At 61.6% G+C, this 88,487-nt stretch carries 75 protein-coding genes (1 of these 75 running past the window's edge); 40 read left to right on the top strand and 35 right to left on the bottom strand.

The genetic code is table 11. The annotated features are described in order from the left end of the window. Window positions 1-436 precede the first annotated feature (436 nt). From ACQ4WM_RS20685 to ACQ4WM_RS20645, 9 genes are all read right to left on the bottom strand, one after another. Window positions 437-1,357, bottom strand: a complete 921-nt coding sequence (locus tag ACQ4WM_RS20685; RefSeq protein WP_436548534.1) for a HipA domain-containing protein — start codon at window positions 1,355-1,357, stop codon at window positions 437-439. Beyond that, complete coding sequence (locus ACQ4WM_RS20680) at window positions 1,258-1,764, bottom strand: HipA N-terminal domain-containing protein (protein ID WP_436548533.1); 507 nt, start codon at window positions 1,762-1,764, stop codon at window positions 1,258-1,260. Before ACQ4WM_RS20680 ends, ACQ4WM_RS20685 begins: the two co-directional genes overlap by 100 nt. Further along, complete coding sequence (locus tag ACQ4WM_RS20675; RefSeq protein WP_436548532.1) at window positions 1,764-2,021, bottom strand: helix-turn-helix domain-containing protein; 258 nt, start codon at window positions 2,019-2,021, stop codon at window positions 1,764-1,766. The genes ACQ4WM_RS20680 and ACQ4WM_RS20675 overlap by 1 nt, the downstream gene beginning before the upstream one ends. Before the next feature lie 122 nt (window positions 2,022-2,143). Next, window positions 2,144-2,899: a YfaP family protein gene (locus ACQ4WM_RS20670; protein WP_436548531.1), complete on the bottom strand. Its 756-nt coding sequence runs from the start codon at window positions 2,897-2,899 to the stop codon at window positions 2,144-2,146. 1 nt (window position 2,900) lies between these two features. Then, the gene (locus tag ACQ4WM_RS20665) at window positions 2,901-3,692 is read right to left on the bottom strand and encodes a YfaP family protein (protein ID WP_436548530.1); all 792 of its coding nucleotides are present in this window, start codon (window positions 3,690-3,692) and stop codon (window positions 2,901-2,903) included. Beyond that, the gene (locus tag ACQ4WM_RS20660; RefSeq protein ID WP_436548529.1) at window positions 3,689-5,371 is read right to left on the bottom strand and encodes a DUF2300 domain-containing protein; all 1,683 of its coding nucleotides are present in this window, start codon (window positions 5,369-5,371) and stop codon (window positions 3,689-3,691) included. Before ACQ4WM_RS20660 ends, ACQ4WM_RS20665 begins: the two co-directional genes overlap by 4 nt. After that, window positions 5,371-9,924 (bottom strand): alpha-2-macroglobulin family protein, encoded by a 4,554-nt coding sequence (locus ACQ4WM_RS20655; RefSeq protein ID WP_436548528.1) that lies wholly within the window; start codon window positions 9,922-9,924, stop codon window positions 5,371-5,373. Before ACQ4WM_RS20655 ends, ACQ4WM_RS20660 begins: the two co-directional genes overlap by 1 nt. After that, window positions 9,921-10,595 (bottom strand): DUF1175 family protein, encoded by a 675-nt coding sequence (locus tag ACQ4WM_RS20650; protein WP_436548527.1) that lies wholly within the window; start codon window positions 10,593-10,595, stop codon window positions 9,921-9,923. The genes ACQ4WM_RS20655 and ACQ4WM_RS20650 overlap by 4 nt, the downstream gene beginning before the upstream one ends. Continuing rightward, on the bottom strand, window positions 10,592-12,199 hold the full coding sequence (locus tag ACQ4WM_RS20645) for a DUF2138 family protein (protein WP_436548526.1): 1,608 nt from the start codon (window positions 12,197-12,199) through the stop codon (window positions 10,592-10,594). Before ACQ4WM_RS20645 ends, ACQ4WM_RS20650 begins: the two co-directional genes overlap by 4 nt. Before the next feature lie 136 nt (window positions 12,200-12,335). Here ACQ4WM_RS20645 and ACQ4WM_RS20640 point away from each other — a divergent pair, with 136 nt between their 5' ends. The 10 genes from ACQ4WM_RS20640 (at window position 12,336) to ACQ4WM_RS20595 (ending at window position 22,091) form a co-directional block, all read left to right on the top strand. Continuing rightward, complete coding sequence (locus tag ACQ4WM_RS20640) at window positions 12,336-13,847, top strand: B12-binding domain-containing radical SAM protein (protein WP_436548525.1); 1,512 nt, start codon at window positions 12,336-12,338, stop codon at window positions 13,845-13,847. Between the two features lie 90 nt (window positions 13,848-13,937). Further along, window positions 13,938-15,071, top strand: a complete 1,134-nt coding sequence (locus ACQ4WM_RS20635) for an MlaE family ABC transporter permease (RefSeq protein WP_436548524.1) — start codon at window positions 13,938-13,940, stop codon at window positions 15,069-15,071. Next, complete coding sequence (locus ACQ4WM_RS20630) at window positions 15,071-15,958, top strand: ABC transporter ATP-binding protein (RefSeq protein ID WP_436548523.1); 888 nt, start codon at window positions 15,071-15,073, stop codon at window positions 15,956-15,958. Before ACQ4WM_RS20635 ends, ACQ4WM_RS20630 begins: the two co-directional genes overlap by 1 nt. Next, complete coding sequence (locus ACQ4WM_RS20625) at window positions 15,958-16,917, top strand: MlaD family protein (protein WP_436548522.1); 960 nt, start codon at window positions 15,958-15,960, stop codon at window positions 16,915-16,917. The genes ACQ4WM_RS20630 and ACQ4WM_RS20625 overlap by 1 nt, the downstream gene beginning before the upstream one ends. 11 nt (window positions 16,918-16,928) lie before the next feature. Continuing rightward, on the top strand, window positions 16,929-17,558 hold the full coding sequence (locus ACQ4WM_RS20620) for an ABC-type transport auxiliary lipoprotein family protein (RefSeq protein ID WP_436548521.1): 630 nt from the start codon (window positions 16,929-16,931) through the stop codon (window positions 17,556-17,558). After that, window positions 17,555-18,751 (top strand): VanZ family protein, encoded by a 1,197-nt coding sequence (locus ACQ4WM_RS20615; protein ID WP_436548520.1) that lies wholly within the window; start codon window positions 17,555-17,557, stop codon window positions 18,749-18,751. The genes ACQ4WM_RS20620 and ACQ4WM_RS20615 overlap by 4 nt, the downstream gene beginning before the upstream one ends. A 39-nt stretch (window positions 18,752-18,790) precedes the next feature. Then, window positions 18,791-19,108, top strand: a complete 318-nt coding sequence (locus ACQ4WM_RS20610) for a (2Fe-2S) ferredoxin domain-containing protein (RefSeq protein ID WP_065306074.1) — start codon at window positions 18,791-18,793, stop codon at window positions 19,106-19,108. 35 nt (window positions 19,109-19,143) lie between these two features. Continuing rightward, the gene (locus ACQ4WM_RS20605; RefSeq protein WP_436548519.1) at window positions 19,144-19,797 is read left to right on the top strand and encodes an alpha/beta hydrolase; all 654 of its coding nucleotides are present in this window, start codon (window positions 19,144-19,146) and stop codon (window positions 19,795-19,797) included. A gap of 114 nt (window positions 19,798-19,911) precedes the next feature. Beyond that, the gene (locus tag ACQ4WM_RS20600) at window positions 19,912-21,057 is read left to right on the top strand and encodes a D-alanyl-D-alanine carboxypeptidase family protein (protein ID WP_436548518.1); all 1,146 of its coding nucleotides are present in this window, start codon (window positions 19,912-19,914) and stop codon (window positions 21,055-21,057) included. A 107-nt stretch (window positions 21,058-21,164) separates the two neighbouring features. Continuing rightward, window positions 21,165-22,091, top strand: a complete 927-nt coding sequence (locus ACQ4WM_RS20595; RefSeq protein WP_436548517.1) for an aldo/keto reductase — start codon at window positions 21,165-21,167, stop codon at window positions 22,089-22,091. Here ACQ4WM_RS20595 and pssA read toward each other — a convergent pair. Then, the gene (gene pssA, locus ACQ4WM_RS20590; RefSeq protein WP_436548539.1) at window positions 22,088-22,858 is read right to left on the bottom strand and encodes a CDP-diacylglycerol--serine O-phosphatidyltransferase; all 771 of its coding nucleotides are present in this window, start codon (window positions 22,856-22,858) and stop codon (window positions 22,088-22,090) included. The two genes, ACQ4WM_RS20595 and pssA, sit on opposite strands and share 4 nt — an antisense overlap. A 235-nt stretch (window positions 22,859-23,093) precedes the next feature. Between pssA and ACQ4WM_RS20585 the strand changes: the two genes are divergently transcribed. Then, the gene (locus ACQ4WM_RS20585; RefSeq protein ID WP_436548516.1) at window positions 23,094-24,062 is read left to right on the top strand and encodes a CAP domain-containing protein; all 969 of its coding nucleotides are present in this window, start codon (window positions 23,094-23,096) and stop codon (window positions 24,060-24,062) included. Window positions 24,063-24,072: 10 nt separating this feature from the next. Then, window positions 24,073-24,702: an Hpt domain-containing protein gene (locus tag ACQ4WM_RS20580; protein ID WP_436548515.1), complete on the top strand. Its 630-nt coding sequence runs from the start codon at window positions 24,073-24,075 to the stop codon at window positions 24,700-24,702. Between the two features lie 26 nt (window positions 24,703-24,728). Here the strand turns inward: ACQ4WM_RS20580 and ACQ4WM_RS20575 are convergent, their stop codons facing one another. From ACQ4WM_RS20575 to rpmH, 6 genes are all read right to left on the bottom strand, one after another. Further along, window positions 24,729-25,031: a hypothetical protein gene (locus ACQ4WM_RS20575; protein WP_436548514.1), complete on the bottom strand. Its 303-nt coding sequence runs from the start codon at window positions 25,029-25,031 to the stop codon at window positions 24,729-24,731. Window positions 25,032-25,040: 9 nt separating this feature from the next. Beyond that, a complete protein-coding gene (gene mnmE / locus ACQ4WM_RS20570; RefSeq protein WP_436548513.1) occupies window positions 25,041-26,420 on the bottom strand; it encodes a tRNA uridine-5-carboxymethylaminomethyl(34) synthesis GTPase MnmE in 1,380 nt (459 codons plus the stop codon). A 61-nt stretch (window positions 26,421-26,481) separates the two neighbouring features. Next, a complete protein-coding gene (gene yidC / locus ACQ4WM_RS20565; RefSeq protein ID WP_436548512.1) occupies window positions 26,482-28,206 on the bottom strand; it encodes a membrane protein insertase YidC in 1,725 nt (574 codons plus the stop codon). An 11-nt stretch (window positions 28,207-28,217) separates the two neighbouring features. Next, window positions 28,218-28,478: a membrane protein insertion efficiency factor YidD gene (gene yidD / locus ACQ4WM_RS20560; protein WP_436548511.1), complete on the bottom strand. Its 261-nt coding sequence runs from the start codon at window positions 28,476-28,478 to the stop codon at window positions 28,218-28,220. Beyond that, window positions 28,475-28,912 (bottom strand): ribonuclease P protein component, encoded by a 438-nt coding sequence (rnpA, locus tag ACQ4WM_RS20555; protein ID WP_436548510.1) that lies wholly within the window; start codon window positions 28,910-28,912, stop codon window positions 28,475-28,477. The genes yidD and rnpA overlap by 4 nt, the downstream gene beginning before the upstream one ends. Before the next feature lie 23 nt (window positions 28,913-28,935). Beyond that, window positions 28,936-29,070, bottom strand: coding sequence for a 50S ribosomal protein L34 (gene rpmH / locus ACQ4WM_RS20550; RefSeq protein ID WP_010401996.1), 135 nt, complete (start codon window positions 29,068-29,070; stop codon window positions 28,936-28,938). A 489-nt stretch (window positions 29,071-29,559) separates the two neighbouring features. Here rpmH and dnaA point away from each other — a divergent pair, with 489 nt between their 5' ends. The 6 genes from dnaA to ACQ4WM_RS20520 all read left to right on the top strand — a co-directional run bounded on the left by dnaA (window position 29,560) and on the right by ACQ4WM_RS20520 (window position 40,316). Next, a complete protein-coding gene (gene dnaA / locus ACQ4WM_RS20545; protein WP_436548509.1) occupies window positions 29,560-30,957 on the top strand; it encodes a chromosomal replication initiator protein DnaA in 1,398 nt (465 codons plus the stop codon). Window positions 30,958-31,108: 151 nt separating this feature from the next. Next, a complete protein-coding gene (gene dnaN / locus ACQ4WM_RS20540) occupies window positions 31,109-32,215 on the top strand; it encodes a DNA polymerase III subunit beta (RefSeq protein WP_436548508.1) in 1,107 nt (368 codons plus the stop codon). 159 nt (window positions 32,216-32,374) lie between these two features. After that, window positions 32,375-34,873 (top strand): DNA topoisomerase (ATP-hydrolyzing) subunit B, encoded by a 2,499-nt coding sequence (gyrB, locus tag ACQ4WM_RS20535; RefSeq protein WP_436548507.1) that lies wholly within the window; start codon window positions 32,375-32,377, stop codon window positions 34,871-34,873. Window positions 34,874-34,938: 65 nt separating this feature from the next. Next, entirely contained in the window at window positions 34,939-38,796 is a 3,858-nt protein-coding gene (locus tag ACQ4WM_RS20530; protein ID WP_436548506.1) for a DUF3427 domain-containing protein, read from the top strand. 46 nt (window positions 38,797-38,842) lie between these two features. Beyond that, complete coding sequence (locus tag ACQ4WM_RS20525) at window positions 38,843-39,163, top strand: antitoxin VbhA family protein (RefSeq protein ID WP_436548505.1); 321 nt, start codon at window positions 38,843-38,845, stop codon at window positions 39,161-39,163. Between the two features lie 142 nt (window positions 39,164-39,305). Next, on the top strand, window positions 39,306-40,316 hold the full coding sequence (locus ACQ4WM_RS20520; RefSeq protein WP_436548504.1) for a hypothetical protein: 1,011 nt from the start codon (window positions 39,306-39,308) through the stop codon (window positions 40,314-40,316). A 2-nt stretch (window positions 40,317-40,318) separates the two neighbouring features. Here the strand turns inward: ACQ4WM_RS20520 and ACQ4WM_RS20515 are convergent, their stop codons facing one another. Next, window positions 40,319-40,534: a hypothetical protein gene (locus tag ACQ4WM_RS20515; protein WP_436548503.1), complete on the bottom strand. Its 216-nt coding sequence runs from the start codon at window positions 40,532-40,534 to the stop codon at window positions 40,319-40,321. Window positions 40,535-40,781: 247 nt separating this feature from the next. Here ACQ4WM_RS20515 and ACQ4WM_RS20510 point away from each other — a divergent pair, with 247 nt between their 5' ends. Further along, the gene (locus tag ACQ4WM_RS20510) at window positions 40,782-41,930 is read left to right on the top strand and encodes an AI-2E family transporter (RefSeq protein WP_436548502.1); all 1,149 of its coding nucleotides are present in this window, start codon (window positions 40,782-40,784) and stop codon (window positions 41,928-41,930) included. Window positions 41,931-41,933: 3 nt separating this feature from the next. Here the strand turns inward: ACQ4WM_RS20510 and ACQ4WM_RS20505 are convergent, their stop codons facing one another. Together ACQ4WM_RS20505 and ACQ4WM_RS20500 are read right to left on the bottom strand one after the other, a co-directional pair. Further along, a complete protein-coding gene (locus ACQ4WM_RS20505) occupies window positions 41,934-43,652 on the bottom strand; it encodes a methyl-accepting chemotaxis protein (RefSeq protein ID WP_436548501.1) in 1,719 nt (572 codons plus the stop codon). A gap of 314 nt (window positions 43,653-43,966) precedes the next feature. Continuing rightward, the gene (locus tag ACQ4WM_RS20500; RefSeq protein WP_436548500.1) at window positions 43,967-44,893 is read right to left on the bottom strand and encodes a DMT family transporter; all 927 of its coding nucleotides are present in this window, start codon (window positions 44,891-44,893) and stop codon (window positions 43,967-43,969) included. A 66-nt stretch (window positions 44,894-44,959) separates the two neighbouring features. Between ACQ4WM_RS20500 and ACQ4WM_RS20495 the strand changes: the two genes are divergently transcribed. The 3 genes from ACQ4WM_RS20495 to ACQ4WM_RS20485 all read left to right on the top strand — a co-directional run bounded on the left by ACQ4WM_RS20495 (window position 44,960) and on the right by ACQ4WM_RS20485 (window position 47,050). Then, entirely contained in the window at window positions 44,960-45,799 is an 840-nt protein-coding gene (locus ACQ4WM_RS20495; protein ID WP_436548499.1) for an AraC family transcriptional regulator, read from the top strand. 87 nt (window positions 45,800-45,886) lie between these two features. Further along, window positions 45,887-46,486 (top strand): MarC family protein, encoded by a 600-nt coding sequence (locus ACQ4WM_RS20490; RefSeq protein ID WP_436548498.1) that lies wholly within the window; start codon window positions 45,887-45,889, stop codon window positions 46,484-46,486. Between the two features lie 15 nt (window positions 46,487-46,501). Next, on the top strand, window positions 46,502-47,050 hold the full coding sequence (locus tag ACQ4WM_RS20485; RefSeq protein ID WP_436548497.1) for a DinB family protein: 549 nt from the start codon (window positions 46,502-46,504) through the stop codon (window positions 47,048-47,050). Here the strand turns inward: ACQ4WM_RS20485 and ACQ4WM_RS20480 are convergent. Further along, entirely contained in the window at window positions 47,018-48,205 is a 1,188-nt protein-coding gene (locus tag ACQ4WM_RS20480; protein WP_436548496.1) for an MFS transporter, read from the bottom strand. The two genes, ACQ4WM_RS20485 and ACQ4WM_RS20480, sit on opposite strands and share 33 nt — an antisense overlap. After that, window positions 48,202-49,380, bottom strand: coding sequence for a serine hydrolase domain-containing protein (locus ACQ4WM_RS20475; protein WP_436548495.1), 1,179 nt, complete (start codon window positions 49,378-49,380; stop codon window positions 48,202-48,204). The genes ACQ4WM_RS20480 and ACQ4WM_RS20475 overlap by 4 nt, the downstream gene beginning before the upstream one ends. 108 nt (window positions 49,381-49,488) lie before the next feature. Between ACQ4WM_RS20475 and ACQ4WM_RS20470 the strand changes: the two genes are divergently transcribed. The 3 genes from ACQ4WM_RS20470 to ACQ4WM_RS20460 all read left to right on the top strand — a co-directional run bounded on the left by ACQ4WM_RS20470 (window position 49,489) and on the right by ACQ4WM_RS20460 (window position 55,779). After that, window positions 49,489-50,379 carry a LysR family transcriptional regulator gene (locus tag ACQ4WM_RS20470; RefSeq protein WP_436548494.1) on the top strand — a complete coding sequence of 297 codons (891 nt, stop codon included), beginning with the start codon at window positions 49,489-49,491 and terminating at the stop codon, window positions 50,377-50,379. Window positions 50,380-50,566: 187 nt separating this feature from the next. Further along, window positions 50,567-52,267 (top strand): methyl-accepting chemotaxis protein, encoded by a 1,701-nt coding sequence (locus ACQ4WM_RS20465; protein ID WP_436548493.1) that lies wholly within the window; start codon window positions 50,567-50,569, stop codon window positions 52,265-52,267. A gap of 173 nt (window positions 52,268-52,440) precedes the next feature. Further along, window positions 52,441-55,779 (top strand): DEAD/DEAH box helicase, encoded by a 3,339-nt coding sequence (locus ACQ4WM_RS20460; RefSeq protein WP_436548492.1) that lies wholly within the window; start codon window positions 52,441-52,443, stop codon window positions 55,777-55,779. A gap of 73 nt (window positions 55,780-55,852) precedes the next feature. Here ACQ4WM_RS20460 and ACQ4WM_RS20455 read toward each other — a convergent pair whose 3' ends face one another. Both ACQ4WM_RS20455 and ACQ4WM_RS20450 read right to left on the bottom strand, forming a co-directional pair. Further along, on the bottom strand, window positions 55,853-57,256 hold the full coding sequence (locus ACQ4WM_RS20455) for a heavy metal sensor histidine kinase (RefSeq protein ID WP_436548491.1): 1,404 nt from the start codon (window positions 57,254-57,256) through the stop codon (window positions 55,853-55,855). Continuing rightward, on the bottom strand, window positions 57,253-57,933 hold the full coding sequence (locus tag ACQ4WM_RS20450; RefSeq protein ID WP_436548490.1) for a heavy metal response regulator transcription factor: 681 nt from the start codon (window positions 57,931-57,933) through the stop codon (window positions 57,253-57,255). Before ACQ4WM_RS20450 ends, ACQ4WM_RS20455 begins: the two co-directional genes overlap by 4 nt. A gap of 137 nt (window positions 57,934-58,070) precedes the next feature. Between ACQ4WM_RS20450 and ACQ4WM_RS20445 the strand changes: the two genes are divergently transcribed. Together ACQ4WM_RS20445 and uraH are read left to right on the top strand one after the other, a co-directional pair. Next, window positions 58,071-58,562: a GlcG/HbpS family heme-binding protein gene (locus tag ACQ4WM_RS20445; protein ID WP_436548489.1), complete on the top strand. Its 492-nt coding sequence runs from the start codon at window positions 58,071-58,073 to the stop codon at window positions 58,560-58,562. A gap of 17 nt (window positions 58,563-58,579) precedes the next feature. Then, on the top strand, window positions 58,580-58,987 hold the full coding sequence (gene uraH, locus ACQ4WM_RS20440) for a hydroxyisourate hydrolase (protein ID WP_436548488.1): 408 nt from the start codon (window positions 58,580-58,582) through the stop codon (window positions 58,985-58,987). On the opposite strand, the gene ACQ4WM_RS20435 is transcribed toward uraH, so the two are convergent. After that, a complete protein-coding gene (locus ACQ4WM_RS20435; protein ID WP_436548487.1) occupies window positions 58,988-59,686 on the bottom strand; it encodes a glutathione binding-like protein in 699 nt (232 codons plus the stop codon). Between the two features lie 109 nt (window positions 59,687-59,795). On the opposite strand from ACQ4WM_RS20435, the gene ACQ4WM_RS20430 reads away from it, so the two are divergent. Further along, the gene (locus ACQ4WM_RS20430; RefSeq protein ID WP_436548486.1) at window positions 59,796-60,224 is read left to right on the top strand and encodes a hypothetical protein; all 429 of its coding nucleotides are present in this window, start codon (window positions 59,796-59,798) and stop codon (window positions 60,222-60,224) included. Here ACQ4WM_RS20430 and ACQ4WM_RS20425 read toward each other — a convergent pair whose 3' ends face one another. Further along, on the bottom strand, window positions 60,225-61,862 hold the full coding sequence (locus ACQ4WM_RS20425) for a methyl-accepting chemotaxis protein (protein WP_436548485.1): 1,638 nt from the start codon (window positions 61,860-61,862) through the stop codon (window positions 60,225-60,227). It lies immediately after the preceding gene. Window positions 61,863-62,136: 274 nt separating this feature from the next. Between ACQ4WM_RS20425 and ACQ4WM_RS20420 the strand changes: the two genes are divergently transcribed. Beyond that, window positions 62,137-62,502, top strand: a complete 366-nt coding sequence (locus ACQ4WM_RS20420; RefSeq protein WP_436548484.1) for a hypothetical protein — start codon at window positions 62,137-62,139, stop codon at window positions 62,500-62,502. 137 nt (window positions 62,503-62,639) lie between these two features. Here the strand turns inward: ACQ4WM_RS20420 and folE are convergent, their stop codons facing one another. Both folE and nudC read right to left on the bottom strand, forming a co-directional pair. After that, window positions 62,640-63,206: a GTP cyclohydrolase I FolE gene (gene folE, locus ACQ4WM_RS20415; protein ID WP_436548483.1), complete on the bottom strand. Its 567-nt coding sequence runs from the start codon at window positions 63,204-63,206 to the stop codon at window positions 62,640-62,642. 74 nt (window positions 63,207-63,280) lie between these two features. Continuing rightward, the gene (gene nudC, locus ACQ4WM_RS20410) at window positions 63,281-64,117 is read right to left on the bottom strand and encodes an NAD(+) diphosphatase (RefSeq protein ID WP_436548482.1); all 837 of its coding nucleotides are present in this window, start codon (window positions 64,115-64,117) and stop codon (window positions 63,281-63,283) included. 279 nt (window positions 64,118-64,396) lie between these two features. Between nudC and ACQ4WM_RS20405 the strand changes: the two genes are divergently transcribed. The 5 genes from ACQ4WM_RS20405 (at window position 64,397) to ACQ4WM_RS20385 (ending at window position 72,864) form a co-directional block, all read left to right on the top strand. Then, window positions 64,397-66,730 carry a catecholate siderophore receptor Fiu gene (locus ACQ4WM_RS20405; protein WP_436548481.1) on the top strand — a complete coding sequence of 778 codons (2,334 nt, stop codon included), beginning with the start codon at window positions 64,397-64,399 and terminating at the stop codon, window positions 66,728-66,730. A gap of 373 nt (window positions 66,731-67,103) precedes the next feature. Continuing rightward, window positions 67,104-68,417 (top strand): dicarboxylate/amino acid:cation symporter, encoded by a 1,314-nt coding sequence (locus ACQ4WM_RS20400; RefSeq protein ID WP_436548480.1) that lies wholly within the window; start codon window positions 67,104-67,106, stop codon window positions 68,415-68,417. Between the two features lie 103 nt (window positions 68,418-68,520). After that, window positions 68,521-69,510: a porin gene (locus ACQ4WM_RS20395; protein WP_436548479.1), complete on the top strand. Its 990-nt coding sequence runs from the start codon at window positions 68,521-68,523 to the stop codon at window positions 69,508-69,510. A gap of 107 nt (window positions 69,511-69,617) precedes the next feature. Continuing rightward, complete coding sequence (locus tag ACQ4WM_RS20390) at window positions 69,618-71,525, top strand: sensor histidine kinase (protein WP_436548478.1); 1,908 nt, start codon at window positions 69,618-69,620, stop codon at window positions 71,523-71,525. After that, the gene (locus ACQ4WM_RS20385; RefSeq protein ID WP_436548477.1) at window positions 71,518-72,864 is read left to right on the top strand and encodes a sigma-54-dependent transcriptional regulator; all 1,347 of its coding nucleotides are present in this window, start codon (window positions 71,518-71,520) and stop codon (window positions 72,862-72,864) included. Before ACQ4WM_RS20390 ends, ACQ4WM_RS20385 begins: the two co-directional genes overlap by 8 nt. On the opposite strand, the gene ACQ4WM_RS20380 is transcribed toward ACQ4WM_RS20385, so the two are convergent. Continuing rightward, window positions 72,857-73,603, bottom strand: a complete 747-nt coding sequence (locus tag ACQ4WM_RS20380) for a metallophosphoesterase family protein (RefSeq protein ID WP_436548476.1) — start codon at window positions 73,601-73,603, stop codon at window positions 72,857-72,859. The genes ACQ4WM_RS20385 and ACQ4WM_RS20380 overlap by 8 nt on opposite strands. Before the next feature lie 149 nt (window positions 73,604-73,752). Here ACQ4WM_RS20380 and ACQ4WM_RS20375 point away from each other — a divergent pair, with 149 nt between their 5' ends. The 3 genes from ACQ4WM_RS20375 (at window position 73,753) to ACQ4WM_RS20365 (ending at window position 79,338) form a co-directional block, all read left to right on the top strand. Continuing rightward, window positions 73,753-74,601 carry a porin family protein gene (locus ACQ4WM_RS20375; protein ID WP_436548475.1) on the top strand — a complete coding sequence of 283 codons (849 nt, stop codon included), beginning with the start codon at window positions 73,753-73,755 and terminating at the stop codon, window positions 74,599-74,601. A 245-nt stretch (window positions 74,602-74,846) separates the two neighbouring features. Continuing rightward, window positions 74,847-75,746, top strand: coding sequence for an ABC transporter ATP-binding protein (locus ACQ4WM_RS20370; RefSeq protein WP_436548474.1), 900 nt, complete (start codon window positions 74,847-74,849; stop codon window positions 75,744-75,746). Between the two features lie 10 nt (window positions 75,747-75,756). Then, window positions 75,757-79,338: a M1 family aminopeptidase gene (locus ACQ4WM_RS20365; RefSeq protein ID WP_436548473.1), complete on the top strand. Its 3,582-nt coding sequence runs from the start codon at window positions 75,757-75,759 to the stop codon at window positions 79,336-79,338. Window positions 79,339-79,400: 62 nt separating this feature from the next. Here ACQ4WM_RS20365 and ACQ4WM_RS20360 read toward each other — a convergent pair whose 3' ends face one another. Genes ACQ4WM_RS20360 through ACQ4WM_RS20350 form a run of 3 tightly spaced genes read right to left on the bottom strand, consistent with a single transcriptional unit; the run spans window position 79,401 to window position 82,823 of the window. Then, window positions 79,401-80,501, bottom strand: a complete 1,101-nt coding sequence (locus ACQ4WM_RS20360; protein ID WP_436548472.1) for a hypothetical protein — start codon at window positions 80,499-80,501, stop codon at window positions 79,401-79,403. A 38-nt stretch (window positions 80,502-80,539) separates the two neighbouring features. Next, a complete protein-coding gene (locus ACQ4WM_RS20355; RefSeq protein WP_436548471.1) occupies window positions 80,540-81,994 on the bottom strand; it encodes an alginate export family protein in 1,455 nt (484 codons plus the stop codon). Further along, entirely contained in the window at window positions 81,930-82,823 is an 894-nt protein-coding gene (locus ACQ4WM_RS20350) for a glyoxalase (RefSeq protein ID WP_436548470.1), read from the bottom strand. Before ACQ4WM_RS20350 ends, ACQ4WM_RS20355 begins: the two co-directional genes overlap by 65 nt. Before the next feature lie 180 nt (window positions 82,824-83,003). Here ACQ4WM_RS20350 and ACQ4WM_RS20345 point away from each other — a divergent pair, with 180 nt between their 5' ends. The 3 genes from ACQ4WM_RS20345 (at window position 83,004) to ACQ4WM_RS20335 (ending at window position 85,588) form a co-directional block, all read left to right on the top strand. After that, on the top strand, window positions 83,004-83,414 hold the full coding sequence (locus ACQ4WM_RS20345; RefSeq protein ID WP_436548469.1) for a cupin domain-containing protein: 411 nt from the start codon (window positions 83,004-83,006) through the stop codon (window positions 83,412-83,414). After that, a complete protein-coding gene (gene mqo / locus ACQ4WM_RS20340; protein ID WP_436548468.1) occupies window positions 83,411-84,925 on the top strand; it encodes a malate dehydrogenase (quinone) in 1,515 nt (504 codons plus the stop codon). The genes ACQ4WM_RS20345 and mqo overlap by 4 nt, the downstream gene beginning before the upstream one ends. A gap of 123 nt (window positions 84,926-85,048) precedes the next feature. Then, complete coding sequence (locus ACQ4WM_RS20335; protein ID WP_436548467.1) at window positions 85,049-85,588, top strand: LURP-one-related family protein; 540 nt, start codon at window positions 85,049-85,051, stop codon at window positions 85,586-85,588. A 3-nt stretch (window positions 85,589-85,591) separates the two neighbouring features. On the opposite strand, the gene ACQ4WM_RS20330 is transcribed toward ACQ4WM_RS20335, so the two are convergent. From ACQ4WM_RS20330 to ACQ4WM_RS20315, 4 genes are all read right to left on the bottom strand, one after another. Beyond that, the gene (locus tag ACQ4WM_RS20330; protein WP_436548466.1) at window positions 85,592-86,383 is read right to left on the bottom strand and encodes a hypothetical protein; all 792 of its coding nucleotides are present in this window, start codon (window positions 86,381-86,383) and stop codon (window positions 85,592-85,594) included. 98 nt (window positions 86,384-86,481) lie between these two features. Beyond that, window positions 86,482-87,207 carry a TorF family putative porin gene (locus ACQ4WM_RS20325; protein ID WP_436548465.1) on the bottom strand — a complete coding sequence of 242 codons (726 nt, stop codon included), beginning with the start codon at window positions 87,205-87,207 and terminating at the stop codon, window positions 86,482-86,484. Continuing rightward, on the bottom strand, window positions 87,159-88,460 hold the full coding sequence (locus ACQ4WM_RS20320; protein WP_436548464.1) for a S8 family peptidase: 1,302 nt from the start codon (window positions 88,458-88,460) through the stop codon (window positions 87,159-87,161). The genes ACQ4WM_RS20325 and ACQ4WM_RS20320 overlap by 49 nt, the downstream gene beginning before the upstream one ends. Continuing rightward, window positions 88,457-88,487, bottom strand: the 3' end of a protein-coding gene (locus ACQ4WM_RS20315) for a zf-HC2 domain-containing protein (RefSeq protein ID WP_436548463.1). The gene runs 605 nt beyond the window's last position; the window shows 31 of its 636 coding nt (coding positions 606-636); its start codon lies beyond the right edge, outside the window; it ends in the stop codon at window positions 88,457-88,459. Before ACQ4WM_RS20315 ends, ACQ4WM_RS20320 begins: the two co-directional genes overlap by 4 nt.

Here is an 88,487-nt window from a genome sequence, read left to right as displayed (position 1 = left end):
CCTGTTACAGGCACCATCATTGCTGATGGGTCGCTCACTCAAAAAACTGACAGGCCACTACTTTCGTAGCGCCTATTTCATTATTTCTTGTGAACATTTGATATTTTAAGTTTTACATCGATCCGAAGATCAACGCTGCACTTCATCAAATGCCCACACTTATCGACTGTTAATTGTTAAAGAACTGTATTCGGTGCTACTTTTGCGCTATCGACAAAGCGTTGTGTTTGTCAGCCGCGAAGAAGGAAGAGTATGAAGCGTTTCGGCTATTTCGTCAACCTTCTTTTCTACTCTCGCTTCACTGTGCAACACGCTGTTTTGTGTGCGTCGTTTTGCTAGGAGGCGAACTATAGCAAAGGCGCGGCGGGTCCGCAAGAGTGATTTTTGAAAAGACGAGAAAGGTATGCGAGAGGTGCCGGCCATCTTCGGGTCCAGCTTATGCCTGGCGGCGAAGCCGGCTTGCCTGTTTCAGGACACCCTCAAAAATCGTATCGCTAACGTGCGCTGGAAAGTCGCCTGGCAACAGGGACTGCACTTGGGCAATTGCCGTTGGCGCGAGAGCGGTGAACCGTTCAATCAATGGTTCAACATCGCTGCCAACCGCATTGGCCTTGGCTGCGGTATTCCAGTGACGGCGCGCGATCTCGTTCATTTTATAGTGGGCGTTGCCGGCCCGGACAGCCATGGCCATGGTTACTTTTTGCCATTGGAACATATTCGGTCCGTCCCCGATCACCGGCCACGCAGATAGAACGTCATACAGGGGTGTCAGATGGTAGGCACCATGCCGCTCAAGGAAGATGCTGAAATTTTTCGCGTGTCCGTCTGGCGCCGCCAACATCCAGAACAACAATTGGCTGGCCAGAAAGTGTTCGCGGTCACTTTGCGCCTGCGTGCTGCCACGCAGTTTCTCAAGGATGGCGGCCATACCTGGACCACCCTGGTTTTCATATTTCAAGCCAGGAGGAACTCCGAGCACCTGGCAAAAATCCTCCTGCGGCAGGCGCGCCCACCATGTGTCAAGCAAGACACGGTCAAACCGCTGCACGGCAAGTACCTTGTGCCGACCAAGGTGTTCGATCTGGCACGCCGCCGCCTGCAAGCCAAATGCCACCGCCAGTTGCGAACAGAGCCATTCGTTTTCCACCGAAGTTGAAAAGTCGGCGCGCGACCTGCCTACCTGACCCAATGGCAGCTTCAGGATATGCGTGGTGGGGGTGGCGCCATGCGGAAGATACCATTGCCCTCCCTGCTTCATCAGCGCGGTTTTCTCCTGCGCACCTGCCAGCGAAATGCGTAACGCGTCTTCATCATGGCGACTGCCTGGCCCTGGCGTTGCGATGACGTCATCGAGCAAGCTTTCGATCTCGCATCGGACAGCGGCGTGGCGTCAATGCGGCGCACATCGGGCGGCGCCGATCCGCCTGGCATCAGTTGCACGGCGCCCACGCAGTCCTTGCCTATCTTTTCGATCAGATCAAATGCCCGGATGGAACTGGCGCCAAACCTCAGCGCGACGCGTTTACGAATGTCGAGACTATCCGGTAACAGGTTGTCAAAATAATTTTCGACGCGCGCATCGGTAAACGGCGCGGTGCCCTGCGTCATTGGCAGCGACAGCGATAACGAGCGCGCATAGGGGCTGGCGAACCAAGTGTCCGCATAACTGAAGCGATGGCCCTGGCCTTGCAGTGTCCAGGCGCCGACCAATTCGCCGTTCATCCACACGTCCAGTACGCGCGAGGTCGTTGGCCTGCCAGCCATCACCATTCCGCCTTGTTCTCGGCGTTGCCTTGGGTCCTGGCAGTCGGTTCGACAACGGCAAAGTGAACGCCCAGCGCCATCAAGACCGTGAGCAGGTTGTCCATCGTGACTTTTTCGGGCTGCCTTTCGATCACCGATATACGTTCCTGAGATAGCCCGATACGCCGGCCCAAGTCGGTCTGTGACATATTTTTTGCTTTGCGCAAACGCTTGAGCAGGGGCCCCAGTTCACCCGTAGTACGGATTGGCGTGTTCATAAAAACCTCGTATTATTATCCATAGATAATAAAGCAAGTTTATTCTATATAAAGAATAAATTCAAATTATTCTACAAAGCGGATAATTTACGCCTTTACCATACTCTGGCCTGGATAAAGATTTACGGCAGCACGAACGATTTCACCAGGGTCAGCTCGCCTGCGGCCCGCATCGGCACCTGGAAGCTTTGCATCTTTTCACGCGGCGTTCCCTCATTGGTAATGATAGACAAACGAGCCACCGTCAGCACGGCGGTATTCTCGCCGCTGCCGTAGTAATTGACATACACGTGGTAGTTGCCCTTCACAGGTGCCGAACTGGAAAAGATCTCCGGGCCATAGCCGGTGGTCACGTCCACATCCAGCGCGCCGCCATCTTTCAATACGCGATTGCCGTACCAGGCGTGGCCACCGTCGGGCGTCACCACATGCAGATCGAGGTCGGTGCCGGCGCTGTCCCAGGACAGCACCACGCGCAAACGCGCCCGGGTTTTGCCCTGATAGCTGTCGACAAACTGGGTGCGCGCACGGCTCTTGCCGTCCGGCGAGCGCACTTCCACGCTGTTCGAACCGCTACCGAAGCCATAGGGGCGGCCATAGCTGCCGTCCTCGCCCACTTCCATCGGCATCGCCACGCCGTTGACTACCAGGGTGGCGGGCTTGCCCTTGACGGCGCCGGCGATCCTCCCGCGTATCTGCGCCGTCTCGGCCTGGCCCGGCTGCAGGTTGACCGACGCGGCGGGGTAATTGACCGCTTGTGTGTATTCCTCCTGCGCGCCAGCCGAATTGCGCCAGCCGCTCTTGGGGGCGTCGATGGTGACCTGGGCCTGCGCCCACAATGGCAGCAACAGCAAAGAAATCGGCAGTGTTTTCATCATCTCAGTACTTGAAAGTCTTGACCAGCGTCAGCTCGCCAATACCGCGCAAGGGCACGACAAACTCCTCGCGCCGCTCGCGCGCCGTGTTTTCGTTGAATACCAGTGTAATGCGGCTGGTAATGACGGGCCGCTGGCGAGTTTTCTCGTCGAAGTGATATCCATCACCACTGAAATTGCCCCAGTAATTGATCCACACCTGGTACAGGCCACGCATCGGCGAGGTCATCATGAAGTTCTCCGGCCCCGGCCCGTCGACGGTGTCGACGTCAAGTCCGCCGCCGTTGGTCAGCGTCGGATGCGACCAGAATGCATGCTGTCCATCGGGCGTGATCACATGCAGGTCGACCTCGGCCTGGCTGTCGTCCCATGCGGCGATAATCCGTATCATGGGCTGCGGCCGGCTGCGGTCCGCTTCGTAAAACTGCACCCGCTTGACCGACTTGCCGTCAGGCGAACGGATCTCGATGCTGTTCGAACCTGAGCCGAAGGAATAGGCGCGCGCATAGACGCCATCATCGTCCGTGTACAGCGGCGTCGGGTTGCCGTTGACCACCAGCTTGTGGACGCCACGCTCCTTGCCAGCTTTGGCCAGCTCGCCACGGATCATGCGCCGGCCACTTTGCGCGCCGCGATCGACCAGCGAGTAAGGATAGTTGACCGCCAGCTCCTGCGAATTATCAGTCAGCCCTGCGCGATTCCAGCCACCGACGGGCGTGCTCATGCTCTTGTCGTCGGCTTGCGCCCCCTGAGAGAGCAAGGCAGCGCCGCTCAATAGCAGGGCGAAGAAATTCATATTGCCTCCAGGTTCAGGTCGACCAGCCGGCGCGCCAGTTGCTCGACATAGTTTTCATCCTGGCCGCGCGGATGATTGCGCAGGCCCAGATGCAGGTATTCATGGGCCAGGGTAATGCGGTCTTCGCGCGTGGCCAGCGGCCGCATGTAGATACGGTTGCGCGATTGCTCGGAATATGGCGCGCCGCTTTGCAGGGCGCACACCAGCGGCGCTTGCGATGGCGCCTCGTAGCCGGCCTCGCGCAGCAGCACGCGCTGCCAGCGCGGCATGGAGCGTGCCAGCCAGTCCTCGTTTTGCACCAGGCGCTGGCAGCGCGCGCCGGTATTGCCAAAGGTACTCAGCGACCCGCCCGGATAGGCGGCCGCCAGCACTTCATCGTAGTACTTGCCCTGTCTTGCCTGCTGCACTGCCTGCGTCCACGCCATCGTGCCCTCGGACGAAGTGTTGCTGTGATAACGCACGGTCACGCCGTCGACGATCAGCTGGTCGGTCCAGCGCGCAATCGCCAGCGCCGCCGGTGTTGCCGGGCTGGGACTGACACGCTGGGCCGCGCTGCTGTCGGCGATCTGCTGGCAGCCCGCCACGGTCACCGCGTTCTGCTGCAGATAAGTGCGCGCGGCAATCGCCAGCGCCTTGGCCGCTTCCGGCTCGCCGGCATTCGCTTCGCGATCGAGCACGCGCGCCACGTATTCATTGACGCCGAAGCGGCCGCGCAATTGCGGGCGGCCACCCTTGTCCTGTACCAGCATCAGCTCGCCGTTGCTGCGCAAGGCCAGGTTCTGGCCATTTTCAAAGCGCACATGGTAGCGGCCATTGAGCGGGCCGGGTGCGGCAATGCCGCGCTCGCCACGCACGGCGCGGATCGGATAACGCTGGAAATAATCGACCACCACGCAACCGCCATCGTCGGCCGCGCCCACCGGCGGCAAGCTGGCGGCCAGTTTTGGCGCCCACTGCGCGAACACCTTGCTGCTGCCGCCCGCGCCGCCAAACCAGATCGGCGTGCCGTCGGCCAGCCAGCCGGCCGCGCCGCCGATACGTTCGCCGGCCCGGCTTTCCTCGTGCCAGGAATACGTCTTGACGCGCAGCTGGCTGCCGAACCAGCGGGCCGTACCTGCGCCGCGCCCGTCGAGCACCACCCGCAGCAGCGCCGCTTCGGCGTCCTGGCGGCTGGAGGCCGGGATGCTGCCCAGTGCACGCAGCAGGCTGTCGAGTTTTACCATGCGCTCCGGCACCAGCCGGGCGGGATCAGACAGCCAGGCAAAGTCGCCCGCAGGCGCGCTACCCAAGCGGCCGGTCCAGTATTTGCGCCACGGTGCTGCCGTGATCATCAAGCGTTTGGGCGAGAAGAACAGGCCACAGGACTGCGCCAGCGCCGCGTCGTGGCCGACGCTCTGGCCCGCATCGCAGCAATACACTTCTTCAGGATCGCGGCCACCGCAGCGGTAATCGGGCATCGCCACCTTGTTATCATTTGCGTAGACATACACGAACAGCTTCCACAAGCTGGCCAAAGGCACTTGCCGCGCACCGTCGAACGATGCTGGCGGCGGCCCGCCCTGGCGCAGCTGGCGCACTTCGGTCTTGCCGTCGCGCCACCAGGCCACGTCCAGGGAGGCCGCCCACGCAGGCGCGGCCAGCAGCGTGGCAAGCGTCAAGGCTGGACGTGCAAAGCCCATCACTCGACCTTCAGCGCGCGCGTGCTCTTGCCGCCGCCCTCGAAGGCCTTCTGCTCCGGCTGGTACATGCGGTAGAAGCGCGCCGGCGGCAGCACATAACTACCCTTCTGCGCAAAACGGATCAGATGGCGCACCGTCACGTCGCCTTCCAAAGGTTCGACCGGCACCGCATAGCCGTCGCGGCGCTCGGTGTGGCGTGCGCGTTCCAGCGCGACCGGCTTGTCGCCGGCCATGACCATGCCCCAGGTGGTCGCTTCAACCATCGCGCCCGGCGGCAGCGCCACTTCCAGCAAACCAAAGCGGTGCTTCGTGCCAGCCGCTGGTTTCAGGGTAATTTCATCGAGGTACAGCGCATCGGTGCTGATGGTTTCGCCCGGCTTGACCAGCTCCGTCGTGTAGCCGCCCTTGCCCGCTATCATGCGCAGGATGCGCCGTTCCACCGTCACCGGCAATGTCTGCGCTTCGGCCGCATGGCTGTCGTACTGCACCACGGCCACCGTACCTGCCGGCGCACCAGCAGTACCGATACGCAGGCGATCAGGCACGGCTTTGGTGTCCGTCCAGCGCCACACCGGCTGGCCGCTGCGGCTGTCGCGTTTCTGCCATGCGCCTTCCAGCGCCACGGCCGGTGCCTTGCCGAATGCCTGGCCGCCAAGTTTCTTCTGCACCCACAGCAAAGTCATCGCACGGTCCAGGGTCGGCATCTCGGCGCGCACGCTGGCAAGCACGGCCTCGGCCTGGGTAGCCGGTACCTCGCCGGACAGCATCAGCAAGGCTTGCGCCACCGGCGCTTTCGATTCGCGCAAGACCTGCACCGCGCTGGCCACTTGCAGCTGCAGCCCATGCGGCAAGGCGATGCCGTTCTGGCTGGCGACCAGCGCCACCAGGCCAAGGCTCATGGCCTGCGACTCGCGATCAAGAGCGCCACCGAGCAGCAGGCTTGCGCTGTCACCAGGCTGGCGCGGCTTGCCGCCCAGCGTGGCCATCGCGCTGTCGTCGATCAGGCCCGACGCCAGCGTCTGCGTCGGCAAGCCCATCTCGTGCGCCATCCACAACACCAGCGCGCGGTCGCCCACTGGGTCTTTCAAGCCGCTTTCGCTGTAGATGGCCAGCAGCTTGTTCCAGTGCTCCGGCGGCAGCTCGATGCGCAGCGCGCGCGAGGCATACCAGTCGGCGTAATAGGCATACGCCGTCATCAAAGCATTGCCGGCGGTGGCGTTGCCCCACCAGCCGAAGACGGCTTTCGGGCCGGCCATCGACACCAGCCGCAAACGCTGCGCGGTCAAAGTGGCCTGCAAGCGTTCATACGGCGCGCCCGCATCAGGGCCCAGGCTTTGCGTGGCCACCGCCAGCGGAATCAGGCGGCTGGCGGTCTGCTCGACGCAGCCATAGGGATAGTCGATCAGATCGTCGGCAATGCGTGCGAACTGGCTGGAAGCCCCCTGCGCAAACGAGACACGGATATTGCGCGCGTCCGCCGGCAGCTTGAGCGCCAGCTCACCGGTGGCGCCATCCAGAGGCAGCACCAGCGAGCGCGGGCTGCTCCAGGCGGCGGGCAGGGTTTGCATGGCGGTGTCGAGCGCGTCGACCAGCTTGCCGTTCTGCTTCAGCTCCAGGCGCAGTGGGCCGCTGGCGCCGGCAGCGAGCGGAAATTCGACATAGTTCACACCCGGTTTGGCCGACAGTTTTTCCGTTTTCGCTGGCATGCCACCTGCGCCACCGGACAGCGTAACGTCCAGCGCCTGCTCCTTGCCGGTCTGGTTGAATACGGCCACCGACGCACGCGGCGCGTCGCCGGCGCGCATCCAGTCCGGCGCCGTCCACTTGGCATAGAAATTTTTATCCGACCGTACATAGCCGGTGCGCTGGCCCACGCGCCCCTGGTCGTCCATCGCGCGGCCGGTAATGCGCCAGCGGGTCAGCGCATCGGGCATGGTAAAGGTGACGCGCGCATTGCCATTGGCGTCGGTCTTCAGCGACGGCGCCCACAAAGCGGTATCGATATTGTCGCGGCGCGGACGTTCCAGCACCTTGACGCCACGCTCGTTGTAATTGTGGCGAGCCGGCGCGCCGGCGGTGCGCCCCTGCGCCATGTCGTAGCTGATAAACGACAGGCTGGCCGTGGTGCGCACATTGTTGCGGCGCGGATGGTAGAAAAAGTCGCCGATCTCGGGCGCGATTTCCGGCTGCAGCACATAGATCATTTCATCGACCACGCCCAGCGCCACCATGGTGCTCAGAGGCTTGCCGTCCAGTGTCGCCTTGACATCAAGCGTGACTTTTTCGCCTGGCTGGTAGACTTCTTTGTCCGCCTTGAACTGCAGCGCGATGCGTGGCTCGATCACCTGCAAGCCGGCGTTCTCGAACACGAAGTCGCCATTGCGCGTGTAGGCCACCGAGAAGGTCATGTTCGGGCCGTGCTCCTCCTTGACGGGAATGCGTACACGCCACTGGCGCGGCGCCACGCGCTGCGCCTTGTACCAGTCGGCGCTGCCTGCCATCAGGCCATATTGCTCCACCTTGTCGCGCTCCAGTGTGAACAGCGCCTGGTCGACCTTGTCGGAAAACGTGATCAGGGCTTCGGCGGTGTCACCGGGGCGATAGCGGGCGCGGTCCAGCACGATCTCGATGCTGCCCGGCGTGGCCTGCACGCCGTCACCCGAGACCCAGTGGCTGGCGGCCGCCAGCAGGTTGCCGCGCTCGTCGCGCAGTGACAGCTGATAGGAACCCGATGCGGGGAATGCCACGTCCCAGCCCTTGGCGTTCGGATCGAAAGCGCCCTCGGTCTTGCTCTGTTTTTCCAGCTGCACCAGTTGCCAGCGCACCGGTTTGGCAGCGCCCTGGCCGTCCGCCAGCAAATCAAAATGCACGGTTTGTCCCGGATCGGAAAACTGCCGCGTGGCTTTCAATTGATAAGTGGTAATCGAGCGTTCGATCATCAGCTCGCGTGTCGCCTTGACGCGGTAAGCCGCGCCATCGGTCGCCATCACGGTCAGGATATAGCGCGACGGATCGGTGGCAGCCGGCAAGGTGAAGTCCAGATTGCCGCTGCCGTCGCTCGTCACTTCCTCGGTCTTCAGGGCCACCGGGAACAGGCCGCTGTAGCGCAATTCGCCCTCGACCATGGTGTTTTGCTGGCTGCGCAGCGACAAGGTCATCTTCGCATTTTTCACCGGCTTGCCGTCCGGGTAGCGCAGCGCGATGCTGCCCTTGACCGCCTCGCCCGTCTTGAATTCGGGTTTCGACGGTTGCACATTGATTTCAAAATGCGGCTTGATATATTCGGCCACGCGGAAGGCCGCGCCATACACGCCATCCTTGTAGTTGAAGCGCAGCTCATAGCCGCCGGCTGTCGCTTCGGCAGGCAGGCGGAAGCGCGTTTCGGCCCCCGTTTCGCCAGACAGCTGCAGCGTTTGCGTCAGCAGCGGCGTGCCGTTCGGATTAAGCACGCTCAAGCTGATGGGCGCGGCGGCGGCCGCCTGCGAGTTGCGCGCCGAGGTAAATTCACGGCCCAGGAACTTCACGTTGACCTCATCACCGGGGCGGTACAAGGGCCGGTCGGTTACCGCATAGATCTTGGTGTTGTAGATCTCGCTGTCATAGTAAAAATTCTCGGACACAAATACGCCGCCGGCGCGGTCCTGGCCCATCACATACGTGTGTTCGGGGCTGCCGCGCTCGAGCGAGGCCACCCCATCCGCGCCGGTGGTGGCCGACTGCAGCACACCGGTGCCGTCGGTCCACGCCACGCTGGTGCCGGCCACGGCGGCGCTGTTGTCGCGCCGCGCGGTCCAGACCAGCATCTGGCCGGACGACACCTTGGTCACCGCCATCGTGTCGGACACGAATACCAGAGTGGTGGCGCGGTGCTCGCCGATAATCGCTTCGATCAGGTACAAGCCCGGTTTGCGTTTGCCCAGCGGTATCATCACATTGCCGGCGCCGGCGACGATGAATTCGCTGCTGGAGCCGTCCAGTTTCACGCCTTTTGGCGGCTCGATGGCCTTGGCCTGCCAGAGCGGATAGCGGAAGCTGTCAACCAGTTCCATGCCCTTGATCGGCTTGTACTGCGGATGGTTGGCAAACACGGTGCGCCGGCGGATCGCGTCATTGGTCGCCAGTTGCGGCTGTTCCTTCGTGACGGCCAGGCGCGCGTCGCCGGAAAACAGCTTGCGCCAGGCCAGGCGCGACTGCTTCCACCAGCTGTCCCACAAAAAGCTCAGGGTATTGGCCAGGCCTTCGCCCTGGTAATTGCCTTCGACCTGGATGCGGTGCAGATTGCGCTGCTTTTTCAAGAACTCCATCGGCTCGGGCACGCGGTAGATCACGATATCGGCGCCCGAATACGCTTCCAGGTTCATGCGCCCCATGTCGCGCCCCGGCACTTCCAGGCGCACGCGCGCCTCGTCGACGCTGCCGTAGGTGGCGTCCGACAGCAGGAAGAAGGGCTCGCCCTTGAAGGTGGTGTAGTTGCTCGGTTCGCGTTCCTGCGCCGAGGCGCCGCCTGCCACCAGTAGCAGCAGCGCCAGCATGCTGGCCAGTAATCGCTTCATGACAAAAACGCCAGCCGGAATACCCCGGCGAAATTCGGATTGTTGGGCACAGGTTGCCACCGGGTGTCCTTCCAGGTCGTGAGTTGTTTGATATCGACGGTCCGCAAACCATTGTCGTCGGGTGTAACGGTGCCGGTGTGATAGGCGATGCGCGCCCCCATCCAGACCATCAGGTGCTGTTCGTCGCCCTGGTCGAAAAACAGCAGGTCGCCGGGCAGCGCCTGGCTGATTTCGCGGGCGACAAAGCGGCTGTTGTGCTGCACCAGCGCCAGCGCCGTGACAAAGTGGCCGACGGTGCCGCCGGTTTGCACCCAGCGGTTGCGCAGGGCAGCCTGGGCCGCGTCCAGATCCAGTTCGGGCGGCAGGCGCCGGTCGCTGGCGATGCCGTTCGCGTGCAGCCATTTCGCATCATGCACGGTGAGCGCTTCATTGACGGCAAAGCGCACCAGGCCGGCGCAATCACGATGCGTCCAGCGCGGCGACGGCCCACGTTCGATCTGGGCATTCACGATGCGCAGCATCCAGGCCTGGAAGGCGCGGCTTTGCGCCTGTGACAGCTGTACTTGTGGCTCGGCGACCGCGCGCAGTGCCCATGCTGCGGGTGCAGCCACCACGGCAGCGCAGAGCGCCAGCGAGCGCAAGGCGGCACGGCGCGCAAGGACCACGCTCATCGCGCCGCCTCCTGCCATTCCAGCGTTTCCCACGAAGTGCCACTGGCTGGCTGCCGCTTGAGCACCATACGCAGCGGCGGATATTTTTTCAGCGCGTCCAGGCGCGGCACCAGGTGTTCGTTGGCAGCCGCGCGCAAGACCGGCTCGTTATTGGCCGGCAGGGTGTCGAAAGCTTCCAGCTGGATCAATCTGGCCAGCGAAGCCGGTGCGATCAGGCCGACCGTGCGGGCGCCATCGGGCAGCAGGTCGCTGGCCGCCGGCGCCTGCTTGCGGCGCACCGCCAGCACCTGGTCAACCAGCTTGCCGTCGGCCGAGAAAACGACGGTATTGCCGGCCACCGCCAGTGCGGCAGTGGTCGGCCCCAGCGCTGTGGCAATCGTGCGCTCCCAGCGGATGGCGCCATCCTTGCCGGCGGTCTTGCGCACCGGGTCCTTGCCGCCGATGGCCGCGTCGAACAAGCTTCCATACAGTGCGTCGTCGCTCGCCTGGGGCTTGCGGGTGGCCACGAACACGGGCGTATGCAGGCGCGAATTGCCATACCAGCAGGCGGCAGCGGGACCTTGCAGGTGCTCGGCCAGCGGCGCCACCGGCTCCGAAGTCTTGCTGCCCAGGCGCTTGAGCACGGGGGCCAAGGCGCTCCAGTCCACCGGCACGCTGAAGCAGGCGCTGGGACTATGCGGCAGCACCGGCCACAAGGCAGCGCTGTCGTAGGCATTGTTTTTCAGTTTGTCAGCATTGAGCAGCACTTTCGACTGCCAGGCGCCCTTTTGAAAATCGAAACGCAAGGCCTCCAGGGCGCCAAAAAAGGGCTGGTAGCCGAACGACAGGAAGTCCGCCTTGACGGCGATGCTGTGGCCCTCGGGCGCGGCATTATCGAGGTGAAATTGCGGATGAAACACGTTCTGCTTGTCGGCATCCTTGCCCAGCAGGCTGACGACGGTTTTTTCGGCCGTGCCATCGCCTTTTTTGCCCTCGTCGCCGCCATACAGCATGCCGGGATGCGACAGGATCACCAGGCGCTGGCCGTGGGCGGCGAACAGCAGGGTACGCTGCCAGGCGTAATTTAGCGCGTAGACCGGCACAGTGTCGCCATCGACGCGCAAGCTGCCGGCCACGCTCATCTGCGTATCCTTCAGGGCCACCTTGCCTGCTTCTTCCAGGATACGCGTGAGCTGGTTGCGCGAGACGGCAATCGCAAAGTGCTTGAGCGAGCCATCGGCGTCGCGCCACAAGGCCACTTCGGCCGGCTGGTCCAGCACCATGCGAAGCAACTGGTCGCCCCAGCCTAATTGATGTTCATAGGCGATGCGGCGCAGGCTGCCCTTCAGGCCCAGCCGGTCTTCGCTTTGTTCGTAATAGAACAGGAATTCCTCGCGCAGCACGTCGCGCGCCAGCGGAACCGTCAGCAGGTCGCGCGGCAGGGTCGACAAGCTTTTGGTGCGCACCAGCGCATCAGGCCGCGACAAGTCGAGCTTGAGGCTGTTGACCGGCCCCATCGCGCCCCAGCCAAACGCGCGATAGCCGACCAGCGCCGCAGCCACCACCGCCACCGCGGCAAGTGATCCGAACAGGACTTTTTTACTGAAACTTTTTTTCGCCAGCACCGTATATCCCCTCTACCTTGCCGCAGCATTGCCAAGTTGGTAATTATTGATTAATGGTAACATGACATTTATGGTCGCAGCGCACCGCTGACGCGACAGCGTAAAATAGCACTTTCGCCGTTTTCAATCACCTGTCATGACCATCCTGCTCTCCACCCTGAACGCCCGCTACACCCACGCCTCGCTGGGCTTGCGCTACCTGCTGGCCAATATGGGACCGCTGCAGGCGCAGACGCGGCTGCAGGAATTCGTGATTGGCGCGAAAACAACGGAACTGGTCGAACGCATCCTCGTCAACAAGCCGCGCATCATCGGTTTTGGCGTGTATATCTGGAACGTCGAGGAAACCACCAAATTGGTCGCCATGCTGAAAAAGGTGGCGCCCGAGGTGATCATCGTGCTCGGTGGGCCCGAGGTATCGCATGAGGCAGGCGAGCAGGAAATCGTCAGGCTGGCCGATTATCTGATCACCGGCTGGGGCGACGTCACCTTCCCCAAACTTTGCGGCGAGATTCTGAACGGCCCGAAACCGCTGATGAAGATCCATGCGGGCGTGCAGGCGCCGCTAGCCGAGCTGCAAACGCCCTATTCCTTGTATACCGACGACGATATCAAGCACCGCACCTTGTATGTGGAAGCGTCGCGCGGCTGCCCTTTCAAGTGCGAGTTCTGCCTTTCCGCGCTGGACAAGACAGCCTGGCCGTTCGCGCTGGACAATTTCCTGGCCGAAATGGAATCCCTGCATGCGCGCGGCGCGCGGCTGTTCAAGTTCGTCGACCGCACCTTCAATCTGAACATCAAGACCAGCCTGAAGATCATGCAGTTCTTCCTCGACAAGATCGAGGCGAACCCGGACGATCCGATTTACGCCCACTTCGAACTGGTGCCCGACCACCTGCCCGATGCACTGAAAGAAGGCATCAGCAAGTTTCCACCGGGCGCACTGCAGTTCGAGATCGGCATCCAGAGCTTCAATCCCGAGGTGCAGGCACTGGTCAGCCGGCGCCAGGACAATCAAAAGGCGGCCGACAATATTCGCTGGCTGTGCGAAGAATCGAACGCCCATTTGCACGTTGACCTGATCGCCGGCCTGCCGGGCGAGGATGAAGCCAGCTTTGCGGCCGGTTTCAACAAGCTGGTGGCCTTAAAGCCGCATGAAATCCAGTTCGGCATTCTGAAGCGCCTGCGCGGCACGCCCATCATCCGCCACACGCAAGAATACGGCATGGTGTTCGATCCGCATCCGCCCTACACCATCCTGGCCAACAAGCACCTGGACTTCATGAGCATGCAGCGCCTGGTGCGCTTTGCCCGCTACTGGGACCTGGTGGCCAATTCGGGCCGCTTTGCCAATACGGTGCAATGGATGCTGGGCGATGCGCCATTCGAAAACTTCATGGATTTTTCCAACTGGCTGTATGCGCATACCGACGCCACCCACCGCATCGCCATGGAAAAGCTGGCCAAACTGGTGGCGCAATGGCTGCAAACGCGCGGCATGAGCGCAGCAGAGGCCAACGCGCTGCTGGCCAGCGACTATGCGGGCGGTGCCAAGGTGGCACAGCATGGCCACGCGGCCGAACAGCCGAAAGCGCCGCCTTTGGCGGCCGCCCTGCCGCAGCGCCAGGCCCGCCATCTGGCCTCTTGACAGCCTGCCAGAGCGCGCCAGCCCACATAGCGGGGCAGCAAGAATGGAACATCGGTGGCGGTCAGGGCCATTCTCCCTTAAACTGGCGTAATGCCCACTCTACAATCGCCCCAACTCAAGCTTGCCCAGGCTGACTCCCGGCAAGGGAGCGTGGTCACCGCCAGCGGCACCTGGCAGGTGCACGCACTGGCGCAGGACAACGCGATCAAGGCCATCAACGCCCAGCTCAAGCCGCTCAAGGATGACGCCAATGTCAGCTGGGATTTGTCCGGCATCGACAGCATGGACCATATCGGTGCCCAGCTGTTCTGGAATGCCTGGGGCAAGCAGCGCCCGGCAAAACTGACGCTGGCAGCGACCCAGGAAGAATTTTTCAGGCGCATCGAAGAGACCGGGCCATTGAAGACGGCGCAGTCGCGCGCCCATCGCCTGACCATGGTGATGAAGCTGGGCATGGCGATCCTGGTGTTTTTCGAGCATCTGAAAGGTTTCATTGCCCTGATCGGCCAGGTCACGCAGGACATCGGCCGCTTTGCGCGCCATCCGCTGCGCGGGCCGTGGCGCGAAATTTCCGCCAATATCTTCCATGCCGGCTTCCAGGCGCTGGGCATCACGGCGCTGGTGGGCTTTTTGATCGGCGTGGTGCTGTCTTATCTGTCGGCGCAGCAGCTGCGCAATTTCGGCGGCGATATCTACCTGGTCAACCTGCTGGGCATGAGCGTGATCCGCGAACTGGGGCCGCTGCTGGCGGCGATTCTGGTGGCCGGCCGCTCGGGTTCGTCGATCACCGCCCAGCTGGGCGTGATGCGCGTGACCGAGGAACTGGACGCCATGCTGGTGATGGGCATCTCGCACGGTTTCCGCCTGATCATGCCGAAAGTGCTGGCCCTGGCCATATCCATGCCCTTGCTGGTGATCTGGACCGATACGGCCGCGCTGCTCGGCGGCATGGCGGCGGCCAAGATGGAACTGAATCTGTCAGCCCGCTATTTTATCCAGAAGCTGCCGGACGCCGTGCCGCTGGCCAACTATATGATAGGCCTGGGCAAGGGCGTAGTGTTTGGCACGCTGATCGCGCTGGTGTCCTGCCACTTCGGCCTGCGCATCAAGGCCAATACGGAAAGCCTGGGGCGCGGCACCACCACCGCCGTGGTCACCGCCATTACGGTGGTGATCCTGGCCGACGCCGTGTTTGCCATCGTGTTTAATGGAGTGGGCTACTGATGAGTGAAGAAAGCAGCGCCTGCGGCCAGGAAAGTGACAGCAAGCTCGACTTCCACGGTGATACGCCAGTGGTCGAGATCAGCAATCTGTGGACCAAGTTCGGCCGCACCGTGGTGCACCAGGACCTGAACCTGGAAATCGAACGCGGTGAAATCCTCTCCATCGTCGGCGGCTCCGGCACCGGCAAGACGGTGCTGCTGCGCCAGATGCTGGGCCTGGAACATCCGTCGCGCGGCTGTGTCAAAGTATTTGGCGAAGACATCAACAAGGCCGACCGCGACCATCTGCAGCAGTTGCGCAACCACTGGGGCATGCTGTTCCAGCAGGGCGCGCTGTATTCGGCGCTGACGGTGTTCGACAATGTGGCCCAGCCGATGCGCGAATTGCGCGTGCTGCCCGAAGAGCTGATCCACGACGCGGTACTGCTGAAAATGAATATGGTGGGGCTGGGGCCGGAACATGCGTACAAAATGCCGTCGGACCTGTCGGGCGGCATGATCAAGCGCGTGGCCCTGGCGCGCGCCCTGGCGCTGGAACCGAAGCTGTTGTTTCTCGACGAGCCGACGGCCGGCCTGGACCCGGACTTGTCGGAAAGTTTTGTTACCCTGATCCAGTCGCTGCACCGCGAGCTGGGCCTGACGGTGGTGATGGTCACGCACGACCTCGACACCCTGTTCGCCCTGTCCACGCGCATCGCCGTGCTGGCGGAAAAACATGTGATTGCGCTCGGCACCACGCGCGAGGTCATCGAGGTCGATCACCCGTTCATCAAACAATTCTTCCTGGGCGACCGCGGCAAGCGCGCGCTGGCCGTCCTCGATGAAAAACAGGCCGCCGAGGCACCGCCGGAACTCGCCCCCGGCACTGACAAGAAAGCGGAGAATTAATGGAAAACAGATCACACGCCCTGCTGACGGGCTTTTTTACGCTCACCCTGCTGGTTGCCGCGATTTTGTTCGGCATCTGGTTCAACCGCGACCGGGTCGAACGCGTGCCCTACCTGCTGGCCACCACGCTGTCGGTGCCGGGCCTGAACCCGCAGGCAGCCGTGCGCTACCGGGGCCTGGAAGTGGGCAAGGTCGATGCGATCGACTTCGATACGCAAAAAGCCGGGCAAATCCTGGTGCACATCAGCGTCGCGCCCGATACGCCGGTCACCAACACCACCTTCGCCACCCTCGGCTACCAGGGCGTGACGGGCATCGCTTACATCCAGCTCGACGATGAAAGCGTAGGCTCGAAACTGCTGGGCACCAGCAAGGAACGGCCTTCGCCGATACCGCTGCGCGCAGGCTTGCTGGACCAATTGGAAAAGCGCGGCAAGCGCATCCTGGACCAGGCCGAACAGATCACCAATAAAGTCAACAACCTGCTCAGTGACGAAAACCAGCAAGCCATGCTGGGCGCCTTTACCGAGGTCGGCAAAACGGCCAAGGCCTTCGGCGAAATCCCGAAACAGCTGCAGCCAACCTTGCAACAATTGCCGCAACTGACGGACGAAACGCGCAAGAGCATCGCGTCCATCAAGCAAGCGGGCGAGAATGTGACGGAACTGTCGCAGACCTGGAAAAAACTCGGTACTGACCTGCAGGCGCCCGGCGGCATGCTCGACAATGTCAACGGCACGGTGGCGCGCGTGGGCCGTTCGGTGGAATCGGTGGCCAGCGGCGTGTCGCTGGAAGTGCTGCCGCAAGTAATTGAACTGAGCGGTGAAGCGCGCTCGTCGATGCGCGCCCTGAAAACCACCATGAGCACCCTGAACGAACAGCCGCAGAGCATCCTGTTCGGCGCCCCTGATATTCCGCCGGGCCCGGGTGAACCCGGCTTCTCGGCGCCAGCAAAATAAGGAGATACACGATGCATTTTCCCCGTCCTTCGCGCACCAGCGCCGGCCTGTTGGCCTTGGCAGCGGCGTTGCTGCTGGGCGGCTGCGCCAGCCGCGGCCCGCTGCCGACCTTTTACGATTTTGGCCCGCCTGCGCCACCAGCGGCAACGGTGCAAGCTGCGGCAGCACCGCTGCCGGTACTGGTGATTGCCGACGCCAACGGTCCGGCCTGGCTCGACACCCAGCGCATGTATTACCGCCTGCTGTACGCCGACGCCCAGCAATCGCGGCCCTATGCCTACAACCGCTGGAACACGCCGCCGCTGCAACTGCTGAGTCAGCGCCTGAAAACCCGCGTCGCCCAGGGCGGCGTGAAGGTGCTGTCGACCACCGACGCGGCGGCCGGCATTCCGCTGCTGCGCATCGATGTCGATGATTTCTCGCAGAACTTCGATAGCGAGAAGCAAAGCAGCGGCCAGGTCACCCTGCGCGCCTCGCTGTTCCGCGGCCACCTGCTGGTCGACCAGAAAACCTTCAGCCGCAACAGCCGCGCTGCCAGCGCCGATGCGCAAGGTGGCGCGCAGGCGCTGGCCGCAGCGTCGGACGCCGTCGCCGCCGACTTGCTGGCCTGGCTGGGCACGCTGAACATACCGAAAGAATGACACCGGCTGCAGCCAACGCTGTGCCGGTAGCGGCGCCGCAGCCGCCCGCACCGGCGCGCCATTCGCCCGTCTCGCGCGCAGCGCTGCTGGCCTATGTGTTCCTGATCGTGTATGCCAGCTGGTTCCCGTTTACCGGCTGGCACAGCAATGGCCTGTCGCCGCTGACGTTTCTTGAAAACACCAAGATGCCGCGCTACTGGACCGGCTTTGACGTCGGCGTCAATATCGTCGGCTATATACCGCTGGGCATACTGCTCGTCTATTCGCTGTTTCCACGCGTGACGTGCTTCCTGGCGGTGATGATCGCTGCGCTGTGCGGCATGTTTATTTCCGGTACCATGGAAGCGGTGCAAACCTATTTGCCCAGCCGCGTTTCCTCGAACCTCGATTTTTATACCAATTCGGCCGGCTGCTTTATCGGCGCCGTGATCGGCGCGCTGTCGGCGCGCTGGCTGCTCGACCGCAGCCGCCTGCTGCGATTGCGCCAGCGCTGGTTTGCCCAACATGCGAGCCAGGGCCTGGTGCTGGTTGCGCTGTGGCCGCTGGCGCAGATCTATCCGCAAGGCTATCTGTTCGGCCTCGGCCAGCTGCTGCCGATTTTGTCGGACTGGGCGTCCATCCTGATGGGCACGGAAATCGACCTGGCGTCGTATTTGCGGCCCGATGCCGTTCTGACGGTAGAGCAATACTGGTTGTCGGAGACCATCATTACCGCCTGCGGCATGACGGGCGCTGCGCTGGCCCTGCTGTGCCTGTTGCGCCGTACCGCGCCGCGCGCCATGCTGGTGATGGCCCTGGTTGGCACCGCGCTGGTCATGCGGGCCATGGCCAGCGCACTGCTGTTTTCGCCGCAGAATGCTTTCGTGTGGATTACGCCGGGCGCGCAGGGCGGCTTCCTGATTGCCATAATCATGCTGGGCGGCCTGGCCTTCGCGCCGCATGTGGCGCAGCGCCGCATCGCGGTCGCCACCTTGCTGCTGAGCCTGGTCATCGTGAACACCACGCCGATCAACCCGTATTTCATGTCCACCCTGCAAGGCTGGGTGCAAGGCAAGTTCCTCAACTTCAATGGTGCGGCCCAGTTCCTGGCCTTGCTGTGGCCGTTCATTGCGCTATGGTTCCTGTGGCTGCCTTCGCACAAACTGAACCGGCAGGAAGAACAACAGCGACATCGGCGCGAAGACCACCCATAACCGTTATCATGGCGCATAGCCAACCGCAGGAGTACGACAATGAGCGACGCCCCCTATTTTGAACGCCACGTTTTTTTCTGCATGAACAAACGTGAAGACGGCCGCAACAGCTGCGGCGACCATGGCGCCGAAAAAGCGCAAAAACACTGCAAGCGCCGCATCAAGGACCTGAACATGAGTGGCGCCGGCAAGATCCGCATCAACCAGGCCGGCTGCCTGGACCGCTGTGAAGAAGGCCCGGTGCTGGTGATCTACCCGGAAGGCACGTGGTACACCTATGTCGACAACAGCGATATCGATGACATCATCGATACGCATTTGGTGGGCGGCAAAGTGGTCGATCGCCTCAAGATTTAATCTCAATTTAAGAGACAAGCAACAACATGAGCCTGATGAACCGAAACTCCGAAAAATTCACCCTTGCCGGCCATGCGGGCAGCATGGAAGGCCTGCTGGACTACCCGGTCGATACGCCGCGCGGCATCGCCCTGGTGGCCCATCCACACCCGCTGTATGGCGGCACCATGGACAACAAGGTCACGCAAACCCTGGCACGCGCCTTTGTGGCGCTTGGCTACGTGGTGGCGCGCATCAACTTTCGCGGCGTGGGTGCCTCGGAAGGCGTGCATGACCATGGCGCCGGCGAAACCGACGACATGCAACTGCTGTACGAACACATGCGCAGCCTGTATCCGGGCTTGCCGGTGGCCTTGTCCGGCTTTTCCTTCGGCACCTTCGTGCAGTCGAAACTGAACGAGCGCCTGAGCGCCGCCGGCACGCCGCCAGAGCGCCTGGCGCTGATCGGCAGCGCGGCCGGCAAATGGGCGATGCCAGACATTCCGGCCGACACCATCCTGATCCACGGCGAACTGGACGACACCATTCCCCTGTCAGCCGTGTTCGACTGGGCGCGGCCACAAGATATCCCGGTGATCGTGATCCCGGGCGCCGACCACTTTTTCCACCGCAAGCTCAATCACATCAAGCAACTGGTCATCGCGCTATGGCATGGCGACAAACCGGCCAGCGTGGCGGATGATGCTTGAAGTGTGGGCTTACTGCCGTTTTCGCGGCTATAATTGACCCGTTTTTTCCACGTGGCCATGCAGGTAACAGCGGCATGGCCCTCAGCCTTCACTTTTTTTCGCAGACCAGCCTCCATGAAAAAACTCCTAGCGGCACTGGCCTCCAGTGTACTTTTCCTGTCCGCCGCCATGGCCCAGACCGTTCCGGCACCGACTATCGCCGCCAAATCCTGGCTCTTGCTCGACGCCACCAGCGGCCAGATCATTGCCTCGCAAGATCCGGACGCACGCGTCGAACCGGCTTCGCTGACCAAGATCATGACGGCCTACCTGACGTTTGCTGCCGTGCGCGAAAAGAAACTGGCGCTGGACCAGAAAGTGAATGTGTCCACGCGCGCCTGGAAAGTGGACGCCAGCAGCTCGAAAATGTTCATCGACCCGGCCACCCCGGTGTCGATCGATGACCTGCTGCATGGCCTGATGATTCAATCGGGTAACGACGCCGCCGTTGCGCTGGCCGAAGCCGTGGCCGGCGACGAAAGCACCTTCGTCGTGCTGATGAACCGCGAAGCACAGCGCATGGGCATGAAAAACACCCGTTTTGCCAATCCGCATGGCCTGCCCAGTCCCGATAACTACTCCACCGCACAGGATTTGTCGGTGCTGGCCAAGCGCGTGATCGCCGACTACCCGGAATTCTACAAAATCGATTCCGTGAAAAGCTTTACGTACAACAAGATCACCCAGCCTAACCGCAACCGCCTGCTGTGGCTGGACCCAACCGTCGACGGCATGAAAACCGGCCACACGGAAGCGGCCGGCTACTGCATGATCGCCTCGGCGCGCCGTCCGGGCGGCTCCGGCGAGCGCCGTTTGATTTCCGTGGTGCTGGGCACCAGCTCCGACCAGGCCCGCACGCAGGAAAGCCAGAAGCTGCTGAACTGGGGCTTCCAGAACTTCGACACCGTCAAGCTGTACTCGAAAGGCCAGGCAGTGGCCACGCCGGAAGTGTGGAAAGGCTCGAAAGGCACCGTGAAAATCGGCTTTGCCAACGACGTGCTGGTCACCGTACCGAAAGGCACGGCCGCCAAGATGAAACCTGTGCTGGAACGCAAGGACCCGCTGGTCGCACCGCTGCCGCAGAACGCCCCGGTCGGCAAGCTGAAAATGGTGGTGGACGGCAAAACCCTGCTGGAACTGCCGGTGGTGGCACTCGAGCCGATCACCGAAGCGTCGATCTTTGGCCGCGCCTGGGATTCGATGCGCTTGTGGATGAAGTAACAGTCAAAATGGCAAGACAAAGCCCGCAGCGATGCGGGCTTTTTTTTGCCTGGAGCAAGGATATAATCGCTTCGATCACCTCGCAGCCACCATCAGAAAGCCACTCGATGAACCATGTTTTCCCCGCCAGCCTGCAAGCCCCGCGCAGCCGTCTTTCGCCGCAAGGCCCCGAACTGTCGCGCATCGTCGCCGGCATGTGGCGCATCGGCGAATGGAACATGACGGCGCAGCAGCGCCTGGCCTTTATCGAGCAGTGCATGGCGCTGGGCGTGACCAGTTTCGACCATGCCGATATTTATGGCGACTACAGCGCCGAAGGGCTGTTCGGCGAAGCACTGGCCTTGCAGCCGGGCTTGCGCGACAAGATGGAACTGGTCAGCAAATGCGGCATCAAGCTGCTCTCGCCGCACCGCCCTGGCCATGCGATCCAGCACTATGACACCAGTGCGGCCCATATCACCGGCTCGGTAGAGCAATCGTTGCGCCAGCTGCGCACCGACCGGCTCGACCTGCTGCTGATCCACCGCCCCGATCCGCTGATGGATTTCGACGAAATCGCCGGCGCGTTCACCGCATTGAAAAAGGAGGGCAAGGTACTGCATTTCGGCGTGTCGAATTTCAGCCGCCATCAGTTTGAATCGTTGCACCGGCGCTTTGCGCTGGCCACCAATCAGGTCGAATTCTCGCCGCTGCACACCACACCGATATTCGATGAAACCTTTGATGGGCTGCAAGACCTCGGCGTGGCGCCGATGGCATGGTCACCGCTGGCCGGCGGGCGGCTGTTCCAGGGCGGCGACGCGAACGTGGAAAACTTGCGCAATGTGATCAAGCAGATCGCCGACGAACTGCAGCGCCCGTTTGCCAGCGTGGTGTTCGCCTGGATCATGCAAGTGCCGTGCAAACCGCTGCCGCTGACCGGCACCGGCCGCATTGAGGCGGTGGGCGTGGCAGTGGAAGGCACGCAGTTCACACTCAGCCGCAGCGACTGGTTTGCCATCCTGCGCGCGGCACGCGGCCACGAAGTGGCTTAATCGATTTCGTCGGGGTCGTTGAACACCTGCGGCATGGCGATCCCGCGCCAGCCCAGGTGCCAGGCCAGGTTCAGCGCCAGGGTGACGGCGATATACACGGCAAAGAAGAAGGCAAAGAAACTGGTCTTCAGCCATACCAGCATGCCAACCGCGACTGCCACCACCAGCAGCAGCGCCAGGCTTTTCTTTTGCTTCGAGCTGGGGAAACGCAGCGTCGACACCATCAGACTGCCCACGCCGACCAGCAACAGCATCAGCAGATAACTGTGCAACTGGCTGTCGATCGGGGCCGGCCAGGCCACCACCACGGCCGCCACGCAAGCGGCGCCGGCAGTGATAGGCATGCCGACAAAATACATGGGGTCGGTCTTGCCGACGTTCACATTGAAGCGCGCCAGGCGCATGGCGCCGCAGGCCACGAAAAAGAAGCTGGCCATGCCGCCAAAGCGCAGCAGCAGCGGATCGTGCACGCCCATCTGCACGAAACCATAGCAATACAGCAGCACCGCCGGCGCGCAGCCGAAATTCATCACGTCGGCGATCGAATCGAGCTGCATGCCGAAGTCCGAGCCGGTGTTGGTCAGCCGCGCCACATAGCCGTCAAGCGCATCGAACACGCCCGCCAGCACCAGCAGCGCTGCGGCCAGCCGGTAGTCGGCCGGGTCACCGGTGCCCGCGTTATCGACCGAAATGACGATGCTGGCAAAACCGCATGCTATCGAAAGCAGAGTCACCATACTGGGCAGGGCGTACTTGGCGCGCTGCAGGCGCGACTTGGGCAAGGTGTTCAAATTATGGGCAATCCAAAAAATCGGTGAAAAAACAGTGGCATAGCAAACAAGCATTGCAGCCATTCTACCCTGCTCGCGGCCGCACACCCTAGCGGCGGCCAGACGCACCCGGCAGTAATTTCATTGTGCTGCAAGCACCAGAAATACCTTAAAATCATGGCACAGGCGCCGCCGCAGCAAAGCAGCCGTTCCCTTTTCAACAGGAGTCAGCTTGATCGCCTCGTTCCAGCATAGCAAATCCGTGATTCCCGCCCTGTTGATCGCGGCGCTGCTGGCCGCTTGCGGCGGTGGCGGCAGCAATAGCAGCAGCACGCCGGCAGCCTCGACGGCCACGCCCGCGCCGCAACTGGTGCAGGAGGCGGGCGCGCCCGCCACGACCGGCAATATCGCCACCGATGGCTACAATTGGATCAATTACCGGCGCGCCCAGGTCGGCCTGGCAAGCCTGGCGCGCAACAGCCAGATCGATACCGCAGCGCAAGGCCATTCCGACTACCTGAAAACCAATAATACGGTCTCGCATGACCAGCTCGCCGGCAAACCCGGCTTTACGGGCGCCACCCTGGCCGACCGCTACCTCAAGGCCGGCTATAGCTTGAACCACTCGAATTCCTATGCGTATGGCGAAGTGATCGCGGGCGCCACCAGCAGCTCCGGCTTTTACCTGGCCGAAGAATTGATCACCGCCATTTATCACCGCTTCGCCATCTTTGAACCGATCTTCAAGGAAGCCGGTGCCGGCGCGGCCACGGGCAACAATGGCTACGCGTATTTCACCGCCGACTTTGCCGCCAACAATGGCTATGGCCCTGGCCTGGCCGCAGGGCAAGTCGTCACCTACCCCGTCAGCAACCAGGCCCGGGTGGCCACCAGCTTTTCCAGCAACAACGAAGAACCCGATCCGGTGCCGAACCAGGATATCGTCGGCTATCCCGTCAGCGTGCACGCCAATATCAACGACGTGCTGGGTGTTACCACCTTTACCGTGCGCCAGCGCGGCGCCGCCAGCGACCTGCCGGTACTGCTGCTGCAACGCGCGACAGACCCGCAAACCCCCTTGTCCGCCGCCGCCATCATTCCGCTGGCGCCGTTAGCGGCCAACACCACCTACGACGTCAGCTTCAACGGCAGGGTGAACGGCACAGCCGTCACGCGCAGCTGGTCGTTCAGCACACGCTAGCGTTGGCGGCATGATCACACCAGACGCCACCGACGATAAAAGCGCCACCACGGCACAAGGCTCGCGCGTGCTCGATGTGGAGAGCGGGCTGGGCCGCATCATGGGCGACCGCCCGCTGTACCTGAAAATCCTGCGCCGCTTCCTGCACGACCACGGCACCACGCCGCGCCAGGTCAGCACGGCGTTTGCGGCCGGCGACTATGCCGGCGCGCGCCTGCGCGTGCATACCTTGAAGGGCGCGGCCGGCATGATCGGTGCGGTGCAGGTGCATGCCTTGTCGAGCGCGCTGGAAATGGCCCTGCGGGCCCAGGCGCCCGGCCTGGCACAGCAGATAGCCCACCTGGAACTGGCGCAAGATCGATTGCTGGGCGCCGTCAGCACGATGCTGGGTACACCGGAAGAAAGTCATCTGGCCGCGCAAGACATGGCACCGGACCCATCGGCCCCCGCCATCCAGCTGCTGCTGGCGCGCCTGGCCAGCCATTTGCGCGAGGGCGAAGGCGCCGCCATCGATATCCTGGAAAATTCGGCCAGCCTGCTGGCCGCCAGCCTGGGGGTGCATGTGTACCAGGAAGTGGCGGCCGCCGCCCATGAGTTCGATTTTGAAAGCGCACTGGAAGCGCTGCTGCGGCGCCGCTGAACCGCCTCAAGGACCGGGCAGTTACGCTAGCCCTGTTTCCGGTAACTCATGACAGAATCATTAGCATGCGCGTCGATGACTTTTTTGATCGCCGGCTGCTTCGCGTATTTCACGCGCAAACGCTTCAGCTGCTTCTGCGCCGGGCCGCATGACTGATCGATCCCCTGATTGACTTCGCGCTGGCGCGCCTTGTCGTTATCACCCGACTCGCCGGCAAAATGCTCGCACATATCGGCGTTGTCGACATACTTTGCCACGTCGGCCGGCAATTTTTCCTGCGCGCCGGCCAGCAACGGCAGGCCAAGCAGCATAGTGAACAGCAGTTTCATCGAGTCTCCTTATTTGCCGATACAAAACCGGCTGAAAATCACGCCCAGCAAATCGTCGGGCGAGAATTCTCCCGTGATGCTCGACAGTTGAACCTGCGCCAGGCGGAGTTCTTCGGCGAACAGGTCCAGCGACTGGTCGTCCTGGGCTGCGTGCTGGGCCGCGATATCGAGGTGATTGCCGGCCGATTTGAGGGCGATCAGATGGCGTTCGCGTGCCAGGTACAGCGATTCGCCAGTCTGTTGCCAGCCAGCGATGCGCAGCAGCTCGGCGCGCAGCAGGTCGATGCCGATATGTTCGTGCGCCGACAGGTAGACATGGGTTGCATCCGGCAATGCATCGACGCTCGGTTTGTGGCCGGACAGGTCGATCTTGTTCCACACACGCACCACCGGCACGCCTTCGGGGAAGGCGGCGACGATGGTTTCGTCAGCCAGGGTCGGGCCGTGGTCGGCATCGAGCAGGTGCAGGATCACGTCGGCCTTGCCGATTTCGCCCCAGGTGCGCTCGATGCCGATGCGCTCGACGGCGTCGATGGTGTCGCCGGCGCTGCGGATGCCGGCCGTGTCGATGATATTGAGTGGAATGCCCTCGATCTGGATGGTTTCGCTGACCTTATCGCGCGTGGTGCCGGCGATCGGCGTGACGATGGCCACGTCGGCGCCCGCCAGCGCATTCAGCAACGATGACTTGCCCACGTTCGGCTGGCCGGCCAGCACCACGTTCAGGCCTTCGCGCAGCAGCGCACCCTGCGCGGCCTGGGCAAATACCTTATTCAAGGCTTCGATCACGGCCTTCAACTGGCCACGGGCATTCGATTTTTCCAGGAAGTCGATCTCTTCTTCCGGAAAATCGAGCGTCGCTTCGACCAGCATGCGCAGCCCGGTCACTTGCTCGACCAGCGCGTGGATGGTGTTTGAAAACGCGCCCGACAGCGATTGCGAGGCGGACTTGGCGGCAGCTTCGGTCGACGCGTCGATCAGGTCGGCCACGGCCTCGGCCTGCGCCAGGTCCAGCTTGTCATTCAAAAAGGCGCGACGCGTAAATTCGCCGGGCTCGGCCAGGCGCAAGCCGCTGTCACGGCCCGCTTCGAGCACGCGCGCGAGCAACAGCTGCAGCACCACCGGGCCGCCATGGCCCTGCAGTTCCAGCACGTCTTCGCCGGTGTACGAATGCGGGCCCTTGAAATGGATGGCGATGCCCTGGTCGATGATTGCGCCATCGGCTTCGGTAAACGGCACATAGGTGGCGTGGCGCGGCTTGAGCGCTTGCGCGCCGAACAGCGCGGCCATCAAGGGCGCCAGGTTCTTGCCGGAGGCACGCACCACGCCGATGCCGCCGCGTCCGGGGGCAGTGGCAATGGCGGCGATAGGAGAAGAGTCGAGTTTCATGGGGCTGATTGTAGATTAAAAAAAAGCCCGCACAAGCGGGCTTTCAAAGCGCTGACCAGTATTACACAGTAGACGGCGCGTATTTCTTGGTGATCACCCATTGCTGGCCGATCGACAGGACGTTGTTGACGACCCAGTACAGCACCAGGCCCGACGGGAAGAAGAAGAACATCACCGAAAACGCCAGTGGCATGAACAGCATCATCTTCGCTTGCATCGGATCGGCAGGCGCCGGGTTCAGCTTGGTGGTGATGAACATCGAAATCGCGTACAGCACCGGCAAGATGCACCATGGGTCATGCTGGGCCAGGTCGGTGATCCAGCCGATCCACGGCGCGCCGCGAATTTCCACCGACGCGTTCAGCACCCAGTACAGGGCGATAAACACCGGCATCTGGATCAGAATCGGCAGGCAGCCGCCCAGCGGGTTGATCTTCTCGGTCTTGTACAGCTCCATCGTGGCCTGGTTCATCTTCTGCGGATCGCCTTTGTAGCGCTCGCGAATCGCCGTCATTTTTGGCGTGACCAGTTTCATCTTGGCCATGCTGCGGTAACCGGCAGCCGACAAGGGGAAGAAAGCCAGCTTGATCAGAATGGTAAAGGCAATAATCGTCCAGCCCCAATTGCCCAGTACGCTGTGGATCTGTTCCATCACCCAGAAGATCGGCTTGGCGATAATCGTCAGCCAGCCATAATCCTTGACCAGTTCCAGGCCCGGCGACACTGGTTCGAGCAGATGCGCGATCTGCGGGCCCGAGTACAGCCTGGCATCGATGGCGGCCGATGCGCCTGGCGCCAGCGATGGCAAGGTCAGCAGGTTGCCGATGGCATAGGTGTTGGTGGACAGTTTCTTGGTGAAAATATCGCGCGCAATGTTCGCTGGCGGCACGAATGCCGAGACAAAGAAGTGTTGCGAGATAGCAAACCAGCCGCCGTCAGCCTTGACCGGATGCAAGGCCTTCATGGCTGCGTCCGTGCCTTTTTTCTCATCTTCGATGGCCGCTTTTTCGATCTTCTCGAACGTCATCTTCTGGTACTTGTCTTGCGGCGTGTACAGGGTCGGGCCGGTGTAGCTGCTGTTGAAGAACGAGTCGCCGACCGGCTTGTTGCCGTCATGAACCAGTTGCATGTACAGCTGCGGCGTGACCGGCGCGGTGCCGACGTTGGCCACGTCATGGCGCACGTCGATCACATAGTCGCCGCGCTTGAACGTGAACGTCTTGGTCAGCTTGACGCCGCCTTGTACCGCTTCCATTACCAGCTGGATCTGCTTGCCGTCAGTCAGCGTACGCACGCCAGGCTGCACCGTGAAACCGGTGTTGTGGGTCGGGAAAGGACCGCCGACCAGGCCGGTTTGCGCCAGGTAGGTGTGATTCACGCCTTCGTCGAACAGCACTTCGTTCTGCTTGCCATCATCAGGCTGGCAGACCTTGAACAGGCCGAAGCAGCCGCCAAACCAGCCAGGATTGCCCGCGCCCTTGAACTTGAGCAATTCCAGACGCTTGACCTGGCCACCCAATGTGTCGATATCGACCTTGATGACATCGGTGGTAATGGTAATGCGTTCGCTCTTGAAAGCGCCAGGATCGGCATTCACGCCAGGCAAGGATGCCGTACCGGCGGCCGGCAAGGCGGTCGGTGCAGGAGTGGTCGGCGCCTTGACGGTCTGGGCGGTATTGGCGGAGAACATCGATGGGCGGCCCGTCGAAATCATCCATTCGTTCCAGAGGATGACCAGCGAGACGGAGAACACGATCCACAGGATGGTACGTTTATTGATATCCATTAGGGTATTGGTCAGGAGTGGTTGCAACCGCAAGCGGTCGTTGAAGATGTTTTGCCGTCGGCCGGTGGCACCGGATCGACGCCCCCTTCATTCCAGGGGTGGCAGCGGCATACGCGTCTGGCAGCGAGCAGGCTGCCTTTGGCGGCGCCGTGCACGCGCAACGCTTCCATCGCGTAATGCGAACAACTTGGATAGAAGCGGCAATTCTGTCCCAGCATGGGGCTGATCAACAATTGATAAGCTCGCAACAGGAACAGCAACAGGGTTTTCATGGCGCACCAGGTGGTGGCGCAGCAACAGAGCGCGCCTGTGCCGCCACTTGCGCGGCGAACAAGCGGCTCAGTTCGTCGCGCAGCTCGGCTTTCAGCCTGGCCGTGGTGGCCGGGCCATCCTTGCTGTTGACGGCGCGCGACAGGCGCACCACACAGTCGATGGGGGGCAGTGCACTGTTGCGAAACAGCTCGCGCGTGACGCGCTTGATCGTGTTGCGGGTCGCCGCGCGAGGCGCGAAACGCTTGGCCACAACGACGCCCAGCCGCGCATGCGGCAATAGATTGTGTCGGGTATACAGCACAAAATGCGCTGTTTTTTGCGAAGGGCGCAAACGAAAAACGGATGAAAATTCATCCGTTTTAACGATACGCCGAACGCGCGCGAAGTCGTGTGAACCTTCGCGTTGATTGCCGACTGCAGTACAGCTAGCCACGCGATCAGCTGTCAACGACAAGCCTAGACGGCCAGGCGTTTGCGGCCCTTTGCGCGACGTGCGTTGAGCACATCACGGCCACCACGGGTAGCCATACGAGCGCGGAAGCCGTGCGTACGCTTGCGGCGAACGACGGAAGGTTGGTAAGTACGTTTCATGTTGGTCTCGCTAAAAACAAAAAAAATGCAAAATCGGGTCTGACGTCCCGTCAGTTTTTGGTGCCAATGACAATCGCGCACTTATGCCAGGGCACAAGGGCCAATCTCATCGCCCGCTTAATCCACGCTTAGTCCATATTGTCGTTCCAAATGAAAAAACACGGAATACGGGCGGGGAACCCTGAATTATTCAGCATATACCCCCTCGCTGTCAAGGATTGCCGTGATCGGCTGGTAATTTTTGCAGCAGCCGCCATCTGCCCCGAAGCCCGCATTGCCGCTACGTGACAGAGGATAACTCGCGACTTGTGCACACCTGCGGCCAGCCCCCAGTCGCAAAAATAACGTTCGTGCCTGTGGATAACTTTGGCGGTCGGGAGTAGAATAGCGCGTTACGTGTGGCGAGCCCTCGCGCGACGCCGGCCTTGCAACACGGTGTACGCAGGGCTGATCGATACGCCCTCCCACACCTTTTCACATAGACGATTCATGGACAATTTCTGGCAGGCCTGTTCCGCGCAGTTGGAACTGGAGCTGACACCGCAACAATTCAGTGCGTGGATAAAACCGCTTATCCCTCTCGACTACGACGAGGGCAAGTTGCGCATTGCTGCGCCCAATCGATTCAAGCTCGATTGGGTCAAGACCCAGTTCGCCAGCCGCATTACCGCTCTTGCAATCCAATACTTCGAAGCGCCCACCGAGGTGCAGTTCGTGCTCGACCCGCGCCTGGCGCTGCCGAAAAAGCCGGCCGCAGCCACCAGCACGCCGGCCAGCGATCCGAACGGTGGCGCGCCCAGTGCGCGCCCGGCGGAGCCGCAGCCCAGCGTGCCGGAACTGAGCATCGGCGCAGCACCACGGCGCGAGCAGAGCCGCATCAATACCGACCTGACGTTCGACAGTTTTGTGACCGGCAAGGCCAACCAGCTGGCGCGCGCCGCCGCAATTCAAGTGGCGAACAACCCGGGCGTGTCGTATAACCCGCTGTTCTTCTACGGCGGCGTGGGCCTGGGCAAAACCCACTTGATCCATGCCATCGGCAACCAGGTGATGGCCGACAATCCGGGCGCGAAGATACGCTACATTCACGCAGAACAGTACGTTCGCGACGTAGTGACCGCTTACCAGCGCAAGGGCTTTGACGATTTCAAGCACTATTATCATTCGCTCGACATGCTGCTGATCGATGATATCCAGTTCTTTGGCGGCAAAAGCCGCACGCAGGAAGAATTCTTCTATGCGTTCGAAGCACTGATCGCGGCCAAGAAACAGATCATCATTACCTCGGATACGTATCCGAAGGAAATCACCGGCATGGATGATCGCCTGATTTCGCGCTTCGATTCCGGCCTGACCGTGGCGATCGAGCCGCCGGAGCTGGAAATGCGCGTGGCGATTCTGTTGAAAAAAGCCAAGCAGGAAGGCGTGACGTTTTCGGACGACGTGGCTTTCTTTGTCGCCAAGCACCTGCGTTCGAACGTGCGCGAACTTGAAGGCGCGCTGCGCAAAATTCTGGCGTACTCGCGTTTCCACGGCAAGGACATCACGATCGATGTTGTCAAGGAAGCCCTGAAGGACTTGCTGTCGGTACAGAACCGCCAGATTTCCGTGGAAAACATCCAGAAGACCGTGGCCGACTTCTTCAATATCAAGGTGGCCGACATGTATTCGAAGCGCCGCCCCGCGAATATTGCGCGGCCACGCCAGATCGCCATGTACCTGGCCAAGGAATTGACCCAGAAGAGCTTGCCTGAAATCGGCGAACTGTTCGGCGGACGCGACCACACGACCGTGCTGCACGCCGTGCGCAAGATCGCCCTGGACCGCACCAAAAACCCGGAATGCAACCACGAGTTGCACGTGCTGGAGCAAACACTGAAGGGCTGAGCACACATCTTGGCAAGGCTGGCTCAAAACGTGCTTTACCCTTATGATCTGGTAGGGCGCCCGCAGCAGCAATCAGCGAGCCTTGCCGGTGCTTACCTTGCAATGATTGTTACTTATTACCTTCAACTTCATACCCAACCTGAGGATAACTATGCAATTGGTCAAAACCACCCGAGATACGCTTCTCCGGCCACTGCAGATCGTGAGCGGTATTGTCGAGCGTCGGCACACTATGCCGATTCTGGCCAATATCCTCATCCGCAAAGACGGTGAAAATGTCTCGTTCCTGTCGACCGACACCGAAGTGCAGATCACCACGCACGCCCAGATCGGTTCCGGCGCCGACGTGACCGGCACCACGGTAGCCGCCCGCAAGCTGCTCGATATCCTGCGCGCACTGCCGGAATCGGGCGACGTCACCATGACCCTGCTGAACAAGCGCCTGACGGTACAAACCGGCAAGTCGCGCTTCGCCCTGCAGACCCTGGCCGCCGAAGAATTTCCAACCGTGCAACAGGCGGAAAGCTATAACGCGACCGTCACCCTGCCCCAGAAAACCCTGAAGCACCTGTTCAATATGGTGCATTTCTCGATGGCGCAGCAAGACATCCGCTACTACCTGAACGGCCTGCTGCTGGTTCTCGATGGCAATAATGTCATCGCCGTGGCCACCGACGGCCACCGCCTGGCCTTCTGCCAGGTCGCCACCGAGCAGACTTTCGCGCGCCAGGAAGTGATTATTCCGCGCAAGACGATTATCGAACTGCAGCGCCTGCTGGAAGAAAACGACGAGCCGGTACAGTTAGACATCGCCGCCAACCAGGTGAAACTGACCTTTGCCGACATCGAGCTGATTTCGAAGCTGGTGGAAGGCAAGTTCCCTGACTACACGCGCGTGATTCCGAAGGGCTACAAGAACGACTTCACCATCAGCCGCGATGAACTGCTGCGTTCCTTACAACGCGCCGCCATCATGACCAGCGACAAGTTCAAGGGCGTGCGCTGCATTATCACCCCGGGCAGCATGAAGATCAGCTCGACCAATGCCGACCAGGAAGAAGCCGTCGAAGAGCTGGAAATCGACTACGGTGGCGACTCGGTCGATATCGGCTTCAATGTCACCTACCTGCTCGACGTGCTCAACAACCTGAAGTGCGAATACGTCAATATCGCGCTGGGCGACTCGAACTCGTCCGCGCTGGTTTCCATGCCTGACAACACCGACTTCAAGTATGTTGTCATGCCGATGCGGATATAACGCAGGCATAAAACAGGGGTCAGACCCGCCGGGACTAGGCGTCCCCGTCTGACCCCAGCAGTCAAGACGTTGGGGTATTGTAAAGTTACCCAGAAACCAATGAAAGGCTGAGGTCAGACCCGACGGGCCTGACCCCGGTGTTAACAAAGAAAGCAGTCCATGTCCGAGAATCCACAAGACACCCCGATCCAGGCCAAAACGGAAGAATACGGCGCCTCCTCCATCCAGATCCTGGAAGGCCTGGAAGCCGTGCGCAAACGCCCGGGCATGTATATTGGCGACACCTCGGACGGCACCGGCTTGCACCACCTGGTGTTCGAAGTGCTGGACAACTCCATCGATGAATCGCTGGCCGGCCATTGCACCGAGATCCACGTCACCATCCACAGCGACAACTCGATCTCGATCACCGACAATGGCCGCGGCGTGCCGACCGGCCTGAAAATGGATGACAAGCACGATCCGAAACGCTCGGCCGCCGAAATCGTCATGACCGAATTGCATGCCGGCGGCAAGTTCGACCAGAACTCGTACAAAGTCTCGGGCGGCCTGCACGGCGTGGGCGTATCGTGCGTCAACGGCCTGTCGAAGCTGCTGAAACTGACCATCCGCCGCAACGGCAAAGTCCATTACATGGAATTTGTGCGCGGCGTGCCGCAAAACCGCATTATCGAAATGGTCGACGGCGTGGCCACCTCGCCCATCCAGGTGATCGGCGACACCGACAAGCGCGGCACCGATGTGCACTTCTGGGCCGACGAAGAGATTTTCACGCACGTGGAATTCCACTACGAAATCCTGGCCAAGCGCATCCGCGAACTGTCGTTCCTGAACAATGGCGTGAACATCAAGCTGTCGGACCAGCGTAACGGCAAGGAAGAAGTATTCGCTTTCGAAGGCGGCACGCGCGGCTTCGTCGAATACATCAACAAGGCCAAGTCGGTCTTGCACCCGACCATTTTCCAGGCCACCGGCGAGCGCATGTCGGACCAGAACACGAACATTTCGGTGGACGTGTCGATGCAGTGGAACGACGCCTACAACGAACAGGTGCTGTGCTTTACCAACAACATCCCGCAGCGCGACGGCGGCACCCACCTGACGGGCCTGCGCGCGGCAATGACCCGCGTGATCAACAAATACATCGATGAACACGAGTTCGCCAAGAAGGCGAAAGTGGAAATCACCGGCGACGACATGCGCGAAGGCCTGACCTGCGTGCTGTCGGTCAAAGTGCCGGAACCGAAATTCTCGTCGCAGACCAAAGACAAGCTGGTGTCTTCCGAAGTGCGCGGCCCGGTCGAAGAGATCGTCGCCAAGACCCTGGCCGACTACCTGCAGGAAAAACCGAACGACGCCAAAATCATTTGCGGCAAGATCGTCGAAGCGGCGCGCGCGCGCGAAGCGGCCCGCAAGGCCCGCGACCTGACCCGCCGCAAAGGCATCATGGACGGCCTGGGCCTGTCGGCCAAGCTGGCCGACTGCCAGGAAAAAGACCCGGCCCTGTGCGAACTGTACATCGTCGAGGGTGACTCGGCAGGTGGCTCGGCCAAGCAAGGCCGCGACCGCAAGTTCCAGGCCATTTTGCCGCTGCGCGGCAAGGTACTGAACGTCGAGAAGGCGCGTTTCGAAAAAATGCTGTCTTCGGAGCAGATCACCACCCTGATCGCCACGCTGGGCACGTCCATCGGCCCCGACGAATTCAACGCCGACAAGCTGCGCTACCACCGCATCATCATCATGACCGATGCGGACGTCGACGGCGCCCACATCCGCACCCTGCTGCTGACACTGTTCTACCGCCAGATGCCGCAGCTGGTCGAGCGCGGCCACATCTACATCGCGCAACCGCCGCTGTACAAGGTCAAGGCCGGCCGCGACGAGCGCTATCTGAAAGACGACGCCGAAGAAGCCACCTACATGATGACGGTGGCCCTGAACACGGCCGTGCTGGTGCCGCGCGAAGGCGCCGAAGGCATCTCGGGCGACACCCTGGCCGAACTGGTGCGCAAGTTCAACTTGTCCAACACCATCATGACCCGTCTGACCCGCGTGATCGACCGCGCCGCCCTGACCGCCATCATGACCGGCGTGCAGCTGGACCTGTCGACCCTGGACCTGGCCGAAACCTCGGCGCAAGCGCTGCAAGCAGCCATCAACGACACGGCCGTCAAAGTACTGGTGCGCTCGGACGATTTGTCTGAAAAACACATGCTGCGCATCGAACGCATGCACCACGGTAACGTCAAAGTCAGCTCCATCGACGCCGACTTTGTGCAAGGCCCGGACTACGCCGTACTGAGCACCGGCGCCGCCACCTTCGAAGGCCTGATGGGCCCAGGCGCATTCGTGCGCCGTGGCGAAGGCGAGCGCATGAAGGAAATCGCCGTCAGCGACTTCCACCAGGCCATGCAATGGCTGCGCGACGAAGCCGAACGCACAGTATCGAAACAGCGCTACAAAGGACTGGGCGAAATGAACCCGGACCAACTGTGGGAAACCACCATGGACCCGACTGTGCGCCGTTTGCTGAAGGTACAGATCGAAGACGCGATTGCGGCGGACCAGATCTTCACCACGCTGATGGGCGATGATGTGGAGCCGCGCAGGGCGTTTATTGAAAATAATGCGTTAAGGGCGGGGAATATTGACGTTTAAGCGGTATTGTTGATAGAGGGGCGACACGATGTGTCGCCTTTTTTTTGAGCATATTGAATGACACGATGACATCTACTCTGAGCTACTACAATCAGAACGCGCCAGCTTTTTTTAGCAATACGGTCAATGTTGATATGTCAGCGCTATATGATCGGTTTTTGTCTGCCATGAGCGCTGGCGGAATTATTTTAGATGCCGGTTGTGGTTCAGGAAGAGACGCCAAGGCTTTTCTCGATAAAGGCTATCGTGTTACCGCCTTTGACGCTTCGCACGAGCTTGTGCAGTTAGCCAAAGAGCATACTGACCTTGATGTTCAATTACGCACTTTTGCCGATGTAAAAGAGCAAGCTTGCTACGATGGTATTTGGGCCTGTGCTAGCTTGCTACATGTCCCACAAGCAGAGTTGCCAGCCACGCTCGCTGGTCTGTGGAATGCGCTCAAACCTGGCGGTGCGTTTTACCTGAGTTTTAAGCTGGGAACCAGCGAGCGCGTTCAAGATGGACGTCATTTTACGGACGTCGATGAGCCGCAACTGCGCGAGTGGTTTGCTAGCTTGTCTGACGTTGACAGCGTCGACTGTTGGCAAACTATCGATCAACGCCCTGGCCGTACGGAGCAATGGTTAAACGCTCTGGTGCGCCGCGCAGTAACGCCTCAAAATCATCTGATCACAGGCGGCAATGATCCGTTTCTACCGCACCTGAGCGGCTCCATTAACCAGGCATCGGAAATCGATTTAGCTGTCGCTTTCGTTAAGACGACTGGACTACGGCTGCTACTGCCGGACCTGCAAAGTGCGCTCAAAGGCGACAGTGAATCAAAACGTCCACCTGCGCGCGTACGCGTACTCACTAGCGACTATTTAGACGTGACCGATACCGAGGCGCTACGCTTATTGATGCTGCTTAAAGCGCAAGGTGCGCAGGTCAAAGTGTACGAATCGGCAGGTAGTAGTTTTCACCTCAAAGCGTACTTGTTCGCGCAGCTTAATGACCAGAGTGTTCTGAGCGGCACGGCATTTATTGGTTCCAGCAATATCAGTCGGCAGGCGCTAACAAATGGACTTGAATGGAATTACCGCATCGATTATCCGGGCGACCTTGGCTATCTTGAGGCACGCTCTAGGTTTGAAGAACTGTTTGTTCATCCTCGCTGCATTTCCCTAACGGATGAGTGGATCGACCAGTATGATGCCCGCCGAGTTCCTTTGCCGATGGCGGTAGCGCCGGGTAGCTTGGAACAAGATGCTCCGCCGACTCCATCCACGGTCCAAGTCGAAGCCTTATTCGCTTTGCGAGCGACACGCGATGAAGGGTTACGACGCGGTTTGGTAGTGCTGGCAACGGGCCTTGGAAAAACGTGGCTCGCTGCATTTGATGCAAAGCAGATTGGCGCGCGCCGCGTGTTATTTGTCGCCCATCGGGAAGAAATTTTAAATCAAGCCGCCGAAACCTTCCTAAGAATTCGCCCGGATGCACGCGTCGGCTTTTATGCTGGTCAGACCAAAGATACGCAGGCGGAAATACTGTGCGCCTCCATCCAAACGTTAGGCCAGGAAAAGCACTTGGAGCAATACGCGCCAGACCATTTTGACTATATCGTCGTCGACGAATTTCATCATGCCGCCGCACCAACCTACCGTCGCCTACTAGCATACTTTTCGCCGAAATTTTTGCTGGGTCTGACTGCGACGCCAGATCGTTCTGATCAATCCGATATCTTGTCATTATGCGATGACAATCTCGTCTTTACGCGCGGGCTTTTCGATGGCATTACAGCCAAGCTGCTGGTGCCATTTCACTACTATGGCATCTTCGATAGTTCGGTCGATTATGCCGAACTACCATGGCGCAGCGGCCGATTCGATATTGACCATCTGAGTAACAAACTTGCGACACTGGCTCGCGCCAGGCATGCGCTTACAGAGTGGCAGCGCTATAAACAGCAGCGCACTTTGGCGTTTTGCGTCTCGGTCACCCACGCAGAATTTATGGCGGCGCATTTCACCGAAGCGGGTGTCGTTTGTGCTGCGGTGTATGCCGGTTCGCCACTGAGCCGCGCCGATGCGTTAGAGCGCTTGCGCGACGGACGCCTTACCGTTATCTTTTCTGTCGACCTGTTCAATGAGGGCGTCGATTTGCCAGCGATCGATACCGTCATGATGCTGCGCCCTACCGAATCCAAAATTCTCTTTCTCCAGCAACTAGGTCGAGGCTTGCGTAAAAGTGAAGGCAAGGAGCGCTTGGTGATTTTGGACTTTATCGGTAATCACAAGAGCTTCCTACACAAACCGGAGGCATTGTTTGCGGTTGACGCCAGTTATAAAAAATTGGCAGATTTCGCACGCAAAGCGGAGTTGAGTCAACTTGAGCTGCCCGAGGGATGCTTCGTCAACTACGATTTGGAATTGATCGACTTTCTTAAATCGCTAGACAGTGAAGGGACGAAAAACGAATACATCGCCTTGCGTGACAGCTTTGGTCGGCGGCCCGCATTAGCCGAGTTTTACCGAGCTGGCGCCAGCCTGCCAGCCATGCGTAAAGAGTATGGCGATTGGTACTCGCTTGTTCACGCCATGGACGACCTTGACGCGGACGAGCAAGTCATCGCTGCTAAGCACCGCAACTTTTTGCGCGATCTGGAAACAACGTCAATGAACAAGAGCTTCAAGATGGTACTGCTTGAAGCATTTCAGGAGCTTGATGGCTGGGACAAGCCGCCAACGCTCGCCACACTATCAGAGCGCTCATGGCAAGTGATGCAACGGCGCCGTGCGCTGATGGCAGATATTCCGGAAGCAATGCGCGCAGGAAATGGTAAAAACGAGGCATGGTTACGCTATTGGTCCAGCAATCCGATTAACGCTTGGATAGGCGGTAATGTCAGCGGGAAAAACAGCGATTTTCGGATCAAGGATGGACGTTTTGAGGCCGTTTTTAAACTCGCTGACGACCAGCGTCAGAAATTCGAAGTGATGGTCCAAGAAATTATTGATTATCGCTTGGCCGCGTATGAGATCCGTCGCGTTCAAGCCGAGCTACCAAGCAATGTATTGCCGTTTGTTCGCAGCGAAAAGGTCAGCAATCTGACACCGGTACCGTATTTTCCAAATTTGAAAATCGCTTGCGGCCACTTTAAAACCGGTAGTGCCGACGTAGAGGAATACCGTAATCTGCCTACCAGCTATGGAAACATCGATCCGCTTAGGCACTTTATTGCCCGCGCATCCGGTAACTCCATGAACGGTGGCAAACACCCGATTCAAGATGGCGACTACCTGCTGCTGGAACATATTACGCCTACCAGAGCGGGTTCCATTACCGGCTCGGTGATGGCGATCGAGCGTCAAGACGAATCTGGCGATGGCTTCCAATATTTGCTGCGCCATATCGTCAAAACACCTGGCGGCGGCTATGTTCTGCGCGCAAGCAATCCAGACTATCAAGACATGGATGCCACCGAAGACATGCATACTCTGGCACGGTTTAAAGCCGTTATCAGCCCGCTCGATCTGGCCGTAGGGCAGTCATTCAAGCGCGAGGATATTGCGCCACTATTTGGCGAAACCTATAGCATCGGCAATTGGAATGTGGGGCATGTGACGCTCGCCAGCAAGGGTGCCATAGTGCTGCTGGTAACGCTTAACAAGCAAGGCAAGGCTGCCGATCATCGCTATCTCGATCATTGGATAGATGACAACACTTTCCATTGGCAAAGCCAAAATTCCACCTCGCCAACTAATAAAAAGGGGCGGGACATTATCGAGCACGCACAAAGAGGACTCGCAATCCACTTATTTGTACGCGAATTCAAGCTCGACAGCGGCAAAGGCGCGCCCTTCGTTTATCACGGTCAGGTAAGCTATGTTAGCCACACGGGCAGCAGTCCTATGAGTGTCGTATTTAGCCTGGCGACGTCCTAAGCGTCTGTAGAGATCGAAGCGTCAGGCTCGCACGGAGGAAAAACCAATGACCAAAGCAAACGAAGAAGACATGCAGCACGAAGGCCTGCAACTGGCCAAGGCAAGCGACGCCATCGCCTTCCAACGCATGCGCGAGCAATATGCGGCCAGTATCCCCGCTTACGAGGCAGAGCAGAAGCAGCGGAACCTCGACCGGGCAGCGATGAGCGAAGAGCAGCGCAAGCGCCATGAGGCGCTCGACTATGCGCGGGCGAGTGCGGGATTGTCTGGCTACACAATCAGCGAGGAAGATGTACAACGCTCGCTGCGTTGGGCAAATGGCGAAATCACCATGGATGAATTCCTGGACGTATCGCGACCGTGCTGATGGCGAGCAGTTCTGGACTGGTCGCTAGTTTCTGATGATTCATTTGCCAAGCTTGGCAAAAGCAATTTATTCATGAAATGATAAGATGACGCCCCGCCCTGCCGGCGTATGGACCGGTAGCGCTTCTCGACAAGGATCATCTTTGAATTCTCCAGCAAAAAACACGCTCGTCATGTTGTCGCTGTGCGCGGCCCTGTCTGTACCGATGTCGGCGATGGCGCAAAACGTGTCGCCTGATGATGCTGCTTTCGTGGCCGCGACCAAGACCGTCGAGTCGGCGCCGAGGCGTCTGAGCGAGGAGCCGATGCTGCGCTCTGACGTGATCAAGATGGTGGGCTATGCGCGCGGCAACTACACGGCTGGCGGCACGCTGATCGCGCGCCAGGTGTTTGATAGTCTGCGCTCGCAGTTTGATATTACGCACACTGCCTTGCCAGACGGGCGCATGGTGCTGGCCTCCATCAATCCCGACACGCGCGGTACGCAGCGCGCCGCCGTGCTGTTCGATGCCCAGCGCAAAATTCAGGCAATCGGCCTGGTCAACGGGCATTGCCAGCCGGCCGTTGGCGATGCTGCGCCGGTTTGCCTGCCCGATAGCCAAGCTGTGCTGACGGTGTTCCTGCCGGCTGGCACGCAACAAACCGCGGCCGCGCCGCTGCTGGTATGGGCGCGACAGCTGCCGTCGCCGCTGGACCTGGCAGAGCCTGAAGAGCGTCAAAAGATTGCCAAGGTAGAGTATTTCGTTGGCCAACCGGGCAAGCAGGGCTGGGAAGCACGTGATGTGCCGCCCGGTTTTCCTGCGGCACTGAAGCCCTTGCTGCTGCCGGAAAGCGAATTCAACAGCAGTTCCAGCGGTGGCAAGATCATCGCGCCAGCCGGCTTGGCGGGCATGCCGGTGCGCACCGCGTCGGAAGCGGCGGCTGCCGGTGGCACGCCTGTGCCAGACGCCGACATGACGCTGCGCAGCTATGCCACCCTGGAATCGCTGGTGGCCACTTACACCGAACTGGCCAAGGGTGCACAAATCAAGCAGCAAGGCAATAAGGTGGTCTTCAGCGGCAGCCTTGCAGGTGTGCGCTACCAGGTAAGCCTGCGCGAACAGGGCAAGGAAGACGGCGTGTTCATCAATATTGCCAGCTGGCGCGGCAAGTAAGCTCAGACCGACGGCCGGCGACGCCATCGCGCGGCCAATACGGCTGTCACGATGGCGAAGCACACCCACGCCGCAAAGAAAACTTCCGCAGCATACGGCGTTTGATCCCAGTAGCTGTCGCCTTGTTCAAGAAAGATCGCGCCCCAGCAAAGTAGCCCGCCCCAGGCGATCATGCTGGCGATGGCAAAACCGGCGATTGCGCAGGAAAAGGTTTTCATTACGGGTCCGAAGTGGATACAGGGAAGTTTCCAGAGGAGTCTGAGAATACGCAAATTTGCGCAGCAATCATAGCAGGCCACCCAGTCGCAAAGCCGTTGTCGGCAAATTGTCCTGACGCAAATGAAGGTGGCATTTCGGCATTTTGCGGTATGATTTATCGTTGTGTCGCCACGACCTGCCCCCGCCTCGCGCACCGCTTCCTGCCCGGGCCAGTCACGCCTGGGTGCATTCTCTCAAGGATCTTTTATGTTCGGTTTTAACTTACGCGTCGCCAAGATGGTGTGGACGGCGTTTCTCGTCGCATTCTTTCTGTTCCTTATCTACAAGGTGGCGTCGACCCTGATCGTGGTGGTGTTTGCGGTCTTCTTCAGCTACCTTGTGTACCCGCTGATCGGGCTGCTGGAACGCCATGGGCCGAAGCGCTTGCCGCGCACGGCCGGTATCGCCATCGTGTTCCTGGTGGTGATTTTGTTGGTAGCGGTGCTGGGGTCGATCTTTGGCGCACGCATCGAGGATGAAGCGATCAGCCTTAGCCAGCAATTGCCGACACTACTCAAGGGAAATAACTTTGCCGAGCGCATTCCCTTGCCGGACTTTATGGAGCCGCTGCGGGCGCGCTTGCTGGCGTTCATGCAGACGCAGCTGATCAGTGGCACGGGGCAGGCCATGCCGCTGGCAAAAGAACTGGGGATGACGGTCATGCATGCGGCCAGCAACCTGATCTATCTGGTGCTGGTGCCGGTGCTGAGCTTTTTGCTGATCAAGGAAGGGCCAGACATGCGCGACGGCTTGCTGGCACTGCTGAACCGGCCGAACAAGAAATTGTGGGGCGCCATTATCGATGACCTCGACATCTTGCTGTCGCGCTATGTACGTGCGCTGCTGCTGTTGTCGATTGCCACCTTTATTTCGTACAGCGTGGCGTTTTCGCTGTTAGGCGTGCCTTACGGCCTGCTGCTGGCCGGTGCCGCTGCCTTGCTGGAGTTTATTCCGTTTGCCGGGCCGCTGGCGGCGGCCCTGATCGCCGTGGTGGTGGCCGGGTTCAGCGGGTTTGAACATGTGTTCTGGCTGATCGGCTTTATTGCCGCCTACCGCCTGTTCCAGGATTATGTGGTCAATCCTTACCTGATGAGCGAAGGCGTGGAAGTATCGCCGCTGATGGTGATCGTCGGCCTGCTGGCCGGTGACCAGCTCGGTGGCGTGGTGGGGATTTTCCTGTCGGTGCCGGTGATGGCGGCGATCAAGATTGTGTTTGTACGCGCCAAGGCGGCCTTGCAGGCGCGCCATGATGCGCATGAGAAAGCGGAGCTGGCAGCGGAGGCGGCGCGCGCCAGGGCCGCAGCAGACGCTGCGCTGCTGCTCGATCAGCGCAAGCACCCTTCTCTCGACTTGTAAGACTTAGAACTCTTCCCAGTCGCCGCTGCTGTCAGCCGCAGGTTTTGCCGGGCGCGGCTTGGCAGCAGCGACCGGCTTCGCCAGTTTCAGGGCCGGGCGCCTGGCGGCTGCCGGCCTGGCAGCAGCGGCCACCACCGGCCTGCGCAGCACGGGCTGGGCGGTTGGTACGCTGTGACTGGCGTCGAGCTTGAAGCGGCTGACCATTTCGGCCAGCGCTGCGGCCTGGTCCTGCATCGATTCCGAGGCGGCCGCCGCTTCTTCCACCAGTGCGGCATTCTGCTGCGTGACGGTGTCCATTTCGGCCACGGCCTGGTTGATCTGGTTGATGCCCAGTTCCTGTTCGCGGCCGGCGGCACTGATTTCGCCCATGATGTCGGTCACGCGGCGAATGCTGGCAACGATCTCTTCCATTGTGGTGCCCGTCTGCGCCACCAGATCGCTGCCGGTGCCGACGTTCTGTACCGACGCTTCGATCAGTTGCTTGATGTCTTTCGCAGCGCTTGCCGAGCGGTGCGCGAGGTTGCGCACTTCGGTGGCCACCACGGCAAAGCCACGGCCCTGTTCGCCCGCGCGCGCTGCTTCCACGGCTGCATTCAATGCCAGGATATTGGTCTGGAAGGCAATCCCGTCGATCACGCCGATAATGTCGGCGATCTGCTTCGACGAATCACTGATGGTGCCCATGGTGGTGATCACCTGCGCTACCAGCGCGCCGCCCTTGACGGCCACGTCGGAGGCCGACACGGCCAGCTGGTTGGCCTGGCGCGCATTGTCCGAATTCTGCTTGACGGTCGAGGTCAGTTCTTCCAGCGAGGAAGCGGTTTCTTCCAGGCTCGATGCCTGCTGTTCGGTACGGCTGGACAAATCCAGGTTGCCGGCTGCAATTTCATTGCTGGCCGTGGCAATCGCGCCGCTGCCGTCGCGCACGCCGCGCACGGTGGTCGACAAACGTTCCTGCATCTGCTTGAGGCCATCGAGCAAGGTGCCCATTTCATCGTGGCGCTCAATGACGATATCGTTGGCCAGGTTACCGTCGGAAATCGCGTCGAAGTGGCGCAGAGCCTGGTCCAGCGGACGGAAAATGGCGCGCAGCAGCAGCATGGTCGAGACCACGATCATCAGCAGGCCGATCACCAGGCTGGCGATGGCAATGCTCAACTGGGTATTGTATTTGGCCTGGCTGGCGGCATACATATTGGCGGCCGAGGTAATCTGGTACTGGGTCAGTTTTTCTGACGCTGCATTCATGGTGCTGTACAACCGCGACAGGCCAGTCATCATCAGGGCATCGACCTGCTCCGCATTGCCCTCACGCAGGGCCTTGCCCAGCGCCAGCAAACCGTTGTTGATGTAGTCTTTGCGATATTTGTCCATATCGTCGGACAGGATCTTTTCTTCCGCAGTTTGCGACAGCGCCAGGTACACTTTCCAGGACTTGTTCGAGCCCTCGATGAACGTCTCGGCACGGGTGACGATATCCTTGGCATTGGCCGCTTCCGGGTGGACCACGGCGCGATCGATGGTGAAGCGGGCGCGGCCCAGCAGTATCTCGGATTCGCCGATGGCCTGGGTCGAGACCAGCTGATTGCTGTAGACATCGTTCAGTGTGTGGTTGGCCGCCTTGAGGCCCAAGATGCTGCTGAGGCCGAGAATGGCGATCAGCAGGCCGAGCACCGTCATGGTGATGATCAGGCGCAGCTTGATGGTGAGTCTGGAGAACATGGTTTTTCCTTCGATTGCATACGCTGATGAGGGCATGCATCCTTGCGGATCAGCCTGCGTCAGGGCGTAACGGTTGTAGAGTGGATGCGTTGACGGAGCGTTTTACGGCTGCGGGGGAAGGGCAGCCTTGGTCCGGTCATAAGAGAAGCGCGACAACAGCGAGGGGTTGTTGCGCTATTTATTTCTTGCTTGCAAGGTTACAGGGAATATTTATTAGTAGCAATGTACTTGTGAAAAACCCGGTTTTTTACCGCTATTCGAGGCTTTTTTGTGTAAAAGCTGGCAATCCTGTACATGGTTGCCAGCGATTCCATTTATGCGGACGCGGCGATACCGCGCGCAAACAAGGGCCGTTGAACCAGCTGCGCCAGCAGCACGCCCAGCAGCGACACGCCACCACCAATCAGATGAAAAGCATGCAGGGTATCGTGCAGCCAGACGATCGCCAGCAAGGCAGTCAGGCCGGGCAGCAGGTTGACGAAAATGCTGCAGCGGTTAGGCCCCAGCAGTTTCACGCCTTCGATCCACAGGAAGGACAGCAGGATGGAAGACGCCAGGCCCGCATAGGCGATCAGCGGCACGGTGGTGGCGTCCAGGGGCGCGCTGCCAGCCGGCAAATGCAGGAAGAACGGCAACATGCACAGCAGCGCCGCCAGGGCCTGGCAGTAGATCGATTGCCAGGCGGGCACGGCCAGGCGCCAGCGACGCAGCAGTACGCCATATAAAGCAAAGATCAGGCAGGCGAGCAGCATCAGCGCGTCGCCCGCATGCACGCCTTCGTGCAGCAGCGCCAGCATGTCGCCATGCCCCACCAGGTACAACAGGCCGCCGAACGACAGCACGCCGCCCGCCGCCATGCCCAGCGTCAACCGTTCACCCAGCAGCAGCACGCTGAGGATCGCCGTCATCAAAGGCGCCAGCGCCGTCACAATCGCCATATTGGTGGCAGTGGTGCTTTCGGCGGCGCGGTAGGACAGGCTCTGGAACAGCGCCATCGACATCAGGCCGCACAGCGCCAGCTGCCACCAGTGGCGGCCGATGGCGACGCGGTTGCGCCACAGCGGGCGCAGCATGAATGGCGTCATCACCAGCAGCACCAGCACCAGGCGGTAAAAGGTGATGGCGGTGGGGGCAATGCTGGCGGCCGCCAGTTTCGATACCACCACATTGCCGGCCCACAACAGCATGGCGGCCATGGGGTAAAGATAAGAAGACGGGTGGATGGGGTCGCGAGCAGGCATGCAGGGCTCCAGGTGGTTGCGGGGAAACCATGATGCCGCAGGCACGCCGCGCTTTCTCGCGTTAATATGCCTGTACCTGTCGCAAAACTGACCTTTTCTACCATGCAAGCCGACTATCAGGAACTGCTGCCCGTCACCGCGCGCGCCATGGCGCTGGCCATCGACTATGACCACGGCCATGTGATTTCGGTGCATCGCCACGCGCACGCCCAGCTGATTTACGCCATCGACGGTGTGATGACCATCGCCACGCAGGACGGGCGCTGGGTGGTGCCGCCCACGCGCGGCGTGTGGCTGCGGCCTGGCGTGGAGCACCAGATCCGCATGAGCGGCAACGTGAAAATGCGCACCGTCTTCGTCAACTGCGCCAACTCGCCGCTGCTGCCGCGCCACAGCTGCGTGCTCGAGATCAGTCCGCTGCTGCGCCAGCTGATCGTGGCGGCCGTCGATATCGCACCCGATTTTGCCGATGGCGGGCGCGACTGGCACTTGCTGCAACTGTTGCTGCATGAGCTAGACAGCTTGCCGGTGCTGCCCTTGTATCTGCCACTGCCGCTGGACGCACGGCTGCGCGGCATCTGCGAGCGCCTGATGCAAGAACCGGGCGAGCAGCTGACGGTGGCGCATTGGGCCGCCCAGCTGGAGATCACCGAGCGCAGCCTGCACCGCCTGTTCCAGAAACAGACGGGCATGCGCTTCGGCCACTGGCGCCAGCAGGCACGGCTGCTGCGCGCGCTGGAACAGCTGGCGCATGGGGCCAAGGTCATCGATGTGGCGATGGACAATGGCTATACCAGCCAGAGCGCCTTTGCGGCGATGTTCAAAAAGCATTTCGGCACCACGCCGACCGACTTTTATCGCGCGGCGCCAACAGCCATCAAAAAAAATGCTGCTATGCATCAATAATCATGGGCGATTGCAGCGCGGCTTGTTATCATCGCCAGCCTTGAGCCGAAGTTGTCTATACCGGCTGGCAACGCTACCAACACTGACATGACCCAGAATTTCTTCCAGACTTTTATCCTGCTGTTGCTTGTGACCGACCCGTTCGGCAACGTTTCCCTGTTCGTCAGTGCCCTGAAAAGCGTGCCTGTCGAGCGGCGCTGGAAGGTGGTGGTGCGTGAATGCGCGATCGCCTTCGGCATCTTGCTGCTGTTTATGTTTTTTGGCCGCCACTTCCTGAAGGCCATGCAATTGTCCGAAATCGCGCTGCGCATCGGCGGCGGTGTGATCCTGTTTCTGATCGCCATGCGCATGGTGTTTCCTCAGCCGGGCAATGGCAATAGTGACATGGACATCGCCGGCGAGCCGTTTATCGTGCCGCTGGCGATCCCCGCGCTGGCCGGCCCGTCGGCGCTGGCCACGGTGCTGCTGTTTTCGTCGCACGAAGTCGATGAAGTCATTGCCCATGTGGCGGGCCTGACTGCGGTAGCCGTGGTGTGGCTGGTGGTATTTTTGAGCGCCGAGCGGCTGCAGCGCGCGCTGGGGCCACGGGTCATGACGGCCTTCGAGCGCCTGATGGGCCTGATCCTGACGGCAATGGCCATCGAGATGCTGCTGGCGGGCATACGCGCCTTTTTGAAATCAGTGTAAACCGGAGGAAACCCCATGAGCCGCTGTACCCATCGCTGTACGCATATTCGCATGATGGCCGAGTACAACCAATGGATGAACGCCAGGGTCTACGCGGCGGCGGCCGGCCTGCCACTTGACGAACTACAGCGCGACCGGGGCGCTTTCTTCGGCTCGCTGCTGGGCACGCTGAACCACATCATGGTGGGCGATACCCTGTGGCTGCAGCGCTATGCAAAGCACCCGTCCGGTTTTCCGCTGCTGGACCCGATCCGCGCCATCACGCCGCCCACCTCGCTCACCGAGCCGCTGTTTGACGACTTTGCGGCGATGCAGGCGCACCGCCACTGGCTGGACCAGTTGATCGTTGACTGGGCCGAATCCGTCACGGAAAGCGACCTCGACCATTTGCTCGACTACCGCAACAGCCGTGGTGACAACCGGCGCCAGTTCTTTGCGCTGCTGATGCATTTCTTTAACCACCAGACACATCACCGGGGCCAGGCCACCACCCTGCTGTCGCAGGCGGGTGTGGACGTAGGCGACACCGATCTACTGGTGTGCATCCCCAACCATCTGGCGTAACGGCGCGCGGAACAGCGCCACTTTCAGCAGCATCACGGCCAGCGCCAGCAGCACCAGCAATATGCCGCTGGCCAGCGCACCGTGCATGCCGTAACGGGCAATCGCGGCGCCACCCGCCAGTGCGCCCACCGTCACGCCCAGGTTGATGGCGGCGATATACACGCCGATGGCAAAGGCAGGCGCTTCGCGCGCTTCCGAACTCAACCACACCTGCGTAACAATCAGCCCGCTGGTATGCGCGGCGCCCCAGAACAGCGCCAGCACCGCCAACGCCCAGCCCGGCACGCCCGCCCCCGCATAGCGATACAGCAAGCCATACGCCAGCGCCAGCAGCAGCGGCTGCAGCAACACGGTGCGCATCAGGTGGCGGCCCAGCTGGCGCCCCGCAAACAGATTGCCGGCCACGCCGCCGGCGCCAAACACCACCAGCAGCATGCCGGTCTGGCGCGCAGTCAGGCCGGCCACCTGTTCCAGATAGGCGGCGGCATACGCATACACGGCAAACATGGCGGCAAACACCAGCATGGCGGCCGCAATATTGAGCCACAGCGCGGGCCTGCGCAGGATCGCCAGCTGGCGGCCATACGACACCGCCGCTTGCTGTGGCGTATCGGGCAGAAACAGATACAAGCCCAGTGCAGCCAGCGCATTGACGGCGGCGCAGGACAGGAACGAGGCTTCGTAGCCATATTGCGCGGCGATCCAGGTGGTCAGGGGTATGCCCAGCACCATGCCCATGCTGGTGCCGACAAACGCATGCGCGCCGGCACGCGCCGACTCCTGCGGCGGATACAGCGCGGCGGCCGCCACCATCGCCAGTGAAAAATACACGGGGTGGCACAGCGCCGGCACCATGCGCAGCGCCAGCAGCCATTCAAAGCGCGGCACATGGGCGGACGCCGCGCTGGCCAGCGCAAAGACGGCCAGGCAAGCGATCAGTACCGGCTTGCGGCGCCAGCGCGTGGCCAGCAGCACCAGAAACGGCCCGGCGGCGGCGATCACCAGCGCAAACAAGCCCACCAGCATGCCGGCATGGCTGGCCGTCACAGTGAAGCGCTGCATGATCAGCGGCAAAATACCGACCACGCCGAACTCGATGCAGTACAGGCCGAACAGGCCCAGTGCGAGGAAGACGATGGGATGCGGACGCCTCATGCCAGATCCTCTCCATACACGGCGCGGCACAGTTGCTCGACGAATGGGCCAGCCATGCCTTCGATGGCGGTATTGGTGAACGCCACTACCGACAATTCACGCAGCGGATCGACAAACCAGGAATGGCCATAGGTGCCGCCCATGCGCCAGCTACCCGCGCTTTCAGCCGTGCCGGCCAGCAGCGGGTCGGTCAGCACGGTAAAGCCCAAGCCAAAACCGCGTCCGGGCCAGAAAGGCAGGGCCATCTCGCCGGTATGGCTACGGCCCATCTCGCTGGCCAGGCCTGGCGGCAACAGGGGTGCGCCGCCCAGGCGCAAGGTTTCCAGCAGGCGCATGAAGTCAGGCGCCGAACCGACCATGCCGGCACCGCCCGAGGCATAGGCGGCAGCGTCCAGGGCACGCGCCGGCGACAGGGTGAAACCGGCCATGCCGTCAAGAAAGGGCAGGTGATCGTCACCGCTGTCATGCAGGCGGCGCGGCTGCGGCTGGCCTGCCACGCAGTCGGCATACGCCACCGCCAGGCGCGCGTGATCGACGGCGACAAAATCGGTGTCGTGCATGCCCAGCGGAGCCGTCACCAGTTGCCGCACCGCCTGCACCAAAGGCAGGCCGGCCGCCTGCTCGATCACGCCGCCCAGCACATCGGTGGCGATCGAATAGGCCCAGCGCTGGCCGGGCGCAAAAGCCAGCGGCACGCCGGCCAGGCGACGCAGATTGTCTTGCAGCGAAACGCGTGACGCATCCATGCCGTCCGATACGCCGGCCTGTGCATACGGGCCGCCCGGCGGCTGGAAAAATCCATAATCGAGGCCGGCCGTATGCGTCAGCAACTGGTGCACGGTAATGGCCGCCAGCCGGCCATCGGCCTGGCGCGGCTGGAAATACGGTAGCCACTGCGCCACCGGGTCGTCCAGTTGCAAGCGACCCTGCCCCACCAATGCCAGCGCCGCCGCCGAGACGATCGGTTTGCTGACCGAAGCCAGGCGGAACAGCGCGTCATCGCGCATGAGCTTGCCTGCCTCACGATCCAGATAGCCGGCCGCGCGGCGGTACATTTCGCAGCCCCGATGGCGCACCAGCACCACCGCGCCCACCAGGCGCTGCTCGCGCAGTACCAGGTCCAGCAAGGTATCGATGCGCGCCGCCAGGGCCACATCGGAAAAATCAGTACTCATGATCAGCCTTTCGAATGGAAAGGCCTAGCGTAAGGTGGCCGGCATCAAAGAAAAACAGGCTATAGTTTCTGTCTGAGCGGACGTTGGTGTCCGCAATCGAAAGAGCTTATGGACAACCTGGCGGGCTTGACGGCATTTGTGCAGGCAGCGGAAACGCGCAGCTTCGTGGCGGCCGGCCGCGTGCTGGGCATTTCTGCCTCGGCCATCGGCAAGAGTATTGCGCGGCTGGAAGAACGGCTGGGCGTGCGCCTGTTTCACCGCAGTACGCGCAGCATCGCGCTGACCAGCGAAGGCACGATTTTTCTGGAACGCTGCCGGCGCATACTCGGTGAAATCGAAGCGGCCGAACTGGAGCTGTCGAGCAGCAAGAGCGCGCCGCGCGGGCGACTGCGCGTCAGCATGCCGCTGGTGGGCGAACTGCTCAACCCGGTGCTGGCCGCGTTTGCACGCGCCTATCCGCTGGTGGAGCTCGATCTCGATTTCAGCAACCGCCGTGTGGATCTGGTCGAGGAAGGCTATGACGCCGTGGTGCGCGCCGGCGACAGCGCCGACAGCAGCTTGATGAGCCGGCTGCTGGGCCAGTTTCATCTGCAACTGGTGGCCGCGCCCGCCTACCTGGCCCGGCATGGCGCGCCGATGCTGCCCTTTGAACTGGCGCGGCACAACTGCCTGCTGTACAAATTTCCCAGTAGCGGCAAGATCGAAGCGTGGCCGCTGGCGGACTGGAGTGCCTTGCTGGCGGCCGGCCTGCCCGCCAGCCTCAGCTGCAATAGCGTGGACACCCTGCTGCACTTTGCCGAGAGCGGCCTGGGCATTGCCGCCCTGCCGGACTTTGCCGCGCGCGCCGCACGTGAGGCGGGCCGCTTGCAGGCGGTGCTGCCAGAACACACACGGCACGCAGCACCGTTCCACATCTTGTGGCCAGGTAGCCGCAATATGTCGCCGAAATTGCGCGTTTTTATTGATTTTCTGGTAGCAAATCCGTTTCCAAAAGCCTGAGGTGGCCTGGACGACTGCTTGCGTTGTTTCCACACGACAACTTCTTTCGCAAGCTGCTTTTTTTGCAATCTGATACAGTTTTTTGTATTGCCGTGTGGAATTTTGAGGAACAATGGCTGCCGTGCTGCGCTAAGTATTAATACGTAGCGGTTTGAGCTGTCATTTCCCGGATCACACGAAAGCTATCATGTTCCTCACACAATTTCGCATCGGCACCCGCCTCGCCATCGGTTTTGCTGTCGTTCTCGGCCTGCTGGTGGCGGTACTGCTGGTTGGCCTGTATTCCATGACGCAACTGAGTACGCGCACCCACGATATCGTCGCCGACAAGAACGTCAAGATGGCGGCCGCCAACACCATGAGCGACAACGTGCGCAACATTACGCTGGCGATCACCAGCATGGTGGTGGCGCCGACGGACGCGCTGATGCAGGAACAACTGGACAAGATAGGCGCAGCGCGCAAGAAGTACGGCGCGGCCAAGGAAGTGCTGCAAAAGATGGTGTCGACCGACCAGGAAGCAGCATTGATGGGGCAACTGGACGCGGCCCTGAAAGCCGGTGCGCCGCTGAACAACAAGGTGGTCGAACTGCGCAAGGCCGGCCAGACCGAAGAAGCGGTCGCCTTTCTGACCCAGCAGGCGGCGCCCAGCCTGAACAATGTGCTGGTCACGCTCGACGGCTTGCTGGCGTACGAAGCGCAACAAGCCGCGCAGGCAGCCGCTGACGCCGAAGCGCTGAGCAACACAGCGCGCGCGTATATGCTGGGCCTGGGCTGCGTGGCGCTGCTGCTGGGCGTTTTCGTGGCATGGATCATCACGCGCTCGATTACCAGGCCGATCAATGCTGCCGTGGGCGTGGCCGAAACCGTGGCCTCGGGCGATCTGTCGTCGCAGATCATCGTCAGTTCCAGCGATGAAACGGGCCGCTTGCTCGGTGCGCTGAAAGCCATGAACGACGGCCTGCTCGGCGTGGTGGGGCAAGTACGCCACGGTACGGATGCGATTGCCACGGCGTCGGGCGAAATTGCTGCCGGCAACCTGGACCTGTCGTCGCGTACGGAACAGCAAGCCAGTTCGTTGGAAGAAACCGCCTCCGCAATGGAAGAGCTGACCTCGACCGTGAAACAGAATGCCGACAATGCGCGCCAGGCCAACCAGCTGGCGAAAAGCGCGTCGGAAGTAGCGGTGCGCGGCGGCAATATCGTCTCGAAGGTGGTCGACACCATGGGCACCATCAATGCGTCGTCCAAAAAGATCGTCGACATCATCGGCGTCATCGACGGCATCGCTTTCCAGACGAATATCCTGGCCTTGAATGCGGCGGTGGAAGCAGCACGCGCCGGCGAACAGGGCCGCGGCTTTGCCGTGGTCGCCAGCGAAGTGCGCAACCTGGCCCAGCGCAGCGCGGGCGCGGCGAAGGAAATCAAGGAACTGATCGCCGCCTCGGTAGCCAATGTGGACACCGGCTCGCGCCTCGTCAATGAAGCCGGCCAGACCATGGGCGACATCGTGGACAGTATCGTGCGCGTGACCGACATCATGGGCGAGATCACCTCGGCCACGCATGAGCAGACCCTGGGCATCGAGCAGATCAACCTGGCGATCGCGCAGATGGACCAGGTGACGCAGCAGAATGCGGCGCTGGTCGAAGAAGCGGCAGCCGCCTCGCAAAGCATGCAGGAGCAGGCCGGCGAACTGGCCCATGTGGTGGGTTTCTTCAAGACCGGCCAGGCAGCGGCGGCGCCGAAGCTGGCCGTGGTGCGCCGCGCAGCGCCAGCCAAGGCAACGCCAGCCCCTGTACGCACGTCACTGCCACGCCCGCAGCGCAAGGCGGTTGCCAATGGCACGCCCATGCGTGCCGGCGATAGTGATTGGGAGGAGTTTTAAGCGAAATACCTGCATTCTTTATGGAAAGCCAGGCAAGAAGTTTCTGCCTGGCTTTTTTTCGCCTGGAACAACGGTTTTTTTTATGACCGAATCAGGCAAATGCACGAAACCGTAAAACACGCGGCGCGCATACGCTTTACAATCCCCGCTCGCTTTACAAAATATTGGTCATCATGAATCAGGCAGAACAGCAGCGCCTCCTGGCTATCCTGGAGTATTGGCACAAGATTGAATTCTTTATACCGTTTGACCTGAATCAAATCACGGAAGTTGAAGACCAGTCCACCGTGCGTCTCCTTCATCGTGAACAACTGGCGCAATGGTCGCCGCAGTTCTTTACGCAATTGCCCGTCGGTTCGGACCGTGAGATCGAGGGCTTTTCCCTGTTCCTGGGCGTGTTCGACAAGGCCGAGATCAACAAGCTGCTGCCGGCCACGGGCGCGGACACCATTGCCGACGCGGAAAAGACCGAACTGGCCGGCCGCTCGTGCTTTGCCCGCCTGACGCTCAATGCGCTGGGCGAGCCGCAATTCGATCCGGTCTCGGTGTCCACCTTGCCGTGGGCGCTGGGCCGGCCACGCACGGCCGACTGGTCGCACCTGACCTTGGATGCGTACAGCGACAGCCAGCTGGCGCTGCAGGACAGCCTGCGCAATTTCGCCGCCGCGCGCACGCCCGGCACCGTGACGGACGAAGCCGGCAATGTATCGACGCCGCTGTCCGGCACCGAAATTGCCGCGCTGGCCCATCTGTTCATGGACTGGGCGCATTTTCACCCCTCGTCCGCACAGCCGCTGGCGGTGCTGGAGATTCGCACGCGCAAGAAACGCCCGCCCAAAGACGCACTGTTGCCGGGCATGGAAGCGGTGGAAAACCGGGTGCTCGATTTCAGCGATGCGGTCGAGCCGTCGATCGATATCCTCAACAGTTTTTACCTGGACGACCTGGAACAGATTATCCGCACCCTGCGCGGGGGCAAGATTTCTCCCACCCTGGCCGCCTACCTGACGCCGCTGGCCCAGGCCGAGCGCATCGATCTGTACACCCCGGCCGGACGCCAGGCGCTGGCTGCAATGTTGAACCCCGCCAATATGAACCGCGGCCACTGGCTGGAAGACTCCAGCTACGCCATGAGCCTGATGCAGCAGTTTGCCATCCACGGCGCGCGCACCGGACTGGCGGAGCGTGGCATCTTTTCCGTCAACGGCCCACCGGGTACCGGCAAGACCACCTTGCTACGCGAACTGTTCGCCGACAATATCGTGCGCCGCGCCAGCGTGCTGGCCTGCCTGGACCGCGCCGCCGACGCCTTTATCGGCAAGGTGGCGGTCGCCTTCGAAGGCGTGCGCGATCCGATCACGATTGCCCGCCTGCGGCCCGAACTGACGGGTTTTGAAATGGTGGTGGCATCGTCGAACAATGCGGCGGTGGAAAATATTTCGGGCGATTTGCCGAAACCGAAACAGCTGGGCAAGGAATGGGCCCGCACCCGCTATCTCGACAGCGTGGCGCGACGCGTGGCAGCCGACGGCAACGGCGCCAACCGCCTGCTGGCCGAAGAAGACACGCCGTGGGGCATGATCTCTTGCGCGCTGGGCAACAGCAGCAATCGCCGCCGCTTCATCAGCAATTTCTATGACGACGACTGGGACAAGACCACGCCGCGCAAAACGCCGAACGCCCAGCATATCCGCCAGTGGCTGACCAGCTACCAGGGCGTGGGTTTTGCCCAGGCGGCGCGCGAATTTCGCGAGACGCAGCACGTGGTGGAAAAAGCCCTGGCCGAGCAGGCGCAATATGCCGCCCTGTGGCAGGCGGTAGGCACCTGCAGCGAGCAGGAGTTCCTGCACGCCAGCGTGGAAACACTGCGCGCGGCCGAAGTGGAGATGGAGGCCGCGAATGCAGCGCTGGCGGCCGCCATGGCCCAGCAAGACACTTTATTGGCCAGCAAGAAGGACTTGCTGGAAGAAGAACGCGTGGTGGCCTTGACCGAGCCCGGCTTTTTTGCCCGGCTGTTCCGCACCGCCACCGCGCGCGCCTACAAGGAAGCGGTGCTGGCCAATGCGGAAGCGCAACGCCAGACAGCGCGCGACATATCGGCCATCAAGCTGCTGTTGAAAGGCGAACTGGAGCCGCGCCACGAACGCGCTCGCAACAGCCTGCATTTCGCGCTGCGTGGCGCCCAGTCGCGCGAACGCGAGTGGGACGACAGCACGGAAATGCTGCGCCGCGCGCGCCTGCGTTTCCCCACCATTGCTGCGCCGGCCACCTTGCAGGAACTCGAGGACGACGCCCTGCAAAAAAGCGGGTTGTGGCATGAGCCCGCACTGGCGCGCCTGCGCTCGCGCCTGTTTGCCAAGGCGCTGGCGCTGCACGAAGCGTGGCTGGCCGAAGTGGCCAGGAAAGGCGGTCCCGGCTTTGGCGGCAACTTGCTGGCGGTGTCGAAACTGCTGAAAAACAAGCGTGCCTACGACCAGTCGCATATCGCCATGGTATGGCAGAGCCTGTTCATGGTGGTGCCGGTGGTGTCGACCACGTTTGCCTCGTTCGCGCGCCAGTTCCAGGGCATGGGCACCGAATCCTTGGGCTGGCTGTTTATCGATGAAGCGGGCCAGGCCGTGCCGCAGGCGGCGGTCGGCAGCCTGTGGCGCGCAAAACGTGCGGTGGTGGTGGGCGACCCGCTGCAGATCGAACCGGTGTTTACGGTGCCGCCGCGCCTGGTGCAGACTTTGTCGGCCCTGTCCGAACACACGCAGGACGGCAGTTACGCACCCGGCAATGTTTCCGTGCAATCGTTGGCCGACAAGGCCAACCGCTACGGCGCGCTGGTCGGCGCCGGTGGCCCGCAGCCGCTGTGGATAGGCAGCCCCTTGCGCGTGCACCGCCGCTGCGTGGAACCGATGTTCTCGCTGGCCAACGCCATCGCCTATGAAGGCAAGATGGTGTATGGCCTCGGTGACACGGCGCCGCCGGCCGGCAGCCGTGGCCTGACGCGCGGCCCCAGCCGCTGGATCGACGCCATCGGCCCCGTCAGCTACAAGCAGGTGGTGCCGCTGCAACTCGATTTCGTGCTGGAAGTGCTGCTGAAACTGTACCGCCGCGACGGCAAGTTGCCGTCCATGTACCTGATCACGCCGTTCAAGGCCGTGCGCAACGAATTGCGCGCGCGCATCATCGACCTGGACTGGGATCGCCGCCTGGGCTACGGCAAGGCGCCCACGCAGCGTGAGTTACGGCTATGGTCCAGGGAAATGGTTGGCACAGTGCACACCTTCCAGGGCAAGGAGCAAAGCGTGGTGATGCTGATCCTGGGCGCCGACGACAGCACGGCGGGCGCCGCGCAATGGGCGGCCGGCACGCCGAACCTACTGAACGTGGCGCTGACCCGCGCCCAGCACTATGTGTATATCGTCGGCAACCCGCTTTTGTGGGGCCAATTGCCCCACTTCGCCCCCGCCTGCGCGCAACTGGCGCATACGGGGATGCAGGAGTTTTTGGTGGAGATGGGGTAAAGGCTGGGGTCAGACCCCCTCGACCGTTAGCACAAGCCTCTGAGTTAGCGGCCTTGAGGGTCTGACCCCGGGGTTACGCAAGCGGAAATTGCAATGTGAACGTGGTGGCCGCCGCATCCGACACCACGCTGGCGCTGCCGCCATGCAGCTGCATGATGGCCGTCACGATTGCCAGCCCCAGCCCGGTGGAGGCGGCCGAATCGCTGCGAGCCGGGTCGGCCCGGTAGAAGCGGTCGAACAGGTGCGGCAAGTGGCGCGCGGGGATGGCCGGGCCCAGGTTGCAAACGCTCAGTTCCACCCCTTGCGTGGTAGCGTGCGAACGCAGCACCACGGTAGAACCGGGCGCCGCATAGCGTATCGCGTTCGACAATAAATTGCCGAGCGCGCGGCGCAGCAACTGCGGCTCGGCCGCTACCACACCGCTGCCATGGCAGGCCAGCGCCAGCTCGCGCTCTTCGGCCAGGCCCTCGAAAAAATCGGCCAGGCGCAGGAACTCGTCCTGCACCGGCAAGGCCTGCTTGACCAGTACCATTTCATCTTGCTGGGCGCGCGCCAGGAACAGCATGCTGTCGATCATGCGCGACAGCCGTTCCAGCTCTTCCATGTTGGACGACACCAGCTGTTCATATTCCACGCTGCTGCGCGGCCGGGCCAGCATCACCTGGCTTTGCCCCAGCAGGTTCGTCACCGGCGTGCGAAATTCGTGCGCCAGGTCGGCCGAAAACTGCGACAGACGCGCATAGCCTTCCTGCAGGCGCGCCAGCATGGCGTTCAGGGCGTGGATCAAGGGCAACAGTTCAGTCGGCGCGCCGCGCGCGTCGAGCTGCTGCTCCAGCTTGCCGGGGCGCACCAGGGCCGCGTGCGCGGCGATCGCGCGCAAGGGGCGCAGGCCGCGCAGCAGCATGGCGCTGGCCAACAGCGCCGCCACCAGCGCGCTGACGGCCACCGAAATAACGATCTGCCAGCGGTAGGCGGCGAACATGGCGCTGCGGTCGCCATACACGCGGGCCACTGTGATATCGGCCATCTGCGCCGGCTGGCCGATGCGCGCGCTGGCCGCCACCACGCGCGCCGGATAACCGTCGCGGCTGGTCCAGCCGTGGATCGCGCTGGCTGTCACCAGCGCGTCGACCGCCACCGGCACGGGCAGCGGCAAGGTTTCGCCGTGCGGATTGACGTCGATCAGGCGCGTGCCGTCGTCGCGCACGATGCGCACCAGGGAATTTTCCTGGCCGCTCATGGTGTCGCGAAAATATTGCGGCCGCTCGCGGATAATGTCCAGCGTGCCGGCATTGCCCAGCAGTTGCTGGATCTGCCGCATTTTTCCCAGCAACAGGATATCGTCGCGCCGTTCGATTTCGGCCACGAACGAGCGGTACAGATAGACGCCCAGCCCGGCCGATACCAGCGCGACGATCAGCACGAACACCGCCGTGACGCGCAAGGTCAGTGAATGACTCGCCCCCGCAAGTTTCATCCGCGCAACTCACAGACATAGCCCATGCCGCGCAGGGTATGGATCAGCTTGGGTTCGAACGGGTCGTCGAGCTTGCTGCGCAGGCGGCGGATGGCCGCGTCGATCACATTCGTGTCGCTCTCGAAATTGATGTCCCACACTTGCGAGGCGATGATGGAGCGCGACAGCACTTCGCCCTGGCGCCGCGCCAGCAGGTGCAACAGACCGAATTCTTTCGCTGTCAGCGTGATGCGCTGGCCTTGCCGGCTGACCTTGCGTTTCATGACGTCGATTTCCATGTCGCCGATGCGGATCACGTCGTCTTCACGCGGTGGGCCGCGCCGCAGCAGGGTGCGGATGCGCGCCACCAGTTCGGCAAACGCAAACGGTTTGACCAGGTAATCGTCGGCGCCCAGTTCCAGCCCCTTGACGCGGTCCTGCACCTCGTCGCGCGCGGTGAGGAAAATCACTGGTATGTCGGCACCGCCGTCCTGCAGGCGCAGCGCACGCAACACTTGCCAGCCGTCCATGATGGGCAGCATCACGTCAAGCACCACCAGGTCATAGCCCCCTTCGCTGGCCATCTGCAGGCCGTCGCGGCCATTGCGCGCCAGGCTGACCACAAAGCCCGCTTCGCCCAGGCCGCGCAACAGGTAGTCGCCGGTCTTCGGTTCGTCTTCGATTACCAGGATACGCATGGCCGCTTTCATCAGTAGGATGGACCATTTTACGCCCGCCGGCAGCTGCTGCGGATGATAAAAATGTCATGCGGTCATCATCTTCGCGTAGGGCGGCGCTGGCCATACTGGCGCCATCTTTTGACATGGAGCACCACATGAAACACTTGATTGTTGCCGCCGGCCTGCTGGGCCTGTTGAACGGCCCGGCGCAGGCGCAACTGCAAACCGTCAGCGACATCACGCTTGCCAGCGCGCAGCAACTGAGCACGGCTGCCCTGGCCGCCTGCCAGGCGAAGGGCAAGCAGATTGTTGTGACCGTGCTCGACCGTGGCGGCAATACCGTCAGCGTGCAGCGCGCCGATGGCGTGGGGCCGCACAACACGGAAGCGAGCCGGCGCAAGGCCTACACCGCCCTGTCGACCAAAACCGATACGCAGCTGCTGGCCAGCAATGCACGCAGCAACCCCGACGCCGCCAACCTGACCACCTTGCCGGAACTGTTGCTGCTGGGCGGCGGCCTGCCCCTGGCTGCCAAGGGGCAGATTGTTGGCGCCATCGGCGTGGCCGCTGGCGGCGGCGCCCTGCAAGACCGCGCGTGCGCGCAGGCAGCGATTGCCGCCATGCCCGAACTCGATCCTGCCATCTAATTTATAAAGGAAATACCATGAAACGACTGATCCCACTGACACTCGCACTGGCCATCGCCGCTATCTCCAGCACCGCGCTGGCCGCCAATCCGCTCAGCGTGCATATTCTCGACCTGCAAACCGGCACGCCAACCGCCGGCGTGACGGTGACACTGGAACAAAAAACCGGCAATGACTGGCGCCAGCTGGCCAGCGGCGTGACCGATGCGCAGGGGCGCGTCGCGAAAATGTATCCGCTTGATAAAACCATCGAGCGGGGCGACTACCGTATCGTGTTCAAGACGGGCGAGCACTATGCACGGCTGAAACAGGAGACGTTTTTTCCGGAAATCCCGGTGCAATTCCACGTCGAAAAGACCGATCAGCACTACCATATTCCGCTGCTGCTCAGCCCTTTCGGCTTCTCGACTTACCGTGGCAACTGATCAGCCCAGGGACTTGGCGGTCTGCCCGAACAGCACGCTTTTGGCGTCGCCGCTGACGGTCGGCTGCACGTTGATCTCGGCCGCGCGGGCGTAGGCGCGCACGGTGGCCGGACGGGCGGCGATATCGGCAAACCAGCGCGCCAGGTGCGGGAAATCGGCAAGATCCTGGCGCTGGCGCTGGTGCGGCACGATCCACGGGTAGATCGCCATGTCGGCGATCGTGTAGCTGTCGCCGGCAACATAGGCGCGGTCGGCCAGGCGCTTGTTCAGCACGCCATACAGGCGATTCGTTTCGTTGACGTAGCGATTGATCGCGTACTCGATCGGTTCGGGTGCATATTGCACGAAATGGTGGTTCTGGCCGGCCATCGGCCCCAGGCCACCCATTTGCCAGAACAGCCATTGCATCACCTCGGCCCGGCCGCGCGCGTCAGCTGGCAGGAATTGACCGCTTTTCTCGGCCAGATACTGCAAAATGGCGCCCGATTCGAACAGCGGCAATGGTGCGCCGCCATCTGCCGGCGCCTGGTCGACGATGGCGGGAATGCGGTTGTTCGGCGCGATGGCCAGGAACTCGGGCGTGAATTGCTCACCCTTGCCGATATGCACGGGAATAATCTTGTAGGGGATGCCTGCTTCTTCCAGGAACATGGTTATCTTGTGCCCGTTGGGCGTGGTCCAATAGTACAGATCGATCATGATGGTCTTTCAGGTCAGGGTGGCGCGGGCGCCGATATTGTCGCGCCGCAACGGTATGCATGGATATAATGCCACGTAAGCGGAAAACAACCCTCACCGAAAGCCGACCATGCGCAAACTCCTGATCGTCACGCTATGCCTGCTGCTGTCGGGCTGTGTCAAAGATTTCGCCATCTTCATGGTGGACGGCCAGGAGCATTCGCTGACGGTGCGCCGCCAGCAAAACTATTTCTGGCAAGACACGGTGGAAGTGCAACTGATGGCGACCAACTTGCCGCAATGCCAGCGCCTGCATACCCTGTCGCTAGACACGCCAGCCGACGAGGTCACGGTCGAATTGTTTTCGGCCGGCGATGGCGTGTGGAATGTGCGCATGGGCGACCAGCTGTGGCAGGCGGAAACGAATACCTGCAACAGCCTGGTGGAAATGGAAAATGATCCGAAAGCCGACCTGGGCCAGCCGGTCGGCAAATTCGAGGTCGTCGATGACCAGCTGACGTTTGTGGCAGCGCCACAGGCTGCGGCGTCGGCCCGGTAACTACACCCGCGCCAGCTTGCGCTGCGGCGCCTGGACGGCACGCGCGGCAGGCCGGGATGCTGCCTGCCGCGGCGTGCCGGCTTCATGTTGTGACAACTTGAAACGCGACACCAGCTGCGCCAGCACGGCCGCCTGGTCCTGCATGCTGCCGGCCGCAGCCGCCGCCTGTTCGACCAGGGCTGCATTTTGTTGCGTAACAGAATCCATCTCCGTAATTGCCTGGTTCACATGGCCGATGCCGGTGCTTTGCTCGTGCGAGGCGGCCGTGATGTCGGCCATGATGTCGGTTACGCGCGAGACGCTGGCCACCACCTGATCCATCGTCGTGCCCGCCTGCGCCACCAGCGTGCTGCCGGCGGCGATGCTGTCGACCGAGGCGCCGATCAGGGCCTTGATCTCCTTGGCGGCTGCCGCCGAGCGCTGCGCCAGGTTGCGTACTTCCGAGGCCACCACCGCAAAGCCGCGGCCCTGCTCGCCAGCGCGGGCCGCTTCCACGGCCGCATTGAGCGCCAGGATATTGGTCTGGAAAGCAATGCCGTCGATCACGCCGATAATGTCGACAATCTTGCGCGACGAGGCATTGATGGTGTCCATGGTGGCAACCACCTGCGCCACCACGGCGCCGCCCTGGCGCGCCACATTTGACGCGGTCTGGGCCAGCTCGTTGGCCTGCACCGCATTGCCCGCGTTTTGCGTCACGGTCGAGGTCAGTTCTTCCATTGAAGCAGCAGTTTCTTCCAGCGAGCTGGCCTGCATTTCGGTACGCGCCGACAGGTCCATATTGCCGCTTGCAATCTCGCTCGAGGCGGTGGCGATGGTGTCGGCGCTCAGGCGGATTTCGCTGATGGCGGACGCCAGGTTGGCCTGCATGGTTTTCATGGCGTACAGCACGCTGTGGCGGTCTTTGGCGTGGGTACGCACGTCGACGCTCAGGTCATTGCCGGCGATTTTTGCCGCCACCTCGGCCGCATATTCCGGATCGCCGCCAAGCGCACGGCGCAGGCTGCGGTTGATCATCATCACCACGCCGCCCAGGCCGACGCAGACCAGTACCAGCAGGCCCAGCGACATCAGCAGGGTTTGCCGGAAGGCTGCATCGATATCGTCCATATAGACGCCGACGACGATGTTCCAGTTCCATGGTTTGTAGGCAGCGACGCGGCTGAGCTTGGGTTCGGGGGTTTTCTGGCCGGGGCGGGGAAATTGATAGCGCACGAAACCCTTGCCGGTGTCGCTCTTGCCGACGTTGACGATGTCGCGGTACAGATAGGTGCCATCAGCGTCCTTGAAGTCGGACATGTTCTTGCCATTCGTTTGCGGCGCGGCCGGGTTCATCACCACTACCGCATCGGAATTGATGACGGCCAGGTAACCGGTCTCGCCGAAGCGCATGCTCCTGATGACAGCCAAAGCCTGCTTTTGCGCTTCTGCGGTGGTCAAAGCACCGCTGACGGCCAGCTCGCCGAACATCTTGACGGCGCCGAGGCCCAGGTCGGCCGCGTTGGTAATGTCTGCGCTGCGCTCTTCAATGCGAATCTTGCGTACTTCGAAGGCGTTGTAGACGAAAATGATGGCAATGCACAGCAGGCTGCAGACAAGGGGGATCCACAGCTTTTGTTTGAACGACAGGGTATTCATGCGAGCCTCCAGCTTTGATTTTTTTTGCAACGGAATGCGCCGTTGCGCTTTTATGGCAGGGCGCGCCCATGCAGCGCCGGAACGCTGGGCGGCACCTTGCAGCTGTTCTCAGCATACGCTTGAATTACTGACATTTACAATGCTCTATAGCAATGTTTCCATGCCTGTGTTGTTAATGCGTACCAGGCTCGCTGGCAGTATGGAGGGAAAGAAAACTATGGCAGAATGCGCGTCTGCAACGCTGCTGACGAAACGATGTTAAAGAAAGAAATGCATGACCAAGAACGAAGCCATGAAACGCATCAACGACCGCCTGGGCAAACCTTCCCTGACGGACAAGAACACGCATTTTGCCAGCGTCACCAACTATGGCACGGACGAAGGCTGGTGGCTGAAGATTCCATTCCTGACCTTCAAGCAGGAACTGCATTTCATCCTCAACAACGAGAAGACCAAAAGCTTCCAGCACCTGAAAATCGGCGCCGGCCAGATCCTCAGCCCCGGCATGAAGTTCCGCAGCACCGACGGCGCCGCTGACGCCTTCATGTCCGCCTCGACACCGAAACGCCTGATCGATTTGCTTGACGGCGGCAGCAAGTACAACTTCACGAAACACCTGGTCAGCGAATACCGCTATTAATCACCAGACGTGAAAAAGGCGGCATCGCGCCGCCAGTACAGCTGCAAAACGGATTAATGCCCAAGTCGCGCGCACAGGCTAACCGGGCCAAGCTCGCGTCTCCGGCCCGCCTTATCGCAAGGCTTTTTGCTGTGAAATCAACTTTCGCGCGCCAGTGCCAGGAACTCGGTGCGCATTGCCAGGTTAGGCTGCAACTCGCCCAGCATGGCCGAAGTAATTGTCTCTTCGCCGGGCGTGCGTATGCCGCGGCTTTCCATGCACAAATGGCGGCAACGCACGACCACGCCGACAGCTTTTGGTTCCAGCACTTCCATCAATGCATTGGCGATCTGCATCGTCATGCGTTCCTGCACCTGCAGGCGTTTCGAGAAGCAATCGACCAGGCGCGTCAGTTTCGACAGGCCGACGATTTTGCCGTTCGGCACGTAGCCGATGGTGGCCTTGCCGAAGAATGGCGCCAGGTGGTGTTCGCAATGGCTGTAGACGGGAATGCCGCGCACGACGATCAGCTCGTTGTATTGTTCCGCACCATCTTCAAACGCTTTCAGCAATTCGACCGGGTCCTGGCCATAGCCCGAGGTCCAGTGTTTCCACGCCTTCGTCACGCGCGCCGGGGTTTCCAGCAAACCGGGCCGCTGCGGATCCTCGCCTATGCTGGCAATCATGCGGCGCCAGTCGTCTTCGGTAAATTCTTCGTGTGCCATGCCGATACTTCCTCAAATTTTCAATTGCCGACAGTATATAGAAAAGTCGCATGGCTGCCTCGACCGGCCCGGTTTTACGCCGGCTGCAAAGGCCGATGCGCCTGTACCAGCAGCGCCGAGATCGAGACGCTCGACGTTGCTTCCGGCCACACGTCGCCAGGGCCGAACCAGCGCGCTTCGGCGATCTCGTTGTCGTCCAGGCGGATCTCGCCGTCGAGGTAGTCAGCCGTAAAGGCCAGCATCAGCGAATGGGGAAACGGCCACGACTGGCTCATGAAATACTTCAGGTTGTGCACCCTCAGGCCGACCTCTTCCATCACTTCGCGGTGCACGGCTTCTTCCACCGACTCACCCGCTTCCAGGAAGCCGGCCAGCGGGCTGTAGCGCTGTGACGGCGAATGCTTGTGCATCGCCAGCAGCACCTGGTCACCCTTGCGTATCAGCACCATCATCGCCGGTGAAATGCGTGGATAGGCCATCATGCCGCAGCCCATGCATTTGAAGCAGCGCTCGCCCGGCAGGCGCACCATGGGCGTGGCGCAGACGCCGCAATAGCGGTGCGTGCGCGCCCATTCGGCCAGTTGCACGGCGCGACTGGCCAGGCCGACAAAATCATCGTCAAGCACATTGAACAGGCTGCGCAGGCCACGCCATTCCAGGCTGGCGTCTGGCAAGGCTTCGTCGTCGACCCAGACCGCCTGGCAATAGCGCCCCTGCCACAAACCGACCGGCTGGGCGCGCGCCAGGTCGACGCCCAGCGTGGCGACCTGATCAAACGAAGGCAAGGCCAGGTCGGGCGTGCGGAGCAGCAGACGCCCACGGTGATAGATAAACGTCAGCGTGTCCGCCGCCGACGGCGTCGGCACAGGAACGTCGATCAGGGGAACAAAGGCAAGGGGAGTTTCAAGCATGCTGCACCGGTATCAAAGAGGTTGCTCATCATACCCCTGCACAAGTTCTCGTGCGCTAGCACCACGGAGAGCGGCTTTGCAAGCACCGAGAAAAAAATGAAAGCGCTTTTACATAAAGCACGCCAAAAGCGTTGCGTTAACGCGACGCAAACGAGACTGATAACGATTCTCATTTACAGAATAGTGAGCAATTATTACAATCGCACCCATTGTTACGAACCAGTGCATGCGTTTGCAACAAGACGCACGCCTCTACCCTGACCACAACGAAAGAGCAAGATGGCAATCAAGAGCCGCAAACACGTCCAATCCCGCTTTAACCAGCATGTCGGCGCCGCCCTGGCCATGATGCTGCTGCCCGTCGCAGCACAGGCCGCAGATCCTGCCGGCCAGAGCGCGCAGGCATCGCAACAGATGTTGAACGAAGTGACCGTCGTTGGCACCAAGGAAAATGATTTCAAGGCCGACAAGGCCTCGTCGCCGAAATATACGGAAGCACTGGTCAACACGCCGCAAACCATCGTCGTGATCAAAAAAGAACTGATCGAACAGCAAGGCGCCCTGACGCTGACGGACGCCCTGCGTAATACGCCAGGCGTGGGTACCTTTTTCCTCGGCGAAAACGGCAATACGAATACCGGCGACGCAGTCTATATGCGCGGTTTCGATTCGTCCGGCAGCATCTATGTCGACGGCGTGCGCGATGTCGGCTCGATCTCGCGCGACGTGTTCAATATCGAACAGATCGACGTGCTCAAAGGCCCGGCCGGCACCGATGGCGGCCGTGGTTCGCCAACTGGCTCGATCAATCTGGTCAGCAAGACCGCCAGCCTGGAAAACGCCTTCAATTCGATACTGACGGCCGGCAGCGGCAAACAAAAGCGCGCCACCGCCGACTGGAACCGCGTGATCGATGCCGACAGCGGCACGGCTTTCCGCCTGAACATGATGACGCAGGACAGCGGCAATCCAGCGCGCGATGAAGTCACCGACAAGCGCTGGGCCATCGCACCCACCGTCACCTTCGGTCTGGGCAAACCGACCCGCGTGACGGCCAGCTACTTGCACGTGGATCAGGACAACGTCCCTGATGGCGGCGTGCCGACCATCGGCCTGCCTGGCTACACTACCCCTGATACCATCACGGCAACCAACAAGACCATCCGCACCTTCCTGAATACGGCGGCCAAGGTCGATCCCAAGAATTTCTACGGCTCCACCTCGGACTACAACAAGGTCAAGGCCGATATGGGCACTTTGCGCATCGACCACGATTTTTCGCCGACAGTGCAACTGCAAAACACCACGCGCTACGGCAAGACTGACCAGGATTATCTGCTGACGGCCTTCATGGGCAACACCGCCAATTTGCAAACGCCGGTGCCGGCCAATCCGGCGACCTGGACGATGGCGCGCTCGCTGCGTACGGTGAAAGACCAGGAAAACACCATCCTGACCAACCAGACCGTGCTCAGCGCGCAGTTCGCTACGGCGGCCCTGAAGCACTCGCTGGTGGCCGGCGCTGAATTTACCAGCGAAAAACAGACCAACTACAGCTATGTGGGCTCCAGCCTGGGCACCCTGGCAGCGGCAAATCTGTACAACCCGAATCCGCGCGACCCGGTCACCGGCTACAACCCGGTGCGCAGCGGCGCTTACACGCAAGGCGAAGTCAATACGCAAAGCGCGTATGTGTTCGACACCATCAAGTTCGGCGAGCAATGGCTGTTCAACGGTGGCGTGCGTTTCGACCATTTCAATACCACTTATGATGCGACCACCCTGCAAACGGCGGTTGCCAGCGGCCAGGTGCAGGTCTTGCCAGTGGGTACACCGATTCCGACCCACCTGACTCTCAGCGACACCTATGTCAACGGCAAGATCTCTGCCATGTACAAACCGACACCGGACAGCAGCGTCTATGCCCTGTGGGCCACCTCGAAAGCGCCGCCAGGCGTCAACTTCGCCTTGAGCACAGGCGCCAACAGCGCACAGAATCCGAAGTATGATCCGCAGGAAACCACCACCAAGGAAATCGGCACCAAGTGGGACTTCCTGAAACAGAAACTATCGCTCTCGGCTGCCCTGTACCAGACCACGGTCACCAATGAAGTGGAACAGGACCCTGTGATCCCGACCATTTACTACCAGACCGGTGAAAAGCGCGTGCAAGGCGCGGAAGTGGGCCTGGTTGGCGAAGTCATGCACAACTGGCTGGTCAGCGTTGGCTACACCCGCATGAATACCAGCGTCAAATCGGGCCGTGTGGTGACCGCCAGTGGCGTCAATAACCTCAGCTACACGCCGAAACAGGCGTTCACCAGCTGGACCTCGTACACCCTGCCGTTCGGCCTGAAAATCGGCGGCGGCGCGCGTTATGTCGGTGAAATGCTGCGCGGCACCGATGGCGCCGTCGGCACCCCGGCCCGTGTCGATTCCTACTGGGTCTTCGACGCGATGGCGACCTATCCGGTCAACAAGAACCTGGACCTGCAGCTGAACGCCTACAACCTGGCCGACAAGACCTACGTTGCGGCGATCAACAAGAGCGGCTTCCGCTACACGCCGGGCCAGCCACGTTCGTTCAGCCTGAGTGCCAACATCAAGTTCTGATGACAGCTTGAGCCGGCAGCATACGGCTCTCCTGAAAGCCCCGCCCCAGCGCGGGGCTTTTTTACGTCCTGTGCATGCACTCTGCCATGGCAGGGCGTATGAAAACTCATACGCGCAGGCCGCCCGGCGTCCAATATTTCGCGCAACGCAGCCTGTCGTGCGGCTTCCTGACAACAAAAGTCACCTTGTAATCAATAACTTAATAAGTTTTGTACCAAAAGTCGTTTTCAGGCATATCCTTTGCTAGGTAGTGACCTTGCAGCAAATAAACGCTGGCATGCAAGAGCTTGTTTTTTCGGCAGTATTCCTTCCAAGCTTAAGTTGCTCGCTATTTATAATCCGCTCACAGCGGCGATTTACTGGAGGAGTCACAATGAAAAAGAAACGGCCATTAACCCTATACATCCTGATTGCCATGATTTTGGGCATTCTGGTCGGCTACGCCTGTCACACCGCTTATCCTGATACGGACGTCAGCGCCAAGATTGCCAGCAATATTTCCATCGTCACCGATATTTTCCTGCGCCTGATCAAGATGATCATTGCGCTGCTGGTGTTCTCCACGCTGACGGTCGGTATCGCCCACATGGGTGACGGCAAGACAGCGGGCCGCATCGGCCTGAAAGCCATGTGCTGGTTCCTGGTCGCTTCGCTGGTGTCGCTGGCGCTGGGCATGGTGCTGTCCAATATCATGCAGCTCGGCACCAACCTGGGCTTGCCGCTGCCGGACGTGCACGCGTCGACCAACCTGAAGACCGCCGCGTTCACCATGAAAGACTTCTTCACGCACCTGGTGCCGAAGTCGCCGATCGAGGCGATGGCAAACAATGAAATCCTGCAAGTACTGGTGTTCTCGATCTTCTTCGGCGGCGCACTGGCTGGCCTGGGCGAATCGGGCAAAGCGCTCACCAATGTGATCGACCAACTGGCGCAAGTCATGCTGCGCATTACCGGCACCATCATGACCCTGGCTCCGCTGGCCGTGTTCGCCGCCATGGCTTCGGTGGTCACCACCCACGGCCTGGGCGTGCTGGTCACGTTCGCCAAATTCATGGGCGGCTTCTATGTCGGCCTGATGTGCTTGTGGGCACTGCTGATCGCTGCCGGTTTCGTGGTGATCGGCCCGCGCATCTTCAAGCTGGTCAGCCTGATCCGCGAACCGTTCCTGCTGGCCTTCTCGACCGCCAGCTCGGAAGCAGCGTATCCAAAACTGCTGACGGCGCTTGACCAGTTCGGCGTGGACCGCAAGATCTCCAGCTTCGTGATGCCTTTGGGCTATTCGTTCAACCTGGATGGCTCGATGATGTACTGCACTTTTGCGGTGCTGTTTATTGCCCAGGCCTATGGCATCGACCTGTCGATCGGTACCCAGATCACCATGCTGCTGCTGCTGATGCTGACCTCGAAAGGCATCGCCGGCGTACCGCGCGCCTCGCTGGTGGTGATCGCCGCCACCCTGAACCAATTTAATATTCCGGAAGCCGGCCTGCTGTTGCTCATGGGCGTGGACCAGTTCCTCGACATGGGCCGTTCGGCCACCAATGCGGTCGGCAATGCCGTCGCCACGGCGGTTGTCGCCAAGTGGGAAGGCGGCCTGGCCACCGAAGAAGAAGCGGCGGCAGCCAATGCCGCCAATATGAATACCGAAAGCCATTGGGGCGAAGCAGACCACGCTAACAAAGCTTAAAACGATGGCCCGTCACAAGCGGGCCATTTATTTAACCTCAATGTTGAGTAACAAGCAGTCGGGCAGTGCGATCAGTAGTTAACCCCCTAATAGAGAGATTTTCATGAAAAAAGTCCTGTTTACCTTATTGGCTCTCGGTGCTTCCTGCACCGCCCTGGCGCAATCGAGCGTCACCATGTACGGCGTGGCCGATGCCGGCCTGGTCGTCGACAAGGACGCTGCCGGCGACCGCCTGACCCGCGTCGCTTCCGGTGTTGCTTCCGGCTCGCGCATCGGCTTCAAGGGCAAGGAAGACCTGGGTGGCGGCTTGGCTGCAGTCTTCGTGCTGGAAAGCGGTTTCAATATCGATACGGGCACTTCCGGCCAGGGCGGCCTGCTGTTCGGTCGCCAGGCGTATGTGGGCCTGACCGGCAACGCCGGCACCGTCACCCTGGGCCGCCAGTACTCGCCGTACTACCTGGCCCTGCGCGACGTGGCCGATCCGTTCGTGATCGGCCTGGCAGGCACGGCGTCGAACGTGATGGCGACCAATTACCGCGTCGACAACATGGCGCAGTACGCCACCCCGACCTGGAACAAGCTGTCGGCCGAACTGGCTTACGGTTTCGGCGAAGTTGCCGACGACAACCAGAAAAACCGCAGCCTGGGCGGCGCCGTGCACTACATCGACGGTCCGCTGAACCTGACCCTGACGCACCACCGCAAGGAAAACGCGCTGGCCACGGCAGATACGCGCAACAGCCTGCTGGCCATGCGCTATGACTTCGGCGTGGCGCAAGGCCACCTCGGCTACGCAGACAACCGCGCCCTCGACAACAGCAAGAGCAACGACGTGCTGCTGGGCGTGACCGTGCCGCTCGGCGCGACCAAAGTGGTTGCCTCGTACATCCGTCACAACGACAAGAGCAACCTGAACCGTGACGCCCAGCAGTGGGCCATCGGCGCTTTCTACGCCCTGTCCAAGCGCAGCGACCTGTACACCGGTTACGGCCATATCAGCAACAAGAACGGCGCCACGTTCGTGGTCGGCAACGCCACCGACAACGGCACCGGCAATTCCGGCTTCAACCTGGGCATGCGCCATACTTTCTAAGCACGTCTAGCTACTGCCAGGGCCGCCGGAGATCACTCCGGCGGCTTTTTTCATTTATGCGCGTCCCTTGATGCGATACTGTGGCTTATTGCAGCCCGATACCGACCATGACCAACAGCAGCACCTCCCCTCTTTCCTGGCACCAAAACCTGGCGCAACATCCGGCCCGCAGGGCCATGGCCTGGGGCGTGGTACTGGCCGCCTGCCTGGCGATTGTGTGGCTGGTGTATTTCTGGACCGAGCGCATTGCCATCGGCAAGCTGCAGGCCAGCGGTGCGCAGCGCCTGGAGGTGTATGTCAGCAGCCTGGAAAATGCGCTGGAAAAATACGATTTCCTGCCCAAGACACTGGAACTGAACCGTGACGTGATCCGCCTGCTGCAGCACCCGGAAGACCCGGTGCTGGTCGATACCGTCAACAACTACCTGGAGCAGATGAATGCCCAGGCAAAGTCGTCGACCATTTTTATCAGCAACCTCGACGGCAACACGCGCGCGGCCAGCAACTGGCAGCGACCCGACAGTTTTATCGGCGACAATATTGCCTTTCGCCCGTATGCCCAGGATGCGCTGCGCGGCACACCGGGCCGCTTTTACGGGGTCGGCACGACGCGCCTGGAACCCGGTTATTTCTTCGCCCATGGCATCTATCAAAATGGCCGCATGCTGGGCCTGGCCACCGTCAAGCTGAACCTGGAAAACCTGGAAAAACGCTGGGTGCAAGGCGCCGACAAGGTGATGCTGGCCGACGAGCATGGCGTGATCTTCCTGAGTTCCGTGGCACAGTGGAAATACAAGACGCTGGCGCCGTTGTCGCCGGCGGTGGTGGAAGAAATCAACCGCACGCGCCAGTACTATTCGAAGCAGCTGGAAACCATACCGTTTGTGTCGGACCGGCAACTGGGCAATGGCGCGCGCGTGATCAGCGTGCGCGAGCAGGAGCGGGCCGATGCGCCGCAAAAGATTACGTCCAGCGTGATGACGCAGATGAAGCTGAAGTCGCCTAACGGCTGGACCTTCATTTACCTGTCGGACCTGGCGCAGGCGAAGGCCAGCGCCCGCTCGGCGGCCGCGTTTTCGGGCGTGCTGCTGGGCTTTTTCGTGCTGCTGTTCTTTTATGTGCGCCAGCGGCGCGCGGCGGTGGCGCAAAAACTGCGCGCTCGCGAAGACTTGCAGCATGCCTATGACAACCTGGAAACCATGGTCGAGGAACGCACCTCGGAACTGAACGCCATGACGCAAAGCCTGAGCCAGGAAATCGAGGTGCGCAGCAAGGCCGAACAAAAGCTGCACATCACGCAAAACGAGTTGTTCCAGGCTGGCAAGATGGCCGTACTGGGGCAGATGTCGGCCAGCATCACGCACGAACTGAACCAGCCACTGACGGCGCTGCGCACCATGTCCGACAACGCCGTGATCCTGCTGGAGCGCGGCCGGCTTGACGATGCGCGCCGCAACCTGGCTAAAATATCGCAGATCGCCGCACGCATGGGCACCATCACGGGGCAACTGAAAGTGTTTGCGCGCAAGTCGACCACCAGCCTGACCTCGGTATCGATACCGACCGCGATCAGCAATGCACTGTTCCTGGTCGAGCGCCGCCTGCAGGTGGAAAACGTGCGCTTTACCTTGCAGTTGCCGCCCGATGATATTTTTGCCGTGTGCGAAAGCAACCGGCTGGAGCAGGTGCTGGTGAACCTGTATGCGAACGCGCTCGACGCCATGAACGGCAGCGAGGTGCGCAGCCTGCGCGTGACGGTCGAATGCAAGGCGCCGCTGGTGCTGATCCATGTGGCCGACACCGGGCCGGGGCTGTCGACGGAGGTGTACGAACACCTGTTCGAGCCGTTTTTTACCACCAAGCCGCAGGGCCTGGGCCTGGGATTGGGGCTGGCCATTTCCGAGCAGATCACGCGCCAGTTCGGCGGCGTGCTGCGGGCCGACAACGCCCCTGGCGGCGGCGCCATATTCACCATCGAATTACAGATGGCAACGCAGGAGGAAAAGCATGTTTGAGGGTTTGAAGGTGTTGCTGGTCGAAGATGATCCGACCGTGCGCGAAGGCAGCGAGCAGGCGCTGCAGCTGGCCGGGCTGGACGTGCTGGCGTTTGACTCTGCCGAGCAGGCATACAAGCTGCTGGCGCCTGATTTTCCCGGCATTGTCGTCAGCGACGTGCGCCTGCCCGGCATGAGCGGCCTGGATTTATTACAGGCGATCAAGCAGCTCGACGCCAACCTGCCGGTGATCCTGGTCACCGGCCACGGCGACATCACCATGGCCGTGCATGCGATGCGCACGGGCGCCTATGACTTTATCGAAAAACCGTATTCGTCCGAGCAACTGGTCGACGTGATCCTGCGCGCGCTGGAAACGCGCAGACTGATGCTGGAAGTGCACAGCCTGCGGCGCCAGCTCGAAGACGGCGGCGGCATCGAGTCGCGTTTGCTGGGCAATTCGCAGGCGATGCGCGATATTCGACGCCTGATCCTTGACGTTGCTAACGAACCGGCGGACGTGCTGATCTATGGCGACACCGGTACCGGCAAGGAAATGGTGGCGCGCTGCCTGCATGATTTCAGCCACCGGCGCAAGCACAACTTCGTTGCCGTCAACTGCGGCGCGATACCCGAAAGCATTTTTGAAAGCGAAGTCTTCGGCCATGAAACGGGTTCGTTTACGGGCGCGGCCAAGCGCCAGGTGGGCAAGATCGAACATGCCGACCATGGCACGTTTTTTCTCGATGAAATCGAAAGCCTGCCGCTGTCGCTGCAGGTCAAACTGCTGCGCGTACTGCAGGAGCGCTATATCGAGCGGCTGGGCTCGAACATTCCCACGCCGGTCGACGTACGCGTGGTGGCCGCCGCCAAGCTGGACCTGGAGGACCTGTCACGCCAGCAGAAGTTTCGCAGCGACCTGTATTACCGGCTGAACCTGATCGTGCTGCACCTGCCGCCACTGCGCGAGCGGCGCGAAGATATTCCGATGCTGTTCGAGCATTTCGTGCTGGCCGCAGCGGCACGCTACAACCGCGCCGCGCCGATGGTATCGAGCGCGCAGATGCGCAACCTGATGGCGCATGGCTGGCCCGGCAATGTGCGCGAGCTGCGCAATATCGCCGACCGCTTCGTGCTGGGCATCGCCGGTGGCGCCTCGAATTTGCTGGCGACCGGTGCGCAGGCTGCGGCGCTGTCGCTGGCCGAACAGGTCAACGCCTTCGAACGTGCGCTGATCGAGCAGGAACTGCGCACCTATGCGGGCAACGTCAGCGAAGCGAGCACCGTATTGGGGCTGCCGAAACAGACCCTGTATCACAAGATGCAGAAATATAATCTGGTGGCCGAAGAGTTCAGATAGCCACGCCCACGCGGCCGCTGCGCAAGGGCACGACCCAGTCCGGCCGGCCGTGGGCCAGCGCCAGCCGCGCTTGCGTTTCCCAGTCATACTCCACCTGATGAAACTGCACATGCCAGACGCCTTGCGCATCGTCTTCGACGATGGCGTAGCGCGCATGCGGCGTGCCGTTTTCCATCACATGCGGGTACAGGTGATCGTCGTCATAGGCCTGCAGCCCCACGCTGCCGGGATTGACGATCAGCCGCCCGTCGGGCAGCGTGATTGAGCGCGGCATATGCGTGTGGCCGCACAATATCAGGGCTGCTTCGGCAGCGCCGGCGCGCTGCACCACTTCTTCCAGCGTGGCGGCGCGGCTGCCCTGCGGCGTGACGGTGTCGAGAAAATACACCAGGTCGCTGGCCGGCGTGCCATGCACCAGCAGTACGTCGTGGCGCAAGCGCAAGTTCGCCGGCAGCGCGGTTATCCACGCCAGCTGTTCCGGCAGCAACTGTGCACGCGCATACGCATCGGACACGCCCATGCGCTGCGGGTCACCGAGCAACTGGCGCTCATGGTTGCCCCGGATGGTCGGCAAGTCCAGCGCCATCAGGCGTGCTGCCGTGTCGCGCGGCTGCAGGTGGCCCGAGACGATATCGCCCAGATTGACGGTGACATCGACGCCGTGGCGGGCGATATCGGCCAGCACGGCGTCAAGCGCGGCCAGGTTGCCGTGGATATCGGAAATGGCGGCAATTTTCATACGGTTTTTCCTGTCGATAGTAGTAGGACAATTCTGACCTGCAGTTGCGCCGTGCGGCTACACGAGCTCAGCTTTGCGATTGCTATGATGCCGATCTTTCAGTGTCGCCCCCTGCTGCGGCGCCCTTCCCATCATCATAGGAGATTTTCATGTTTGCCTCGTCCACATCGACCCGCCTGTCGCCACCACGCCTGCGCCATCTTGCCGTGCGCAGTGCCATGTTGCTGGGTATCGTGGGCGCGGCCGCCGCCGGTACCAGCGCACACGCCGAGCCATCCGTGGCGCTGGACCGCGCCAGCATCTCTCTGGGTGCATTTTATGCCGATCCGCGCATCGATATCGGCGCCGACACGCAGTTCGGCCGCATTGATGCACCGGATTCCAACCCGAAACACACGACGATTCCACGCATCAAGGCCGACCTGCTGATCGGCGACCACCATGGCCTCAATTTTGATTACTACCGCTATGACAAGAACTACACGCCAACCCTGAGCGGCGCGACCGTCATCAATGGCCAGACAGTGACCGGCACGGCCAGCGCCGACGCCGACCTGCAGCTGGACCTGGCCAAGCTGGCCTACAAATGGTGGCTAGGCGAGAACCAGGACACCTTCGGCATCGGCCTGGGCGCGGCCTACTACAGCGCCAAGCTGGAAGGTTCGGCCACCGCCCTGGTCAATGGCGTGAACGCGACTGCACGCGACTCCGTCAGCGAACACGCGTTTGCGCCGCTGGTCGAATTGGCATGGCGCCACGCTTTTACGCCCAATGTGCGCATGTACGTGGAAGCGTCGGGCATCAAGAAAAATGGCGGCACCATCAATGGCCATATCTACGGCGGCAATGTGGGCGTGGAATGGTTCCCGTTCAAAAATGTCGGTTTCGTGGCCGACTACGGCATGTCGAAAATCGCCCTGCGCCGTGACAGCACGCGCAACGCCGACCTCAATATCCGCCTGGCCGGCCCATCGGCCTACGTCAAGATGCGCTTCTGATCATTGCTTCATCGATGTCCAGCATCCCCGCCGCGAGCGGGGATTTTTTTGTCCAGTCGTCTTTCATCCCCGCCCTGACGCATTTCAGTCCTGCCTTTTCGCCGGTGGTCGCAAAAATATTATTTACTTTCTAATTGACGATACAGTATTGTCTTTAAGTAACATCCGCTATCGCGGAAGACCCGACAGACCGGCCGACACGAATCGGCCGGCACTTTTACCGTCAAGCCCAGGAGAGTGCCGTAATGCTATCGATCAAACAACTGAACAAAACCTATTCCAATGGCGTCCGGGCCATCCACGATGTCAGCCTGGATATTCCGAACGGCATGTTTGGCCTGCTGGGTCCGAATGGCGCCGGCAAGTCGTCCTTGATGCGCACCATTGCAACCTTGCAAGACCCCGACAGCGGCAGCATCAGCTTCAACGGCGTCGATGTGCTGAAAGACAAGGAAGGCCTGCGCCGCCAGCTAGGCTACCTGCCGCAGGACTTTGGCGTGTATCCGAAGGTCAGCGCGGAAACCCTGCTTAATCACTTTGCGGTGCTCAAGGGCCTGACGCAAAAAGGCCCGCGCAAGGAAGCGGTCGAAGCGCTGCTGCAGCAGACCAATCTGTGGGAAGCAAGGAAGCGCAAGCTGGGTACCTATTCGGGCGGCATGCGCCAGCGCTTCGGCATTGCCCAGGCCCTGCTCGGTGCGCCACGCCTGGTGATTGTCGACGAACCGACTGCCGGCCTGGACCCGGACGAACGCAACCGTTTCCTGAACCTGCTGGCGAAAATCGGCGAGCAGGTGGTAGTGATTTTGTCGACCCATATCGTGGCCGACGTAACCGACCTGTGCCCGCGCATGGCGATGATCGTCAAGGGCCAGGTGCTGGTGCAGGGCGAGCCGCAGGCAGCCATCGATACGCTCAATAACAAAGTGTGGCGCCGCACCGTGTCCACCGAGGAGCTGGCGCAGTACCAACAGAGCCTGAACGTGCTGTCGACGCGGCTGGTCGGTGGCCGCCCGCAGATCAATGTGTTTGCCGACAGCCAGCCCGATGCCGGCTTCGTGCAGATCGCACCGGACCTGGAAGACGTGTACTTCCTGCATGTGCGCCATGCCGCCGCCAGCGCCCGCCCTTCCGGCGCAGCGGCATAAGGAGCGCACCATGTGGAAGGAATTTTTCAAGTTTGACCTCGGCTACCAGCTCAGGCAGCCGTTGCTGTGGGTATTTGCCGCCATCCTGGCCCTGATGGCCTTTGGCGTGACCACCAGCGACTCGGTACAGATGGGTGGCGCGATCGGCAACGTGAACCGCAATGCGCCCACCGTGGTGGCCCAATTGCTGGGCATGTTTACCCTGCTGTCGATGTTTTTGATCACCGTCTTTATCGCCGGCGCCGTATTGCGCGACAGCGAAGTGGGCATGGCCGACATGCTGTTTGCCACGCCGATGCGCAAATGGGACTATCTGTTCGGCCGCTTTGCCGCCGGTTTCGTGGCCTGCCTGGTGATCTTTGTCTGCATTGCGCTCGGCACCATGATCGGCCCGCTGATGCCATGGGTCGACCCGCAGCGCGTGGGGCCATTTTCACTGCATACCTATGGCTGGACCTTCGCCGTGCTGGTGATACCCAACCTGCTGTTCGTCGGCGCACTGCTGATGCTGCTGGCTGCCACCACCCGCTCGATGCTGCTGGTGTATGTGGGCGTGCTGGCGTTTTTCGTGCTGCGCACCATCGCCAGCGTGTTTACGCGCGATATCAACAACGAGTGGGTGGCGGTGCTGCTCGACCCGTTCGGCGTGACGGCCTTTGGCCGCATGACGCGCTATTTCACCTCGTCGGAAGCGAACAGCATCCTGCCGCCGTTCTCCGGCTTCCTGCTGGCCAACCGCTTGCTGTGGCTGGGCATTACCACCGCGCTGTTTGCCGCCACCGTGGTGCTGTTCAAGCCGCAGCGCACCGGCACCGGCAAGCGTTTGTTCGGCAAGCACAAGGCGCAGGCAGCAGCCGCTGCGGTGGCCGCGCCTTTGCTACTGCCGCGCATTACGCCGGCGTTTGGGGCGGCCACGGCCTGGCGCCAGTGGTGGCAAATCCTGCGCTTTGACGCGGCCGGCGTGTTCAGGAGCGTGCCCTTCCTGGTGATGCTGCTGTTCGGCGTGATCAACCTGGTCGCCGGCATGAGCATGGAGTCCAAAGTGTTCGGTACCGCCGTTTATCCGATGACCTATCTGATGGTGCAGCAGATCAGCCAGAGTTTCAGCTTCATGCTGATCATTATCGTGAGCTTTTATGCGGGCGAACTGATCTTCAAGGAACGGCAAGTGAAAATCGCCGACGTCAGCGACGCCATGCCGGTGGCCGACTGGACGCCTTTGCTGGCCAAGTGCACGGCCCTGGTCGGCGTGGTGGGGGGCTATATGCTGGTCGGCGTGCTGACCGCCATTATCTTCCAGCTCTACAAGGGCGGCGCGCCGGTGGAACTGGGCCTGTACCTGCAAGGCACCCTGCTTGGCACGCTTTTCTTCGTGCTGATGGGCTTGTGCGCCATCGTGCTGCAAGTGCTGTCGAATAACAAGTTCGTCGGCTACCTGCTGGTAATTCTGCTGATGGTATCGCAGGCCGTGCTGGCGATGCTGCACTTCGAGCACAATCTGTACAACTTCGGCGCCACGCCCGACATCAAGTATTCCGACATGAACGGCTATGGCCACTTCCTGGCTGGCTGGCGCTGGTATGCGCTGTACTGGAGCCTGTTTACCGTGGCGCTGGTGCTGCTGGCGCAGGCGTTCTGGGTACGCGGCCTGTCGACTGGCTGGCGCGCGCGCGTCAGCCTGGCCGGCCAGCGCCTGAAAAGCCGTACCGGCGCCGCGCTGGCCGTGGTGGTGCTGTGCTGGCTGGGCACCGGTGGCTGGATCTTCTACAACACCAATGTGCTCAACACCTATGAAACGGCGGACGCGGGCATGGACAAGCAGGCGCGTTACGAAAAACTGTACCGCCAGTACAAGGACCTGCCGCAGCTCAAAATCATCGACGTGCAGGCCAATGTCGATATCTATCCGGAACAGCGCAAGGTCTTGATCAAGGGCCACTATGTGCTGCAGAACAAGACCGCGCAAGCGATCGACACCCTGCGCATCCAGCGCGATACCGAGCTGGACACGAAGTGGCTGAACCTGCCCGCGCACACCACGCAGCTTGACGACAAGGACCTCGGTTTCAGCATCCTGAAACTGGCCACGCCAGTAGCACCCGGCGCGCAATTGCCGCTGGACTTCACGGTGGCCGTCACGCATGAAGGTTTTACCAATAGCGGCGCACCGGACCCGGTCAACCTGAACGGCACGTTTTTCAACAATATGGCCTACTTCCCCCACTTCGGCTACCAGAGCGAGCTGGAACTGAAGGACCGCAACGAGCGCCGCAAGCGCGGCCTGGGCGAACCGCAGCGCATGGCCAAGCTGGAAGACAAGTCGGCCTATGGCAACACGGTGTTTGGCAGCGAAGCGGACTGGATCAGCTTTGACACCACGGTGTCGACCAGCGCCGACCAGACCGCACTGGCGCCCGGCTATTTGCAGAAAAGCTGGGAAAAGGACGGCCGCCGCTATTTCCATTACAAGATGGACCAGCCGATGATGCCCTTTTTTGCCTATCTGTCGGCGCGCTGGGACGTGAAAAAAGGCGACTGGCATGGCGTGCCGATCGAAGTCTATGCCGATAAAAAGCATGGCTACAACCTGGATCGCATGATCACCTCGGTGCAAAAGTCGCTCGACTATTACACCACCGAGTTCACGCCCTACCAGCACAAGCAGGTGCGCATCCTGGAATTCCCCGGCTACGCCAGCTTTGCCCAGTCGTTTGCCAATACCATCCCGTATTCGGAAGGCATCGGCTTTATCGCCGACCTGCGCGACAAGGATGATATCGACTACGTGTATTACGTCACCGCGCATGAAATGGCGCACCAGTGGTGGGGCCACCAGGTCATCGGCGCCAATGTGCAGGGTGCGTCGATGCTGATGGAATCCCTGGCGCAATACTCGGCGCTGATGGTAATGGAAAAGGAATACGGCCGCGACAAGCTGCGCCGCTTCCTGCGCTATGAACTGGACCGTTACCTGAGCGGACGCGGTGGCGAACTGATCGAAGAATTGCCGTTGGCGCGCGTGGAAAACCAGCAATATATCCACTATCGCAAGGGCAGCCTGGTGTTCTATCGCTTGCGCGACGAGATCGGCGAAGCGGCCGTCAACCGCGCGCTGAAACGCTTCCTGCAGGACAAGGGCTACCAGCAGGCGCCGTTCACCACCACGGCCGAACTGCTGGCGTATATCCGCGCCGAAGCACCGGCAGACAAGCAGGCATTGATCACCGACCTGTTCGAGAAAATCGTCTTCTACGACAACCGCGTGACCGGGGCGACTGCCGTCAAGCGGCCGGACGGCCAATGGGACGTTACCATGAAGCTGCACCTGGCCAAGCTCGAATCCGACGGCAAGGGCAAGGAAAGCCCTCGCGTGTATGACGAGCCGGTGGAGATCGCCATCTTTGCGCGCGCGCCTGGCGCCAAGGAAAAAGACGAGAAAGTGTTATTCACCGACAAGCGCATGCTGAGCGGCCGCGACCCGGTAGTGACCATTACCGTCAAGGAAAAACCGTTCGAGGTGGGCGTCGATCCGTATAACAAGATGATCGACCGCGTTTCCAGCGACAACCGCAAGGAGGTCAGTTTCAACTAGCACCGTGCCGGGATCAGACCTTCCAGGCCTGATCCCGGCCCTTCAGTCGCCGAGGGTGTTTGTCAGCGCTCGCCTTTCACATACACGGTGTACACGGCGAACGGCAAGCCGATCATCACCGACAGCCACGGCCAGGCCGCCACGATATGGGCAAAGGCCAGCAGCAGCAGGCACACCACCGCCAGCACCACCACGAAAACAATGCGGCGCAACCACTTGCCCTGCGGCCTCGCCGGGTCGGCATGCACCGAAGTTTGTTCGTCCTGCCGGGCATTGAGGGTTTTGCTGTGCGCAGGAGGCTTTGCGGCAGCCGGCGGCAGCGGCAACGGTATGCCCTCATCGCTTGACGCCCGCTGGCGGCACTCGTTCGCACAGCGCATTTCCAATTCGCTCACCCAACTGGCGAGGCGCCGCCCCCAGTCATTGACCTTTGCCGCACTCTCGGCATCGAGGCCCTGGTAGTCACTGCTGTCGTTCTTGCAATGCGTATCGTTCTCGAACGTGGCCTGTTCCCGGTACAGCGAGGCCAGGATGCCGTGCGCCAGCAGCGTCGCGCTGCCACTGGGGAACAGCGCAAACTTCGCCCACGGTGCGGGCGGCGTCGACGGCAGGTAGATCGGCCCGGGCGGCACCAGGCTGGACGGTATCGTGATCTCGAGATCGGTGGCAATACTGTTCGCCAGTGTTTTCCAGTTGGTCTCTGGCAGGTCCAACCGCCCGTGCCGCTCTTCGACGCACCAGTAGCTGTCGATCTCGCCACCCCAATGTGTCGCGTCGGGAAAGATCGGTATGCCCGGCACGTCCGGCACCAGCGGATGGTCGCGCCAGGCGGGGCGCTCCACGCCGACAGCCCAGATCTGGTGGCGATCTGCAAAATGCACCACCACCGCGTAGTCGCCGTCATCGATAACGGCCGGCCTGGCGATGCCGAATTCGGCCATCAGGTGTAGCGACAGGCGCACCGCGCCGGACTGCTTCAATATTCCCAGCCACCAGGTAAAGTCATCGGCCAGCAGAACATGGTCGCCAAGGTGCCGGAACTGCAGGCGGGCGCCGAAAAAAATGCCGTGGCGGTACCAGTCGTCCAGCGCCAGCTTGTCGCGCAGGAATTGCGTGCCATAGCTGACGAGGGCGATCTGGCGGTGGATGGATGCGGATTGCAAGCCTGGCTCCTGTCGTTATCGAGAAGCAAAGCTTACCATTACCAGCCGAATTTCAATTCCATCCCCAGGTAGTTGGCATTGCCGCCACCGGCGTTGCGCAAGCTGTCGCCCGCCTGGAAGTGCACCGCTTCGAGCGAGGCCGTCAGGTTCGGGTTGATGCTCCAGTCGCTGCGCAACTGTGCGTAGGCGCCGGTCCAGCGGCTGCCCTGCCCGGCCGTGCGCGGCACGCCCGACATATTCTGCACATAGACCGCGTCGCCGGTAGTCTGGCGCCATTGCAGGCCCAGCGATGTGGTGACGCTGAGGGCCTTGGCCGGCTTGAAGTTCAGCGACGGCTTCAGGTGGATCAGGTTGCTGTAGCCAGTCAGGCCGGCCAGCGAAAAATAGTAACCGTTGGCAAACAGCGGGTTAAAGGTGCCCAGCTTGCCGTCGCCGCCATGTTTGTCGCCCGAAGCCATGTCGAACTGCAGGCCCACGCGGGGCATCCAGGGTGTGCTGGCAAAGGTGTAGCCGGCAATCGAGCCCAGCGCCCACGCCTGTGCCCGCTTGCTGCCCACCTGGCCGCGCTGCAACATGCCTTCGATGTCCCAGTCCACGCTGTCGCGCTTGCCGTTGTAGCGCAGGTCGTACACGTCGCGCCGCTCGTTGCCGGCAGCGTCGAGAAAACGCGCCTCGTCGCGGCGGTAGCGCGAGTAGTAGCCGGAAATATCGCCCGGCCCCAGGCCCTGGTATTCCGCACGCAGGCCATCTAAGCGCAGGTGGCTGTTGGAGTAATCGTCAAAGGTATCCACGCTGCGGTTTTGCACCGGCTGCGTGGCGTAGCCGATCAAACGCCATGGGCCATGCTCCCAGTCGGCCCACACGCCGTCAAACGACTGGCGCACATTGGGCCCGTCGCGCGCGGCAATAAAGCGCTGCAGGTCAAAGGCCATTTCCTGGCGGCCCACGCGCAGCTTGACGGCGCCGTTGTCGGTTGGTACGGCCACGGTGGCAAACAGCTGCTCGACGTCGAGTTTGTCCTGGTCCGGCGGCGCCAGCGTGTGCTTCTGGAATGCACGTGCATCGACCAGCTGGCCGAACAGCTGCACGTACTGGCCCAGGCGCAGGTCGGCATGCACATTGGCGCGCTCGATCACGTAACCGTCCGGGCGCGCACTGCCGGCGCCAAACAGCGGCGTGGCGATATGCTCATAGCGCTCGCGCAGGCCGGCGCCCAGCGACAGGTAGGAGCCACCATCGCCGAACGGCAGATATTTCAGGCCATCGAGCGGCTGGCGCGGCAGGCAGGGGGCGGCCAGCGCACTCCAGTTTTCGCTCCAGCGATTGAAATTGATCACCGGGCGCTGCACCTCGCAGGCCGCTTCCTGGGCGCTGGCAACGCTGCCAGCGAGCAGCGCCAGCGCGGCGCCGCACAGCTGCACCACGGGTTTAGTGCACGGCATCGTGGATCTCGCTGATGTAGCCGCCCGGGAACTGCAGCATGGCGCTGGCATTGCCCTTGCTGGTTTTCAGCGGCGGTACCAGCACCGTCACGCCATTGGCGGACGCCCGGCTGAGGGTGGCCGCCATGTCGTCGACCTGGTAGCCGGTGTTTTCACGGCCATACGGGAACGGCAGCTTGCCGTCGCTGACAAACACCGTCATCTTGCCAAAGCCCGAGGTCAGCTGCACGCGGCGAATGGCGTCGCCGCTGCGGCCGATTTCGCCACCATCGACCTTCTCGTCAGCGACGACTTTCGCATGCGCAAACTGCCTGAACTGGGCCAGGAACTTGTCGGCCGAGACCGGCGAAATATACACACGGTTGTCCGGCACCGAATGCAGCGGTGCATACGACGGCGCTTTGGTATGCCAGTACAGCTGCATGTTGATGCCGCCGGCCCACTGGATCAGCACATCCTTGCCGATCGGATCGTCGAACGGCGCCACGGTAACATCGGCGCCTGCCTCCACGGCAGCATCGGTTGCCTTGGCTATATCGGTCACCAGATAGCCATTGCGTTCAAGGCCGAAGCCGTACGGAATCGGCGTCTGGAAGGCGAACACCGACAGCATGCCGACCGGGGTCTGGACGTACTGGGAAGCGGTCTTGCTGGGCGTGGGCGTGACGGTAAATACTGCACGCGGCGAGGCCTTGCCGCCAAAGGTGCCGACAAAGCTGTTCACGAACGCATCGATATCGGCATTCTGTACATACACGTGCGTGGTGTCGTACTGGGGTGCGACGGACACGTCGGGCGCAGCGAAAGCGGCCAGCGGCAGGGACAGCGCGGCGACCAGCGCTCCAGCGGCAAGGCGGTTCAGCAAGGAAGGAAGTGCCATGGAAGACTCCTGGAAAGTGGATGGCGGCCTGATTGACCGCATCACCACACTGTACGGAAAACCGGCACGCGCTTGACCTGCCATTGGGTCAGGTACATCGCCACCCTGGCCCAATGGCAGGGTCGAAGCGCCGGTGTAACCGCTACAGTGGGCTGATCTGTCAGGCCAGGAGAAACGACAATGATCCGATGTGTACGTATATGGACCGGCGCGGACGGCAACTCCGTGTTCGAGGAAGGCAGCATTGCCATGCACGCTGGCGAGCATGATCAACATGGTGGGCGTGGCGATGTTTTCAGCGAAGTCATGCACGCGGCCAGCATCTCCTGGCGCGAGACCGCCGCCGGCGGCGCTTTTGCTCCGCACAACGCACCGGCGCGCCAGTTCGTTCTGACCTTGAGCGGCACCCTGGAATTTCGCTGCGCCAGCGGCGCCACGTTCATCATCCACCCCGGAGACATGCTGCTGGCCGAAGACACCACCGGCAGCGGCCACAGCTGGCGGCTGATCGGCGACGCGCCCTGGCGACGCGCCTATGTCATCGTCGGCGAGCACGCCCTCACCCTGTTCATCAAAGGAGAGCCAGCTTGAATTCCACCACTGCGAACGCCTCGCAAGACATCGTCCTGATCGGCGGCGGCATCATGAGCGCCACACTCGGCGTCATGCTCAAGGAACTCGATCCGGCATTATCCATCGTCATGTTCGAAACCCTGGACGACTGCGCGCTGGAAAGTTCCGGCGGCTGGAACAACGCCGGCACCGGCCACGCCGCCAACTGCGAAATGAACTACACGCCGCAGCGCGCTGACGGCAGCATCGACATCAGCAAGGCGCTGGAGGTCAATACCGAATTCGACATCTCGCGCCAGTTCTGGGCCTATCTGGTGCAACAGGGCGCGATCCCCGATCCGCGCGCCTTTATCCATCCGTGCCCGCACATGAGCTTTGTGTGGGGCGAAGCCAATGTCGCCTTCTTGCGCGCACGCTACCAGGCCATGTCGGCGCACCATTGCTACCACGGCATGCAATATTCCGAGGATCGCACCATCATCGCGCAATGGGCGCCCTTGATCATGGAAGGGCGCGACGAAGACCAGCCGGTCGCCGCCACCCGCATGGTGACCGGCACCGATATCGATTACGGCGCCCTCACCCATCTGCTGGTGGATCACCTGGCCAGGCAGCCCGGTTTTGCCGTGCGTTACAACAGCAAGGTGACGGGGCTGGCACGGCAGGACAAGGGCTGGCGGGTGATGGTCGAGGACACCCGCAATGGCGAGCAGCAGAGCGTGTCGGCGAAGTTTGTGTTTATCGGCGCCGGCGGCGGCGCCCTGCCGCTGCTGCAACAGTCGGGCATCCCGGAAGCGAAGGGCTATGGCGGCTTTCCCGTCAGCGGCATCTGGCTGCGCTGCGACGTCGACGCCGTCAGCGAGCGCCATCACGCCAAGGTGTACGGCAAGGCCGCCAGCGGTTCGCCGCCGATGTCGGTGCCACACCTGGACACCCGCATCATCGACGGCAAGCAGTCGCTGCTGTTCGGCCCGTATGCGGGCTTTTCCACCAAATTCCTGAAACATGGCTCGCCGGCCGACTTGTTCACTTCGCTCACGCATGACAACGTCATTCCGTTGTTCGACGTGGCGCGCGACAACCTGGCGCTGACCGAATACCTGATCGGCCAGGTGATGCAAAGCGCCGAGCACCAGTTTGCGGCGCTGAAGGAGTTCTTCCCGCTGGCGCTGCGGCAGGACTGGACAAAAGCCGTCGCCGGACAGCGCGTGCAAACCATCGCGCCGCATGAAAGCGCCGGCTGGTTCAAGCACGAAGAAGGACAACTGCAGTTCGGCACCGAGCTGGTGGCGGCCGCCGACCATTCTATCGTCGCCCTGCTGGGCGCCTCGCCGGGTGCGTCGACAGCCGCCTATATTGCGCTGCAAGTGCTGCAGCGCTGCTTCGCCCAGCGCCTGCAGGAGCCAGGCTGGCTGGCACGCCTGAACTGCATGCTGCCGACCCATGGCATCGACCTGAAGCAGGATGCCGAAGCCTGCCGCCGCAGCCGCGCCGAAACGGCCGTGCTGCTGCAGATCGACAACATCTGATGACAGGAGAACATCCTCGATGAATGACAGCACCGTGGCGGCGGCGCCATAGCCGGCGTGAAGGACTCCGGCTATGGCTGAAGCCTTGTAGAATCGGCACTATTCCAGCTACCGAGGCACGCCATGACCGCTTCCACCGCAACCAAGACGCTGCATATCGCCCGCAAGCTGATGTCCTTGCTGGGCAAGATCGAGATCACCGACGACGCAGGCAATGTCCTGTACGAAAGCCGCGCCCGCTGGGGCTGGCTGAGCAAGCCCTGGAGCATCACGCAGGACGGCCAAGAGGTCGCTACCGTGACGCGCAAGCTATGGTCGTTTGCGCCGATCTGGAACGTGCACACCCGCGACGGCGACTTTATCCTGCGCGACAAGCTGTGGAGCTGGCGCCGCCAGATCACGGTGGTCGGCGGCCGCTTCGACGGCGCCGTGCTGCGCGGCAGCCTGCTGGACATGGATTTCGAACTGGCCCGGCATGGCCAGGCGATCGCCAGGGCGCAAGCCAAGGTACTGACCTTGCGCACGCGGCACAGCATCGACTTGCTCGACACAACGCCGCAGGCGGAACTGCTGACGGCGATCTTGATGACCAACCTGCTGGCGCAAAAGCGCGAGGACAACAAAATGGCGGCGGCGGAGCCAACTCCGCCACATTTGCAATAGCGCTTAAGAAACGTCCAGCTGGATAATCTGCACCGCCGGTGCGCTGAATTTCTGCTTCATTTTTCCAAACCAGCCCTGGCTGGCCTGGCGCTCATAGACGGCCGGCAGCGCCGTCAGTGCCTGGCCCAGCCGCCCCTCGCTGGGCAGGGCGTCAAACACGCGGCAACGCCAGCTGGGCTGCAGGAACTGGCGGCTCAGCAGTTCCAGGGCCAGCGCATGCTCGTCCCTGCCGCCACTGAGCCAGCCCATCAGCATGGGCTTGAGGCCGGTCATGCTGACCAGCGACAGATGCAGGCTGGCGATGTCGGCATGGCTGGCGCAGTACGTGCGCGCCTGCGCTGCAAAGCGCTCGACGGCCTGCGCCATCTGCCCCACTTCCTCCGCCGTCACCGGCACGCCCTCGTTACCGAGCACTGCGCTGTCGCGCAGCGCCATCAGGCCGTCATGCGAAATGGCCAGCAACTCCTCACCGTCCATCAGAGCGACGTCCAGCCGGGTCGACTCGGCAAACAGGAGCAGGAAGCGGAACGGCACGCAGACATAGCTGCCGCTAGCCAGATCGGCAGCAGCCTCGGCTTCGTTGAGGTAGGCCGGCAGCAGCGGCAGCTCGTCACCTTCGCGGGCGGACAGCTGCAGCGTGGTGGCCGTCTGATTATTCGCCACCTCCACCTGCTCGCCCCGCACCCATACCGGCATGGACCAGACTTCCTCACGGAAGCGGGGCAGCGCCGAGGTGAGGGCGCCAGGATCGGCTTCCAGAAGCTGGGAAATAATGCCGAATGAGGGATGTGCCATGCGGGGTTCCTTAGGTAAGGTTAACAGGTGACTTGATCGTGCGACAAGACGGTGCGTCCAATATACAACACCACAGAACCACCCATCTACACACGGCGTCAGAATGCGCGCGCCACCGTGACCACAAATTGATGGGGCCAGCCGCTATCGACCGTGGTCGTGGCGGCGCCGTAGCGGCCGCTGGTGGTTCCACTGCGCAGGCGCGTCACGTCCAGCGACACTTGCGCCTGCCAGCCCTGGTGGACGGTGGCCAGGCCGATACGGCCTTCGGCGCGGCGGCTCAGCGCGTTATCGCGCGAGTAGAGATAGCCACCATGCCAGAACGCCTGCACGCGCGGCGCCAGCATCGAGCCGCCATTGAGTTCTCCATACAGCGTGCGTTCGCCGAAGCCCAGGTAATCGGGAGAATAATGCAGCCTTCCACTGAGCTTGCTGCCTGCAAGACCCACATAGACCTCGCGAAAGCTCCAGTTGGCATTGTGCGGGAAGGCATAGGCGGTCACGCCGGTTTCCCACGACAGCCCGGACGGCAGGCGCTGTGCATAGCCGGCGTAGCCGGTCCACTGCGCGCTGCGCTGCGGTTCGCCCACCAGTTGCCCCGTTACCACCTGCCCGCCGGCGTACCAGCCAGCCGTGCCGTCATAATTGAGGGCGAGGCGCGCCGCCGGTTTGGCGTTACTGAGCGAGATGCCGCGATAAAGATAATTGGAAAGCAGGCCTGCGCTGCCGCTTAACTGCGCCTGCGCGGCAGGCGCCAATAGCCAGGGCAGCACGCTCAGGGCGAGCGTGCGTAGTGGCTGCTGGTACCGGGTTGACAAGCGCATGAGCATTTTCCTGAAATGCGGACGATGGTGGCACACAGATCGATGCCGGTCAACGGCGCACTGCCCTGGTTCAGGACGATGGCCTCGCGCAGCTGCACTGCCGCCAGTTGAGGCTTGAGTTCTTCCAGCAGCGCCAGCATGCCCGATACATGGGCTGCGGCATACGACGATCCGGCCACCACGCCCCAGCGTCCGCCCGGCATGGTGGTAGGAATGTCGCGGCCCGGCGCCAGCAGCGCGTGCACCCCGGCGCGCGGCGCGGTGCCGTCGGACGCCACCGCAAACACGCCAGGCATATTGGCCGGGAAGCCGCCATCGGGCTGCGCGGGATCGACCGCGCCAACCACGCGGATGCCACGCGCCTGCGCCACCTCCACCAACTGCTGCAGCAGCCTGTCCTGCGGCCCGGACAGGCTGAGATTGATGATGTGCGCGCCGTTCGACAGCGCAAAGTTCAGCGCTTTGGCCAGCGTGAAGCTGTTGCAGCGGGTGGCGCTGGCGCTTTGCCAGCAGGCGCGCAGCGCCATCAGCCGCGCGTCCGGCGCCACGCCTTCGATGCCGACACCGTTGCCGGCCCGCGCGGCGATCACCCCGGCCACCGCCGTGCCGTGCAATTCGGCCACGTATTTCTGGTTGTCGACGAAGTTCTCCTCGACCATCACCTGGCCCGCCAGGTCCGGATGGCCGCTCTCGATGCCGCTGTCCACCACCGCCACCATCACCTTGCGTCCGGTGGCGACCTTGCGTACCTGCTCCAGTTGCCAGGGCCCGGCCGCCGGCTGCATGCGGTACAGGGGATCACTGCCGCCTTGCGCGGCGAAGTCCTGGATCAGCTGTGCCCACTCGATGCGGCCGTCGCGCGACAGAGCCTCCAGCACGGGAGCGGCCGCCACGCCTGCGGGCAGGCGCATGCGGTAGCAGTCGATGCTCAGCGCGGGCATGGCCCAGTCCTCCATCAATTCCAGCTGGTGGTCCTGGGCCACGGCGGCGGCAATACGCTGGCGCGCGGCGCGGCCCGCGTCGTCGCGGTAGTTGGCGCTGCCGTAGCTGTCGGCGCGGTAATGCGGGGCCGGCAGGTGGAACATGACCAGGATTTCGGCGGCGCCGGCCGCTGGCGGTGCTCGGGACGCCTGGGACGCGTCACCCGGCGCATCGTCCGCCGGCACGATGCGTGGCAAGTCCATGCCTGGCTGCGGCTGCGCCATCGCAGCGCCGGCCAGCAGGCACAGCGCCAGCGCCAGGGCGCGCATCATGGTGCTCTGCCCGCCGTCAGCGATTCG

It is taken from the genome of Janthinobacterium longum (assembly GCF_051380735.1).
Taxonomy (GTDB): domain Bacteria; phylum Pseudomonadota; class Gammaproteobacteria; order Burkholderiales; family Burkholderiaceae_D; genus Janthinobacterium.
This window is presented reverse-complemented; position numbering and strand designations above follow the sequence as displayed.

Bases quoted from the DNA above. Each gene is read 5' to 3' on its own strand.
- ACQ4WM_RS20680 (WP_436548533.1), bottom strand. From the start codon at position 1,764: ATGGCTGGCAGGCCAACGACCTCGCGCGTACTGGACGTGTGGATGAAC.
- ACQ4WM_RS20675 (WP_436548532.1), bottom strand. From the start codon at position 2,021: ATGAACACGCCAATCCGTACTACGGGTGAACTGGGGCCCCTGCTCAAG.
- ACQ4WM_RS20670 (WP_436548531.1), bottom strand. From the start codon at position 2,899: ATGATGAAAACACTGCCGATTTCTTTGCTGTTGCTGCCATTGTGGGCG.
- ACQ4WM_RS20665 (WP_436548530.1), bottom strand. From the start codon at position 3,692: ATGAATTTCTTCGCCCTGCTATTGAGCGGCGCTGCCTTGCTCTCTCAG.
- ACQ4WM_RS20660 (WP_436548529.1), bottom strand. From the start codon at position 5,371: ATGGGCTTTGCACGTCCAGCCTTGACGCTTGCCACGCTGCTGGCCGCG.
- ACQ4WM_RS20655 (WP_436548528.1), bottom strand. From the start codon at position 9,924: ATGAAGCGATTACTGGCCAGCATGCTGGCGCTGCTGCTACTGGTGGCA.
- ACQ4WM_RS20650 (WP_436548527.1), bottom strand. From the start codon at position 10,595: ATGAGCGTGGTCCTTGCGCGCCGTGCCGCCTTGCGCTCGCTGGCGCTC.
- ACQ4WM_RS20640 (WP_436548525.1), top strand. From the start codon at position 12,336: ATGACCATCCTGCTCTCCACCCTGAACGCCCGCTACACCCACGCCTCG.
- ACQ4WM_RS20635 (WP_436548524.1), top strand. From the start codon at position 13,938: ATGCCCACTCTACAATCGCCCCAACTCAAGCTTGCCCAGGCTGACTCC.
- ACQ4WM_RS20630 (WP_436548523.1), top strand. From the start codon at position 15,071: ATGAGTGAAGAAAGCAGCGCCTGCGGCCAGGAAAGTGACAGCAAGCTC.
- ACQ4WM_RS20625 (WP_436548522.1), top strand. From the start codon at position 15,958: ATGGAAAACAGATCACACGCCCTGCTGACGGGCTTTTTTACGCTCACC.
- ACQ4WM_RS20620 (WP_436548521.1), top strand. From the start codon at position 16,929: ATGCATTTTCCCCGTCCTTCGCGCACCAGCGCCGGCCTGTTGGCCTTG.
- ACQ4WM_RS20615 (WP_436548520.1), top strand. From the start codon at position 17,555: ATGACACCGGCTGCAGCCAACGCTGTGCCGGTAGCGGCGCCGCAGCCG.
- ACQ4WM_RS20610 (WP_065306074.1), top strand. From the start codon at position 18,791: ATGAGCGACGCCCCCTATTTTGAACGCCACGTTTTTTTCTGCATGAAC.
- ACQ4WM_RS20605 (WP_436548519.1), top strand. From the start codon at position 19,144: ATGAACCGAAACTCCGAAAAATTCACCCTTGCCGGCCATGCGGGCAGC.
- ACQ4WM_RS20600 (WP_436548518.1), top strand. From the start codon at position 19,912: ATGAAAAAACTCCTAGCGGCACTGGCCTCCAGTGTACTTTTCCTGTCC.
- ACQ4WM_RS20595 (WP_436548517.1), top strand. From the start codon at position 21,165: ATGAACCATGTTTTCCCCGCCAGCCTGCAAGCCCCGCGCAGCCGTCTT.
- ACQ4WM_RS20580 (WP_436548515.1), top strand. From the start codon at position 24,073: ATGATCACACCAGACGCCACCGACGATAAAAGCGCCACCACGGCACAA.
- ACQ4WM_RS20575 (WP_436548514.1), bottom strand. From the start codon at position 25,031: ATGAAACTGCTGTTCACTATGCTGCTTGGCCTGCCGTTGCTGGCCGGC.
- mnmE (WP_436548513.1), bottom strand. From the start codon at position 26,420: ATGAAACTCGACTCTTCTCCTATCGCCGCCATTGCCACTGCCCCCGGA.
- yidC (WP_436548512.1), bottom strand. From the start codon at position 28,206: ATGGATATCAATAAACGTACCATCCTGTGGATCGTGTTCTCCGTCTCG.
- yidD (WP_436548511.1), bottom strand. From the start codon at position 28,478: ATGAAAACCCTGTTGCTGTTCCTGTTGCGAGCTTATCAATTGTTGATC.
- rpmH (WP_010401996.1), bottom strand. From the start codon at position 29,070: ATGAAACGTACTTACCAACCTTCCGTCGTTCGCCGCAAGCGTACGCAC.
- dnaA (WP_436548509.1), top strand. From the start codon at position 29,560: ATGGACAATTTCTGGCAGGCCTGTTCCGCGCAGTTGGAACTGGAGCTG.
- dnaN (WP_436548508.1), top strand. From the start codon at position 31,109: ATGCAATTGGTCAAAACCACCCGAGATACGCTTCTCCGGCCACTGCAG.
- gyrB (WP_436548507.1), top strand. From the start codon at position 32,375: ATGTCCGAGAATCCACAAGACACCCCGATCCAGGCCAAAACGGAAGAA.
- ACQ4WM_RS20530 (WP_436548506.1), top strand. From the start codon at position 34,939: ATGACATCTACTCTGAGCTACTACAATCAGAACGCGCCAGCTTTTTTT.
- ACQ4WM_RS20525 (WP_436548505.1), top strand. From the start codon at position 38,843: ATGACCAAAGCAAACGAAGAAGACATGCAGCACGAAGGCCTGCAACTG.
- ACQ4WM_RS20515 (WP_436548503.1), bottom strand. From the start codon at position 40,534: ATGAAAACCTTTTCCTGCGCAATCGCCGGTTTTGCCATCGCCAGCATG.
- ACQ4WM_RS20510 (WP_436548502.1), top strand. From the start codon at position 40,782: ATGTTCGGTTTTAACTTACGCGTCGCCAAGATGGTGTGGACGGCGTTT.
- ACQ4WM_RS20505 (WP_436548501.1), bottom strand. From the start codon at position 43,652: ATGTTCTCCAGACTCACCATCAAGCTGCGCCTGATCATCACCATGACG.
- ACQ4WM_RS20500 (WP_436548500.1), bottom strand. From the start codon at position 44,893: ATGCCTGCTCGCGACCCCATCCACCCGTCTTCTTATCTTTACCCCATG.
- ACQ4WM_RS20495 (WP_436548499.1), top strand. From the start codon at position 44,960: ATGCCTGTACCTGTCGCAAAACTGACCTTTTCTACCATGCAAGCCGAC.
- ACQ4WM_RS20490 (WP_436548498.1), top strand. From the start codon at position 45,887: ATGACCCAGAATTTCTTCCAGACTTTTATCCTGCTGTTGCTTGTGACC.
- ACQ4WM_RS20485 (WP_436548497.1), top strand. From the start codon at position 46,502: ATGAGCCGCTGTACCCATCGCTGTACGCATATTCGCATGATGGCCGAG.
- ACQ4WM_RS20480 (WP_436548496.1), bottom strand. From the start codon at position 48,205: ATGAGGCGTCCGCATCCCATCGTCTTCCTCGCACTGGGCCTGTTCGGC.
- ACQ4WM_RS20475 (WP_436548495.1), bottom strand. From the start codon at position 49,380: ATGAGTACTGATTTTTCCGATGTGGCCCTGGCGGCGCGCATCGATACC.
- ACQ4WM_RS20470 (WP_436548494.1), top strand. From the start codon at position 49,489: ATGGACAACCTGGCGGGCTTGACGGCATTTGTGCAGGCAGCGGAAACG.
- ACQ4WM_RS20465 (WP_436548493.1), top strand. From the start codon at position 50,567: ATGTTCCTCACACAATTTCGCATCGGCACCCGCCTCGCCATCGGTTTT.
- ACQ4WM_RS20460 (WP_436548492.1), top strand. From the start codon at position 52,441: ATGAATCAGGCAGAACAGCAGCGCCTCCTGGCTATCCTGGAGTATTGG.
- ACQ4WM_RS20455 (WP_436548491.1), bottom strand. From the start codon at position 57,256: ATGAAACTTGCGGGGGCGAGTCATTCACTGACCTTGCGCGTCACGGCG.
- ACQ4WM_RS20450 (WP_436548490.1), bottom strand. From the start codon at position 57,933: ATGCGTATCCTGGTAATCGAAGACGAACCGAAGACCGGCGACTACCTG.
- ACQ4WM_RS20445 (WP_436548489.1), top strand. From the start codon at position 58,071: ATGAAACACTTGATTGTTGCCGCCGGCCTGCTGGGCCTGTTGAACGGC.
- uraH (WP_436548488.1), top strand. From the start codon at position 58,580: ATGAAACGACTGATCCCACTGACACTCGCACTGGCCATCGCCGCTATC.
- ACQ4WM_RS20435 (WP_436548487.1), bottom strand. From the start codon at position 59,686: ATGATCGATCTGTACTATTGGACCACGCCCAACGGGCACAAGATAACC.
- ACQ4WM_RS20430 (WP_436548486.1), top strand. From the start codon at position 59,796: ATGCGCAAACTCCTGATCGTCACGCTATGCCTGCTGCTGTCGGGCTGT.
- ACQ4WM_RS20425 (WP_436548485.1), bottom strand. From the start codon at position 61,862: ATGAATACCCTGTCGTTCAAACAAAAGCTGTGGATCCCCCTTGTCTGC.
- ACQ4WM_RS20420 (WP_436548484.1), top strand. From the start codon at position 62,137: ATGACCAAGAACGAAGCCATGAAACGCATCAACGACCGCCTGGGCAAA.
- folE (WP_436548483.1), bottom strand. From the start codon at position 63,206: ATGGCACACGAAGAATTTACCGAAGACGACTGGCGCCGCATGATTGCC.
- nudC (WP_436548482.1), bottom strand. From the start codon at position 64,117: ATGCTTGAAACTCCCCTTGCCTTTGTTCCCCTGATCGACGTTCCTGTG.
- ACQ4WM_RS20405 (WP_436548481.1), top strand. From the start codon at position 64,397: ATGGCAATCAAGAGCCGCAAACACGTCCAATCCCGCTTTAACCAGCAT.
- ACQ4WM_RS20400 (WP_436548480.1), top strand. From the start codon at position 67,104: ATGAAAAAGAAACGGCCATTAACCCTATACATCCTGATTGCCATGATT.
- ACQ4WM_RS20395 (WP_436548479.1), top strand. From the start codon at position 68,521: ATGAAAAAAGTCCTGTTTACCTTATTGGCTCTCGGTGCTTCCTGCACC.
- ACQ4WM_RS20390 (WP_436548478.1), top strand. From the start codon at position 69,618: ATGACCAACAGCAGCACCTCCCCTCTTTCCTGGCACCAAAACCTGGCG.
- ACQ4WM_RS20385 (WP_436548477.1), top strand. From the start codon at position 71,518: ATGTTTGAGGGTTTGAAGGTGTTGCTGGTCGAAGATGATCCGACCGTG.
- ACQ4WM_RS20380 (WP_436548476.1), bottom strand. From the start codon at position 73,603: ATGAAAATTGCCGCCATTTCCGATATCCACGGCAACCTGGCCGCGCTT.
- ACQ4WM_RS20375 (WP_436548475.1), top strand. From the start codon at position 73,753: ATGTTTGCCTCGTCCACATCGACCCGCCTGTCGCCACCACGCCTGCGC.
- ACQ4WM_RS20370 (WP_436548474.1), top strand. From the start codon at position 74,847: ATGCTATCGATCAAACAACTGAACAAAACCTATTCCAATGGCGTCCGG.
- ACQ4WM_RS20365 (WP_436548473.1), top strand. From the start codon at position 75,757: ATGTGGAAGGAATTTTTCAAGTTTGACCTCGGCTACCAGCTCAGGCAG.
- ACQ4WM_RS20355 (WP_436548471.1), bottom strand. From the start codon at position 81,994: ATGCCAGCGCCATGCTGCAGTTCCCGGGCGGCTACATCAGCGAGATCC.
- ACQ4WM_RS20350 (WP_436548470.1), bottom strand. From the start codon at position 82,823: ATGGCACTTCCTTCCTTGCTGAACCGCCTTGCCGCTGGAGCGCTGGTC.
- ACQ4WM_RS20345 (WP_436548469.1), top strand. From the start codon at position 83,004: ATGATCCGATGTGTACGTATATGGACCGGCGCGGACGGCAACTCCGTG.
- ACQ4WM_RS20335 (WP_436548467.1), top strand. From the start codon at position 85,049: ATGACCGCTTCCACCGCAACCAAGACGCTGCATATCGCCCGCAAGCTG.
- ACQ4WM_RS20330 (WP_436548466.1), bottom strand. From the start codon at position 86,383: ATGGCACATCCCTCATTCGGCATTATTTCCCAGCTTCTGGAAGCCGAT.
- ACQ4WM_RS20325 (WP_436548465.1), bottom strand. From the start codon at position 87,207: ATGCGCTTGTCAACCCGGTACCAGCAGCCACTACGCACGCTCGCCCTG.
- ACQ4WM_RS20320 (WP_436548464.1), bottom strand. From the start codon at position 88,460: ATGATGCGCGCCCTGGCGCTGGCGCTGTGCCTGCTGGCCGGCGCTGCG.